At 29.5% G+C, this 115343-nt stretch carries 101 protein-coding genes and 1 tRNA gene (2 of these 102 cut by a window edge); 50 read left to right on the forward strand and 52 right to left on the reverse strand.

Going from position 1 to position 115343, the window contains the following annotated elements:
* From Q0776_RS02375 to Q0776_RS02410, 8 genes are all read left to right on the forward strand, one after another.
* A protein-coding gene (locus Q0776_RS02375) for an OmpA family protein (protein WP_298364511.1) crosses the window boundary here: on the forward strand, positions 1-1540 show its 3' portion. 209 nt of this gene lie to the left of the window's left edge; 1540 of the gene's 1749 nt are visible here — the last part of the coding sequence; its start codon lies off the left edge, out of view; its stop codon occupies positions 1538-1540.
* A 25-nt stretch (positions 1541-1565) separates the two neighbouring features.
* Positions 1566-2477 (forward strand): hypothetical protein, encoded by a 912-nt coding sequence (locus Q0776_RS02380; protein WP_298364514.1) that lies wholly within the window; start codon positions 1566-1568, stop codon positions 2475-2477.
* A gap of 17 nt (positions 2478-2494) precedes the next feature.
* Positions 2495-3607 (forward strand): hypothetical protein, encoded by a 1113-nt coding sequence (locus Q0776_RS02385; RefSeq protein ID WP_298364517.1) that lies wholly within the window; start codon positions 2495-2497, stop codon positions 3605-3607.
* 6 nt (positions 3608-3613) lie between these two features.
* Positions 3614-4558: a lipocalin family protein gene (locus tag Q0776_RS02390; protein ID WP_298364519.1), complete on the forward strand. Its 945-nt coding sequence runs from the start codon at positions 3614-3616 to the stop codon at positions 4556-4558.
* 9 nt (positions 4559-4567) lie between these two features.
* Positions 4568-6010: a hypothetical protein gene (locus Q0776_RS02395; protein WP_298364526.1), complete on the forward strand. Its 1443-nt coding sequence runs from the start codon at positions 4568-4570 to the stop codon at positions 6008-6010.
* A gap of 6 nt (positions 6011-6016) precedes the next feature.
* Entirely contained in the window at positions 6017-6652 is a 636-nt protein-coding gene (locus tag Q0776_RS02400; protein WP_298364527.1) for a hypothetical protein, read from the forward strand.
* Between the two features lie 405 nt (positions 6653-7057).
* Complete coding sequence (locus Q0776_RS02405) at positions 7058-8029, forward strand: ribonucleotide-diphosphate reductase subunit beta (protein ID WP_298364528.1); 972 nt, start codon at positions 7058-7060, stop codon at positions 8027-8029.
* Between the two features lie 125 nt (positions 8030-8154).
* Positions 8155-10536 (forward strand): ribonucleoside-diphosphate reductase subunit alpha, encoded by a 2382-nt coding sequence (locus Q0776_RS02410; RefSeq protein WP_298364529.1) that lies wholly within the window; start codon positions 8155-8157, stop codon positions 10534-10536.
* Positions 10537-10805: 269 nt separating this feature from the next.
* Here Q0776_RS02410 and Q0776_RS02415 read toward each other — a convergent pair whose 3' ends face one another.
* Entirely contained in the window at positions 10806-13064 is a 2259-nt protein-coding gene (locus Q0776_RS02415) for an inorganic phosphate transporter (protein ID WP_298364531.1), read from the reverse strand.
* A gap of 404 nt (positions 13065-13468) precedes the next feature.
* Between Q0776_RS02415 and Q0776_RS02420 the strand changes: the two genes are divergently transcribed.
* A complete protein-coding gene (locus Q0776_RS02420; protein ID WP_298364533.1) occupies positions 13469-15250 on the forward strand; it encodes a Na/Pi symporter in 1782 nt (593 codons plus the stop codon).
* A gap of 83 nt (positions 15251-15333) precedes the next feature.
* On the opposite strand, the gene Q0776_RS02425 is transcribed toward Q0776_RS02420, so the two are convergent.
* The gene (locus Q0776_RS02425) at positions 15334-16524 is read right to left on the reverse strand and encodes a porin (protein WP_298364535.1); all 1191 of its coding nucleotides are present in this window, start codon (positions 16522-16524) and stop codon (positions 15334-15336) included.
* A gap of 682 nt (positions 16525-17206) precedes the next feature.
* Here Q0776_RS02425 and Q0776_RS02430 point away from each other — a divergent pair.
* Entirely contained in the window at positions 17207-17554 is a 348-nt protein-coding gene (locus Q0776_RS02430) for a membrane-binding protein (protein WP_298364538.1), read from the forward strand.
* 87 nt (positions 17555-17641) lie between these two features.
* On the opposite strand, the gene Q0776_RS02435 is transcribed toward Q0776_RS02430, so the two are convergent.
* The 3 genes from Q0776_RS02435 to Q0776_RS02445 form a co-directional block, all read right to left on the reverse strand.
* Positions 17642-19597, reverse strand: a complete 1956-nt coding sequence (locus tag Q0776_RS02435) for a hypothetical protein (protein WP_298364541.1) — start codon at positions 19595-19597, stop codon at positions 17642-17644.
* A gap of 203 nt (positions 19598-19800) precedes the next feature.
* The gene (locus Q0776_RS02440; RefSeq protein WP_298364543.1) at positions 19801-22578 is read right to left on the reverse strand and encodes a TonB-dependent receptor; all 2778 of its coding nucleotides are present in this window, start codon (positions 22576-22578) and stop codon (positions 19801-19803) included.
* Between the two features lie 98 nt (positions 22579-22676).
* Entirely contained in the window at positions 22677-23072 is a 396-nt protein-coding gene (locus Q0776_RS02445) for a carboxypeptidase-like regulatory domain-containing protein (protein ID WP_298364546.1), read from the reverse strand.
* A 167-nt stretch (positions 23073-23239) separates the two neighbouring features.
* Here Q0776_RS02445 and Q0776_RS02450 point away from each other — a divergent pair, with 167 nt between their 5' ends.
* Complete coding sequence (locus Q0776_RS02450) at positions 23240-24571, forward strand: deoxyguanosinetriphosphate triphosphohydrolase (protein ID WP_298364548.1); 1332 nt, start codon at positions 23240-23242, stop codon at positions 24569-24571.
* Between the two features lie 37 nt (positions 24572-24608).
* The gene (locus Q0776_RS02455; RefSeq protein WP_298364551.1) at positions 24609-28763 is read left to right on the forward strand and encodes a proprotein convertase P-domain-containing protein; all 4155 of its coding nucleotides are present in this window, start codon (positions 24609-24611) and stop codon (positions 28761-28763) included.
* Positions 28764-28766: 3 nt separating this feature from the next.
* Here Q0776_RS02455 and Q0776_RS02460 read toward each other — a convergent pair whose 3' ends face one another.
* The 15 genes from Q0776_RS02460 to Q0776_RS02530 form a co-directional block, all read right to left on the reverse strand.
* A complete protein-coding gene (locus Q0776_RS02460; protein WP_298364558.1) occupies positions 28767-29906 on the reverse strand; it encodes an ATP-binding protein in 1140 nt (379 codons plus the stop codon).
* Between the two features lie 6 nt (positions 29907-29912).
* Entirely contained in the window at positions 29913-30671 is a 759-nt protein-coding gene (locus tag Q0776_RS02465) for an SDR family NAD(P)-dependent oxidoreductase (protein ID WP_298364565.1), read from the reverse strand.
* Positions 30672-30782: 111 nt separating this feature from the next.
* Positions 30783-31706, reverse strand: a complete 924-nt coding sequence (locus Q0776_RS02470) for a hypothetical protein (RefSeq protein WP_298364567.1) — start codon at positions 31704-31706, stop codon at positions 30783-30785.
* Between the two features lie 205 nt (positions 31707-31911).
* The gene (gene atpG / locus Q0776_RS02475; RefSeq protein WP_298364579.1) at positions 31912-32772 is read right to left on the reverse strand and encodes an ATP synthase F1 subunit gamma; all 861 of its coding nucleotides are present in this window, start codon (positions 32770-32772) and stop codon (positions 31912-31914) included.
* Between the two features lie 73 nt (positions 32773-32845).
* A complete protein-coding gene (atpA, locus tag Q0776_RS02480) occupies positions 32846-34423 on the reverse strand; it encodes a F0F1 ATP synthase subunit alpha (RefSeq protein WP_298364591.1) in 1578 nt (525 codons plus the stop codon).
* 47 nt (positions 34424-34470) lie between these two features.
* On the reverse strand, positions 34471-35013 hold the full coding sequence (atpH, locus tag Q0776_RS02485) for an ATP synthase F1 subunit delta (RefSeq protein WP_298364596.1): 543 nt from the start codon (positions 35011-35013) through the stop codon (positions 34471-34473).
* A gap of 7 nt (positions 35014-35020) precedes the next feature.
* On the reverse strand, positions 35021-35521 hold the full coding sequence (locus Q0776_RS02490; protein WP_298364599.1) for a F0F1 ATP synthase subunit B: 501 nt from the start codon (positions 35519-35521) through the stop codon (positions 35021-35023).
* Between the two features lie 83 nt (positions 35522-35604).
* Positions 35605-35796 (reverse strand): ATP synthase F0 subunit C, encoded by a 192-nt coding sequence (atpE, locus tag Q0776_RS02495; protein ID WP_138656847.1) that lies wholly within the window; start codon positions 35794-35796, stop codon positions 35605-35607.
* Between the two features lie 43 nt (positions 35797-35839).
* Positions 35840-36958: a F0F1 ATP synthase subunit A gene (gene atpB, locus Q0776_RS02500; protein WP_298364619.1), complete on the reverse strand. Its 1119-nt coding sequence runs from the start codon at positions 36956-36958 to the stop codon at positions 35840-35842.
* A gap of 111 nt (positions 36959-37069) precedes the next feature.
* Complete coding sequence (locus Q0776_RS02505) at positions 37070-37450, reverse strand: DUF6168 family protein (protein WP_298364624.1); 381 nt, start codon at positions 37448-37450, stop codon at positions 37070-37072.
* A gap of 11 nt (positions 37451-37461) precedes the next feature.
* Positions 37462-37683, reverse strand: a complete 222-nt coding sequence (locus tag Q0776_RS02510) for an AtpZ/AtpI family protein (RefSeq protein WP_298364626.1) — start codon at positions 37681-37683, stop codon at positions 37462-37464.
* Positions 37652-38050, reverse strand: coding sequence for a polymer-forming cytoskeletal protein (locus Q0776_RS02515; protein ID WP_298364629.1), 399 nt, complete (start codon positions 38048-38050; stop codon positions 37652-37654). The genes Q0776_RS02510 and Q0776_RS02515 overlap by 32 nt, the downstream gene beginning before the upstream one ends.
* Positions 38051-38072: 22 nt before the next feature.
* The gene (locus tag Q0776_RS02520; RefSeq protein ID WP_298364632.1) at positions 38073-40328 is read right to left on the reverse strand and encodes a hypothetical protein; all 2256 of its coding nucleotides are present in this window, start codon (positions 40326-40328) and stop codon (positions 38073-38075) included.
* Positions 40329-40421: 93 nt separating this feature from the next.
* Positions 40422-41117 carry an ABC transporter ATP-binding protein gene (locus Q0776_RS02525; protein ID WP_298364636.1) on the reverse strand — a complete coding sequence of 232 codons (696 nt, stop codon included), beginning with the start codon at positions 41115-41117 and terminating at the stop codon, positions 40422-40424.
* A 24-nt stretch (positions 41118-41141) separates the two neighbouring features.
* Complete coding sequence (locus Q0776_RS02530; protein WP_298364640.1) at positions 41142-42620, reverse strand: DUF5687 family protein; 1479 nt, start codon at positions 42618-42620, stop codon at positions 41142-41144.
* Between the two features lie 180 nt (positions 42621-42800).
* Between Q0776_RS02530 and Q0776_RS02535 the strand changes: the two genes are divergently transcribed.
* From Q0776_RS02535 to Q0776_RS02550, 4 genes are all read left to right on the forward strand, one after another.
* Positions 42801-43856, forward strand: coding sequence for a 2Fe-2S iron-sulfur cluster-binding protein (locus Q0776_RS02535; RefSeq protein ID WP_298364643.1), 1056 nt, complete (start codon positions 42801-42803; stop codon positions 43854-43856).
* Positions 43857-43900: 44 nt separating this feature from the next.
* Positions 43901-44584 (forward strand): LysE family translocator, encoded by a 684-nt coding sequence (locus Q0776_RS02540; RefSeq protein WP_298364646.1) that lies wholly within the window; start codon positions 43901-43903, stop codon positions 44582-44584.
* An 80-nt stretch (positions 44585-44664) separates the two neighbouring features.
* Positions 44665-45048 (forward strand): hypothetical protein, encoded by a 384-nt coding sequence (locus Q0776_RS02545; RefSeq protein WP_298364649.1) that lies wholly within the window; start codon positions 44665-44667, stop codon positions 45046-45048.
* A gap of 14 nt (positions 45049-45062) precedes the next feature.
* Positions 45063-45272, forward strand: coding sequence for a YwbE family protein (locus Q0776_RS02550; RefSeq protein WP_298364652.1), 210 nt, complete (start codon positions 45063-45065; stop codon positions 45270-45272).
* On the opposite strand, the gene Q0776_RS02555 is transcribed toward Q0776_RS02550, so the two are convergent.
* From Q0776_RS02555 to folB, 5 genes are all read right to left on the reverse strand, one after another.
* Entirely contained in the window at positions 45269-47098 is a 1830-nt protein-coding gene (locus tag Q0776_RS02555) for a M1 family metallopeptidase (RefSeq protein WP_298364655.1), read from the reverse strand. The genes Q0776_RS02550 and Q0776_RS02555 overlap by 4 nt on opposite strands.
* A gap of 97 nt (positions 47099-47195) precedes the next feature.
* Positions 47196-48839 carry a S8 family peptidase gene (locus tag Q0776_RS02560; RefSeq protein ID WP_298364659.1) on the reverse strand — a complete coding sequence of 548 codons (1644 nt, stop codon included), beginning with the start codon at positions 48837-48839 and terminating at the stop codon, positions 47196-47198.
* Positions 48840-48853: 14 nt separating this feature from the next.
* Entirely contained in the window at positions 48854-49714 is an 861-nt protein-coding gene (locus Q0776_RS02565) for an MBL fold metallo-hydrolase (RefSeq protein WP_298364662.1), read from the reverse strand.
* A gap of 158 nt (positions 49715-49872) precedes the next feature.
* A tRNA-Cys gene (locus tag Q0776_RS02570) sits at positions 49873-49943 on the reverse strand.
* A 67-nt stretch (positions 49944-50010) separates the two neighbouring features.
* A complete protein-coding gene (gene folB, locus Q0776_RS02575) occupies positions 50011-50376 on the reverse strand; it encodes a dihydroneopterin aldolase (protein ID WP_298364664.1) in 366 nt (121 codons plus the stop codon).
* 196 nt (positions 50377-50572) lie between these two features.
* On the opposite strand from folB, the gene Q0776_RS02580 reads away from it, so the two are divergent.
* The 9 genes from Q0776_RS02580 (at position 50573) to Q0776_RS02620 (ending at position 63526) form a co-directional block, all read left to right on the forward strand.
* Positions 50573-52261, forward strand: a complete 1689-nt coding sequence (locus Q0776_RS02580) for a glutamine--tRNA ligase/YqeY domain fusion protein (RefSeq protein WP_298364667.1) — start codon at positions 50573-50575, stop codon at positions 52259-52261.
* A 159-nt stretch (positions 52262-52420) separates the two neighbouring features.
* Positions 52421-54607 carry an outer membrane beta-barrel protein gene (locus Q0776_RS02585; protein ID WP_298364670.1) on the forward strand — a complete coding sequence of 729 codons (2187 nt, stop codon included), beginning with the start codon at positions 52421-52423 and terminating at the stop codon, positions 54605-54607.
* A gap of 50 nt (positions 54608-54657) precedes the next feature.
* Positions 54658-57756, forward strand: a complete 3099-nt coding sequence (locus tag Q0776_RS02590; RefSeq protein WP_298364673.1) for a hypothetical protein — start codon at positions 54658-54660, stop codon at positions 57754-57756.
* A 58-nt stretch (positions 57757-57814) separates the two neighbouring features.
* Complete coding sequence (locus tag Q0776_RS02595) at positions 57815-59524, forward strand: OmpA family protein (RefSeq protein ID WP_298364676.1); 1710 nt, start codon at positions 57815-57817, stop codon at positions 59522-59524.
* A gap of 71 nt (positions 59525-59595) precedes the next feature.
* Positions 59596-60213, forward strand: coding sequence for a hypothetical protein (locus Q0776_RS02600; RefSeq protein ID WP_298364679.1), 618 nt, complete (start codon positions 59596-59598; stop codon positions 60211-60213).
* 25 nt (positions 60214-60238) lie between these two features.
* Positions 60239-60829, forward strand: a complete 591-nt coding sequence (locus Q0776_RS02605; RefSeq protein ID WP_298364681.1) for a hypothetical protein — start codon at positions 60239-60241, stop codon at positions 60827-60829.
* A 53-nt stretch (positions 60830-60882) separates the two neighbouring features.
* Positions 60883-61386, forward strand: coding sequence for a hypothetical protein (locus Q0776_RS02610; protein ID WP_298364684.1), 504 nt, complete (start codon positions 60883-60885; stop codon positions 61384-61386).
* A 597-nt stretch (positions 61387-61983) separates the two neighbouring features.
* Complete coding sequence (locus Q0776_RS02615) at positions 61984-62781, forward strand: histidine kinase (RefSeq protein WP_298364688.1); 798 nt, start codon at positions 61984-61986, stop codon at positions 62779-62781.
* Position 62782: 1 nt separating this feature from the next.
* Positions 62783-63526: a LytTR family DNA-binding domain-containing protein gene (locus Q0776_RS02620; protein WP_298364690.1), complete on the forward strand. Its 744-nt coding sequence runs from the start codon at positions 62783-62785 to the stop codon at positions 63524-63526.
* Between the two features lie 14 nt (positions 63527-63540).
* Here Q0776_RS02620 and Q0776_RS02625 read toward each other — a convergent pair whose 3' ends face one another.
* From Q0776_RS02625 to Q0776_RS02670, 10 genes are all read right to left on the reverse strand, one after another.
* On the reverse strand, positions 63541-64518 hold the full coding sequence (locus Q0776_RS02625; protein WP_298364697.1) for a DUF4837 family protein: 978 nt from the start codon (positions 64516-64518) through the stop codon (positions 63541-63543).
* Between the two features lies 1 nt (position 64519).
* Positions 64520-66064 (reverse strand): lytic transglycosylase domain-containing protein, encoded by a 1545-nt coding sequence (locus Q0776_RS02630; protein ID WP_298364700.1) that lies wholly within the window; start codon positions 66062-66064, stop codon positions 64520-64522.
* 6 nt (positions 66065-66070) lie between these two features.
* Complete coding sequence (locus tag Q0776_RS02635) at positions 66071-67021, reverse strand: OmpA family protein (protein ID WP_298364703.1); 951 nt, start codon at positions 67019-67021, stop codon at positions 66071-66073.
* Between the two features lie 23 nt (positions 67022-67044).
* Positions 67045-67803 (reverse strand): exodeoxyribonuclease III, encoded by a 759-nt coding sequence (locus Q0776_RS02640; protein ID WP_298364724.1) that lies wholly within the window; start codon positions 67801-67803, stop codon positions 67045-67047.
* Positions 67800-69620, reverse strand: a complete 1821-nt coding sequence (locus Q0776_RS02645) for an AMP-binding protein (protein WP_298364731.1) — start codon at positions 69618-69620, stop codon at positions 67800-67802. Before Q0776_RS02645 ends, Q0776_RS02640 begins: the two co-directional genes overlap by 4 nt.
* 2 nt (positions 69621-69622) lie before the next feature.
* Positions 69623-71908, reverse strand: coding sequence for a transglycosylase domain-containing protein (locus Q0776_RS02650; protein WP_298364735.1), 2286 nt, complete (start codon positions 71906-71908; stop codon positions 69623-69625).
* Positions 71908-72444 (reverse strand): gliding motility lipoprotein GldH, encoded by a 537-nt coding sequence (locus tag Q0776_RS02655; RefSeq protein ID WP_298364738.1) that lies wholly within the window; start codon positions 72442-72444, stop codon positions 71908-71910. The genes Q0776_RS02650 and Q0776_RS02655 overlap by 1 nt, the downstream gene beginning before the upstream one ends.
* Entirely contained in the window at positions 72377-73852 is a 1476-nt protein-coding gene (gene ricT, locus Q0776_RS02660; RefSeq protein ID WP_298364741.1) for a regulatory iron-sulfur-containing complex subunit RicT, read from the reverse strand. The genes Q0776_RS02655 and ricT overlap by 68 nt, the downstream gene beginning before the upstream one ends.
* Positions 73853-73964: 112 nt before the next feature.
* Positions 73965-74195, reverse strand: a complete 231-nt coding sequence (locus Q0776_RS02665) for a ferredoxin (protein WP_090223513.1) — start codon at positions 74193-74195, stop codon at positions 73965-73967.
* Positions 74196-75449 carry a peptidase U32 family protein gene (locus tag Q0776_RS02670; RefSeq protein WP_298364757.1) on the reverse strand — a complete coding sequence of 418 codons (1254 nt, stop codon included), beginning with the start codon at positions 75447-75449 and terminating at the stop codon, positions 74196-74198.
* A gap of 274 nt (positions 75450-75723) precedes the next feature.
* Here Q0776_RS02670 and Q0776_RS02675 point away from each other — a divergent pair, with 274 nt between their 5' ends.
* Positions 75724-76713 carry an aspartate-semialdehyde dehydrogenase gene (locus Q0776_RS02675; protein WP_298364767.1) on the forward strand — a complete coding sequence of 330 codons (990 nt, stop codon included), beginning with the start codon at positions 75724-75726 and terminating at the stop codon, positions 76711-76713.
* A gap of 73 nt (positions 76714-76786) precedes the next feature.
* Here the strand turns inward: Q0776_RS02675 and trxA are convergent, their stop codons facing one another.
* On the reverse strand, positions 76787-77146 hold the full coding sequence (gene trxA / locus Q0776_RS02680) for a thioredoxin (RefSeq protein ID WP_298364774.1): 360 nt from the start codon (positions 77144-77146) through the stop codon (positions 76787-76789).
* A 160-nt stretch (positions 77147-77306) separates the two neighbouring features.
* Here trxA and Q0776_RS02685 point away from each other — a divergent pair, with 160 nt between their 5' ends.
* The 4 genes from Q0776_RS02685 (at position 77307) to Q0776_RS02700 (ending at position 80630) form a co-directional block, all read left to right on the forward strand.
* Positions 77307-77672 carry a DoxX protein gene (locus Q0776_RS02685; RefSeq protein ID WP_298364778.1) on the forward strand — a complete coding sequence of 122 codons (366 nt, stop codon included), beginning with the start codon at positions 77307-77309 and terminating at the stop codon, positions 77670-77672.
* 92 nt (positions 77673-77764) lie between these two features.
* Complete coding sequence (locus tag Q0776_RS02690; protein WP_298364781.1) at positions 77765-79912, forward strand: prolyl oligopeptidase family serine peptidase; 2148 nt, start codon at positions 77765-77767, stop codon at positions 79910-79912.
* A gap of 112 nt (positions 79913-80024) precedes the next feature.
* On the forward strand, positions 80025-80396 hold the full coding sequence (locus Q0776_RS02695) for a heme-binding beta-barrel domain-containing protein (protein ID WP_298364783.1): 372 nt from the start codon (positions 80025-80027) through the stop codon (positions 80394-80396).
* 90 nt (positions 80397-80486) lie between these two features.
* Positions 80487-80630: a hypothetical protein gene (locus Q0776_RS02700; RefSeq protein ID WP_298364785.1), complete on the forward strand. Its 144-nt coding sequence runs from the start codon at positions 80487-80489 to the stop codon at positions 80628-80630.
* A gap of 116 nt (positions 80631-80746) precedes the next feature.
* Here Q0776_RS02700 and Q0776_RS02705 read toward each other — a convergent pair whose 3' ends face one another.
* Positions 80747-81202 carry a 3-oxoacyl-ACP synthase gene (locus tag Q0776_RS02705; protein ID WP_298364788.1) on the reverse strand — a complete coding sequence of 152 codons (456 nt, stop codon included), beginning with the start codon at positions 81200-81202 and terminating at the stop codon, positions 80747-80749.
* Positions 81203-81290: 88 nt separating this feature from the next.
* On the opposite strand from Q0776_RS02705, the gene Q0776_RS02710 reads away from it, so the two are divergent.
* Positions 81291-82466 (forward strand): ATP-grasp domain-containing protein, encoded by a 1176-nt coding sequence (locus Q0776_RS02710; RefSeq protein WP_298364793.1) that lies wholly within the window; start codon positions 81291-81293, stop codon positions 82464-82466.
* Between the two features lies 1 nt (position 82467).
* On the opposite strand, the gene Q0776_RS02715 is transcribed toward Q0776_RS02710, so the two are convergent.
* Entirely contained in the window at positions 82468-83802 is a 1335-nt protein-coding gene (locus tag Q0776_RS02715; protein WP_298364796.1) for a YfcC family protein, read from the reverse strand.
* 93 nt (positions 83803-83895) lie between these two features.
* On the opposite strand from Q0776_RS02715, the gene Q0776_RS02720 reads away from it, so the two are divergent.
* Entirely contained in the window at positions 83896-84828 is a 933-nt protein-coding gene (locus tag Q0776_RS02720; RefSeq protein WP_298364799.1) for a TIGR01212 family radical SAM protein, read from the forward strand.
* A 16-nt stretch (positions 84829-84844) separates the two neighbouring features.
* Here Q0776_RS02720 and Q0776_RS02725 read toward each other — a convergent pair whose 3' ends face one another.
* The 3 genes from Q0776_RS02725 to Q0776_RS02735 form a co-directional block, all read right to left on the reverse strand.
* The gene (locus Q0776_RS02725; protein ID WP_298364803.1) at positions 84845-85462 is read right to left on the reverse strand and encodes a hypothetical protein; all 618 of its coding nucleotides are present in this window, start codon (positions 85460-85462) and stop codon (positions 84845-84847) included.
* 203 nt (positions 85463-85665) lie between these two features.
* On the reverse strand, positions 85666-86250 hold the full coding sequence (locus tag Q0776_RS02730; protein WP_298364804.1) for a porin family protein: 585 nt from the start codon (positions 86248-86250) through the stop codon (positions 85666-85668).
* 81 nt (positions 86251-86331) lie between these two features.
* Positions 86332-87276: a DUF4382 domain-containing protein gene (locus tag Q0776_RS02735; RefSeq protein ID WP_298364806.1), complete on the reverse strand. Its 945-nt coding sequence runs from the start codon at positions 87274-87276 to the stop codon at positions 86332-86334.
* Between the two features lie 169 nt (positions 87277-87445).
* On the opposite strand from Q0776_RS02735, the gene Q0776_RS02740 reads away from it, so the two are divergent.
* From Q0776_RS02740 to Q0776_RS02750, 3 genes are read left to right on the forward strand one after another with little or no spacing between them, the layout of a single operon-like run.
* Positions 87446-87958 carry a sigma-70 family RNA polymerase sigma factor gene (locus Q0776_RS02740; RefSeq protein ID WP_298364808.1) on the forward strand — a complete coding sequence of 171 codons (513 nt, stop codon included), beginning with the start codon at positions 87446-87448 and terminating at the stop codon, positions 87956-87958.
* A 42-nt stretch (positions 87959-88000) separates the two neighbouring features.
* Positions 88001-88909 carry a FecR family protein gene (locus Q0776_RS02745; protein ID WP_298364810.1) on the forward strand — a complete coding sequence of 303 codons (909 nt, stop codon included), beginning with the start codon at positions 88001-88003 and terminating at the stop codon, positions 88907-88909.
* Complete coding sequence (locus Q0776_RS02750; protein ID WP_298364813.1) at positions 88887-91397, forward strand: carboxypeptidase-like regulatory domain-containing protein; 2511 nt, start codon at positions 88887-88889, stop codon at positions 91395-91397. Before Q0776_RS02745 ends, Q0776_RS02750 begins: the two co-directional genes overlap by 23 nt.
* 14 nt (positions 91398-91411) lie before the next feature.
* On the opposite strand, the gene Q0776_RS02755 is transcribed toward Q0776_RS02750, so the two are convergent.
* Positions 91412-92170, reverse strand: a complete 759-nt coding sequence (locus Q0776_RS02755; RefSeq protein WP_298364816.1) for a membrane metalloprotease — start codon at positions 92168-92170, stop codon at positions 91412-91414.
* Positions 92171-92295: 125 nt separating this feature from the next.
* Between Q0776_RS02755 and Q0776_RS02760 the strand changes: the two genes are divergently transcribed.
* From Q0776_RS02760 to Q0776_RS02785, 6 genes are all read left to right on the forward strand, one after another.
* Complete coding sequence (locus tag Q0776_RS02760) at positions 92296-93429, forward strand: saccharopine dehydrogenase C-terminal domain-containing protein (protein ID WP_298364819.1); 1134 nt, start codon at positions 92296-92298, stop codon at positions 93427-93429.
* Between the two features lie 40 nt (positions 93430-93469).
* Positions 93470-93877 carry a hypothetical protein gene (locus tag Q0776_RS02765; RefSeq protein WP_298364822.1) on the forward strand — a complete coding sequence of 136 codons (408 nt, stop codon included), beginning with the start codon at positions 93470-93472 and terminating at the stop codon, positions 93875-93877.
* An 11-nt stretch (positions 93878-93888) separates the two neighbouring features.
* Positions 93889-94311: a hypothetical protein gene (locus tag Q0776_RS02770; protein ID WP_298364823.1), complete on the forward strand. Its 423-nt coding sequence runs from the start codon at positions 93889-93891 to the stop codon at positions 94309-94311.
* 66 nt (positions 94312-94377) lie between these two features.
* Positions 94378-94941, forward strand: a complete 564-nt coding sequence (locus tag Q0776_RS02775; protein WP_298364826.1) for a TetR/AcrR family transcriptional regulator — start codon at positions 94378-94380, stop codon at positions 94939-94941.
* Positions 94942-95021: 80 nt separating this feature from the next.
* The gene (locus tag Q0776_RS02780) at positions 95022-96149 is read left to right on the forward strand and encodes an MBL fold metallo-hydrolase (protein ID WP_298364828.1); all 1128 of its coding nucleotides are present in this window, start codon (positions 95022-95024) and stop codon (positions 96147-96149) included.
* A gap of 10 nt (positions 96150-96159) precedes the next feature.
* On the forward strand, positions 96160-96366 hold the full coding sequence (locus Q0776_RS02785; protein ID WP_298364830.1) for a hypothetical protein: 207 nt from the start codon (positions 96160-96162) through the stop codon (positions 96364-96366).
* Between the two features lie 106 nt (positions 96367-96472).
* Here the strand turns inward: Q0776_RS02785 and Q0776_RS02790 are convergent, their stop codons facing one another.
* From Q0776_RS02790 to dinB, 5 genes are all read right to left on the reverse strand, one after another.
* Positions 96473-97345, reverse strand: a complete 873-nt coding sequence (locus Q0776_RS02790) for a radical SAM protein (protein ID WP_298364832.1) — start codon at positions 97343-97345, stop codon at positions 96473-96475.
* A gap of 298 nt (positions 97346-97643) precedes the next feature.
* Entirely contained in the window at positions 97644-98441 is a 798-nt protein-coding gene (locus tag Q0776_RS02795; protein WP_298364834.1) for an SDR family NAD(P)-dependent oxidoreductase, read from the reverse strand.
* Between the two features lie 53 nt (positions 98442-98494).
* A complete protein-coding gene (locus tag Q0776_RS02800; RefSeq protein WP_298364837.1) occupies positions 98495-99358 on the reverse strand; it encodes a DUF4437 domain-containing protein in 864 nt (287 codons plus the stop codon).
* A 362-nt stretch (positions 99359-99720) separates the two neighbouring features.
* Positions 99721-100581, reverse strand: coding sequence for a helix-turn-helix domain-containing protein (locus Q0776_RS02805; RefSeq protein ID WP_298364839.1), 861 nt, complete (start codon positions 100579-100581; stop codon positions 99721-99723).
* A gap of 53 nt (positions 100582-100634) precedes the next feature.
* Positions 100635-101729, reverse strand: a complete 1095-nt coding sequence (dinB, locus tag Q0776_RS02810; RefSeq protein ID WP_298364841.1) for a DNA polymerase IV — start codon at positions 101727-101729, stop codon at positions 100635-100637.
* A gap of 80 nt (positions 101730-101809) precedes the next feature.
* On the opposite strand from dinB, the gene Q0776_RS02815 reads away from it, so the two are divergent.
* The 6 genes from Q0776_RS02815 (at position 101810) to Q0776_RS02840 (ending at position 105430) form a co-directional block, all read left to right on the forward strand.
* The gene (locus tag Q0776_RS02815) at positions 101810-103111 is read left to right on the forward strand and encodes a M18 family aminopeptidase (RefSeq protein ID WP_298364844.1); all 1302 of its coding nucleotides are present in this window, start codon (positions 101810-101812) and stop codon (positions 103109-103111) included.
* Between the two features lie 227 nt (positions 103112-103338).
* The gene (locus Q0776_RS02820; protein WP_298364845.1) at positions 103339-103515 is read left to right on the forward strand and encodes a hypothetical protein; all 177 of its coding nucleotides are present in this window, start codon (positions 103339-103341) and stop codon (positions 103513-103515) included.
* Between the two features lie 5 nt (positions 103516-103520).
* On the forward strand, positions 103521-103868 hold the full coding sequence (locus Q0776_RS02825) for a hypothetical protein (protein ID WP_298364847.1): 348 nt from the start codon (positions 103521-103523) through the stop codon (positions 103866-103868).
* A 141-nt stretch (positions 103869-104009) separates the two neighbouring features.
* The gene (locus Q0776_RS02830; RefSeq protein WP_298364849.1) at positions 104010-104237 is read left to right on the forward strand and encodes a hypothetical protein; all 228 of its coding nucleotides are present in this window, start codon (positions 104010-104012) and stop codon (positions 104235-104237) included.
* The gene (locus tag Q0776_RS02835; protein WP_298364850.1) at positions 104237-104686 is read left to right on the forward strand and encodes a hypothetical protein; all 450 of its coding nucleotides are present in this window, start codon (positions 104237-104239) and stop codon (positions 104684-104686) included. The genes Q0776_RS02830 and Q0776_RS02835 overlap by 1 nt, the downstream gene beginning before the upstream one ends.
* A gap of 117 nt (positions 104687-104803) precedes the next feature.
* Positions 104804-105430, forward strand: a complete 627-nt coding sequence (locus Q0776_RS02840; protein ID WP_298364851.1) for a glutaredoxin domain-containing protein — start codon at positions 104804-104806, stop codon at positions 105428-105430.
* A 221-nt stretch (positions 105431-105651) separates the two neighbouring features.
* Here the strand turns inward: Q0776_RS02840 and gdhA (Q0776_RS02845) are convergent, their stop codons facing one another.
* The 3 genes from gdhA (Q0776_RS02845) to gdhA (Q0776_RS02855) form a co-directional block, all read right to left on the reverse strand.
* Positions 105652-106989, reverse strand: coding sequence for an NADP-specific glutamate dehydrogenase (gene gdhA / locus Q0776_RS02845; protein ID WP_298364853.1), 1338 nt, complete (start codon positions 106987-106989; stop codon positions 105652-105654).
* Between the two features lie 53 nt (positions 106990-107042).
* Complete coding sequence (locus Q0776_RS02850) at positions 107043-110075, reverse strand: PEP/pyruvate-binding domain-containing protein (protein WP_298364854.1); 3033 nt, start codon at positions 110073-110075, stop codon at positions 107043-107045.
* Positions 110076-110187: 112 nt separating this feature from the next.
* Positions 110188-111531 (reverse strand): NADP-specific glutamate dehydrogenase, encoded by a 1344-nt coding sequence (gene gdhA / locus Q0776_RS02855; protein WP_298364855.1) that lies wholly within the window; start codon positions 111529-111531, stop codon positions 110188-110190.
* 261 nt (positions 111532-111792) lie between these two features.
* Between gdhA (Q0776_RS02855) and pheS the strand changes: the two genes are divergently transcribed.
* From pheS to Q0776_RS02870, 3 genes are read left to right on the forward strand one after another with little or no spacing between them, the layout of a single operon-like run.
* Complete coding sequence (gene pheS / locus Q0776_RS02860; protein WP_298364857.1) at positions 111793-112812, forward strand: phenylalanine--tRNA ligase subunit alpha; 1020 nt, start codon at positions 111793-111795, stop codon at positions 112810-112812.
* Positions 112813-112858: 46 nt separating this feature from the next.
* Positions 112859-113260, forward strand: a complete 402-nt coding sequence (locus tag Q0776_RS02865; RefSeq protein WP_298364859.1) for a hypothetical protein — start codon at positions 112859-112861, stop codon at positions 113258-113260.
* An 18-nt stretch (positions 113261-113278) separates the two neighbouring features.
* Positions 113279-114331, forward strand: coding sequence for a lactonase family protein (locus Q0776_RS02870; protein ID WP_298364860.1), 1053 nt, complete (start codon positions 113279-113281; stop codon positions 114329-114331).
* On the opposite strand, the gene Q0776_RS02875 is transcribed toward Q0776_RS02870, so the two are convergent.
* Together Q0776_RS02875 and Q0776_RS02880 are read right to left on the reverse strand one after the other, a co-directional pair.
* The gene (locus Q0776_RS02875; RefSeq protein ID WP_298364861.1) at positions 114320-115207 is read right to left on the reverse strand and encodes a hypothetical protein; all 888 of its coding nucleotides are present in this window, start codon (positions 115205-115207) and stop codon (positions 114320-114322) included. The two genes, Q0776_RS02870 and Q0776_RS02875, sit on opposite strands and share 12 nt — an antisense overlap.
* A 72-nt stretch (positions 115208-115279) precedes the next feature.
* A protein-coding gene (locus tag Q0776_RS02880) for a response regulator (RefSeq protein ID WP_298364862.1) crosses the window boundary here: on the reverse strand, positions 115280-115343 show its 3' portion. It continues 353 nt past the right edge of the window; 64 of the gene's 417 nt are visible here — the last part of the coding sequence; its start codon lies off the right edge, out of view; its stop codon occupies positions 115280-115282.

A 115343-nucleotide genomic window follows, 5' to 3' on the forward strand; every position in this document is an offset into this window, starting at 1 on the left:
AGATGTATTAGATGGTAAAAAGAATACAGACAAAAATTCAGAAAAAGATAATTCTATAACCAACCAAAATACTCAAGGAAATAATTCTAATACTTCAAATGCTTCACAAACAAATGGAAATGCTGTAAATAAACCAAACGTTGTTTGGAGTAAGTTCGATTTTGTACCTGGCGATGAAGTTATTTTTGAAGATATTCCAAGTACTAGTGAAGAGAATGGAGAATTTCCAAGCCGCTGGGATTTAGTAAAAGGACAGGTAGAAATTGCAAATGCAGATGGTGAGACGGTGCTAATGTTTTTAGATGGAGGAGAAATAGTTCCATATTTAAAAAACTCGTCAACCGATTATTTGCCAGAAATTTTTACTATTGAATTTGATTTTTACAAACCTGCAGGCGGAAATCGCTTATCATTTTATTTAACCGATCAAAAAAACCAAAGAAATAATCAAGTGTACGATAATGCTCAAGAATTTGATGTTACACCATTAAGAATTGATACACCAGAAGGATCTGCTGTTGAGCATTCTGGAAGAGATTATAACTATTGTAAAAATGGCTGTTGGACACACGTTTCTATTGCTTACACCAAAGGAAAACTAAAAGTGTATTTAGATGATACTAGATTGGTTAACATTCCTCACTATTCCTATAATCCAACTGGATTTACAATGTATCCATATTTTGCTAGTGCAAAAGACAACAAAGCATTTTATGTAAAAAATGTACGTATTGCCAAAGGCGGTGTAAAATACTACGATCGAGTACTTTCTGAAGGAAAAATTATTGTAAACGGAATAAAATTCGATGTAAACAAGGCTACTCTAAAACCTGAAAGTATGGGACCAATTAATGAAATATTTGATTTGATGAATAAAAATCCTGAACTTAATTTTAGTGTTGAAGGGCATACAGATAGTGATGGTAGCGATGTTACAAACATGACACTTTCAAAAGAAAGAGGAAAAACTGTTATGAATGAATTAATTGAAATGGGAATTGCTTCAAACAGACTTAAATCTGATGGTTTTGGTGAAAGTAAACCAATAGACACTAATAACACTCCTGAAGGAAAAGCCAACAACAGACGTGTAGAATTTGTGAAATTTTCTGGAAATTCAAACTTAAATAACACCAGTAAAAACAGTGCTAATTCAACATTTGATCAGCTAGATAAAAAAACAATTGGAGCAAAGTTAGAATCGCTTCCCGATAGTTTTAATATTCCAATGTTAAATAATACCGGTATTGTAAATGGGCCAGGAACTGTTATTATTTATGCAACTTCAGATGGCAATATGGGTAAAATGCAGATTTTAGATATTGATAAAAACAATAATAATAAGCTTACCATTAAATATGTTACATACAACTACAATGGATCCGTTCACAGTGAATCTAATAATTTGGAAATTCGAGGAACTTTTACTTGTGATTTAGACACCGGAAATGAAGGTGTAGAACGCGACAAAGCAGATTTTAGAAATGGTGGCGAAACACTTTACCCGTATGAAACTACAATTTTAAAAGTTTTAAAATAACACTACTTAATACAAATAATTAAATATGAAAAAATTAAGCATCATACTCGTCATACTTATTGTAACAATAAGCTGTAAAGGAAACGATAGTAAACCAGCAGATAGTTTAACTATTAAAACCGAACAAAACAAACTAAAACGCTATCAAATAGAATCTGGAATTATTCATTTTACTTCTACTATTACAGGTAAAGTATTAGGAAGCACAATGACAGGTAAAGGAACAGAAACAATATACTTTAAAGATTGGGGAGCAATAGAATTAAAAGACGAAAAATCATCTGAAACAACCCATATTAAAATATTTGGAAAAACAAAAGAAGAAACAACAAACAAACACTCTATTAACAAATTAGATAATGGAGAGTGGTATACAGTAGATTTTGACAGAAAAGAAATTACAGCCAGACGCTCTATGCCTATTGATATGATAACCGCATTTCATCCCAATTCTGATGCTGGAGACGCAGGAAAAGAAATGATAAAAGACCTTGGAGGTAAAAAAATTGGAGAAGAAACTTTTATGGATTATCACTGTGAAATTTGGGAAGCTATGGGTGTAAAACAATGGGTACATAAACATATTACACTTAAAATTGAAACTACTGTAATGGGTATTACAACTTCAAAAAAAGCAACAAAAATTGAATTTAACATACCTGTACCAGATAAGTATTTTAAACTTCCTGATTTTCCAATAAAAAAGGAAGAAAGTTTCTTTAATAATGAAGATATGAATTTTAATATGGACGATATGGAAGGAATGGAAGACATAGATGCAAATATGGAAATGCTCAGTAAACTCTCTTTTGAACAATGGAAAAAAATGGCATTAGCAGATGAATCAGATGAAGAAATGCAAAATATGAGCGAAGAAGAATTACGTCAAACGTATGATATGATTCAAAAAATGGTGAAAATGAGAAAAGGGAATTAATTACTAATAAAATTGCTATGAAAAAGATATTTCTATTTCTAATTTTAAGTTTTGTCATTTCAGTAAATGCCCAAGATTTTAAACCTTATAAAGTTGAATCTGGAAAAATATCCTATGAAAATTTAAAGTATTCAACACATTCGGGATATTCTAATAAAAATGGTGTTGAAAAAAGTTATAGCAAACAAGTTCCTTATGTAGCTGAACAAATAATTTATTATTGGGATGAATTTGGAGATATTGCCTTTGAAGAAATCTATCAAGTTTCAAAATTTGGAGGAAAATTGCTTCCTGAAAAAGTGAAAATTGCTGAACGTTTATGGGTTGATGAACATCGTTATTATTTCAATTTTAAAGAAAATAAAGTAAGTGATGATCCATACTATTTAAGAATAAAATGCAGAGAACATTTTCAATACTATCAAATAAAAAATTCTTGGATTGAGACTTTGTATATGGGTGTCGAAAAATCTGGAACCATAGAAATACTTGGAAAACAAGCTGATTATTACAACATAAGTAACTATCAAGATATCTATGCTTGGAAAGGGTTGGTGTTAAAAGATGAAAGTTTTTCAACAAGTGGTTCTAATGGGCCTAGAAATACTATTGAAAGAGCTAAAATTGCTGTGGAAATTGATACTTCTTTGGTAATAAATAAAGATTTGTTTAATCCAACTTGGTTAAAAAGAGAGAAATTATACAATAGTTTAGACGAAAACAAAATTGTAGAATTATTAGATGGTAGACAAGAAGTTTTAGAGCAAGCAGATAATATTGAAGGAATTCCACTTCAAAAAAATGATATAGTTCTGTTTGTAACGTCAAAATTAACTATTGGAAAAATGCAAGTTTTGGAGATTGACGAAAATAAGCAGCTTACTATAAAATATAGTTTATACCACAATAACAATATTATTGACTGGGGAGATTCATTTAAAATTAAAAATAATACCGTTGTAAATATCGATAAACCACATTATAAAAATGTAGCAACTGAAGAGTTAGATTTTCAGTGGAGCGCAACTAACAACCCAACACTATTTCCTCAAAACAACATCAGTGTTTTTTTATTAAAATCAAGCAGATCAAAATCACTAAAAATTAATCAATACAATAGAAAAAATTAAAATATTATGAAAAAAATACTAATAACATTTATTATCATCCTTTGTAGTTTTTATTCAAAAGCGCAAGAAGCTACTATTATAGGAAACTGGCAATTAACAACAGTTTCAGGAGTTGGCGAAACCGAAACAGGTTTAGAAGTAGTCTTTATTTTTGAAGATAACGGCGTACTTAAAGCTGGAAAAAATAGAAAATCAAGAACTATAAATGCTGGTACTTGGGCATACAATAAAAAGAAAAAATTAATTGTATTATCAAGCGATTTAGATCAAGATTTTAACGGCGCAGCAACTATTATAAAATTGAATGATAAAGAATTAGTCTATAAAAAAGGTATTTCAACCTTTAGCTTTATAAAATTTGATCCTCCAGCTAAAGTTGTAATTACAATGGAAAAACCAATACTTTCTTTTGAAAGTGACGATATGTACGATGAAGAAGGGAATTTTAATTATGAAGAAGCTGAAGCAAAATTACCTTGGACAATTGAAACCATTGTAAACTATTTAAAAAATTATACCGAAATGGTGTACAATATTACAAGTTTCCCTGATGAACAAGAACCTTTTGCTTGGGTGGAGAGCGAAAAAATAAATTATAAAGAAGCCGAACAAACTATTGATGTTAGAGAATACTCATATTATCAAAACGATTATATAGATATGATGGAAGATCCTATTTTAATAGATAACCTAAAAGAATATGAAGAGGATTTTATGTTTTTCCCAAAAGACAATTTAGACATTTATCAAGTAGTTGGAACAGAGGAAATTGAAACGCCAGCTGGTGTTTTTGAATGTACTATTGTTGAAGGCCTTGGTAGATTTAATGCCAAAGTAAAATATTGGATGGTAAATGAAAAACCAGGCGTATTTGCCAAAGTAATTAACGTAAAAGATGCTCCAGTACCTTATGGAAATACAAAAGTGTATGTATTGAAAGAAATTAAATAACACAACAAAATGAAAACTTTACTAGTATCTCTTTTAACATTTATAAGTGTTGCTGTTTTTAGTCAAAACAATGCGGAACAAACAAAAATTAAAAACTATTTAAAAAGCACTATATTAAACAAAAATACTTTACTAATTAATAGTGCTTCGCAAAACGTAACCGCTTCAGATATCTATCAAGGTGAACTACTTTTTAGCACAAGTCATCACGATGGGCATAACATACTACAAATACAGTATTTTATAAAAACAGGTTCTAAACTTACTTCTTTTAAAAATTTAAGCGAATTATTAGCTTCAAGTGAGTTTATCGAAAGCATAAAATCAAAAAAGTTTAAACTAACTGATGAAGACGAAGGTGTTGCTTTTCAATCCTTCTTAAAATTATTGGATTATAAAAATGGACTAGGTTTTTTTATAGAAGATAACACTTGGTATTTTATTAGAAACAAATTTTTTGATGATATAGAGGCCTATGTTGTCACTACAGATAAAAAAGGTGAAATAACTAACATAATTTACCAAAATAAATTAAAAAAGGCATTACCTAAAACACTTTTACAAGCTGGTGAAACCAATGATTATACAGATTCTGAAGCTGTTATTTCAAAAGAAGATAGTGACTTTATACGTAATTATTTATTTAATACTACAAATTATGAGTTTGAAATTTCACCACTTAATTTTTATTCAATACATAAAATATCAAACATTTCAATTAACAAATGTAACTTAAAAGTAACTGAAGGTGAAAAAGGTAACAGCTTTACAAACAATACTCCTTTTGTATTAGTTTCAAGTAATAACGAATACATAAAAACTTCTATAAATGAACTTTTAGAAAGACCATTATTCATAAAAAGTCTGCAAGAAAAATACACATTAAAAACTGAAGATGATGCTAGGCTTTTTCAATATGTATTAGATGATCTTTCACCTGTTAGTAAGTTTGATATAGAGCTAAAAACCTTTTACAAAAAAGACAATATGTGGTTTTTTGTTCGAGAAAAATCTTTTGACAACTTAAAAGGATACATTCTATTAGTAGATAAAAATAATAAGGTTTCCTCTATAGAATATACTACTATTTCCGAAGAAAATATACTTCGCATAAAAATGAAAAATCCAAATTTTAAAATTGACTACAAATTTAAATTGGTACAACCAACTTCTAATAAAGTAACACTAAATAAAGATGAAGGCTTAAATGTTGAAATTAGTTTTGATGAAAATATGGTAAACGCAACAGGTTGTTGGATTTTAACACAGCTTGATGGTCGAAAAGATGGAATATATGCTGGCACAAGAATAAAATCACCTTATACAAATGGAAGAACGGGAATGTCTTTGCAAAACCAACCACACACTATTGAATACTTTTTACTTAAAAATGGAGAAGAAAATACAGAAAATGCCTTAAGTAAAATAAAAATTGAAACTGAAGTAAAATAAATAAAATTGAAACTTATTAAACGAGCATTCTATTTTTTCATAATTGCAGTCTTTTTAGGCTCATGTTCAACAAGTAAAACAACAACAGTAAGCAAATCTGCACCAGTACCACCTGCAGGTATCACATTTACTGAAATTACTAATTTTAAAGGTTTTGTATCACTTCAAAAGCCGTATAAAGGTGAAGGATTTAGCAAGCAAGAATCTAGTGCTTTTAATGATGCTGGAGAGCAAGTACCAACTAGTAAATATCATGGACAACATGTATATCAATTTAGTAATTTATCTAGTATGACTACCGTAAACGGAGATAAAACGGACACAAATATTGCACTTGAAAGCATTAAAAAATCCAGTATTTTAAGACCAATGCTTAAAAAAGAAAATGTTGTTGAACACTACAGTGATGTTCTAATTGCAGGTAAAACGTGCAAAAGATTTCTTGTTTCCTCTAATTTTAGTCGAAACGATTATTCTTGTGTGTATTATAGATTAGGTTATATAATTCCGCATCATAATACTACGGCACTGTTTTATATAGATCAAGCAAAAAGTAGCCCAATAACTGCTTTTGACGGAGATATTAAAAAACTCGAGAGTGTATTTAAATATATGATTGAAACTGTTGAATTTAGGGAATAAAAAAATATTTTAAAAAAACAACATATAATTTATAGCATAATTAACTATTTATAGTAATCCAGCATTATTTTTTAAATAAAACTACCTTAGTTAACAATAAATATTAAAGACTATTAAAAATTTAACTTAGAAAAAGAGTACAATTTGTTGTACTCTTTTTGCAATAACGGCATTTTTAAGAAACTCTAATAAAATCAACTAGCGACCAATAATTAACACTTATATTTAACTGATAATCAATATTTAATACTAATTAATCGTTTATTAAAAAACTTGTAAAATGTTAAAAACTTATTAATAAATGTGAATAAGTGTCCTTTTTTTGTGTCCTTTTTTTTCCAATATTTGTTTTTATCTTATTGAAAGAAACTAACTAACATTTTACCAAACTAAAAAAATCAACAAATGCCTGCTATTGAACCAATCTTGCAAGAAAACAAAGATCGTTTTGTTATTTTCCCTATTCAACACCAAGATATTTGGGAATGGTACAAAAAGCAAGAAGCTAGCATTTGGACTGCCGAAGAAATTGATTTACACCAAGATGTAATTGATTGGGAAAAAAAATTGAATGACGACGAACGTTATTTCATTAAACATATTTTGGCATTTTTTGCTGCATCGGACGGAATTGTAAATGAAAATTTAGCTGAAAATTTTGTTAGTGAAGTTCAATATTCTGAAGCCAAATTCTTTTACGGATTTCAAATAATGATGGAAAATATACATTCTGAAGTATATTCGTTATTAATTGATACATATGTAAAAAATGAAGTTGAAAAAAATGAACTATTTAAAGCTATTGAAGTTTTTCCTGCTATAAAATTAAAGGCCGATTGGGCCTTAAAATGGATTGAAAGCCCAAGTTTTGCTGAAAGATTAATTGCATTTGCAGCTGTTGAAGGAATCTTCTTTTCTGGAAGTTTTTGTTCAATTTTTTGGTTGAAAAAAAGAGGTTTACTTCCTGGATTAACTTTTTCTAACGAATTAATTTCTCGTGATGAAGGATTACATTGTGATTTTGCAGTGCACCTTCACAACAATCATATTGTTAATAAAGTTCCTAAAGAACGTATTTCAGAGATTATTGTTGATGCACTAAACATTGAACGAAAATTTATTACCGAATCATTACCTGTTAGTTTAATAGGAATGAATGCTAAATTAATGACTCAATATTTAGAGTTTGTAACCGATAGACTTTTAACTGAATTTGGTTGCGATAAAGTTTACAACGTTTCAAACCCTTTCGATTTTATGGAAATGATATCATTAGAAGGAAAAACCAACTTTTTCGAAAAACGTGTTTCTGAATATCAAAAAGCAGGTGTAAAATCTGGAGGAACAGGAAACATAAGTTTCGACGCAGATTTTTAAACTAAATATTTTAGCTAAAATCTTTTTTCAAATTGAAATAAATCCAAATTGAAATTTGAGTTTTCAAAAATCAATAGAATAACTGTATACAATAAATATTAACTATTAAATCCTTTTATTAACCAATGTTTGTACTAAAAAGAGACGGAAGAAAAGAACCGGTAATGTTCGATAAAATTACTGCTAGAGTAAGAAAAATGTGTTATGGCTTAAATAAACTTGTAGATCCTGTAAAAGTTGCAATGAGAGTTATTGAAGGCCTTTATGATGGTGTTACTACTTCCGAACTCGATAATTTAGCCGCAGAAACAGCAGCTACCATGACAGTACAACATCCAGATTATGCAAAACTTGCTGCAAGAATTGCCGTATCAAACCTTCATAAAAACACCAAAAAATCTTTTTCTGATGTAATGACGGATTTATACAACTATGTAAATCCACGAACAGGGAATAAAGCTCCATTACTATCTGATGAAGTTTACAAAGTTATTATGGAAAACTCTGCAAAATTAGACTCTACCATAATATACAATAGAGACTTTAATTACGATTATTTTGGTTTTAAAACATTGGAACGTTCGTATTTATTAAAACTGAATGGTGAAATTGCAGAGCGACCTCAACATATGTTAATGCGTGTTGCAGTTGGAATTCATTTAAATGATATTGATGAAGCCATTGAGACTTATGAATTAATGTCTAAAAAAATATTTACACACGCCACACCAACATTATTTAACTCGGGAACTCCAAAACCACAAATGTCATCTTGTTTCTTATTACAAATACAAGACGATAGTATTGATGGAATTTATGATACCTTAAAACAAACAGCAAAAATATCACAATCAGCTGGTGGAATTGGTTTATCTATACATAATGTCCGCGCAACAGGTTCATACATTCGTGGCACAAATGGAACTTCGAACGGAATTATTCCAATGCTAAAAGTCTATAACGATACTGCACGGTATGTAGATCAAGGAGGAGGAAAACGTAAAGGTTCTTTCGCAATTTACATGGAACCTTGGCACGCTGATGTATTTGAATTTTTAGATTTACGTAAAAATACAGGTGCAGAAGAAATGCGAGCACGTGATTTATTTTACGCTATGTGGATTCCAGATTTATTTATGAAACGAGTTGAGGAAGATGGAGAATGGACATTAATGTGTCCAAATGAATGCCCACATTTATTTGACACTTATGGCGACGAATTTGAAAAACTATATACAAGCTACGAACAAATTGGAAAAGGTAGAAAAACAATTAAAGCTCGTGATCTTTGGGAAAAAATATTAGAAGCTCAAATTGAAACTGGGAATCCTTATATGTTATATAAAGATTCTGCAAACAGAAAATCGAACCAAAAAAATTTAGGAACCATTCGTTCTTCAAATTTATGTACCGAAATTATGGAATACACAGCAAAAGATGAAGTTGCAGTTTGTAACTTGGCCTCTATTGCTATACCTATGTTTATTGAACAAGATAAAGATGGAAATAAATTCTTTAATCATAAAAAACTATTTAAAGTAACTAAAAAAATTACACGAAATTTAGATACAGTAATTGATCGAAATTACTATCCTGTAAAAGAAGCTGAAAATTCAAATTTCCGTCACCGCCCAATTGGACTTGGTATACAAGGATTGGCCGATGCCTTTATTATGTTACGTATGCCTTTTACAAGTGATGAAGCAAAAAAATTAAATGAAGAAATTTTTGAAACAATATATTTTGCAGCAGTAACCTCATCAATGGAGATTGCAACTGCTAAAGGAGCATACTCCACTTTTAAAGGTTCTCCAATGTCTAAGGGAGAATTCCAATTTAATATGTGGGGCGTTTCAGAAGATGATTTAAGTGGGCGTTGGGATTGGAAATCTTTACGTAAGAAGGTAATAAAAAATGGGGTAAGAAATTCATTATTAGTAGCTCCAATGCCAACAGCTTCCACATCACAAATATTAGGAAATAATGAAGCATTTGAGCCTTATACTTCAAATATTTATACACGAAGAGTTTTAAGCGGTGAATATATTGTTGTAAACAAACATTTACTTGAAGATCTTGTTGAACTAGGTTTATGGAATACAGAAATGAAAGAAAGTATTATGCGTGCTAATGGTTCTGTTCAGCATATTGATGTAATTCCACAAGAATTGAAAGATTTATATAAAACAGTTTGGGAAATGAGTATGAAAGATATTATTGATATGTCTCGTCAAAGAGGTTATTTTATAGATCAGTCTCAGTCGCTAAACTTATTTATGCAAGATGCTAATTATTCAAAATTAACATCTATGCATTTTTATGCGTGGAAAAGTGGTTTAAAAACAGGAATGTATTATCTACGTACAAAAAGTGCTGTAAATGCAATTCAATTTACAGTTTCTAAGGAAAAGAAAGTGGAAGATACACCATTAACACCTGAAGAGTTAAAAGCAATGTTAATTGCATCACAAAATAATCCAGATGATTGCGAAATGTGCGGTTCTTAATTATATCAATGTTAATATCTTGTGAATAAAAATATTAATTATAAAAAATATCACCTCTAAATTTATAGATATTTGCTGTAATTAATATTTTGTTCTTTAAGAACTATTTAAGTAAAGTTATAAGCTGAATAAATAGTCAACCCAATAGATGGAGTCTCATTTTTAAATGAGACTCTTTTTTATTAAAAAACATTCAATAAAAGAAACTAAAAAATCCCTATCAAAATTATTTGATAGGGATTTTTAGTAATTTACTGTTTTATTTTTACTTACTTCTTGTTAGAATATAGTTCTAATAAATCCATTATAGCTTTTATTAGATCTTCTGTTTCTAACAAAATACTAAAGTATAATGTAGTGTTTTTAGGACTAGATTCTGTAGTTCTAGTACGTTCAACTTGCTTTTGAGCATATGCAGAAACATCGTTTAACAAACCTTGTTTCTCTTCTATAATAGAAGATATTTGATCAAAAGAACGCGAATCAAAAATTGTTCTAATCTTTCCAAACAAATGTTTCAGTTTTTCGTCAATTTCTTTTAATTCTTTTGCCTGATTAACTTTTAATCCTTTGTGATTATTATTAATATGCTTATGACTTACTTTTGAAATAAATGATACAGATTGAGCAATATCTTGTAAATCTCCAATAACATCTATATAGAACTTACTAGCACTTAAAGACGATTCATCTAAGTTTTTAATAAAATAGAAAATATTATTTTGTAAATCTTCAATTTCATGCTCTAATTTTACAACTGTATTTTTTGCCTTTTTAAGCGTTGGTAAATCTTGTTTTATTAACCCGTTAATGGTATTTTCATTAATTTTACTAACTCTTTTTAAAACTTTAGAAATATTATCAGCACTTTCTTCAATAACACCTTTTACAGATTTACTTTCTGTTCTGTTTAAACTATCTTCAGCTTTAATCTCCTTAGACTTTTTAAGATGATTTAAGGAGTTTCTAACTAATAAAACTACCGCCAATAATAATAAAATAGCAATCATTGTAGGCCCGCCTAAATAAATTAAATAGGCTGCAACTCCCGAGGCTATAAAAGCACTTATAGCAGTAAAAAACCAACCACCAATTACATTTAAAACACCTGCAACTCTATAAACTGCACTTTCACTACCCCAAGCTCTATCAGCTAAAGAAGTACCCATTGCAACCATAAAAGTTACGTATGTTGTAGATAGTGGTAATTTATAAGATGTCGCAATTGAAATTAAAACTCCGGCAACCATAAGGTTTACCGCAGCACGCACTAAATCAAAGGCTGGTAATTCATGAGTTTTACCGTGCACTAATTCAATTACTGGTTTTTCAAATTGCTTGTCAATTTTTTCTTCAATTTTGTTAGGAATAAGCGCAGAAAAATATTTTGAAGTTAATATTGATCCTCTAACTAATACTCTAGATAAAAAAGTTGGTTGAAAACGCTCCTTGCCATCTCCTTCTCTAGATAAATTAATTTCGGTTTCTGCAACATATCTAGCTTTTCTTGAAAACCAAATAGTTAAAACCATTACTAACCCTGATCCAAAAAGTAAAAATGTAGGAGTGGCAACTTTTTGACCTAAAACATCCATTGCAAATTCTGATGCTGGTATCCCAGAGCCAGTCCAAGCTTCATAAGATTGCCATGCAGCAATAGGAACTCCAATAAAGTTTACTAAATCGTTCCCTGCAAAAGCCAATGCTAATGCAAATGTACCAACGATAATGATAATTTTAAAAATATTAATTTTAAAGAATTTTATTAAAATATAAGACAAAGCTGACCAGATTACAAAACTAACTGCAACAATTGACAAAACATTGTTTTCTAAAAAATCTTTAATTGTAGCACCTCCAAATAAGTCAAAACTTTGTTTTGCGATATCTGCTCCTTTAATTCCTTTCATAAGAATAAAATAAACCATTGCTGTTAACGCAACTCCGCCAAACAAGGCACCTACCCACTTAGCTTTTTTCTCAAAGTTAAACGATAATAACAAACGAGAAACATATTGAACAAATGCACCTACCGAGAATGCAACTACCACCGAAAGCAGTATTCCAAATATAATTTGCGTTGCTTTTGATGTATTTATATAGTTTGTTAACGTCGAAAAATCACCCCCATCAGCTCCAATTTTAATCAAAGCAACAGCAACAGCAGCTCCTAATAATTCAAATACAATTGAAACCGTTGTAGAGGTAGGCATTCCTAGAGTATTGAAAAAATCGAGCAGTAGAATATCTGTAATCATTACCGCCATAAAAATAATCATGATATCACTAAACATGAACATTCCTGGGTTAAAGATCCCTTTTCTGGCAACTTCCATCATTCCACTAGAGAATACTGCTCCACAAGCAATACCAATACTTGCAACAATCATAATAGTTCGAAATGAAACCGCTTTTGATCCAATTGCTGAATTTAAAAAGTTCACAGCATCATTACTTACACCAACAACCAAATCAGCAATAGCTAAAATTGCAAGTGCAACAATCATTAATAAATAAATATTATCCATTTTTTAGATTTTAAAAAGTAAATTTAATAAGTTAATTGATATTATACTAGATAAAAAACTTATATCTTCAGAATTTCTGTAGAAGTTGTTAAAAAAAGAAATTGCTAAAACCAATTTTGTGTTTTTCAATATTAGTATTCGTTTTGTCACTGCAAATAACTAAAAGATTTACGAGTCTAATGTTATCCAAATGTTAACATTTATCGTAAATACCACCAAAGTTAAAATACGATGATAAATATCACTTTAAACCTTAATCTTTTGAGGTGCAAATTTTATTAAACAGTTAGTTATAAATGTATTTTAAATATTATTTTATTGTTAATAAACTGGTTAACTTCCAATCTTCGAAACTTTTTTTATTTTAATTAAAATCTGTATGTTTAGTACTTATTACACATTCTATGATTAGAAAAATTTTTTTCGGAGTATTTTTATCGCTTTTAGCGGTTATATTATATTTTAATCCAAATTTTAAAACAATTTCAGCAGGAGTTGCTATTTTACTTTTTGGAATGATAATGCTTGAAGAAGGTTTTAGAGTTTTTACAAAAGGACCTCTTCAAAATATTTTAAAAAAGGCTACCGATAAATTATATAAAAGTATTACAGCAGGTGCATTGGTAACTGCTTTAATTCAATCTAGTTCTTTAGTTTCTGTAATTACAATTTCTTTTATTAGTGCAGGTTTAATAAGTTTATCAGGAGGGTTAGGTCTTATTTTTGGAGCAAATATTGGAACCACAACCACGGCCTGGTTAGTTGCCGGCTTCGGATTAAAAATAAAAATTTCTACATTGGCTATGCCAATGTTAATATTTGGATTAATTTTTTCTTTTCAAAAAAAAGTAGCATTAAAAGGTATAGGCAATGTGTTAGCTGGGCTAGGATTCTTTTTTCTTGGAATTCATTACATGAAAGAAGGATTTGATGTATTTAAAGAATATATAGATTTAACTCAATTTGCTGTTTCGGGTTTTTTAGGGGTTTTAATTTATGCCGGATTGGGAGTTATAATTACAACTATTTTACAATCGAGTAGTGCAACATTGGCCTTAATATTAACCGCATTAGCAGCCGGACAAATTGAATATGAAAATGCACTTGCTTTAGCAATTGGAGCAAATATTGGAACAACTATTACAGCTGTTCTTGGTTCTATAGGCTCAAACATTGCAGGTAAACGATTGGCTGGTGCCCATTTTATATTTAATGTCTCTACTGGATTAATTGCTCTAGTATTAATTTTTCCGTTAGCTAGGTTAGTAAACTACTTAGCCAACTTACTTAATATTGCTTCTAATGATTTTACTCTAAAACTCGCATTATTTCATACTATTTTCAATATTTTAGGTGTGCTTATAATGATTCCGTTTATTAATTCTTTGGGAAAACTATTATTAAAGATTTTTAAAGAAAAAAGGGATAAAGATATTGACGAACCAAAATACTTAAACGAAGCAGTTTTAGAGTTTCCAGGGACAGCCATAACTGCATTGATTAATGAATCTAAATTTTTATTTAAAAATGCCATTTTTGAAATTGTTGCTCACGGATTAAACATTCACAAAACAGATATACAATCAGATTTAAAAATTAAAAAAATTATTGCAAAATCTACTTCTGATATGGAAACAGATGTAGAGAATTTATATTACAAAAAAGTAAAAACTATTTATGGTGAAATTTTAAGATATGCAACTACTGCTCAAAGTAATTTAAAACTTACTAAAAAACAAAATAGCGCAGTTACAGACATAAAAATTGCAAATAGAAAAATGGTTGAAATTATTAAGGATGTTAGAGAATTAAACAAAAACATAACACTTTCATTATCTTCTGTAAATCCTCATTTATTAAAAGAATACGACAGCTTTAGAAAAAAAGCCACAAAAGTATTACGAATAATATATTTATTTAGAACTGAAGAAAACCCCGAAAAATATGCTGAGAAACTTCAAGAATTAAAAGTTGATGCTAAAGAAAGTATTCGCCAAAGTAATAAATCTATAGACAAATTGATACGTAAAGATTTAATTTCTGCTGAAATGGCTGCTTCTTTATTTAATGATAATACTAATGTTAATGATATGATTAAAAAGCTAATTGAGGTTGCTGAACTATTGTATGGTAAAAAAGATTCTCTTTTTGAAAATGGGAAAGAAAAAAAGAAAAAAAAGAAATAATTAGTCAAATTTATAAAGACTATAATATTGCATAAAAAAAGACCGCTAAAAAGCGGTCTTTTTTTAATAATAAATATGACAATTTAAAAATGTAATTCCACTTGAAATCTATACATTAACTCATTATTTCCTCCAGACACTTCTAAATGACTAATATCTGTTTGGAATTTTAAACTGTGTCCTACAATATATTTTGAAAGTCCTAAAGTATATTGACTTTCTGGATTTTTACCTGTAATAGCTTTATCTAACTCAATATTTGTGTAACGTCCTGAAATCTCCCAGTCTTTATTTAATAAAAATCCGGTTTGTAAGTTAAAACCTCGTCCTACCTGAACCTCATCTCCAGTTAATGAACCATCTGAATTTTTTGCAAAAGGATCATCAGCTGTTCTATCTGAATATTCAGCCATAAAAGAAAATCCGTTGTATTTAAACATTGCATCAACAAATAGTGTATTTATGTTTGTTTCAAAAAAACCATAATCTGTTGCCATATATGATCCTTGATTACTTCTAGTTTTAACTGCATTATTATTGTGGTCGTAACTTACAGCCAATGACAATTTTGGTTTTTCCTCTCTTTGTAAATCGGCTCCTTTATAATCTCCTTTTCCAGAAAAACTTCCAAATGGAAACATTTCAATACGTCCAGTGTATTGATGCCCACCAAGATTACCTGTAGTTATATTTCTACCTTCACCTTGAGCCATTGAAAATATTTCTTTTACAATAAATTTCTCGGTTAAATTAAAATGGTGTCTTAATTGGAAACCAAAATCACGATCTATAGTAAAACGACTATTTAACAAAGATCTATCAACTTGTTGCAAATTTGCTGATGAAATAACACGCTCTCTATTACCAGGTAATTTTCCTTGACCAAACCAAAGTTCGAAGTTTTGATAAAAATTCCATTTTAACTGCGCATCCAAGATATATCTAGGCGCATTACTGGTAAACGGAGAAGCCCCAGACAAGTCTCTATTAGATAAACCTAATTCAATTTTATACTTTAATTTTGGACTGTAAGCAAAACCATCAAATTTTAATCTGGCCCTTCTTGCTAAAAAATTCGCTTCACTTTTTCCTCCCTCTTCCCAAGTTGACATTCCCAATAGTTGAACCCTTAATCCAACTTTCATATCCCAACTGTTATCTTTTCCTACAAGATTAAAAAGTCCTTTACCAAATTTTGAAGAGTTAGCTTCTTGTGAATGAGATAATGATATGGTGCACAACCATATCATTATAAGTGCTACTTTGATTTTCATTTTAAATATCGTTTTTGTCGCTGCAAATAACTTAATCTAATGTAAAGTTAATGTAACTTTATTGTTATTTTACAATTATTTCCTTTATTTCTCTATTTTTTATTTATAATTAGTTAATATTTCTATAACATTACTTTAGTTAACTTAAAATAAGTAATTGAGTAGCTTTAATTTTGAAGTAATGTTTTTTGTTAACTAACTTTTTAAGAAACGAAATACCAATAAATATTAACTTTCCATTTAATACAATTAATATTGTATATGAGCTAATGCATACTTCTTTAATAAAAATTTAGGAATGGGACTAAAAATAAAGACCACCAAAGATTTGGTGGTCTTCTCATTTCAAATTACTGTTGACAAAAACGAATATTATATGAAATGTGTACTGTATTTAAAATACGACACAAATATTACATGAAATTTATATTTCTATATGAACAAATTATCATGAAATTATTAAGTTTTATAGGTGCTTTTTCACAAACTATATCATTAATTTTCAATTAACCAAATTTTAGACCCTTTTCATTGAAGTGTGTATATAACTGTTTTACAGGTATTTAAATGATTTGATTAAAAACTTAATGTAAACTTAATGTTAAGTTTAGGTTTATTATATGTAAAGTTAATATATTTGAATTATTAAATAACTAAAATTAATTTTAAAAAATATATAGATATGAAAACACTTTTAAACATAGTATTATTATTATTTTGTGTAACAACTTTTGCTCAAGAACAAAAAGTAGATTATAAAAAAACGGATAACAATCTTGTAAAAGCTACTTATTATTTTACAACTAATACATCTGTTATTGAAAAAGAAGGTTTTTTTAATAAAGATGGTAAATTACATGGTATTTGGACAAGTTATGATTTAGCAGGAAACAAAACAACAGTTGCTGAATACAAGAATGGTGTAAAGGAAGGTGTTTGGACTTATTTTAAAGAAGACAAAATAAATATGGTAACTTACAATAATAATAAAATAATTAAAGTAGAGGAAAAAGCTTTGGTGGTTAATTAACTGCTAATAAATTAATGTTCTAAATAAAAAAAGGTGCAACGATTAATCGTTACACCTTTTTTTATTGATTCAGGTTTTTAAATTATGTTATAAACTAACATTAATCCATCCCCAACTTGAAATATCAACTTTAGTTCCTAAGTTATAGTTAGCATTTACAACAACATCTACACCATCAATTTTAACGTTAGAAAGTGCTCCTCCATCTTTCATATCAATGTTTTTAGCATATCCTTCTAAATATAAATTTGTAATTGTTGCTCCAGATTCTTTTTTAAACTGAAGTGCAGTACCATTTACTGTAGAAATTGCTGTTACATTAACAAACTTTGGATTGTTATTATCTTTATCTCCTTCAAATGCAGTAGAAAAACCAGCAATGGTGTGTGAAATATATGTATTGGTAACAGTACCATTCCAACCTTCGGTCCAGTCAATTGAATCATCTTCATTATTTTCTAAGTAAATATTTGTTACAGAAGCAGATCCTCCAAAAAACTCTATTCCATCATCGGCTCCATCAATTACAGCAACATTTTCAATTACAGTTCCTGAACCTACTGCATATAACGAAATACCGTTGTATTGTGATTCAGAGTTAATTTGAGCTCCAGTTCCTTTAATTACAAGGTATTTTATTGATCCTGAATTATCATCATCTATTGTGCCTCCGTAAATAAAACCACCTACTTCGGCCTCAGCGTCAATACCAGCAGTAGTTGTTGCTTTACCACAAATTGTTAATCCTCCCCAATCTGCTGGAGCAGGGTTAACTGAAGACATAATTACTGGGTTTGTTTCAGTACCTTGGATATCAATTTTACCACCTTTTAAAACAGCGATATAAACATCGACACCTCCTTTATCAGCGGTAATTTTTGTACCAGCTTCTATTGTTAAAGTAACTCCTTCTTGTACAATGTAAGAACCTGTTAATGCATAATTGGTATCTGCTGTTAGTGTTTTGTTAGCGGTAACATTACCATTTAAAACTTCTAATGCAACAAATTGACCATTAATAAAATTCCAACCGGAATAATCAACTTTAGTTCCTGCACTATATGCGTCGGTAGTAGTTGCTGCATTACCATCAATTAAAACGTTGGTTAACGCACCACCATCTTTCATATCAATATTTTTATCATAACCACTTAAAAATAGGTTTGTAATAGTAGCTCCTGACTCTTTTTTAAACTGTAATGCCGTTCCTCCAACAGTTGAAATTGCAGTTAAGTTATTAATTTTAGGGTTATTATTGTCCTTATCCCCTTCAACTACTGTAGAAAAACCTGAAATTGTATGAGCAACATAAGCATTATCAATTGTTCCGCTCCAACCCTCTGTCCAGTCAATAGCGTCATCTTCATTATTCTCAAGGTATAAATTACTAACAGAAACTGTACCTCCAAAAAATTCTACACCATCATCAGAACCATTAATTACTGCTATATTTTCAACAATTGTACCCGATCCAACTGCATAAAAAGAAACCCCGTTATATTGAGATTCAGAATTAATTTGAGCTCCTGTACCCTTAATAACTAAATTTTTAATAGAACCTGAACTGTCTGCATTATCTGTTCCTCCATAAATAAAACCTCCTACTTCTGCTTCAGCATCAATACCTGCAGTAGTTGTTGCATTTCCACAAAGGGTTAACCCACCCCAATCACCAGGATTACCATCAATTGAAGTCATAATAACCGGACTATTATTTGTTCCATTAATATTTATTTTACCTCCTTTTAAAACAGCAATATAAACATCTGTCCCTCCATTGTCTGCTAATATTTGAGTTCCTGCCGGAATTGTAAATGTTACTCCTTCTGAAACAATGAATGACCCTGTTAATTCATAACTAGTTGAAGCATTTAATATAAAATCTTCTTCTAATTTTCCGTCCAATACTCCAATTTTTAAGTTCTCAATAACTGAGCTCGACTGAGCAACTATTGGATCTGGATCACTATCATCACAACTAAATAATGTCAATACAGCAACTAACGCTGTTATTCCAATAAATTTAAAGTTCGATTTTTTCATTTTTAGTTTTATTTATTTTTAAATTATTTATATGCAAATAACCTTTTTTAGTGCTACTAAGCTCTTAAGTAAATATTAAGTCTGTATTATGAAATTCTACAAAAAATGGTGAATGTTAAAAAATTGTTACTTAATACTCCATAAAAAAACAGCTGATTGTAGTTAACTACAATCAGCTGTTTTATAGTAATTAAATGTTTTTTTTAAAAAGTATACTTTACACCAATTATTAAGTTCATTCCTTTTTTATAAGAACTTATTATTTCATCTGTTTCAACTGAAGTAGATAAGTTTCTTACTTTTTGCGATTGCTCAATATATGGATCTAAAAGGTTTTTTCCTGTTAATTTTATTGAAAGGTTTTTATTCAATGTTTTACTTAAAACCAAATCTAATGTTACAAACCCCTTTTCTAAAATTTCATCATTATATAAATTAGCACTATTTGCAAAATCTTCTGGAGCTCCTAAGGCAAATATTTTATCAGATGAGTAATTTGCTGCTAATGTTGCTACGAACTCCTTTTCTCTATTATCTGTAAAACTAAGAGCTGTGTTTAAAATAAAATCTGATGCTCCTTGTAAATCTGACTCCGTTTTTCCTTTATACTGAAACTCTTCCAATAAATCTTGATTAAACCACATTTTTGTGGCGTTAAAATTTAAATTTAAGTTGCTATTTTCTTTTTCCAAAAGTGCTACTCTAGTTTCAAACTCTAAACCATAAACATTGGCTGTTTCACCTGTATTATCATATGAAAAGTTTCCTGAAGATCCTCTTGTTTGAGATAAGTTTATAGGGTTTTCTATTCTTTTATAGAAACTTGTTACTGAAACCAACTCTTTTGAAGTTGGGAAAAGTTCCCATTTTATGTCTATATTATAATTTGTAGACTCTTTTAAATCTGGATTACCTTTTGTAACACGGCCAACTGGTGAAACATATTCAAAAGGAGCAAGTTCTTTAAATTCAGGTAAGGTAATTGTTTTACTTCCTGCAAAACGAATAAAACTATTCTCGTTTAATTCGTACTTTAAATTTAAACTTGGTAAAAAATTATTATAGTTATTTGTTAAACTTCCAACTCTACCTACATAATTTGCTACATCCCATTCAATTTCTAAATCATCTGTTTCGTATCTAACGCCAACATTACCCGTAAATTTTTTATGTCCAAAACTAACATTTACAAAACCAGCATATGCATCTAAATTTGCGTTATAAACATCTGGATTTCGTTCTCTTAAAATTACAGAACCATTGTTAAAATATAATTGTTGAAAGGCTTCAGATAAATTATCTACGGATGCAACTTGAAAACCTTTTGCACGAACACCCAAAAATAATGAACTAAAATTTCTTTCTTTTTGTCGGAAATTAGCACCAAATGTCAATTTTATTGGATGATCAGCATCTTCATTAAATGTAATTTTATCTTTTATATATCCGTTAAGTTCAGTGTCTTTAATTTTTTGACTTGATTTTCTTTGTTGATAATCACCAACGTGTGCAAATTGTACAGTATTGTTGTTAACAAAGTCTATTGGCGCAACATCACTAGGTAAAAAATCAGTTTCAATATTTACTTCATTTCTAATACGATTTGGTTCTTTAGCAATAACATAATTATAACCTGTTGCCCATTCCAATTCATTATTTTCAGTTAAATCATGTGTTCCAGAAATCTGGTTTACCATCATTCTAGTTTGTTTTAAATTTTGATCTCTTACAAATGCACCAAATTCTGATGGATCTTGATCAAAAACATATCCTTCTCCATTTCTTCCTTGCTCATATAAATTATCATTGGTTTTATTAACAAACAAACTGTTGTAACCTATTTTATTATTTTCATTCAATCTATACTTTAAATTTAACAACCCTGTAGTATTTATGTTAGATCTAAAACTTTCAGCATCAGTAAATGAGTTATCTAATACATTTGATCGGTATTTTTTAAAAATACCTTTTTCATGATTGTATGAATTATTATGAGATACAGTTGCAAAAATTGATAATTCCTTTCCAAATACATCTAACTTTTTTCCTCCTGATAGTGAAAAACCTAAATTTAAAGGAGTACTTCTAGTTTCAGTATTCCAACTTTGATAAGTAATTGCATCAACCAAAGCATAAGGTTGTGTATAAAAACCTAAACTAACATCATTTATATTTTGTGTTGCTCTAAAATTTCCAAAAACACCATCTTTTAAAATATTAGTATTTGATCCGGCGCTAACATCAATTGTAAATTTTCCTCCATTATAACCTTTCGTTGTAATATCAACATTACCCGATGTTTGATCTGCGTAGTTTTCGGTTGAATACGTTTTACTTATTCCAACATTTTGAATAATTCCTGTTGAAAATAAATTTAAATCAATGTTTTTCTTTTCAACATCATCAGACGGAATAGGTAAACCATTCATAGTTGAAGATAAATAACGATCACCCAAACCACGAATATAGATATCTCCCGAGCCTTCGTTTTTTGTTACTCCCGAAATTTTAGAGGTAGCTGCGGCGGCATTTGAAACACCTGTTTTAGCCAATCTATCTGCACCTATACTCTCTTTAATTACTGTAGCTTTCTTTTGTTCTGTTAAAAGTGCAGCTTCCGATTCTTTTTTAGTGGTTCCGGTAATTTGAATTTCATTTAATGAAACTCCTTGGCTTGCACTTAATGTTTTATTTAGTGTAATTGTTTCTCCTTCTAAAACAACAACATTTGGCACTTCTACCGACTGATATCCTATAAAACTGAATACAACTGTATAAGTTCCAGGATCTACTTGTAATATATAATTACCTTCAAATTCAGTAGTTGTTCCTATTGAGGTTCCTTTTATAAAAACATTTGCGAAAGGTAAAGGAGAATTATCAACTTCCTTATCTAAAACAATACCTGTAATTGTTCCCTTAGTTTGACCAATTATTAATGTATTTACAAATACAAATAGTACTATAAAAAATTTCTTCATTTTTTGTCTTAATTATTGCGCAAAGGAATAATTAATACGTAAACGAAACGTTAATAGCTCGTTATTATATGATGATAAAAGGGTTAACTTAACGTTAACTAATTTGATTTTAAAAATGCCAAAGCCTCTAAGTTTGGAGACTCAATTTTCTCAGCCTGTAGAATTTGAACCGGTAATTGCGATTTATTTAAGGACATTTCTATATTAGCAATTTCTACTGTTTTATAACCAATAAATTTATAAATTAAAGTGTATGAGCCAGGTTTTAGATTGAATTTAAAAGAACCATCAATCTCAGTCTTAACGGTTTTATTTAACTCCTTAACAGTTACTTCTGCAAAAAATAAAGGTTCTTCATTATTTTCAGCATCCAAAACAACTCCTTTAACCTCTACTTTCTGATTGTAACCAGAAATTAAAGAACCTATTTTTAAAGATTGACCTGATATATTGTTTGAAATTACAACTAAAAAAAGCACTAATAAATATCGCATTCTGTTATTAAATTTTTACAAAACAAATAACACTGTTTAATGTTAAGTAATGGTTAATTATTAATTATTTAATCATTTCGTAATTGTTAAGATTCCATTTGTATGGAACTTTAAAAATGTAATATATTAGTTATATTGCGTCACAAATAAATACAACAACGACAATAATGAATTGGAATCAGCTACTCTCATTAAAAAGATATGGAGATAATCATACTCGATTAAGAATTGAACAAGATGAAACTCGACTGGGTTTCGAAGTAGATTATGACCGAATAATTTTTTCCGATTCTTTTAGAAGCCTGCAAGATAAAACTCAAGTAATTCCATTATCAAAAACCGATTTTGTACACACACGTTTAACTCATAGTTTAGAGGTTAGCGTAGTTGCTCGATCTTTAGGTAGAATAGTTGGCGAAAAAATATTAAAAAAACATCCTAAATTAAATGATTTAGGTTATAAAATGAATGATTTTGGAGCCATTGTTGCAACAGCAGCCTTGGCTCATGATATAGGAAATCCACCATTTGGTCATAGTGGAGAAAAGGCAATTGGAGAATATTTTATAAATGGAAATGGCGCAAAATATAAAAGTGATCTTTCTCCTAAACAATGGCAAGATTTGGTAGATTTTGAAGGAAATGCCAACGGGTTTAGAATTTTAACCGAAACAAAAGAAGGTATTGAAGGTGGTTTACGTTTGTCTTATGCAACTTTAGGAACTTTTATAAAGTATCCTAAAGAATCACTTCCAAAAAAACCAACCTCTCATATAGCCGACAAAAAATACGGTGTTTTTCAATCTGAACTCAATTTTTTTAATGAATTAGCTCAAGATTTAGGTCTTATTTCAACTGGGAAAAATGGCGATATAGCTTTTAAACGTCATCCATTAGCATATTTAGTTGAAGCCGCTGACGATATTTGTTATACAATTATTGATTTTGAAGATGGAATTAACTTAGGACTTATTGAAGAAGAATTTGCATTAGAATATTTAATAAAATTAGTTAAAGACACTATAAATTCAGAAAAATACTACCAATTAAAACATAAAAAAGATCGTTTAAGTTATTTACGAGCCTTAGCAATTGGAACTCTTATTGGTGAAGCCACTAGAGTATTTTTAGAAAACGAAGACGCTATACTAAATGGAGACTTCCCCCATTCTTTATTAGATAAATGTAAATATGAAGCACAAATTAACGATATCATTAAAATTAGTGTAGAAAAAATTTATAAGAGTCGTGAAGTTATTGAGAAAGAACTAGTTGGTTATTCAATAATAAGTAAATTATTAGATGTTTTCTTAACAGCAATAAATAATAAGTTTGAAAATAAAATGAGTAATTACGATAAATTAATATTAAATTTGTTGCCAGAAAATTTGCAAAAACCACCAAAAACCCTGTATCTTAGAACTTTAACTATTTGTGGCTTTGTTGCTAGCTTAACCGATGGCTTTGCTTTTCAACTTTATAAAAAAATAAATAGTTAAATTATTAAATAGAATAGCTTTTTTACAAACCCCTATAATGAAAAAAAGATTACCCCCTTTTTTATTGCTAATCTCATTGGCAGTATTAACATTTTTTCTATTCAAATCTTCATTTAAAAATAATTTGGAGCAAGTGGATTCTGTATCCTTAATTAGGAGCAAACACGCTGACTTTTTAAAAAATAGCCCATTTAAAAAAACGTTAAAACTTTCAAAATCTCAAAGAAAAGCAATCCAGTTACCACCAAATAAATACTACGAACGAGAGTGGGAGTTAACAATGAATCCATTTACTGGAAAACCAGAACCGGAAAAAATTTATCAAATTCAGAAAAATAGAAATAAAAAAAACAAATCATATTCTGGAAAATACCCAGGAGACGAAGCAAGTAATAGTTGGGTTGAAAGAGGACCTAACAATGTTGGTGGACGAACAAGAGTAGTTTTATTTGACCCCAATGACGCAACGAATAAACGCGTTTTCGCAGGTGGAGTAAGCGGAGGTTTGTGGGTTAATAATGATATTACCAATTCCAATTCATCTTGGACACTGGTTAGTGGTGTACCCAGTAATATGAATATTTCTTGTATTACAGTTGACCCGAATAACCCACTTATTTGGTATATTGGTACCGGAGAACAATACACTTTTGGTGCAGCAGTTGGTAATGGTGTATATAAAACAACCAACGGTGGAACAAATTGGTCACATGTACCAATAAATGTTGTAGGAGGAGGAAGTTCTACAGATTTAGAAGGGGCCTATTATATTAACGATATTTTAGCATACTACAATGGAACTTCTACTGATGTTTTTATTGGAGTTGGATCACATGTGTATGGAGATGCTGCAAGCCCAACAAACTGGTTAGGTTTCTATAACTCAGGGCTGTACAAATCTTCAAACGGAGGAACTTCATGGAATAGAATTGAGCCTCCAAATATGCCAAAAGGTACTTATAATTATATCCCAAATGATTTAGAATTAGATTCTAATAATAATATATGGATGGGTACAATAAGAAAACCCGGTACTTCAGAAGGAGGAGGTAAAATATTTAAATCTATTAATGGAATAAGTTGGACTGAAATAACAACATTACCAAATTCTAACAGAGTGGAATTAGCTGTAACTTCCAGTTTAAATAAAATATATGCTCTAACTCAAGGAACAGATGGTGAGCCTCACATATTTTTAACAACAAATGGGTTTAACAACTATACAGAATTAACAAAACCAGACGACGCAGATACCGGAATTCCTGCCAATGATTTTACAAGAAATCAAGATTTTTACAATTTGGTTATTGAAGTAGACCCAAACAATGATGCAATTGTTTATGTTGGAGGAATTGATTTATTTAGATCAACCAATTCAGGAAGTAGTTGGTCACAAATATCTAAATGGTCTAATAATAATAATTTAGCTAGTTTAAATTGTTCATTAGTTCATGCAGATCAGCATGCATTTACCTTTAGACCAGGAAACAGTAATGAAGCTGTTATAGGTTGTGATGGAGGTGTATATTATGCAAATAGTTTGTCTACAGCAAGTAGCTCAGATGTATTTACTGTAATGAATACCAATTATAATGTTACTCAGTTTTATTATGGTGGTTATGGTCCAAGTTCTTCAACTGAATTAATTATTGCAGGTGCACAAGATAATGGAAGTCAATTTATGGAAAATGCGACTGCTGGAATTAATTCAAGTATTGAAGTTTATGGTGGAGATGGTGCCTTTAGCGAAATTGATAAAGATGGGGATTATATGATTGTTTCTTATGTTTACAATGATCACTATTATTTCGATTTAACTGGATCTGGAACTAATTACTCTATTGATAATGGTGATTCAGATGGTGATTTTATAAATCAAGCTGCATTAGATCCTAGTTTAGATATCATGTACTCAAATGGAACAAATGGATCCAATTCCATAAATAGATATTCTTTGGGAAGTAATTCTGCTATAAAAACTAAACTTACTAATTCATTATTAAGTTCTTCTCCAACAGCCTTTAAAGTTTCTCCTTACACAACAGATAAAACTGTTCTATTGGTTGGCCTGCAAAATGGTAGTTTACTAAAGGTTAGTAATGCAAATTCGGTTAATACTAGCCAAATCTGTTGGGAAGATATTACAGGAAGTTCTTTTGTTGGAAGTATTTCTGATATAGAATTTGGCGCAACCGAAAATGATATTTTTGTTACTTTTCATAATTATGGCGTTTCAAATATTTGGTATTCATCAAATGGCGGAAAAAGTTGGATTGATAAAGAAGGAAATCTTTTTGATATGCCCGTAAAAAGTATTTTACAAAACCCTTTAGCTAAAAACGAAGTTATTATAGGTACCGAATTAGGGGTTTGGGCTTCCAAAAATTTTAATGAAGCAAATCCAACTTGGACAAGTTCTTTCAACGGAATGCGCGATGTAAAAGTGGTAGATTTAGATTTAAGAACAAGTGATAATTCAATATTAGCAACAACCTTTGGTAGAGGCTGTTTTACCGGACAATTTAACAGCTCAACCGAAGCTACCTATACAATTTCAACACAAAATAGTGTTATAAACTCTTGTACATCTGCTACAAGTGAAGTTTTTAATTTTGAATATACACCATTAGGTGGCTATTCTACTAACACTTCAATATCTGTAAATGGAATTCCTGCAGGAGCAAGTTATACCTTAAGTTCTAGCACTTTTAGTAATTCATCGGCATCAATTAATTTAACCATAAATGATATTAGTTCTGTTGCCAAGGGAGAATATGTAATTACGATAACAGGAGTAGGAGGATCTACAGTTTCAACCGATATTTTACTAATTGTTAGAGATGATGTTTCTGATATTACAACAATTTCACCAATAGACGGATCAAATCAAATTGATATTAATAACGCCTCTTTAGTTTGGAACGGCAATTCCGAAGCAACTTTATACGATGTTGAAATCGCTACAGATGCTGCTTTTAATTCAATAATTGAATCTGAAGCAACTTGCAACACACAATATGATATTTCAACAGTATTAAATTTAAATACTGTTTATTATTGGAGAGTTAGACCAAAAAACGATTGTAACATAGGAAACTTTACTGAAACCCAAAATTTTATTACAAGTCCAGCTCCATTATGCAATACTTTTAATAGTGTAGGAGTAAATAATAACATTACTATTTCCAGTAATTCAAGTATAACCTCAAAAATTAACATTCCTAATTCAAGTAGTGTTTTTATTTCTGATATAAATGTTACCATAAACCTAAATCATACTTGGGTGCAAGATTTGACCATAACACTTACTTCTCCAGATGGAATTTCTATTTTATTATTTGAAAATAACTGTGGTGATGAAGATAACCTTGCTATTACATATGACGATGAAGCAAGCAATTATATAATTTGTGGTAGTTCACCAGTTTCTGGAACATTTAAACCAGTTAATTCTTTGACTGGTTTTTATAATAATAATGAAGAATCAAAAGGTAATTGGCAATTGGAGATTCATGATGGTTATAGTGGCGATGATGGGGAGTTGCTAAACTGGTCTTTGGAAATTTGTGAATCAACCACATCAACTAATTCAACTTTTACCAACAATCCTTTTACCGTTGAGGTTTTCTCTTCATATGTATTAAATCAAACAGAAACCGAGGCATCAAGTTCAGGTTCATTACCTAACGAGCAGGTTTTTACAATTAACAAGCAACCAAGTTTAGGAAACATTACCTTAAATGATATAATTGTAGAATTGGGCGATGTTTTTACTCAAGAAGACATAAATACTGGAATAGTAAAATATGTTAATTCTAGCGCTTTGGATAATACAGATAGCTTTATTGTTGATATTACAAACGCAACAAATGGATTTTTGCCAAATCAAGAAGTAAATATTACCTTAGATGCCACCTCTTTAAGTGTTGATGATCAATTTTTTGAAAAAACTGGAACCACTGTATATCCAACAATTTCAACAGGAGATTTCTCAATTGCTTCGAACACAACTTTAGGAAATACAACAATAGAAATATATTCCTTAAATGGTCAAAAAGTATTTAGTCAGCAATTAATTATTTACAAAGGGAATATTAGTAAAATTTCAACTTATGGATTAGCAACCGGGATTTATGTATTAAAGTTAAATACAGAAAAAACTCAAGGGTCTAAAAAAATAATTATTAAATAATTTTTAGGAGTAGTTTACTTTTCTTAAAACTCTAACAGCTTCTTTATACTTAATATAAGCTGATTTGTTTTCTAGGCTTCTTAAATACTTTTTAGATTCTTTTAATTTTAAATAAGCATTAGGTATATCATTTAAAACACAAATTAAATAATTTGTGGGTAATTCTTGCAAATCAATAAGCTCAGTCTCATTTAAATCTAAACCTTTTTTTAATTTTTTTAATATTGCATTACAACTATTAAATAAATGATGTAAATCAAACTTATTAAATTGAGGTGGATCAAATAATAGTTCAGTTACAATATCATGTTTTCCATTTTCTTTAAAATTGATTACCGTTTTTTCTAAGGGGTAATAATCAAATTCATCATTAATTCTTAAAAATACGTATTCTGTTATTCTAAATGAATGTGAATTTAGTTCAATTTTAACTTCATCCAATGCAGAGTAAAATAGTTTTACCTGCTCATTAATCAATTCAATATCAACTCTTGAATAAAACTCTTTAGAACCTACTTTCTTCTTTTTTCCAGCCCAACATAAAACAAACTGTTCGTTAAAAACTTTGTAGGTTGGGTGATATTCTGGCTTATGTCTTTCAAAAAAATCAAATACTCCATCCAATGTTAACTGAATATTATTACTTGCATTTTTCTCAATACTTTCTACAATATCCTTATTAGTACTCTTCAGTTCAAAATTACCATGGGTTGACATGGAATTACTTCCCCTCCTATAAAAAACCAAGCCTTTACTATATTTCCAAATAGCTCTTTTTAAGCAAGTTACTTTATTTATTGGATTTATTGTTACCAATCCTACTACCTTATGTCTTGGTAAACTTGGAAACGGAATATTTTCATATTGAATTTTTGGAGGATTTTCTAAATAAGAATTTATTAAATTTTGAATTTTACTATCATCAAAAAAATCTACACCTTCAATTTTATTTAACTGATCTTCTATTCCAATAACCAAGTATGAATTATTTTCTGGATTTGAATTTGATAATGCACAAATATGTTTTAAAAATTTAGCTTTTCCTTCTTTAGAATCTAACGAAATTTTTTGCTTCTTATCATAAAAGCTATTTTCATCATTATGAGCGAGTAAATTTTTAATTAATAAGCGCTTATTTATCATTTTCTATTATAATTCTCGGTTTATTATTGTAGCGCTGGCTTGCGCTGTAGGATATACAATTAGGTCTTCGATATTAACATGAGCGGGTCTTGATATAACAAAATAAATTATTTCAGCTATATCATTTGCTTGCAAGGCATCAAATCCTTTATACACGTTTTTTGCTTTTTCTTTATCACCTTTAAATCTAACTTCCGAAAACTCTGTTTCCACTGCTCCAGGATGAATTGCCGATACACGAATGTTATACGTATTCAAATCTATCCTCATAGCTTTATTTAAAGCATTTACTGCGTGTTTTGACGCACAATACACATTTCCATTTGGATACACCTCTTTACCCGCTATAGAGCCTATATTAACAATAAATCCACTATTGTTTTCAACCATTTTTGGAATAATAGCCTTTGAAACATAAAGCAAGCCTTTAACGTTAATATTAATCATTGCATCCCAATCATCAATACTCCCATCTTGAATGGTACTTAATCCATGGGCGTTACCAGCATTGTTAATTAAAATATCTATTTTTCGAAATTCTTTTGGTAATGAACCTATAGCTTTAAAAACATCATTTCTATTACTAACATCAAATTGAAGTGTTGTAACCATTGTTAATTTACCCAACTTAAGTTTTAAGTGAGTTAATTTTTCTTTTCTTCTTCCGCAAAGTATAACTCTAAAATTATTTTTAGCAAATATTTCAGCAGTAGCTTTACCAATTCCTGAGGTAGCCCCAGTTATTAACGCAGTTTTTTGATTCATTCCTATTATTTTTTAAGCAGTATAAATATACAAAAAAACCGCTCCTAGGGGGGAGCGGTTTCTGTTAATTGGTTATAACAAGTAACCAATCAAAAATCAACTAACCAAACTTTATTTTAAATATCTTCTAATTTTTGTTTCTCTTTGTACCTTAGTTCGTTTTCTTCCCTCATTCCTTACATCAACTTTTGACGAACTATTTTTTAGGTACTGTATAAATCCTCTTCCTGTAAATTCGTAAGTTGTTCCTGAGTCAACGTGATACAAACTTATTTCTCCATCATTAATAACGCTCAATTCAAACTCTTCAGTACCGTAAGAATCATAATGTAATGTTAAAATTTTCAGATTATCATATCCTTGAACATTATATACCTCATATCCTCCTACATAATCCCAATATATATTAGCAATATTTGTGCCAACATTATCTTGTGAAGAATAAAATGTTGTTAAATTTTCAGGGGTGAAGGCTAAAAAGTTTTCATTATCAAATTCATTAAAATCTCCTCCATTACTTACATATGATTTTTCCCAAACATCATACTCTTGTAAAAAGTATTCAATATTCTCGTAAAATATTTGATCATAATCAAAACTGTACTTTTGGTAACCTTCCAAATAATAGGTTACATTATTGTAATTATCTTTAAGTTTTAATCTATCGCTAGAAATTTCAATAACATCAAAATCGAAATAACCATCCAAATCATGAGTTACTTCCAAATAACCTTCTATTGTGTTATAATAACCAATTGGAATTCCATAACCATTTCCAGTTAATCCAATATCAACTAAGTTATTGTTAGCATATAAAGTTCCATTTCTAAATGAAATTGTAAATGCTTTAGACATAAATGCTACATCTCCATTTCCAGTGGTTTTATTATAATCTATATACCATAAATCGTAAGATGTAACTACATCCTCAAGTGAAACATAATATGGGTCCCGAATATCATCAATAACAACACTACATGAAGAAATTGATACTACTAATATTAAAGTTGCAAAAAGTAATTTTAAAGTCTTCATAATAAATTGTTTTTGGGTTACAATGTAGAAATTTCAATTTCCGTGCCAAAAACAAAAAACCACAACCACTTAAAATCTATTTACTTGATTTTGTGATTTTTAAGCAACAAAAATAAATACTAAAAACTAAGAAAATAACCCCAAAAAAAAAAGGCTTACCAAAAATATTTGGTAAGCCTTTTTTAAATTTATAAACTAAATTACTCTAATTATTTAATGCCTCTGCACCACCAACAATTTCTAAAATTTCATTAGTAATTGCAGCCTGACGTGCTTTGTTATAAGTAAGTAATAAATCGTTTCGTAAGTCTGTTGCGTTATCAGTCGCTTTATGCATTGCTGTCATACGAGCTCCATGTTCCGAGGCAAAAGAATCTCTTATTGCTTTGTATAATTGTGTTTTTAAAGATTTTGGAATCAATTCTAACACAATTTCAGGTTTAGAAGGTTCAAATATATAATCAACATTTACATTTGCAGCCCCATCAATTGGTGCAATAGGTAAAAACTGTTCAATAGTTTCAATCTGAGTTGCAGCATTTTTAAAGCGGTTGTAAACTAATTCTACTTTATCATAAGTACCTTCAGCAAACAAACTCATTATTTCTTCTGCAATTAATGCAGTATTATCAAACGTTAAATCATCATAAATTTCATTATGATTCTTTATTACATTGTAATTTTTAGATAACAAATCGTTTCCTTTTTTACCAATAGTTAAAAGGTCAACTTGTTTAGAGCTATAATTATTTTTAATTTGTTTAACTGAGGCTTTAATAATTGATGAGTTAAACCCTCCACATAAACCTCTGTTTGAAGTAATTACAACAAGTAATATTTTTGAAACAGGTCTTTGTTCAGAATAAACACCTCCAACGTCACCATCTAAAGTAGCACTTAAACTTTGTAAAAGTTCAGTTAATTTATTGGCATACGGACGCATTTGTGTAATTGCATCTTGCGCTTTTTTCAATTTTGCAGCCGATACCATTTTCATGGCACTGGTAATTTGCATTGTTGAACCAATGGATGTAATTCTATTACGTATTTCTTTTAAGTTTGCCATTTATTTATGGTATTGAGTATTGAGTATTAAGTATTGAGAAATTTTCGTCTCAATACTCAATACTAAAATCTTTTTATGCGTATTTAGCTGAAACTTCTTTAGCCGCACTTGTTAAAGTGTCAATAACCTCATCCGTTAATTTTCCTGCTTTTAATATATCTAATACATCTCTATGTTTAGCATTCATATATTGAATATAATCCGCCTCAAATTCTTTTACTTTTTCAACTGGAACATCTTTTAATAAGTTTTTAGAACCTGCATAAATAATAGCAATTTGGTCTTCAACTTTAAATGGATCTGATTGGGCTTGCTTTAAGATTTCCACATTACGCTTACCTTTTTCAATTACATTTAAGGTAGCTGAATCCAAATCCGAACCAAATTTAGCAAAGGCCTCTAACTCACGATATTGAGCTTGATCTAATTTTAATGTCCCTGCAACTTTTTTCATTGATTTAATTTGTGCATTACCTCCTACACGCGATACAGAAATACCTACGTTAATAGCTGGACGTACACCCGAATTAAATAAATCTCCATCTAAGAAAATTTGTCCATCAGTAATGGAAATTACGTTTGTTGGAATATATGCAGAAACGTCACCTGCTTGTGTTTCAATAATTGGTAAAGCCGTTAAAGAACCTCCACCTTTTATTTTACCTTGCAAAGCATTAGGTACATCATTCATTTGAGCAGCAATAGTATCATCATTAATAACCTTTGCAGCACGTTCTAATAATCTTGAGTGTAAGTAAAATACATCTCCAGGATATGCCTCACGTCCTGGTGGACGACGTAATAATAAAGAAATTTCACGGTATGCAACTGCTTGTTTAGATAAATCATCATAAACAATTAATGCAGGTCTACCTGTATCTCTAAAATATTCTCCAATTGCTGCACCTCCCATTGGAGCATAAACTTGCATTGCAGCTGGATCAGATGCGTTAGCTGCAACAATAGTTGTGTATGCTAAGGCTCCTTTTTCTTCTAATAAGTTTGCAATATTAGCAACCGTAGATGCTTTTTGACCAATTGCAACATATATACAATATACTGGCTCACCAGCATCGTAAAATTCTTTTTGATTGATAATTGTATCAATAGCAACCGTTGATTTTCCAGTTTGACGGTCACCAATAATAAGTTCACGTTGACCTCTACCAACTGGAATCATAGCGTCAACTGCTTTTACCCCTGTTTGTAATGGTTCAGTTACCGGCTCACGAAAAACTACTCCAGGAGCTTTACGTTCTAATGGCATTTCAAAAGTTTCACCTTGAATTGGTCCTTTACCATCAATTGGAAGACCTAGTGTATTAACAACACGTCCAACAATTCCTTCTCCTACTTGTAAAGATGCAATTCTTTCGGTACGTTTTACTGTCGATCCTTCTTTAATTACTTTTGAATGACCTAATAAAACAACACCTACATTGTCTTCTTCTAAGTTCAATACAATTCCTTCTAATCCATCTTCAAATTCAACTAATTCTCCGTATTGAACGTTTGATAAACCGTATACACGAGCAATACCATCACCCACTTGCAAAACTGTTCCAACTTCATCCAATGAAGCAGACCCGTCGAATCCTGCTAATTGTTGTTTTAAAATTGCTGATACTTCAGCTGGTTTTATTGATGCCATTTTGTTTGTTTTTTAAAACTAAAATCTTTTATTATTAAACTTGAAATTTAGCTTTCGCTTTCAAATTGTCTTTTTAATCCTTGTAATTTATTTGCTACACTTGCATCGTATTGAACATCTCCAATACGTAATATAAATCCACCTATAATATCCGGATTTACAATATTTTCAATTGTTGCTTCTTTTCCTGTAATTTCTTTAACTTTTGCTAAAACTTGCGAATTCAAAGCTTCAGTTAATGGAATAGCCGAAGTTACTTTAGCAACTTCAATTCCTTTAAGCTTGTCAAAAAGTTCTGTGTATTTTTTTGCTACGTCACTTAAAATTGATAATCTTTTATTATCAACTAATAAATCAATTAATCCAGAAGATATGTTTCCAATTTTTTTTGAAAAAACTTCTTTTAAAGCTGATTTTTTAAGTTCTGATTTTAAAACAGGGCTACTTAAAACTAATTGTAAATCTGTACTTTCTTGAATTGTATTTGCAATAAACACCATATCATCATTCACTTGAACTTCTTTATTCTGTTCAAGAGAAAAACTTAATGCTGCTTTTGCATATCTTACTGCTGCTCTAGATCCGCTCATTTGTTAATTAGCTAATTGTTACTTCTTTTAACATTTCCTCAACAAGCTTTACCTGCTTTTTCTTATCAGATAATTCGTCTCTCACAACTTTTTCAGCTATACCAACTGATAACTCTGCAATTTGATTTTTAATATCAATTATAGCAGCTTGTTTTTCAGCTTGTATTGTAGCTTGTGCTTGTTCAACAACTTTGTTAGCCTGAGCTTGCGCTTCACCTTTTGCTTCTGCAATAATACTTTCTTTCATTTCACGTGCTTCTTTTAAAAGTGAATCACGTTGTGCACGTGCTTCTTTTAAAATACGTTCATTATCTGCATTTAAGTTTTGCATTTCTTTACGAGCATTTTCGGCTTCGTCTAAGGCGTTTTTAATTCCTTCTTCTCTTTCGTTAACAGCGTTTAAAATTGGTCTCCATGCATATTTTCTTAATAAGAATAATAAAGCAAGAAACAATACTGTTTGCCAAAAAAACAATCCAATCGAAAATTCTCCTAATAACTTTTCCATTATTATAATAAGTGTTATGTTCTATTAATTTTTAGTTAAACAAAGTTGCAACCAACCGTTACAACTTTGTTTTTAATGTAGAATTATACTGCAAATAATGCAGCAAATCCAATACCTTCAATTAACGCAGCTGCGATAAGCATAGCAGTTTGAATTTTTCCATAAGCTTCTGGTTGACGAGCGATTGCTTCCATAGCTGAACCACCAATTTTACCAATACCTATTCCTACTCCAATTACTACTAAACCTGCACCTACCATTACTGGGATTTCCATAAATATATATTTAAAAATTAAACATTCAATTTTGTTGCACTTATTAATGTGCGTGCTCTTCATGATGTTCGTGCTCTTCAGCAGCAAAACCAAAATAAAGGGCTGATAACATTGTAAAGATATATGCTTGTAACAATGCTACTAATAATTCAATTAATGAAATTGCGAAAGCCAATCCAAATGATAACGGACTACCTAACCAACTTTTGAATATAAACATTAACCCAATTAAACTCATTAATACAATATGTCCTGCTTTTATGTTAGCGTACAAACGAATTAATAATGAAAAAGGTTTAATAAAAATTCCTAAAACTTCAATTGGTATTAAAATAATATACAATGGAATTTTTGCAATCCAAGGCATAGAACTTCCTAATGGATCAAAAATATGTAACCAATAGTCTTTAGTACCTGTAAAGTTTGTAATTAAAAATGTAATTAATGCTAATGCAACTGTTACTGAAATACTATTAGTAACATTTACACCAATTGGTGTTAAACCTAACATATTAATTATCCATATAAAAAAGAATACGGTTAATAAATAAGGCATGTATTTTTTATATTTCTTTTCTCCAATGTTTGGAATTGCAATATCATCTCTAATATAAAGTATTATTGGCTCGAAAAAACGTCCTGCTCCTGTAGCTATCCCGTTATTTTTAGCATATGAATTAGCCAACCCTCTAAACAAGAAAAACATTAAAAGCCCAACCAAAAATATAACAACTACGTTTTTGGTAATAGAAAAATCTAGTGGTTTGGCATTGGTTGCGTGATGGTGGTCGTCGTAATTAATGGTGCCAGCCGCATCAGTTTTATATATTTTTCCATGATATACTTTGTAATTATTTTCTCCAACCTGTGCTACAGTTTCACCATGATGAAATTTTGATGAAGAAAATACTTGTAATCCGTTATCCCATAAGATAACCGGAAGAGGTGCACCAATATACACGTGTTCACCATTTTCTTTAGTATACGATGTTAAACTAAAATCGTAAGAATCTTGAAGGTGATGTTGGATATATTCCTTAATTGTAGACTTAAGATCTTTTTCACCATGTGCTTCAACTTTAGATTCATGTTGTGCATTTACAGAAAAAGTAATAACCAATAAGAATAAAGTGAGCGTTTTAACTAGATTTTTTCGTTGCATAGAACCTAAATAATAGTAGTGACTTTAAATTAGCTGCAAAGGTATATTTTTATATTAAAAATCAAAAATAAATTATATTTGTTTTTAATGAATCTAAATTAAAATATTAATTTAGTCATTAAGAATTCTCTTCACCCCTAAAGTTTCTGCAATAAGACAAACAATATAAGGCACAAAAAAAGCGGCAAATTCAAGTCTATTTGTACTGCCATCCTCCTTATAAATTGGAAGAAAAAACAAGAAAAACACAAAAAACTTCAAAAAACTTCCTCCCATAAACAAAAATCCTAATTGATTTTTAAACTTATTTCTTAACAAATAAAGTGTTGAGAAAATCACTATTGCTAATAAAGTGTTTATGATATAGGATGCTATTATTTTATTTTCAAAAAGTGATAAGGAAGCAAAATGCAACAATGCAATATGAATTGCAAATGCAATAAATACGCCTAACATTAGTTCGATTATAAATCGTTTAAAAACTGAGTTCATTAAAAAAATTTCTAATTATTGATTTTTTTTAGTTGTCGTAGTACATTCCAAATAGATGCTGCCAATCCCAATAAGATTAAAATTAGTGTGCAAATTTTTTTCTCATTCTGAAAATATTCATCTAGCTTTCTACCCAAATAAGCTGCCACATAAATGGTTGCTCCCATTTGAAAAGCAATTCCAGTTAATTGAATATATTTGTTAAGCTGTTTTTTCTTTGGTACTTTTTCCATTTTGTAATTCCTTAACAGCTCCTTTCATCGCGCAAGTTGCATTAAATTCTGCCCCTGGTTCAACTGATAACTTTCCAATTATTACATCTCCTGAAATATTAGCTGAGGATTTTAAAGTAAGTAAACTGCTAACTGATAATTCTCCAGAAAACTTTCCTTCAATATCTGCGAAATTACACTCTACCTTCCCGCTTACACTTCCTGAACTTCCAATAACAACTCTTCCTGTTGTTTTAATTGTTCCTTCAACTTTTCCATCAATTCGAAAATCTCCTTCCGAAATTATATCTCCAACTATTGAAGTATTTTTACCAATTATATTTCGTTCTAAAACTTGAGGCTGTTTGTCTTTTTTTTCTGAAAACATAAGTACTTTCTTAAAGGGTTATTTAAATTTTTGATTTAATAGTTTCAATCATTTCAAGCGCTTTTTTTCCTTCTTCAGTATTTGGATAATTTGTAGCCACAAAGTCCAATGCAACTTTAAAGGCTTCTAAACCTTCTTTTTTTCCTATTGAATATGCTTTTAATAATTCAAATTTAGGAACAATACTATGTCCTTCAAATTTGGTTATTGCGAGTTCTGTTTTTTCTAAAACAGCATCGAACTTATTCCCTTTATATTCATAAAAAACTTGTGCATATTCTTTTTCTGGAGCATTTTTAATTTCATTATCTAATAATGATTTTGGATTTAAAATAATCTTGGCATAAGGTGTTGAGCCAAAATTAGTAATAATATCATTTTTTAAAATTGCTGCCCTTTCATTATTTAGTTCTTTATAAATTTTATATAACTGATACTTTGCAGGAGCTTCGATACTTACATCTGGCTTAAATTCTAATAAGTCTTCTAATCTATTTGTTGCTAAATCCAACTCATTAAATTGTTCTTTATATATTAAACCTAATTTATAATATGCATTATTTCGTTCTAGTTTAAGACTGTCAATTTTTGATTGTTCTTTTGGAATGAGGTTTAAATAATAAGATAAATCAAATTTATTAGATTCATCTATTTTCTGTAGGTCATCGGATACAACAGTATTATTATCTTGAAAATTTAACTTGGTTTTGTTACTAAGTCTCCAATTTTCTTCCAAAGGTCTATTTCCCCAAATTCTTTTAAATTCTTGTTCTCCAAATCCAATTGTTTGCGTATTGTAAAAATACCATTTACCTGAATTATTTCCACTTTTTTTTGATCCAATGCTAGATAAAAAACCGCTTCCTGTATTTTTATTTGTCTTTTTCTCGGTTTCTTCTAAAGCTTTTAATTTTTCAATATACGAATTAAAAAAATTGGTTTGTTCTGCTTCACTCAAACTTACAATTTTTAAAATACTGTCATTATTTTTAGCTATGCTTTCATGTAAAATAACATCATTTAAATTGGCACGTTTTCGGGATAATCTTCTTATTCTTTTTGAATTTTCGCTTTCTGTTATTCCTAAAATACTATCGTAATAAGCACCTGCAGTTGCAAATTCTGCTTTTTCAAAATAATAATTTCCGGCTGCTTCAAATGAGAGTTCTTTTTGAAGTTTATTTGTTTCGTTTGCTAATAAGGATTCTTTAAAGTATTCTATTGCTTTATCCGAATTACTTGTTGTTTCAATTAATCCAAGTTGATAATAAATTTCATCTAAATATTTTCTATTATCTCTGTTTTTTACCATTTTTTGAAGAATTTCCTTTCCAAAAACTGGTGCATTTTTAACTATATAATTTTTTGCAGTTTCAATTTGAGCGCGAACTTTATATTTTCTTGGAGCCTTTTTAAATTTTATAATATTGTTAAATGCTATATTAGAAGAATCAATTTTATTTTTTTGTTTATACAGTTGCCCTATAATGTATAAATTTCGAGCTGTTTGCTCTTCATTTTTAGTTGACAATTGTGGCTTTTCTACATTCTGTTTTTTTTTGGTAATCATTGCCTTCGCAATAACTTTCTTTTTTATGGTTAATAAAACCGATTTGTTTAAATGGTAAAGTGCCAAATCTGTACTATCTAAACTTGTATATGCCATTGCTAGAGCTGATTGGGCGTCTTCGAAAATCTTTTGTTTTATGCTTTCATCTTTTAAGAGTTCCTTTAAATTTTCAATTGCTTTTTCTTCATTTCGCAATCTAATTTGAGTTTTAGCATGCCAAATTTTTGTTTCGTGAATTAAATTTGCTCTTGGATAATTTTTTATCACATAATTAAAAGCTTCTAAAGCAGGAACAAATCTTTTTGAATAATACCTCGATTTTCCTAATAACAAATATGCATTATCAATTTGATTATTTCGCTCTTGACGTGCTATAAGCATTGAATGCTTTTGAACTGCTTTTACTGCCTTTTCTTCTGCCCTTTCAAATTCTTTTGGAGAAGTATCGGGATCAGCTTCCATTCCAGGTAAAGCAAACTCATCTACCTTAAGTGGTTCAACAGGTAATATTTCCCAAAAATTGTCTTCGTAATTAGCATTTAATTGTTCTAAACCTATTCTTAAAGCTTCATGTCCATTATATAAAATATTATATTTTGTATTTATAGAATGAAAATTTCTATTTAAAAATGCATCTTTTTTTGTTGAACAACCAACAATTATTAATGCAATTAAAAAGCTGAAAAAATATTTATATCTAGTATTCAATTGTAATTAGTTTTACAGTCCTTTTAACTACATACTTAATATAAATATTGTAAAAGGTGTGTAAAAATACAAAATAATGTGTATTTAATTTAGTTACACCGAAAAATACGTTTCCAATTCCTTTAAAGTTTCTTCTGAAGTTTTTATATCCTTAACTATTTCTCCCTTATCTAAAACTACTATTCGTTCACAAACTTCAGTTACATGACCCAAATCATGACTCGAAATTAAAACCGTTGCATTACTATCTTTGGTTAAATTTCGTAATAATTTTTTTAGTCTTATTTGTGTTGTTGGATCCAGGTTTGCAAAAGGTTCATCTAAAATTATCACTTCTGGGTTACCTATCAAAGCGGCAACAATTCCTACCTTTTTTTGATTTCCTTTAGATAAATCTCTTAAGTATTTTTTCTTTCCTAAAATTTCATCATTAAAAATTTCTTGAAATTGAGTTAAAAAAGTATCCACATCAACTTTATTCATTCCTCGTAATTCACCAACAAAATAAAAGTATTCTTCGGGTGTTAAGTAACCAATTAAAAAACTTTCATCAATAAAAGCTGCAGTAAATGGTTTCCAATCTTCACTTTTGCTAACTTCAATTTCATTGTTAATTACACTTCCAGTTGATGGTTTTATTAAATCTAAAAGTAAATTAAAATAAGTAGTTTTACCGGCACCGTTATTTCCTACCAAACCAAACGATTGTCCTTTTGGAATTTCTAAAGATGCTATATTTAAAACAATATTTTCTCCGTATTTTTTTGATAATTCAGTTGCTGTAATCATTGCTGTTTAGTTAAAGTTTTGATGTTAATTATTTTGCTCAAAAGCGCTAATCATTTTATATTTTGAACTCACATATTTTTTTGAAATAAAAGCCATTGTTTTTTGATGAAATACAATACCAATAATTCCTAAAATTATTAAAGTTGCTACTGCCGCTTCAAAACCAATGGTAAAATATGGTAATAGAAAAATTCCAACAGGAACTAACAATAAAGGAAACCCAACTAGCCATTGTACTGCACCTGTTCCTTGATAATTGAATGCTGCTCGCTGAGTTAAATCAATTTTTTTTCTATTAAATGAGCCTGCATAAAGTAGTACATAAACATTTACACCAAGGTTATAAATTAAAGTTGCAAAATGCACAACTAAAATTTTCCATCCAAAATACACATACGGAATACTCAACACAAACATTAGTATACTAACTATAATCATTAATGAGTATTTTGAATTTAAATATTCTTTGTATTTAATATTCTGACTCATTAGTAATTTATAATAGCCACTATCCCAAGCTGGAATAAACTGACCAAAATTTATCATAAATATTCCTGTAACAAATGTTCCTATAAAAACGTAAAGCCATTCCATTTCTATATACATTTTTTGTGGATAGAAAAACAATCCATACAACAAACCAATTGCTAAAATAAATATGGACGATCTCGGTCTCTTATTTCGCCATAAAAGTTTTAAATCTAACTGTAAAAATGGAGCTATTGAGCCAAACTTTCTTGTCCATTCTAAATCTGTTGTATTGGCAATTTGCGTTTTTGCTTTTAATGAGCCATCGATATATAATTTCTTCTTTAAAATTGAAAAATTTGCAAAATAAAAACCAACTAAAATAAAAATAGGAATTAAAACTAATATTGGATTTTCAATAATTGAATTCATTGCTGCACCCACAAAATTTGAAAATGAAATTATTTCGAAATAATTTAAGGCAAATAAACCTGAAGCCAATGCAATTATTGGAAGAAAACTTAGTTCTGTTTCGGCAGATTTACTTTCAATAATAAAATTTAAATAATTAATAATTAATGAAAATAAAATCATAGCTAGCATCCATACCAAAGCTGTTGCAACACTATAATCTTCAAAAATTAGAATAGTTCCAAACGGAATAACCGCAAATAGAGGTAAAAAGTTAAAAAATGATAAAGCCGATTTTCTTAAAACATAATTTACAATTTTACTTTTTTTAAGTGGTAACACTAAAAAAGGTTTTACATTCATTACTGGCAACTTTTGTAAAAAGAAACGCATAACTAAATCGGCTAAAAACCAATAAAATAAAAATCCATTTACAATAAGTAAAGGATCCGAATCTGGAAATTGTTTTTTTAAAATTGGATAAATTGAAACTCCTAAAACTAAAAAAGACAAAATCATATACAAAGCAAAAAATCCCAGAAGAATATTTAGCGCAACACTTTTTTGCCAATACGACGAACGAAAAAATTGTTTCCATTCAAAATTTAAAAAATATTTAATCATTTGGTTAAAATTAAAGCTAGTTGTTTTATATGTTGGTAAAGATGCTCATTTGTTACAAAAAAAATGAATAACCTAGTTATAAATATATAGGTATTTTTTTTAGAATACTTTTCTTGGGCATTCATTTTAACAATTTTTTGAAATTAGATTCCCTACTTTTGTAATCTAAAACATATTACAATGCCTAAGTTTAAAAAACTTATTATTTCAGATATAAGAAAGGAAACGGCAAAAGCGGTTTCAATTGCTTTTAATATTCCAAGCGAGTTAAAAGACGAGTTTAAATATATTCCTGGTCAATATATAACCATTAAAATAACAATAGATGGTAAAGAGATTAGAAGATCTTATTCAATTTGTTCGTGCCCCGAAGAAAATGAATTTAGAGTTGCTGTTAAAGAAGTTGAAAACGGACTTTTTTCAAATTATGCCACCAAAAAATTAAAGGTTGGCGATGCTTTAGAAGTTTGTCCTCCCGAAGGAAAATTTATACTTCAAACTACTACATCTAATCAAAAAAATTATGCGGCTTTTGCTGCTGGAAGCGGAATTACTCCAGTAATTTCAATGATTAAATCGGTTTTAATTAAAGAAATACATAGTTCATTTGTACTAGTTTATGGAAATAAGTCTGATGAAGATACTATTTTTAAAACGGAAATTGAAACCTTAAAAGAACGCTACCCTGAGCGATTTTATGTTCAATATGTATTTAGTAAAAAAATATTGGGCGATGCAATTTTAGGAAGAATTGACAAGTCGATTGTAAATTTAATTGTTAAAAATAAATTTAAAAACACAAATTTTGATGGGTTTTATTTATGCGGTCCAGAAGAAATGATTAATACCGTTTCCGAAACTTTAAAAAGCAACAGTATTCCTTTAAGTAAAGTTCATTTCGAATTATTTACATCAACCTATACATCCGGAGCAATAACTTCAAAAAATTTAGAAGGAGGAACCACTATTACTGTTATTTTAGATGATGAAGAAACTACATTCGAAATGTCTAAAAAGAAGTTTATTTTAACTGCAGCTTTAGATGAAGGTTTAGATGCTCCTTACTCTTGCCAGGGTGGAATTTGCAGTAGCTGTATTGGAAAAGTAACCGAAGGAAAAGCTGTAATGGATAAAAATTCTATTTTAACCGATAGTGAATTGGAAGAAGGTCTTATTTTAACCTGTCAAGCTCATCCAACAACAGATAAAATAACAGTTGATTTTGACGATGTTTAGTAGTTTTATTTAATTTTAATATTTAAAAAACAATTTTTTATTTAATGAGTTTTAACGAAATAAAAGAAGCAATTATAATTGGGTTTTTATTAGCCTTTATGATTGGTCCTGTTTTTTTTATGCTCATTCAAACAAGTATAATAAAAGGAGCTCGTGCTGCAATTGCTTTTGATTTAGGAGTTATTTTAGGTGATATTGTATTTATTGTAATTGCATACTTTGGAAGTAAAAGTTTATTAGAACGCATAAAAGATGACCCAAGGCTTTTTTATATAGGCGGACTTATTTTATTAGTTTATGGAATTATAACTTATTTAGATAAAAGTCAAAAAAGAGTGGTTCAAGACGAAACACTTGTGTTACCCGAAAAAACAAATTATACAAAACTTTTTATAAAAGGTTTTTTATTAAACTTTATAAATATTGGTGTTTTAGGTTTTTGGTTAGGTATGATTGTAGTTGTTGGTTCAAATTTGCAAATGAATCCAGGAAAAATTTTCAATTACTTTTCGGTAATATTATTAAGCTATTTAATTACCGATATAGGAAAAATAACCTTAGCAAAGCAATTAAAAAAATACCTAACTCCAAAGGTTACTTATAAAATTAAAAGGGCAATGGGTGTTTTATTAATGATTTTTGGTGTGGTATTAATTTTAAAAGGATTTATTCCGAAAGAAAAGTTAAACATTAATAATGTAATTGATAAAGTGGAGAAAGCGCACTAATTTTATACAATTTCGAGTTAATGATTTTAATCATAAAAATAGCTCCCTAAAATTAGTAAATTTAAGTCTATATACTTTATATGGAAACTTCAATACTAATTGCTCGAATAATAGGTGTTATATACTTATCATTCGGAATAGGTTTATTAATAAATTCTGCATATTACAAGAAAAAACTTATTGCACTAATTGATAGTGCTGTTTTTTCAATTCTTGGCGGAATGATGGCAATAATAATTGGTTTTTTAATAATTCACAATCATAATTATTGGGAACCCAATTGGACAATCGTTATTACAATAATTGGATGGATTGCGTTAACTAAAGGAGTTCTTTTGCTTTTAATACCCAAATTTACAAAAGCTTTTAAACCTATTTTTCAATTTGAATTATTTTATGTTGTGCTAATCCCATTAATAATTGGTTTCGGACTTGTTTTTTGCTATTTTGGCTTTTTATCCTAAATACAAATTGTTAAATGACACAAGATAAATTAAGTGGAAATTTTAGAAAAAATATTCACATAGGTTCTGAAGTTGAAATTGTTCAAAAACATCATCAACGAACGGGAGAATTAACCGAAGGTTTTGTTAAAAGATTTCTTACTAAGTCACCAAATCATCCACACGGAATAAAAGTTCAATTGGAAACAGGTGAAGTTGGCCGGGTAAAATGGGTGCTTAATTAATGTTTCCTTTCAAAATAATTATTATTTCTTTGGATATCAGCCATAATTAACGAAGGATCAATTTGAACCGATTTTATCTTCTTTTGTACATTAAAAGTATATGTTTGTTCTGCCCAAGTCCAATCTTTTAATACTGTAGCATCGGTAGGTTTTTGTCCATGCATCATTCTTAAAGGAATATAAAAATTTTCAGAAGTACCATCTAAATAGGTAACAAAAACATCCATTGGCATTGGAATTTCACCAACTCTAACAAGTGTAATTTCTTTATTATAAACCATAGCAATAGCATAATCAATTGTATTAGAAGTTTCAATCCATTCATTTAAATACCAATCTAATTGAATACCTGAAACTTTCTCTGCAACTCTTTTAAAATCATTTGGAGTTGGATGTTTAAATTTAAAATCTTGAAAATACTTTTTAATTGTTTTTTTTACATTTTCTTCACCAATAATATAGTTTAACTGATTTAAAAACATACTTCCTTTAGTATAGCTTCCTATGTAATAAGAAGTATTTATTTTATACCTATCAGAATGGGTTGTAAGTGGCTCGTTCATGTTATTTTTTACACCATAAAAATAGCCTTCATAATTTTTATCTGAGGGTTTTCCTTCTTTCTTTTTTAACAAAACATCTGAAGCTAATTCCGAAATATAAGTTGCAAAACCTTCATCCATCCAAGGATGTTTACTCTCATTTGTTGCAAGAACTTGTTGAAACCAAGAATGTGCCAATTCATGAAAAACAGTTCCAACAATACTTCCTAAAGTTTTACCTCCTGCAACCAAGGTACACATAGCATACTCCATACCACCATCACCTCCTTGAATTACAGAATATTGCTTATAAGGATACTCTCCTATGTTTTCATTAAAATAGTTTAAAGCCTGCTCTGTTAATGGTTGTAAATCTTTCCAAGCTTTTTTATAATAAGCTTTGTTTTTATAGAAAAAATGCAGCTTAGTACCATTTATTGTAGTTCTAATATCATGAACATACTCTGGATCGGCTGCCCAAGCAAAATCATGAACATTTGGAGCTTTAAATTGCCAAGTTAGTTTTTCATCCTTACCATGTTTCACTTTTTTATTAGTATAACCATGTCCAACTTCTTCCGGATTTTGTAAGTATCCTGTTGCGGCAATAGTGTAACTTTTATCTATATGAATTGTTACATCAAAATTTCCCCAAACACCATGAAACTCACGAGCAATATAAGGATGCGTATGCCAGCCTTCAAAATCGTACTCAGCCATTTTAGGAAACCACTGGCTCATTGAAAGGGCTATGCCATCTTCACTATTCCTTCCTGCTCTTCTAATTAATTTAGGTACTTGACCTTCAAAAAGCATTTCTAAGGTAACCTTTTCACCCGATTTTAATTCACTATTTAAATTAACCTCTAGTATAGTTCCTTCAACAGAATATATTACATTTTCACCGTTTTGTTTTAATGAGATTATATTAATATAACCTATTTCACTAGGTCTTAATTTTGCAATTCGGCTTTCATATTTAGGATTTTCATTTGTTCCAATATTATTTACCATCCTATTATCTGGATCTACTACTGATTGCAACCGAGCATCCATTTCGCTTCCTGGTTGAAATGCATTATAATACAAATGGTAATAAACCTTATTTAAGGTATCGGGGGAATTATTGGTATATATTAATTTTTGAGCTCCTTTAAATTGAAAATTTTCAACATCTACATCAACCTCCATTGTATAATCTACATGTTGTTGCCAATATGAAGTATTATTTTGAGCCGCTAAAAAATTTGAAGTAATTAATAATAACAAAAGTATTCTCTGCATGTTCCAATTTTTGATGGTTCGCAATATAAAAAAATGCTTGTAAAACAAAAAAGCGCACTCTATATAGAATGCGCTTTTAACAATATATTATAGTTTATTATTTACTGTTTACCATTTTATCAGCTAAAATTAACGCATTGTAAGCATTTACAATTCTACCTGTAACTGATAATTTAGAGAAATGAATTTTTTCTCCTTTTTTACCTGGATGATTAACTTCCATATCCAACTTAGTTCCAGAATTCATAATAATATGTTTAACCTGACTAGCTGATAACTGAGGATAATAACTTCTTATTAAAGTAGCAACTCCGGCTGCTTCTGGAGAAGCCATTGATGTACCACTTATTGCCTGATATTCATCTTTAGGAAAAGTTGAATAAATTTTAACTCCTGGCGCAAAGATATCTACATTTTTTTGACCATAATTTGAAAATGTTGCTGGTAAATTTTCATCATAATTAACGCTCATTGCTCCAATTGTTAAAACATTATCCGATACTTCATCAATTTTATTGTAAGAATCATTAGGCCAATTATCTTTAACATCAATATCTTCACTTGAGTTTCCTGCTGCATGAACCAATAACACGTCATTTTTTTCTGCATATTTTATAGCGTCAATAACCCAATGACGGTGAGGAGAATAACTTTTACCAAAACTCATATTTATTACTTTTGCTCCGTTATCAACTGCATATCTAATAGCTAAAGCAACATCTTTATCGCGTTCATCACCATCTGGTACTGCTCTTACCGACATTAATTTTGCATTAGTTGCAACACCATTCATTCCAATACTATTATTTCTTTCTGCTAAAATTATTCCCGCAACGTGAGTTCCATGAATCTCATCATCTTTTGATCCTATTACATATGGATTTCCATAATTTAGATCTAAGATATTTTCTGGTTGGTCTCCAACAATTGCTCTTCCATCAAAATCTAAATCGTAATTTTTATTTTTCTTTTGTGAAACATAATACTCTTTAAATCCTTTTTCGTCAAAACCATTACCGTACATTTGTAACAAACCTCCCACTTGAGCTTTAATTTTTTCATCATCTGTATTAACAGCTTTTAAATCTTCAATGGTTAAGTCTTCTTTTTTACCTATAAAACTTTTTACAGATTCAAAAACGCCTTCAATTTCAACTAATCTATTTAAAGTTCTAAAATGTCTATCTGAAGCTTTTTCGTATGCTTTTAAATATTCTTGATATTTTTCAAAATCTTCTTTCTCTTCTTCAGAAATATTTTCAGCTGTTTTACCTTCAAATCTGGCATTTAATTTTGCAACTATTCTTGTAATTTCTAATTGTTCTGGAGCTGCAACATCTTTACCTCCTAAAAAATTCCAACCATAAACATCATCTACATATCCATTTTTATCATCATCCACATTATTTCCAGGAATTTCATCAGAATTTGTCCATAACACATTTTTTAAATCTTCGTGTTCTACATCAATACCTGAGTCAATAACCGCAACAATAACCGTTTCTCCTGTTTTTCCTTCTAAAAATTTATATGCTTTATCAACGCTCATACCAGGAATGGTATCTGTTTCCAAATCTGCATGTGCCCAATGGTTGAATTGTTCTTCTGAAACTTCACCTTTCTTGGTCATAATTTTAGCTGTTGTATCCATTGTTGGAACTGCTAAATTCTTAATAGAACTACAACTTGATAGCGTAACAACTGCAATTGCTGCAACATACATTGGTTTTAATATTCTCATATCTTTTTTATTGTTTAATTAAATACTTCATTAAATTTATAGGATTCGTTTAATCGAACTCCTTTTTCGGTGTTTTTTAGTGTACATAGCTCATTTGAAGCGTCGTGTTCTAAAAATAATAAATACTCTTTTTCTACTGCTTTGTTTAAAAATTTTGCTTTTTCGTCCATAGTTAATAAAGGACGTGTATCGTACCCCATAACATAAGGTAAAGGAATATGACCAATAGTTGGTAGCAAATCTGCCATAAAAACAATGGTTTTTCCTTTATATTGAATATGTGGAATCATTTGTTTCTCGGTATGTCCGTTAGCAAATAGAATATCAAACCCTAACTCTGAATTTTTGAGAAAATCAGTTTCTGGAATATTTACAAAGTTTAACTGACCACTTGCCTCAATAGGATTAATATTTTCCTTTAAAAAAGATGCTTTTTCTCGTACATTTGGTTCAATAGCCCATTGCCAATGGTTTTTATTACTCCAAAATTTAGCATTTTTGAAAGCTGGTTCATAACCCGTTTGGTTTTTATTCCATTGAATAGCTCCTCCGCAATGATCAAAATGTAAGTGAGTTAAAAAAACATCGGTTATATCGTCTCTATGAAATCCGTATTTTGCTAATGAACTATCTAAAGAAAAATCTCCAAAAAAGTAATAGTATCCAAAAAATTTATCAGATTGCTTATTTCCTGTTCCAGTATCTATTAAAATAAGTCTGTTGCCATCTTCAATTAGCATACAGCGTAAACTCATATCAATAAGATTATTATTATCTGCTGGGTTAGTTCTTTGCCAAATTACTTTTGGTACTACGCCAAACATTGCGCCGCCATCCAACTTAAAGTTTCCAGTTTCAATAGGATAAATTGTCATTCCTTATACTTGATTTTTATCTTATTAATAAACAAATAGCTCAGTACTACATCGTTTTCAGCTCCCAAAATAAGATTTTGTAAAGATACATTAATTTATACTTAACAAAATGTTAAATAAATCAAAAAACCTAAGCTAATAGCTTAGGTTTTAGGTAGAGGCGACGAGCGGATTCGAACCGCTGTAGGAGCTTTTGCAGAGCCCAGCCTAGCCACTCGGCCACGACGCCTTAATTGGATTGCAAATTTACACAAATTTAATAAGTTCGCAATATTTTTTTGTTTAATGTTTAAATCTTATAAATCCTTTCTGTTTTTACTCATTTCAATAGTTACCATTGCAACGTTTCCTCCAATAGGTGGATTTAACTTTGAAACAGCAACATTAACTTTTTTTACTAAAGGAATTTCATCTAAAACTCTTATAATAATTCTATTTGCAACTTCTTCAAGTAATTTTGAACGAACTGCCATTTCCTTCTTAACAATTTTGTTTAAATGTACATAATCAACAGTATCATTAAGATCGTCCGATTTTGCAGATTTTGATAAATCAGCTTTTACTTCAAGGTCAACTCTATAATCGGAACCTATTTTTCCTTCTTCAACCAAACAGCCGTGATAGGCATAAACACGAATATTTTTAATTTTAATAACTCCCATATTTAATTTGTATAAACCTGATTGATAGAGTATTATAAATTATTTACAGAATAATAAACCTTGTTAACATTGTGCAAAATAAAAGTATCCACCAAAAATTTTTCAGTTTAAAAATCAAATATACTAATTCAACGGTTTGTTTATAGTTGAATTGCTAAAAAATCGATATTTTTGCAACTTATTAGTTTTTGATATTATGAGTGAAGAAAAAAAATCGCTGAATTTTTTAGAGCAAATTATAGAAGAAGATTTAGCTAATGGATTACCTAAAGAGAAACTTCGTTTTAGGTTTCCTCCAGAACCAAATGGTTATTTACACATTGGTCATGCTGCCTCAATCTGCCTTAATTTTGGATTGGGACTAAAGTATAACGCACCTGTTAATTTGCGTTTTGATGACACTAACCCTGCTAAAGAAGAGCAAGAATATGTAGACTCTATACAGCACGATGTACATTGGCTAGGTTTTCAATGGGATCAGGTATTATATTCTTCTGATTATTTTCAACAACTATATGATTGGACAATAGCACTTATTAAAGAAGGAAAAGCGTATGTAGACGATCAATCTTCTGAGGCAATGGCCATACAGAAAGGAACGCCTACTGAACCAGGAACAAATAGTCCAAATAGGGATAGAAGTATTGAGGAAAACTTAGAGCTTTTTCTAAAAATGAAAAATGGTGAGTTTGACGAAGGGTCTCATGTTTTGCGTGCTAAAATTGATATGAAACATACCAATATGCACATGCGCGATCCAATTATGTATAGAATTTTAAAGAAACATCACCACAGAACAGGTAACGATTGGTGTATTTACCCAATGTATGATTGGACTCATGGTGAAAGTGATTATATCGAACAAATTTCGCATTCTATTTGTACTTTAGAATTTAAAAGCCATAGAGATTTATACGATTGGTATGTTGATCAAGTTTTTGACGAAACTAAATTAGAATTACGACCTAAACAACGTGAGTTTGCTCGAAGAAATTTAAGTTATACAGTAATGAGTAAACGTAAATTATTACAATTGGTTGAAGAAGGTGTTGTAAATGGTTGGGACGATCCACGAATGCCTACAATTTCTGGTTTACGTAGAAGAGGTTATACTGCAAATTCTATTAGAACTTTTAGTGATACCGCTGGAATTTCAAAACGTGACAATGTTACAGATGTTGCTTTACTAGAGCACTGTATTAAAGATGATTTAAATAAAACAGCACCTCGTGTAATGGCTGTTTTAAATCCAGTGAAAGTTGTTATCACCAATTACCCTAAAGACAAAGAAGAGTTTTTAAATGCTAATTATAACGATTATGAAGAAGGATTTGGTAGTAGACCAGTACCTTTTAGCAAAGAACTTTATATTGAAAAAGAAGACTTTAGAGAAGAAGCAAACAAGAAATTCTTTAGACTTAAGTTAGGAAAAGAAGTTCGTTTAAAAAACGCTTACATAATAAAAGCCGAAAGCTGTATTAAAGATGAAAATGGTGAGGTAACTGAAATACATTGCACATATGATGAAAATTCTTTAAGCGGTAGTGGATCTGAGGCCAGCAAACGTAAAGTTAAAGGTACTTTACATTGGGTTTCTATAAAACATGCTGAAAAGGCTGAAGTACGTGTATATGATCGTTTATTTACGGATGAAGCTCCTGATGGACACAAAGACAAAGACTTTAAAGAGTTTCTTAATCCAGATTCGTTAAATACTATTGAAGCTTTTGTTGAGCCTAGTTTAAAAACAGCGAAAGAATTAGACAGGTTTCAGTTTCAACGTTTAGGTTATTTTTGTGTAGATAAAGATACTACATCAGAAAAATTAGTTTTCAACCGCACAGTTCCACTGCGAGATAGTTGGGCTAAAATGGATAGTAAATAACTAATTATTAAAATATTTATTCATTATAGAGTGTCTTTTAGACACTCTTTTTTTGTGCTCTATTACCACTCATCAAGTCAAATCTACACTTAATAGATTCATTGTTTTAATACTCATACAATTCATTCAATTTAGCAATCTAACTTAAAATAGTGAATTATGAAATTGGAAAAAATCATTCTCTTTGCGTTGTTAATTTGTTTTAACTTTAGTGTGTATTCGCAAAAAGAAACCGGTAAAAAACTTCGATTTATTCCTTATATTGGATTAAACTCCTCCCAAGGAGATTTTAAAAATGTAAGTGAAAATGGCCTTGTGGTAGGGTTTTCATTAGATAAATATTTAAGCTCCAAATTAGCTTTAGGGATTGATTTAAATCATCAAACTAATCCATTTAAAAATGGAATAGATTATTCAATAATACCAAACCCTTCTGTTGTTAAAGCCATCGAAAATAAGTCTTGGACTAATACTACTTTAACATTTGGACCAACATACAGTATTGGAAATCATAAATTTAACACCGAAATTTATGCAAAAACTGGTATTTCCTTTGTGAAATCACCAAACTCTTTAGTTACTGTTTCAAATCCTACATTTCCAGATTTTAATATTTTTGATTTAAGAAAACAACAAATAACTTCATTTGGACTTACTTCTGGAATAAGATTTAACTATACAATAAATGAAAAAATTGCATTTTTTATAAATCCGCAGTATGTTATTAGTGGAGCTGAAGTAGGGTATTACTACAAAGATCCTACCGTAGCCTTCTTTCCTGGAATTGATGGAGCCGATCCCATTTTTAACCCTGGTTTACTTGTTGAAAATCCAGGCATAGAAACTGTTGTTAAACCAGCACATTTTAATTTAAATGCTGGAATTAAGTTTAATTTGGGAGGAAAGAAAATTGATACCCAAGAAAACGTAGAGAATTCTAATTTAAATCCTTCATTTTGCCGTCTACAATTTGTTAGAACAGAATGTAATAATTCCTCAACAACACTCATTTTATCCTCGAATTGGTCTGGTTTTAGCACAAATTTTACTCAAGCAGTTGAGGTATATAATGGAAACACATTATTAAATCCTTCAACAGCTAACAACCCACAAACTTTAAGCCAAAATTATGGAAATCTACTATTTACAATACCTACTTCTGTTTCAATTGGAACAAATCTAAGGGCCAAATTAAAAATATTTGATACTAATGGAAACATAGTTTGTGAATCTTTAATAAATTTTTCTGTTCCTCCTTGCTCAGTTCAAAGTACTTGCGATTTTCAAGTTGATGTTGCTAATGTTATTTGTAATTTTGGTTCTGTAACCTATAACACAACAAGTAGTTGGTCTAATGTAACAACAGGAAGCACTATAAATATTTTTGCTTATGCAAACGGTACTCAAATACCAATAATAAATGTTCCAAATAATTTACCAATAACTGTAAATAATACAAATAATTCAAGTACAGCTGCTCATTCGGTAACAATTAGTAGTTCCTACATTGGTCAGTCGATAGTACTGATAATGAAAATAACAGATCCAACAACTGGTGCCGTAAAAAGTTGTGGAGGTGCTGATTTATTTTTACCTGAATGTAATAACGAAGATTGTGAAATTACTGCAGAAGCACAACCTTGTAATACAAATGGAAAAACCGTTGTTAATTTTACTTCTAATTGGATAAACTATCTAAATCCTATTGGATACAATTTAAACATAACACTGTTTGACTCCAATAATACACCAATAAATACTTTTATTCCAAATAATGGTAATCCAATTGGCTCCGTTGCAGGTACAAGAACTTTTCAAGTAGATTTAACACCATACGCAGGTACAACCATTTATGCAATTCTTAAAATTTGTAAAAATGGTAATCCTAAAGATTGTTGTGAAAAACATATAAAAATAGATATACCTAAATGCTGTATAGATTGTTTTGATATTGAACTTGAAAATACAACATATAATACAAATATTACTGGAAATACATTTCCTATTGCGGGATACTTTAATTCTAAAGAAGTTAAAAAAGTTGCTTTTCAGCTAGAAGAAATTACTTGCAATAATTTAGCTGGTGCACCTATTACTAACGTTTCAAATATTGAGTTTTCTAAACAATCTTTAATAAACGGAGGATCTGGAACATTAATAGGTAGTTTAAGCACAAATAGCGATAGAAGTAATATGATTATTAAAGATTTACCCCCAAATACTACTGCGGTAAACTTTAGTTTATTGTTAGATAATTTTACTAATAAAAAACTTGTAAAGTATAGAATTAAGGTAACAGCATTTTTTGCTGACGGCACTTATTGTGAAAGCTATTTAAACAACTAGATTTCCAACACTTCTTTTTAATAAAAAATAACTAGTTAAAAATCCATATTATGAAAAATATATTCACATATATAATGCTTTTGTTTACTTTTTATCAAGTAGCAAATGCACAAACAATAACAAAAACAGCATCAAATAATAATCCTTTTATTGGTGAAGAATTTTATTATACCATTACTTTAAATAATATTCAAAATTTAAATGATTTAAATAATATTGAAGATGTTTTAGGTAGCGATATAACCTATATTGGTATTGAATTAAATGCTACAATGCAATACCTTCAAAATACGTTCTGTGGTGGTATTGTAGATACTTATAATATCCCTACAAATACTTTTAAACTAACTTTTAATAATTGTAACGGACAAGCAATAGGGTTAAATACATTCAGTTTTAAACTAAAAGTTAAGCTTAATGAAAATGCCTGTGGTAAAAAAGACTATAAAAACACTGCTGATTTACACTTAAAAAATGGAAAATATGTTTCTTCGGATGTTTCAACAGTTTCCATTAATAATGGTAATCCATATACACTTCAAAAAACATTTAGAAATTATTTAAATGGTGAACTAGTTTACGATATTAGATTATCCTCTAAAACTGGTAATTTTAATATGCTAGATTTTAACTCACCACAAACATTTTCTGATACTTTTACAATACCCACCTGCTTAGATTTAAGTACAATGCCAACAAATAATATTAATGTTGTATATATTTCTGATGAAAGCACAAACCCTTTAACTGAACAACCTGTTACAAATAACACTAGTATAAATGGAAATAATTTATTAGTTAAATGGAACCTATTTAATTCTGCTAGCACTAATACTAGCATCTTATTTCAAGTTAAAATTAAAATAGAAGATTGCTCTTGTGTAAATCATCTTTTTGAATTAGAAAACCAAGCCAATTTTGATGGTACAGATAAATGTGGAAACAAAATTAAAAAACAAGCAACATCTACAATTAAAAATGTTGCTTGTATAAATCAAAACCCTGATATACCACTACCATTAAAAGATAGTATTTGCTTTAGTAAAGTACTTAAATTAGATAGAAACAATTTAAACCTTACAATGAAAGGTTGTACAGGAAAATATATTATTAACATTGAAAATTGTACGAACAGTTTATTTTACAAAAATGTTACTTTAAATGATGTAATTCCTTCAGATCTTGATATTCACAACTCCGTAATAATTAACGGTGGTGCAACTTCTAATTTAGTAGGTAATAACTTAACTGTTCAGTCAAATACACTTATTTCACCTGGACAAAGTATAACTATTGAAATCCCTTTTGAGGTAAACACAAACACGCCTAATTTGGTTATTAATAATTGTGCAGACTTAAATGTTTATGGATACGACAATACTAGAAATACAGCTTTTAATTTATCTAGAAATGAATGTGCTCCGCCTTTAGTAACTGTACCAAATGAAGTTGCTGTACATACCTCAAAATTTATATGTAATAAGCCTAATAATAGTTGTGGTCCTTTTTCAATAAATAGCAATGTACCTGGAGATATTGTTGAATATGCCTTGCATTTTTACAATTATGGAACCGCAGAAGGGATTGATGTATCTGTTGAGGATGTTCTACCTTCCTATTTTAAAATACAGAATATTAATAATGATGTAAGAGTTTATGCGAAAAAAACTGGTGATCATCAAGATAATTGTGACGTCTCAACCTATAAAGATATAACAAGAGGAATTACAAAAGGATATTCAAATAATACCAATAAACTAGTAGTAAAATTAAAAAATCATACTTTAAATGAATTCACGTGTGATGGTGTAACACATTATGTAATAAAAGTAAAAGCAAGAATTGAAAATAATACTCCTAATGGAACTTATAGCAATCAATTTATTGTTAATTATAAAGATACTTCAACTGGTAATCCTGGAACTGCCGTTTCTAACCCCGTAAATACTGTTGTTAATGTAGATAATTTAATTATTGGTTCTAAAACCTTAGAACAAACAGATGAAGATTGCGATAAAAAAACAAAAACTGCAACCTATAGAATTGTACTAGCTAATTTAGGAAGTATTCCCGTTTTTGCAGATATAAATGATGTTTTAAATGTTCCTCATTCTGTAAATGTTGTTAGTATTGGAAGCTTTAGAAAATGTACTTCTAATAACATGCAATGTTCACCTACAAATACTTTTACTCCACATTCAATATCGGGTGGTAATTTTACAATAAATAGGCTGTACTTGAAACCTTGTGATATTACAGTTATAGAATATGAAGTTGTGTTTAACACTAATTTATTATCTAAAAATGAAGAAGTTAAAGTTTGTAATTCTGCCGAAATTACTGTTTATACTAAAGGAAGAAAAGCAATAAGCCCAATATTAACTTCTAATCAATCTTTAATTCAAAATTACCTTGTTGCTAAAACCGACAGTGAAAAATTAAATGCTTTAGAACTTATAAAAGCTACAAAACAAAACCCTGAAATTCTAAATAATAAATCAATTAACAGATCTTTTAAATCTACAAACAAATCTAGTTACAATTTCGGAAAAGAAATACTTACAGATGAATGTGCTCTTACATTAAAAGATTGTTTAAACGGAGCTGAAAGTGGGTGTTTAACCGATGTTTCTACACCTTTTAACTTTTCTATTACTGGAATGAATAATCAAGGTGAAATTACTACTTCTTTAACAACTTCAGGTCAAAAAGTTACAAAAATAGAATATTTATTAACTGATATAAGGCAATTTAAAACCTGTGAAGACCGTGTATTTTATTGGAGAGGAAGACGTTATTCATTTAGTTGCAATAGCTGTTCTCCAAATGTAATGGGTTCATTTTATACAACAAATACAAGCCCTATTGGCGGAGCTCTTTCTATGTTAAGTCAAAGTGGAAGTTCTGGTACCTATAACGCCATAAATAAAGTAGAATTTATAGGTCCTCCTACAACTGTTACACAAGATAATAGAACTTTTAAGTTTCCTGTAGGAGTCAATTGCAATGGTACATTTGAATTCTCTATAACTGCCATAGTTCATTTTGAAGATTGCAGTGTGTGTTATGTAACAGATGTCTTTGATTACAATGCTAGTTTTAGATTTAGATTAAACAGACGACCTTCAATTCCAATAATTAAATACTAAAATAGGGTAACAAAACAACACCCAAATTTATCTACTACTATAAACAAAAAATAAAATTATGAAAACACTATTTAAAACCTTTTTGTTGGTAATAACATTTTTAACATTAACAAATAGTAATGCACAAAGCGAACACGATAAACACAATTATTTTCAAATTAGTCCACGTATAGGCTACGATTTTCCAACTTATAACAATAACACGCCTTATATAGATTATAAAGGTGGATTAGAAGCTGGAATATCATTAGATTATTACTGGAAATGGTTTGGAATTGGAGCTGACTTTGACTACATAAAAAACAAACCTGAAAATACATACCCTACAACAAATGTAATAGGTAGATTAGGACCAATAACAACATTTAATTTAAATGAAGATAAAATTACGCGTATATTTTACGGAATTGGTCCTAGTTTTAAACACGAAAACCAACAAGGAAATTTTGTTGGCGAACTTAATCTTAGAGCAGGGTTAGCATCTATAAAAGGAGGAAGAACCATATTAACCGATGCGGCAACAAACGATTTACTTAATTTTCATACTGGTTACAACGCAAAAAATGTTTTTTCTTCAAAAGCCCAAGTACGTTTTACTTACTTTTTTAAAGAAACTATCGGTGTACAGGCCGGAGCCTACTATTTAAGACATTTTAATGTTACTGAACAATTAGATAAAAGTATGGGAATTACATCTGGTTACCAACCATTCACATCTATAGACGGGCAGAATGTGTTAGATCAAAGCGGTCTAATTGTAATAGACGAGGTTGAAAAAAACACAATTTCATCTGTTGGAGTGTTTGCTGGCTTAACATTTAAATTCCCTTCAAAAAAAGATAATTGCAAAGCTTGTGATACGTACTCATTAGCAGTAACAGCTAAAGATAAATTTACAAGTGAAGTATTGCCAAATACCGATGTTGTTGTTAAAGATACTAAAGGAAATGTAGTACAAACCGGAACTACAAATAGTTATGGTGTAGTAGTTTTTAATAATATTAATGCGGATAATTATGTAATTAATGGTCAATTGTATACTGTTGCCTTACAAGGTAATTCAGCAAGCGAAAATGAATTCAAACCAAATGAAACATTACAAAAAGAAATTTTATATACAGATTCTAATTTTATTTTAAAAGGAAACGCTGTAGAATGTAACACTATTACTCCACTTCAAAATGTTTCTGTAATACTAAAAGATGTTGCTAATGCTTTACAAAAAAACACATTGACTGATACAAAAGGAGCATTTATTTTTCATTTAAAACAAAAGTCTGAATTTACAATTTATGGAAAAAAAGCTAATTTCTTTTCTCAAACAGAAACTATTTCAACCAATAGTTTTGATCGAAATACAACTTTATTTGTACAATTAGAAGTATGTATGGAAGAAGCAGATTGTGGAAAAGCAATCGCTTTAAAAAACATTCATTACGATGTTGATAAATATACCATTAGAAATGATGCCAAACCAGAATTAAATAGACTTGTACAATTTATGTTAGATAATCCTCAAGTTAATGTTGAAGTTTCATCTCATACAGATTCTAGAGCAACTAATAGTTATAACCAAACATTATCTCAAAATAGAGCAAATGCTGCTGTTGATTATTTAGTGTCTCAAGGTATTTCTAGATCTAGACTTACAGGAAAAGGATATGGAGAAACTATGTTATTAAATAAATGTGCAGATAATGTTGAATGTTCTGAGGCAGATCATCAAATAAACAGACGTACGGAAATGAAAGTAGTTTGTCCTAAATAGTCTTAATTAATAACTTAAAATAAGCAAAGACAACTGTTAATTGTCTTTGCTTATTTCCAAAATCTAATACTATGAAAAAATTTACTAAAATACTTGCAATATTACTTCTTGGAATCATAATCTTTGGTTGTGGAAATGATAAAGATGATATAAACACTTTAAACGAAGAAAATAAATTTGAAATTAATTCTACAGATTATAGCACATCGAATGGGTATTTACTACTTGACAATGGACCAACATACACAAACGGTTTTGCTTTTGCGTTTTTAGATGAGCCAATGGTTGAACACAATGGAAACACAGTTCCAGTTTCCACAAAACATGCTGTTGCAATTTTTGTTAGTTTAGGTCAAACTCCTGTAAGTACAGAACAAGACATAACAAACACCATAATTTCCAATTCAACTTTTACATTAGATGATGACTCTTTGGCAATAACTAACATTAGTAATTTTACAAATACTTACACTCTTGGAAATGTGCAATATGGGGAAATTGACGACACAAATGCAACTGTGTTTGATATAAATATGTTAGCAAATAATAGCTTAAACATCAATTCTTTTTCAGTTGATTTAGCAGCTAGAACGGGCACAGTTGATTGTAATTATTCATTTATTGATTTAAACGGAGTAACAATTTCTGGAAGTTATAATGGCAACTTTGAAATTAGAGACGATCATTAATAATAAATTACCCAAAACTAAAATTATGAAAATATTTATAAAAACACTAACAATAGTTATACTAACAATTACATCTGTTTCTTGCTCAAAGGATACAAAGAACTTATCTAAAGATATTGTTCTTAAACTCTTAAAACAACAAGAAATAGATCAACCTATTGTCTTTAAAAATAGAATGTCAACATATTTTATAAAATCTAAAGAAGATTTAAACAAATCTGAAGGGTATTATAGTCGACTATATAATGAAGGTTATATAGAGGCCTTATTGCGAAAAGATATACCAAATCCTGAAACTTCAAATCGACCTTTTAAAGTGGTACTCACAAAAAAAGCTAAACCCTATATTTTAGAAACAATTAAAGATGGAGCTGTAAATATTAGTACCCTTCAATTTAATGCAATTGCTATTAAAGAGATTAGAATGTTAAGCGAATTTAAAGCCGAAGTAGACGTAGAATATAAAAAAACGAAATCTCCATTCCATAAACCTAGTCAAAAAGATATTTCAGGTAGTGGAAAAGAATATCCTAATGATACATACATTAAAACATTAGAATTTAGAAAAAATAAGAATACCAATGAGTGGAAAAATCCTATAAAAATAGTGTTTTAAACAACTAAAATGAGTAAATAAAATTTAACTATATTTAAAAAAATTAAATAAGTATGAAAACAAACTACAATACAATACTAACTATTTTAGTGCTATTAATTACTTTAAGTTCTTGTGATTTTTCGAAACAAAAATACGAAAAACCAAAAAATTTAATTAGTAAAACCGAAGCCTATGAAATGAAAGCTTTATATATAAATAATCAATATAAGTTTATTAATAAAGGTTTAAACGATAACTATAACACCTCTAAAATGGATTTTACTGAGTTTTCCGTTTCAATTGAAGAACTAAAAAATTATATAAATTATGCTGAGGGAATTGCTAAAAAAGAAAATTATAAAAACTTAGGTATACGATTTCATTTAGGAGGTAAGATGGGCGAGGATAAAGTACCATATACATCAATTTATTATAATACTATTGGAATACATGATTCATTGCCTTCACCATTTCCAATTTTATATGAAAAATTAAGTATAATTGGGTCTATCCTTGACGCAGATAAGGTTGGAACAAGCGGTAATCCTCCTAAACTTGAATTAAATAATAAATAAATTGTATTTACAAATCGTATCTTATACTTTAATAGGAATAACAACTTTAGTTGCAACATTTAACAGAAAACAACTATTAAAGTCTTCAGAAAAATATTTTTTATACTATTTGGTTTTCATAGTAATACATGAATTAGTTGCATTTATTCAAAACTATTATTTCAAAATTTCAACATTTGTAAATTATAATATTTTTGATATTGTTAGTTATTCCTTTTTAATTTATTGGTTTTATAAAATATTGGATAACAAAAAAACAATTACTTTTTTAGGAATTATTTATATTATTAATATAATTATTAGCTTAATAATAGAAGATTTTTTTAATTCCTATTTAAAAATAAATATTTTTGGAAGCACCATAGTAATTTTAATACTCACTATGAGTTTTTACACTCATTTACTAAAAAAAAGAGAAGTAGTTAGTTTTACCAATAATCCACAATTTTGGATAACAACTGGGTTATTAATATTTAATATTGGCTATTTACCAGTTTTAATTTTACTAAATCTCAGTAATTTTAATTCACTTTATGTAGATTTTGGAATTACCATATTAAACATCCTAATGTATGGTTGTTTTATAAAAGCTTTTTTATGTTACAAATAGAAAATAATATAAACATAATGCTCTTTGCAATGATTTTTATAGCGATTATTGTAATAATTTCTGTTGTAGTATTATTTGGTTTATTTATGTCTAAAAAAAATAATCTTATAAAGGAAAACTTAGAAGCCGCGTTAGAAAATCAAAAACATTTGCATGAATTAGAATTGAAAGCTTTAAGAGGGCAAATGAATCCTCATTTTATTCATAATTCGCTAAATGCTATACAATATTATGTGCAACGAAACGATGTTGAAACTTCTGAATATTATTTAACTAAGTTTTCTAAACTAATGCGTTTATTTTTTGATTACTCAAACAAACAACACCTCACAATTAAAGAAGAAATTTTACTTCTTGAAAACTATTTGCAAATTGAAAAATTACGATTTGAAGAAAAATTAGATTATTCAATTGAAGTGGAAAAATCACTAGATATCGAAGAAAATGAAATTCCAAGTATGATATTACAACCTTTAGTTGAAAATGCCATTAATCACGGATTATTTCATAAAAAAGGAAAAGGGAAAGTTTGTATTTTATTTAAAAATATTGGCAATACCGGTTTTAAGGTTCAAGTAATTGATAACGGAATAGGTATTAACAAATCTTTAGCAAAAAACAAATCTTTAGCAAAAAACAAACATTCTTCAACAGTTATTGAAGAACGTTTGTTTTTATTAAATGAAAGCAATAATTGGAATGTTAATTATGAAATAATTGATAGATTATTAATTGAAAATACAAACGGCACTAAGGTTACCTTAACATTCAATAAAGTAAATTAAAATGAAAATAAAAACTATTATTATTGATGATGAGCCAAAAGCAATTGCAATTCTTAAAAATAAAATAGAAAGATTTTGTCCTAATCTAGAAATAATTGCTGAAACTCAGGATCCGAATATTGGTATTACTCTTATTAAAGATTTAAAACCTCAATTAATATTTCTAGACATTGCAATGCCCGAAATGAATGGTTTTGATTTACTTGAAAAAATTGAAAAACCAAATTTTGAAATTATTTTTGCAACAGCTTTCGACAACTTCGCCATTAAAGCAATAAACCATTGCGCTATTGGTTATTTAGTAAAACCTATTGATAATGAAGATTTAACTACCGCAGTTAAAAACGCCATTAAAAATATTGAAGATAAAACTGCTTTAGAAAAAAACAAGCTATTAATTGAAAATTTAGGAGTAAGAACTTTTCAAAAAAAGAAAATTGTAATTCCTTGTCAGGAAGGCCTTGAGTTTGTAGAAATATCAGATATTATTTGTTGCGAAGGAACGAGTGGTTATACTACCATCCATTTTAATAATAGAAAATCAATATTAAGTTCTCATAGTATTGGACATTTTATTCAACTTCTTGTTGGTAAAGAGTTTTATCAAATACACAAATCTCACCTAATAAATATGAGTCATATAGAAAAATACTTAAATGAGGGTTATGTAATTTTAACCAACAACTACAAGCTACCTGTATCTAGAAATAGAAGGCAAGATTTTTTAAATATTATAAAAATTTAAATCTTATTATAATATTAATCTATTTTAAGTGTCTTTAAAATTGCTTCCAATTCAAACATATAATCTCTTTTATTAATTGATGGAGCATAGGTCAATCCTTCAACAATTACAAGTCTATTATTAGCTTTATCAACAACGGTATAACTTAAAAATGGACCAGCCATAAAAACATTTTTAACTTCCCACTTACCACGCGTTTCAAAAGCTTTTTTACCATCTAATTCCACTTCAAATACATGAGGTGAATATGCTTCTTCTGTCATTAAATAAGAGCCTTCTAATTCACCCGGAATATACTTTTTACCCATTGCATCTCTTATTGCTACAATATTATTTCCGTTTTCATCATCTTCAGAAGTAATTGGCACAGTATACGAAATTAATTCCATGCTATTATCGCCATTTAAATGATAGCGATACCAAACAAATTCTCCGTTATCTTCAACAATTCTATAAGTTTTTGGAATTTTGAGCGAGTATCCAAGTTTATTAAATGTTTCAATTTTAGTTGGATCCCAATATTTTTTCAATGTTTTGTTTTGAACAGTTTTAATATCTGCTTCTTTAAAAGTTGAAACTATCTTTTTACTATTCTCTTGAATTTGAGCAATAAGTTCTTCTTTAGTTTTTCCAATAATTGTAATAATCTTTTGAGGTGCTGCGTATACATTTGTAGCAACATTGTAAGAGTTTTCTTTACCAATTCCAACATTTAAAATACTTCTTGTAGCTCTAAACATGCTACCAAAATTATCTGGTGGAACTTGTGTTACTTCAAATTGAGCTTCAGGTTGAGGTAATCCTAATACTGGTTCTGCAATAATTTTTCGCAAAACATCACCAAGTTCTCCTTGCCATTCGCTATTTTTCATAACCACAAGTAAGGTATTTATTCTTCCATTAGCTTCTTTATATACTTTTTTATTATTACTTGAGTCTCCACAAGAAATAAAAAGTGCAATTGCTACGAGTAATACAGCTATTTTTTTCATATTAAATTTTAAATATTTTCAATTTAGTTCCTGGTTTTAGACTCTTAACACTCCAAATATTATTCCAATCTTTAATATTTTGAACAGAAACATTGGGATATTTTTGAGCTATTAACCATAGTGAATCTCCAGACTTTACTGTATAAGTGTCATAATCGCCTGTTGGTAATGGTTTATTACTAGGTTTGCTAGTTGGTTTAGTTGTTACTACATTACCCATATTTTTAGGGTAAATAGTTAATCGTTGACCAATTTTTAATCGAGTGCTTCTTAAATTATTCCAACGCTTTATATTGCTAACCGAAACTCTAAATTTATTTGCTATTTTACCTAAAAAATCTCCACTAACAACTCTATAAACTGTTCTTGCATTTTCATCGATATATTTTGGTAATGGTTTTTCACGTTTTGCTTCTTCAGCTTCAGCAAAAGCGTAAATCTCTTTTTCATTACTTAAAAATTTACCAATATCTTTTACAGGCAAAGTAAGTGTATAATTTCTTCCTTTAATATAAGGAATAATATCTAATTTATATTGAGGATTTAAAAATTGAAGCACCTCAATATCTACATTAATTGTTTCGTAAATTTGCTCAAATGTTAGCTGTTTTTTTATTTGAATGGTATCTGTTTCAAAATAAGCTAACGCATTTTCTCTTGCTTTAATTTTATGTTCGTTGGCATATTCAAAAATATAGAGTGTAGCATAAAAAGCTGGCACATAACCCGCTGTTTCTCGCGGCAAATTATGTCTAATATTCCAATAATTTCTACTTCCTCCAGATCTTCTAATTGCTTTACTTACATTACCGGGCCCAGAATTATATGCTGCCAATGCCAAATCCCAGTCTCCAAATATTTTATACAAACTAGCTAAATATTTACAAGCCGCTTCTGTAGCCTTATATGGGTCCGAACGCTCATCCACATAAGAACTTACTTTTAAATCGAACTGCTTTCCTGTTTGATACATAAACTGCCATAAACCTGTTGCTCCAACTCTAGAACGTGCTCTAGGTTTTAAAGCCGACTCCACAATTGCCAAATATTTAACCTCTAATGGAACATCATACTTATCTAAGTTTTCTTCAAACAAAGGAAAATAAAATCGGGCTTTTTCCATTAAATTAGAAAATGACGACTTTCTTCTTTTTAAATATGTTTTTATTATTTGTTCAAGTTGCGGATTGTATTCAATATGAAATGGAGTTCTACTATCTAATTCTTTTAAACGTTTTTTTAATAATTCTGTTGGTAATTCTTCTAATTCTGTTATTAGTATTTCATCATCTCTTAAAACATATTGAATGGTATCATACAATGGTGATTTTATCAACTCATTTAACCATAAACTATCAATTAAGGTAGCTTCAAAATGTTCTTTAAAAGCTGAAACAGAATCGGTATTTTTCACCAAAAGCGAGTCATTTCCCGATAGTAATTGCTTTGTATCATCAACTTTTTCGAAGTTAATGGTATCGGTTTCTATTTGAGAATATCCAATTCTAAAAGATAAAACAACTATAATTATTAAAAACTTCCTCATCCAGTATTATTCTTTTAAAAGTTTAGATATTTCATCTAAATTAGGGGCTAAAATAATTTCAATTCTTCTATTTTTTGCTTTTCCTTCTGTTGTTTTGTTAGAATCTACAGGTATATATTCACTTCGTCCAGCTGCCGTTATTTGTGTTGGGTTTACACCTTTATCTTTTAAAATTCTGACAATTGCTGTTGCTCTTTTTACTGATAAATCCCAGTTGTCAATTAAAGTTGTCCCCTTATAAGGAACATTATCGGTATGCCCTTCAATTAATACATTAATATCTGTGTTTTCTGATAAAACTCCTGCCAATTGTTCAACAGCTTTTTTACCTTCACTTCCTACAGCCCAGCTTCCTGAGTTAAATAATAATTTATTTTCCATAGAAACATAAATTTTTCCGTTTTTATGAACTACTGTTAAACCATTTCCTTCAAAATTATGTAATGCACTAGAGATTGCATTTTTTAATTTTTGCATTTGAGCTTCTTTGGCTTTTATTAAATTTTGTAATTCATCAACTTCTTCGGATCGTAAACTTAACTCTCTATTTAATTCTTCAAGTCGTATACTTTCTTCTAACAATTTTCTTTCTTTCTCTTCAAGTTGAACCAATAATTCTTGATTCTTACGTGATTGTTCTGCCAATTCTTTAGAGCTTTGTGTTGATAATACTCCGTACGAATCTTCCAAATTTTTGTATTTATTTTGAAGAGCTACATATTCATTATCTAAAATTTCTTTTTTTGCTTTAAGCTCGGTCAACTCCGATTTTAAAGTCTTTATGTCTGCTTCTAATTCGTTTTTTATAGTTAATAAATTATCTTTTTCTTTTATTAATTCTAAATTAGAACTTCTTAATTTATTAAACTTAGATTCTAATTCTTGGTATACTTTTTTTGAAACGCAAGAATTTAAAGTGAATGCTATTATTATTAAAACTGCTATTTTTTTTAACATACTATAATTTTTTAAATTTTAGTTTATTCTATTTCAACTACTATTGGACAATGATCTGAATGTTTTGCCTCTGGCAAAATGTAAGCTCTTTTAATTCTATCTTTCATAGGTTCGCTTACCATATTATAATCAATTCTCCAACCTTTATTATTGTTTCTAGCATTTGCACGGTAACTCCACCAACTGTAATGGTTTGGTTCTTTATTTAAATAACGAAACGAATCAATAAAACCACTATCAATAAAACTTCCAATCCATTCTCTTTCCACCGGTAAAAATCCTGAAACACCTTTCATTTTTGGATTATGAATATCAATTTCTTCGTGACAAATATTATAATCTCCACAAATTATTAAATTTGGAATATCCTTCTTTAAATCATTTACATACTCCTGAAATTCGTCCATATAATTTAGCTTAAAATCTAAACGAGCATCATTCGTGCCAGATGGTAGATACAAACTCATTACAGAAAAATCATCAAAATCTAAACGAAGGTTTCTTCCTTCAAAATCCATAGATTCTATACCGGTTCCATACTCAACATGTTTTGGCTCGTGTTTAGATAAAATCGCCACACTACTATATCCTTTTTTTTGTGCTGAAAACCAGTAATGATAGTTATATCCAGCTTGTTCAAACAATTCAACATCTAATTGTTCTTTATGTGCTTTTGTTTCCTGAATACAAATCACATCTGGATTTGAAGCTTCCAACCAATCTATAAAACCTTTTTTTAACGCAGCGCGTATTCCGTTAACGTTATATGATACTATTTTCATTTTCTCTCGTATAAATCTCTTAATTTTCTTCGCATCACTTTATTTGATGCCGTTCTTGGTAATATATCAATTTTTATTAAATCTGTTAATTTAAATAACGGATTCAATTGCTTTTTAATACAATTTTTAGCCTCAACAAATTTTTCTTTTGAAGTTTTTTCTGAAGCAATCTCTACATAATAAACAACTAATTCACTTGGACCACCATTTTTTGGAGAAACTGCAATTGCCGCAGATTCTTTTACAAAATCTAGTTTATTTATCACCGATTCAATTTGAATAGAGCTTACTTTAATTCCTCCCAAATTCATAGCATCATCAACTCTCCCTTGAGCTTTATAAAAACCATTTTCCAATAGTTGCATTTGATCTCCGTGTCTGCGTAACAATTTACCTTTGTAGAAAGGAGTACCTTCATAATACACCTTAAAATGATCTCTATTTATTAATTTATTCGATAAACCTAAAATGGGAGGAATCATAAAAACTTCTCCTTTGGTACTTACCTCGTTCTCTTCATTTAATAACACAAATTCTCCACCTAATGCTTGACTAGAAAATGTACTAGCTATATTTTCTTGTACAATTGTACTTGTAATATAACCTCCTCCTATTTCTGTACCTCCACAATATTCAATTACAGGTTTGTTATTTGCCAATTGCATTAAATATTCCATTTCGTTTGGATTAGAAACTTCGCCTGTTGAGCTAAAACATTTAATTGAATTCCAATTGTATTGCTCCATACATTTTGAAGTTTTCCAGTATTTAACAATACTTGGAATTACACCTAACATAGTAACCTTAGCATCCTGAACAAATTTTCCAAATCCTTCGGTTATTGGCATACCATAAAATAATCCAATGGCTGCTTTATTTATTAATGAAGCAAAAACTAACCAAGGTCCCATCATCCATCCTAAATTTGTTGGCCAACAAACCACATCATTTTTTTGTATATTTTGATGATAATAACCATCACTAGCACTTTTAATTGGTGTTAAATGGGTCCAAGGAATTGCCTTTGGCTCACCAGTTGTTCCGGATGAAAATAAAATGGTTACTACATCTTCCGGTTTTTGTATAATTGATTTAAAGGATGCATTTTCAGAAAGAAAATCGTTCCAAAAAACATCATTTTTTCGTAATTCAATAGGTTCTTCTTTAGTTTTAATTACAATTGCCTTTGGTGCATTTGCCTCAACAACTTTATTGTATAACTCAAGGTTCTTTTTACCTCGTTTTATAACATCTTGAGTGAAAATTACTTTTGGTTTAGCAATGTTTAACCTAACTTCAATTTCATTTGGAGTAAAACTATCTGCAACAGTAACTATTGGCATTCCTGCTTTAATTCCTGCTAAATAAATAGCAACAGCTTCCAATGTCATTGGCATATCAATAGCAATTGCATCACCAACTTTTAAACCATTTTCTACAAGTGAGTTTGCAATTTTATTTACTAAATTTTGCAGCTCTATTTGAGTTACTTTTTGAAGTTTTTTTCCTTCTTCTTGAAAAACTACAGCAATAGCATCGTCTTTATTTTGAAAACACGCATCTATAATGTTAAATTCAGCACCTTTTAACCATTCCGCATTTTCAATACCATTTGAGGTATCTAAAAATTGCACATATTTTTTATAGAAAGGAATTCCTAAATTTTTAACTGTCTGTAACCAAAATTCTTCTTTATTATCAACTGACCATTTCCAAAAATCGGGATAATTTTCAAAACCAAATTGTTGCATCATTTTGTAAATGTTGCTCTCTTCAATTATTTCTTTTGAGGGTTTCCAATTAGGTTTTTGATTCATTATTAAAATTCTGGTTCTTCTTCTAAAGTTTCATTTAAAATATCTTCTTCTTTTACCTTATTACAATCAATTTCTATGGATAAATTTTCAGGCTTTTCAAATTCATCTTTGCTAATGTTCAATTTTGGGTCGGCGTATAATTTCTTATAATACAATGCCCAAATTGGTAAAGCCATTGTAGCTCCTTGTCCTTTTGTAATACCTGCAAAATGCGTTGCTCTATCTTCACCACCAACCCAAACTCCAGTTGCTAAATTTGGTACAATTCCCATAAACCAACCATCTGATTGGTTTTGCGTAGTTCCTGTTTTTCCTGCAATTGGATTTGTAAATTTATATGGATAACCGGTTACAACGTTATCGGGATAATTTCCCCAAGAAGTTCGTAAACGAATTCCAGAACCTCCTTCGGTTACACCTTCTAATAAATTAACAATTACATAAGCTGATTCTTCACTTAAAACCTCTTTAGAATTTGGAGTAAATTGCTCTAAAACGGTTCCATTTTTATCCTCAATTTTTAAAATCATCATTGGTTCAACTTGCAAACCTTTGTTTGCAAATGTAGAATACGCTCCAACCATTTCATATAATGATAAATCAACAGATCCTAAAGCAATTGCCGGCACTTCTGGTATTTCAGTTTCAATCCCTGCTCGTTTTGCTAAACTAGCTACATTTTTAGGGTGCACCATATCAATTAAATTAGCTGTAATTACGTTTACAGAACCTGCTAAAGCTGCTTTTAGAGTTAATTCTCCACCATACTTTTCATCCGAATTTTTTGGTGTCCAATCTTCAGGCATTCCATACTTTTCTTTTGGAATTGTATACAACGTATTTGGATATTTATCACACGGAGATAAATTAAGTTGGTTTATGGCAGTTGCATATACAAATGGCTTAAAGGTAGAGCCAACCTGACGTTTTTGTTGCTTTACAGCATCGTATTGAAAGTGATTGTAGTTTATGCCTCCAACCCAAGCTTTTACATGTCCTGATTGTGGTTCAATAGACAATAATCCTGACCGAAGAAAATGTTTATAATATTTAATAGAGTCAAATGGAGTCATTATTGTATCAATATCGCCTTTCCAAGAAAACACTCTCATATCTGTTTCTTTCTTAAAAGAGGCCCTAATTTCTTTTTCAGAAACACCTTGCTTTTTTAAACGTTTCCATCTATTTGAGCGTTTCATAGCCTGGTCCATTGTAACTTTAACTTGACTAGGTTCTAAGTCGTAAAATGGAGCGGTTCTATTGTTTTTTTGTTCCTTAAAAAATACACGCTGTAAATTTGCCATATGTTCTTGCATTGACTCTTCGGCATATTTTTGCATACGCGAGTCTAAAGTCACATATATTTTTAAGCCGTCTCTATGTAAATTGTATAATTCTCCGTCAGGTTTTGGATTATTCTTAATCCAAGTTTTCATAAAATCACGCAAATATTCTCTAAAATACGTGGCATAACCATCGCTATGACCCTCTCTGTTTATGTTTAATTCTAATCCCTTTTGTTGTAGTGAATCTTTTAATTTTTCCGAAATAAAGTCATTTCTGTACATTTGGCTTAAGACAACATTTCGTCTATTTTTAACCAATTCGGCCCTTCTTAAAGGGTTAAAATAGGATGCATTTTTAAGCATTCCTACTAACATAGCAGATTCTGAAACAGTTAAATCAATTGGTTCTTTTCCAAAATAAATACGAGAAGCTGATCTAATTCCTACAGCTAAATTTAAAAAATCGTATTTATTTAAATACATCGTTAAAATTTCTTGCTTGGTATATTGACGTTCTAATTGAATTGCAATTACATATTCCTTTACTTTCTGGAGTACCCTTTCAACAATATTTTTTGAGCCTTCACCATGAAATAATAATTTGGCTAATTGTTGAGTTATTGTACTTCCACCCCCGCCTTTACCCATTTTTACAATGGCACGAGCAGTTGCTTTAAAATCTATTCCAGAGTGTTCGTAAAAACGTTCGTCTTCAGTTGCTACTAATGCCTTTATTAAATTTTTTGGAAGGTCTTTGTATTTTACAGGTGTTCTGTTTTCTTTAAAATATTTACCCAAAGTTTTTCCGTCATATGAAATTACTTCAGTTGCCAAATTATTTTCTGGATTTTCTAATTCTTCAAAACTTGGAAGCGGTCCTAAAAAGCCCCAAGAAGCTAGTAAAAACAGAAGTATTATTGCTGAAGTTCCTCCTAAGATGGTAATCCAAAACCATTTAATATACTTGGAAAAATTAGTGTTAACTGTTTCTTTTTTTGTCATTATTTTACTTTTTCAATACTTAAACCAACGTCTGTAATTCCTTTTAATGGATTTTTTCCTTCAATATCGCTAATTGCTCTTGTAGCATGTTGAATATTAAATTTGTAATCTCCTTTTTCTGAAAACACCACATTTTCTTTATAAAAAAGCTTGTTTTCTTTTAATTCTGTAAAACCAGTTCCTAACCACTTTCCATGAACATCTGTCATTTCATATTCAAGCGTATCAACTACTGAAAAACCATGTGGAAATTCAATTTTTGCAATTAAAAATAAAGAACTAAACTCATAGTCTTTATTGCTTCTAATATGTATAAACACATTTTTTTGGGAAATAGTATCATTGTTGCTCACAATAAACTCAATTTTATTTTCAGAATTCCATTGGTGATTTTCAATTGATTTATAACTATCAAATTCTGCCAAGTTACATGACATTAGAAATAACGAAAATACAACGGTTATAAAACTATTCCTCTTTTTTATTGTTGTTTGCACTTTTTCTTGGTGGTCTTCTTTTTTTATTTCTGTTTGCATTGTTTCCTCCTTGCGGATTGGTTGCTTTAGGGTTTTTTCCTACCTGAGTTTTAGCTCCTTTAGGATTATTATTTGCTTGATTGGCATTGGCTTTCTTTGGCCTATTTGGTTTAGCTCCTTGTTTTGCAGTTGCTGAACCAGATTTATTGTTTGGGTTAGGCTTATTTGGATTTACTCCTAGTGGTTTTGCATTTGGATTTCTCCTTTTTTGCCCCGCACCTTGAGGTTTTCTACTTTGATTTTTATTTTGGGTTTGTTGACCGCCAGCTTTCTTATTTCTGTTTTTGTTTTTGTTTCTTCGTTTATTTGTTCTTTTAGGAACATCAAAACGAGTTAAACTATCTTGTCCAACCACATTTTCAAAATCAGCTTTTGTTTCTTCAATTAAATCGGCTTCCCATTCTTCTAATGATGCAATTTTTTCCTGATTTTTATTTAATGTTATAATTTCTTGAACTTGTTCAAGAGTTAACTTATACCACTTACTTCTATTTTCTCTATAAGTATACCACAACAATCCTTTAAAAATGTCCATTTTTACAAATGTAGCATCTCCCTTTTCCGTTTTTAATACAACATCTTGTTTTGGAAACTCTTTAATTGCATCTAAATAAGTATCTAGCTCATAATTTAAACAACATTTTAATTTTCCACATTGTCCTGCCAGTTTTTGCGGGTTTAAAGAAAGTTGTTGGTACCTAGCGGCGGTAGTATTTACTTTACGTAAATCTGTTAACCAAGTAGAACAACACAACTCTCTACCACATGACCCAACGCCTCCAAGCCTTGCGGCTTCCTGTCGCAGGCCTACCTGCTTCATTTCTATTCTAATACTAAATGCACTAGCTAAATCTCTAATTAATTGTCTAAAATCAACACGATCGTCTGCGGTATAATAAAAAGTAGCTTTATTTCCATCTCCCTGATATTCAACGTCTGAAAGCTTCATTTTCAGCCCTAATCGACCTAAAATTTCACGTCCTTTGTATTGGGTATCATACTCTTTTGCTCTAGCTGCATGCCAAATATCTATATCTCTTTGAGTAGCTTTTCGATATATTTTTTTAATATCTTCACTATCCATTGCAACTCTTTTCTTTTTCATTTGAACTTTTACAAGTTCCCCTGCTAAGGATACGGTTCCAATATCATGTCCTGGATTTCCTTCAACGGCAATTATATCGCCTATTGATATTTGTAAATTATCTTGATTTCTATAGAAATGCTTTCTTCCATTTTTAAAACGAACCTCAAAAATATTAATTGGTTTATGACCAGAAGGAAGCGACATATTTGAAAGCCAATCAAACACAGTTAGTTTATCACAACTACCTGTATTACAACTTCCGTTACTTTTACAACCTTTTGGAACGCTATTTATATCTGAAGAGCAACTATTACAGCTCATATATTTTGTATATTTATAAGTTTAGTTAAAATTGCAATACAATTTTAAAGTCTTCACTAATTTGTAAAGATATAATTTAAATTACTAACAGTAAAACGTTAAAAAATGAATTTTAAGTCTGTTTTACATCAATAATTTTTACCGGGCAAGCTTCTTTTGCTTTAATACTGTCGTTAAAAATGGTTTCATCGGGTGATTTTATAGTAAAAAAACCTTTTTTTTCTTTTGAATGCAATAATACCGATTTACCGTCTTTTTTAGACATTTGAAACTGAGCAGGAGCTAATTCAACACAGTAATTGCAGCCAATACATTTGGCTCTTTGCAATGTAATAATTACCATTTAAACTTCTACTTTGTTTTCAACAATTTTATATAATTTATCGGAAGGTCTAATTCTAAATTCTAATGGAATAGTAACTGAATCTCCTTTACTACCTCTTTGCCCTTTTTCGTCATTCACAAACATCTCTTTCACTTCCATTTCTTTAGCTCCAGTTGTTGGACCCGTAATAAGTATATTGTCACCAACAGCAATATCGTATGCTTCAATTTTAAACTCTCCAATATTTGCTTTTGGAAAGTAGTGCATTCCTTTTCCTAAATACACTTTCTTTTGTGTTGCATGACTTCCAGATCCGTTACTCCATTCGCCTAATTTTTGACCTAAGTAATAACCGCTCCAAAAACCTCTGTTATAAACAGTTTCAAGTTCTTTCATCCAAGTTATTACCTTTTCTTTGCTATACGTTCCTTCATCAATACTATCTATAGCATCGCGGTAGCATTTTATTACTTTAGCAACATACTCTGGCGCTCTTCCTCTTCCTTCAATCTTTAACACCTTTACACCTGCATCAACAATTTCATTTAAAAAATCTATTGTACATAAATCTTTTGGTGACATAATATACTCGTTATCCAATTCCATTTCAACACCAGTTTCCTGATCGATAACTGTATATTTTTTTCTGCAATTTTGCTTACAAGCACCTCTATTAGCTGAAGAATTATGATTGTGTAAACTCATATAACATTTACCAGAAACCGCCATACACAAAGCACCATGTCCAAATATTTCAATTTCAACTAAATTTCCTGAAGGCCCGCGAACATCATCTTTTACAATTTGCTCAGTAATTTTCTTTACCTGACGTAAACTCAACTCTCTACTTAACACCATAGTATCTGCAAACATGGCGTAAAACTTAGCTGTTTCGAAATTGGTAATATTAATTTGAGTTGAAATATGAATTTCCATTCCAATTTCTTTAGCTGTAGCAATTACAGCTTGATCCATAGCAATTACAGCCGTAATATCTGCATCTTTTGCTCTTTGAATTAACGTTTTAACTATGGTTAAATCGTGATCGTATACGATTGTATTAAGGGTAAGATATGTTCTTACGTTTTTAGCTTTGCAACGGTCGGAAATTTCTTGTAAATCATCTAGCGTAAAATTGATAGATGCTCTTGCTCTCATATTTAATTGCTCAACACCAAAATATATTGAATCTGCTCCATTATCTAATGCAGCTTGCAACGATTCAAAATTTCCGGCAGGAGCCATTAACTCTATTTTTCCTGTAGTAGTCATTATTTTTGATTTTTTGCAAAATTACGTTTTTTTTATAACTATTTACTTTTCAACTAAGGAATCCATTCAATTAGATAAAATACACTCAAATATTACCTATTGTATTATTAATAATCATATAAAAACCTATCTAATTAATTTTAACCAACTTAAAAGACCATATTGACTTTTTAACAAAAAAATATTTATTTGTTATTTTCCCTAACTTCTATTGGTTAGTTCAGTTTTTTTACAAAAATTTGCAGGGTTATTAAAAATTTAAACAAAAACAAAGATGAAAGTAGCTGTTGTAGGCGCTACCGGTATGGTAGGTAACGTTATGTTACAAGTTTTAGCGGAAAGAAATTTTCCAATTACTGAATTATTATTGGTTGCCTCAGAAAGATCTAAGGGTAAACAAATGGAATATAAAGGTGAAACTTATACCGTTATAGGTTTACAAGATGCTGTGGATGCAAAACCAGACATCGCTTTATTTTCTGCTGGAGGAAGTACTTCAGAAGAATGGGCTCCAAAATTTGCCGAAGTTGGGTGTACAGTTGTAGACAACTCATCGGCTTGGAGAATGGATCCTTCAAAAAAATTGGTAGTACCTGAAATAAACGGTAACGTTTTAACTAAAGAAGATAAAATTATTGCAAACCCAAACTGCTCAACAATTCAAATGGTATTGGCTTTGGCTCCTTTGCACGATAAATATAAAATGAAACGCTTAGTGGTTTCTACTTACCAATCTGTTTCCGGAACTGGTGTACAAGCTGTAGCTCAATTAGACAATGAAGAAAAAGGGATTGAAGGTGAAATGGCTTACAATTATCCAATTTACAGAAATGCAATTCCACATTGTGATGTTTTCTTAGAGAATGGATACACGAAAGAAGAAATGAAATTGGTTAAAGAACCTAAAAAAATATTAGGTGACGATTCTTTTTCTGTAACTGCAACTGCAGTTCGTATTCCAACTGCTGGTGGACATTCAGAAGCAGTAAACGTGCAATTTGAAAATGATTTTGATTTAGCTGAAGTTCGTCAGCTATTAACTGATATGCCAGGTGTAATAGTATCTGATGATTTAGATAACAATGTATACCCTATGCCAATTCACGCTCATAACAAAGATGAAGTTTTTGTTGGACGCTTAAGACGTGACGAATCACAACCAAACACTTTAAATATGTGGATTGTGGCTGACAACTTGCGTAAAGGGGCTGCAACAAACACTATTCAAATTGGTGAATATTTAATAGAAAATGGATTGGTTTAATTTTTAACCAATAGTTATATATATAAAAAGCCACACAATGTGTGGCTTTTTTAATTTGTGTATTTATTCTAGTTTATTTGGATACTAGTAAAACCTCGTTCATTATTTTCTCTAACTGATGTTTTGGCAAAGCTCCCTGAGCCATTTGTGGTTCTCCATCTTTAGGAACAAATAACATTGAAGGAATACTTCTAATACCAAATGCTGCTGACAATTCCTGTTCAACTTCAGTATCAACTTTAAAAATATTTACTTTTCCTTCATATTCATTACTTAGTTCTTCCAAAACAGGAGCAATTGCTTTGCAAGGTCCACACCAATCTGCGTAAAAGTCTATAATACAAGGCAACTCACCTTCAAATTTCCACTCTTTATTCTTTTCGAAATTAAAAACCTTTTCAAAAAAAGTTTCTTTTGATAATAATTCTGTCATTTTATAAATTTTAATATTAACAGTATAACAACTTTTATACCGTTTTAATAGACGACAAAGTGACATAAAAACTTACAACATTTTTGTAACCTGTGTTACACCCGTAATATATTCGCTATCTTAACGACTCATCCATTAACTAATAACTAAATCTAATATTATGAAATCTATAATTACAATTGGAGCACAAATTGTTTTGGCATTAATACTTTTAATTTTTGGAAGTAATAAATTTTTAGGATTTATTCCTATGGAAGAACCGCCTATTGGAAGTTTTATGGATGCACTTATTCAAACAGGATATATGATGCCATTAATTGGCTTGTCAGAAGTAATTATTGGGTTTCTTTTATTAATTAACAAATGGAAAGGCTTAGCATTAGTATGGCTAGCACCAATTTCAATTAACATTATTTTGTTTCATTTAGCTTTAGATATTTCAACAATTGGCCCAGGAGCTTTAGTTTTAATTTTAAACATATTTTTGATATATATTAACTGGAAAAAGTTTAAAACCTTATTTTAAATCATAAAAAAATATTAAATGTAAAGGCTTATTCCATTAGAATAGGTCTTTTTTTTTTAAATTTGAGCTATTCAAAATCAATCTAATTTAAAATGAAAAATCTATTAATTTTAACGCTAGTTGGAGCTTGTTTGCTTTCTTGCAAACAATCCGATACACAAAATACAAATGCATTGAAATATCCCACAACAAAAAAAGTAGACACGGTTACCAATTATTTTGGTACAAATGTTAAAGATCCATACAGATGGTTAGAAGATGACATGTCTAATGAAACAGCTTCTTGGGTAAGCGCACAAAATGAAGTAACTTTTAATTATTTAGCAAATATTCCTTATAGAGATCAATTAAAAAACCGTTTAGAAGAATTATGGAATTATGAAAAAATTGGTTCTCCAAAAAAAGAAGGTGATTACACCTATTTTTCAAAAAACAATGGTTTACAAAATCAAAATGTAATTTATCGTTATAAAAATGAAGGAGACGAACCAGAAGTTTTTTTAGATCCTAATACTTTTTCAGAAGATGGAACAACATCATTAGGAAGTGGATTATCTTTCTCAAAAGATGGTAAAACCGTTGCTTATGCCATATCTGAAGGAGGTAGTGATTGGAGAAAAGTTATAATTATGGATGCTATTTCCAAAGAAATTAAAGAAGATACTTTAGTTGACGTTAAATTTACAGGACTATCTTGGAAAGGAAACGAAGGAATTTATTATTCAAGTTACGAAAAACCTAAAGGAAGTGAACTTTCGGCAAAAACAGATCAGCACCGTTTATTTTATCATAAATTAGGAACTGAACAAGCTAACGACCCTATTATTTTTGGTGATAAAGATAAAAGACGTTACGTTAGAGGTGGTGTAACAGAAGATGGCAAATACCTAATTATTTCGGCTTCCGTTTCAACTTCAGGAAACGAATTGTATTATAAAGATTTATCGAATCCAAATAATGATATTAAACCTATAATTTTAGGTTTTGATAACTCTACAAATGTAATAGACCATAGAAATGGATATTTTTATTTAAGCACAAATTTAAATGCTTCAAACAAAAGAATTGTAAAAGTATCTGTTAACAATCCAAGTAAAGAAAATTGGATAGATGTTATTCCAGAAACCGAAAATGTATTAAATATTTCAACCGCTAGTGGTTATATTTTTGCAAAATATATGGTTGATGCGGTTTCAAAAGTTATGCAATACGATTTTGACGGTAAATTAATTAGAGAAATTAAATTACCTGGAGTTGGAACAGCAAATGGATTTGGTGGAAAAAAGGATGCTGAAACTATTTACTACTCATTTACAAACTATACCACTCCAAGTTCTATTTATTCATTTAAACCAAAAACTGGAGAAAGTGAGTTGTATAAAAAACCTGCAATAGACTTTAATTCAAATGATTTTGAATCTAAACAAGTTTTCTATACTTCAAAAGATGGTACTAAGGTTCCAATGATAATTTCATATAAGAAAGGAACTGTTTTAGATGGTAAAAACCCAACTATTTTATATGGTTATGGAGGTTTTAACATTAGTTTAACCCCTTCTTTTAGCATCGCAAATTCGGTTTGGATGGAACAAGGAGGAGTTTACGCTGTACCTAATTTACGTGGTGGTGGAGAATATGGCAAGAAATGGCACGATGCAGGAACAAAAATGCAAAAACAAAATGTTTTTGATGACTTTATTGCTGCTGCGGAATATTTGATTTCTGAAAATTATACCTCTTCTGAATATTTAGCAATTAGAGGAGGAAGTAATGGTGGTTTATTGGTTGGAGCAACTATGACTCAGCGCCCTAATTTAATGAAAGTAGCCTTACCCGCAGTTGGTGTAATGGATATGTTACGTTATCACACCTTTACCGCAGGGGCCGGATGGGCCTACGATTATGGAACTTCTGAAGACTCTAAAGAAATGTTCGAATATTTAAAAGGTTATTCTCCAGTTCATAATGTAAAAGAAGGAGTTCAATATCCGGCAACATTGGTTACAACCGGAGATCACGATGATAGAGTTGTACCTGCGCATTCATTTAAATATGCTGCAGAATTACAAGCAAACCAAGCTGGAAACAATCCTACTTTAATTAGAATTGAAACAAATGCTGGTCATGGTGCAGGAACACCAGTTTCAAAAACTATTGAACAATATGCCGATATTTTTGGATTTACTTTATACAACATGGGATATAAAGAATTACCAAGTAAATCTAAGATTAAAGGATAATCCTTTTAAAATAATATTAAAAACCGCTCAAATGAGCGGTTTTTTTATTTTTTAAATGATAAAATTGAGTTAAAAAAATGTAGCTTGATAAAAGTCATTTTTATTAAAATAGATGTTTAGTACTTTCGAACAAAATTTAAAATCTATTATGGAGGCTACAGTTGTTGAAGTTAATTACGGACCGTTAAAAGAATTAATTGGTGTTTGGAAAGGTGATAAAGGAATGGATATTGCACCAGAATCTGATGGTGTAGAGGAAAATCCATATTATGAAACTATTACCATAACGGCAGATGGAGATTTAACCAATGCCGAATCTCAAGTTTTATCAGTATTGCATTACCGACGCATTGTTAGAAGAAAATCTAATGATGGTATCTTTCACGATCAAACTGGTTATTGGATGTGGGATGAAAAAAATAACGTTATTATGCATTCTTTAAATATTCCAAGAGCAGTAAGTTTGTTAGCCGGAACCACCTAATCTGAAGAAAATTTTAAAAATGAAAAATTATCTTTTGAAATTGAAGCTGGAATTGACAACAAAGATTGGGGCATTATACAATCTCCCTTTATGAAAGACAAAGCATTAACAAAAAGCTACCTTCAAAAAATAGAAATTGAAGATGGTAAGTTAAGGTATGAAGAAACTACAATGTTAGATATCTACGGAAAAGAATTTGAGCATACTGATGCTAACGAATTAACTCGACAGTAAAAACAACCTTAAAACTTGTCATTCTGAATGTAGTGCTAACGGAATGAAGAATCTTTAAAATCAACAATGCTTGAGATTCCTCACTATCGTTCAGAATGGCAAATTAATATTTATTATTAAAATATTCCCAAAATCTCTGCTTTATTAAAAGGAAGACTTTCACCAATTGTTTTTCCTAACAATTGTTTTCCTATTGGAGATTGTGTTGAAACCACAAAATAAGTTTCATTATCAATTTTAAGTTGCCCAACACTAACGGCTAAAAAATAGGTTCCTTTAGTAGTTTTAATTAAGCTTCCAAGTTTTACAATATTAGCAGTTTCTTCAATAGAAATTCTTTTTAAAATTTCTTTCATTTCATTTACAATACTTAATTGTTGCCCTGCTTTTTCCATTTCGAGCTGGATCATAGCTCTTCCTGTTTCGTGTTTATCTCCTGCTGAACTTTTTGTTTCAGAAAGTAAATCGTTTTTATTTGAAGCTATAGATTTAGAAATAGTAGCATTCTTGTTTTCAACAAAAAGAATACACTCTTTCAATAATTTAGATTTTATGGCTTGCTCACTTTTCATATGAAATTCAAAAATAGATACTTTGTACTAAATAGCACATATTTAATTTTTAATAATCTTAAATTTACCTTTTTTAAACTGTAATTTAATGTTTTTAATTGACCACCCATATATTTCAGAATTTTTAATTGAAACTATTAAAAATAATCGTTTTCCAATAGTTTCAACAAAGTCAGCTAGAGAATTAATTTCTAAAGAAAATTTAAATTGGGTTTCAGAAAAAGAAGCCATTCAACAGTTTAAAGAAAATCCGAATCAGCTAATTTATTCTAATTCTGAAAACGTAATTAGTTGGGTTGAAAACAACTTAAATTTTACAAAATTACCATCACAAATAAGTGTTTTTAAAGATAAAATAAAGTTTAGACAATTACTTAAAGATGTGTATCCTAACTACTTTTTTAAAGGAGTTAAATTTGAAGATTTAAACAATATTGACATAGAAAATTTACCGTTTCCTTTTATTATAAAACCTTCTGTTGGCTTTTTTAGTTTGGGTGTTCATAAAGTAGATAATAAAAGCGAATGGCCTGAAACTTTAGAAAAAATTAAGAGTGAAATACATCATATTAAAGGTTTTTACCCTGCTGAAGTTTTAAATACAAACAGTTTTATAATTGAAGAATGTATTGAAGGTGAAGAATTTGCAGTGGATTGTTATTATAATGAAAATAGTGAAGCCGTTATTTTAAACATTATGCACCATATTTTTTCATCGGGAAAAGATGTAAGCGATCGTATTTATTGCACGTCAAAAGAAATTATTGAAACAAACCTTCCTTTAATTCAACAATTAGTAGATACTATTGGAGCTAAATCTAATTTGACCAATTTTCCTATTCATATTGAAGTTAGAATTGATAAAAATGGCGTGATTATTCCTATTGAAGTAAATCCAATGCGATTTGGTGGTTGGTGTACAACAGGCGATATTTCTTATTATGCCTATGGCATTAATTCTTACGAATACTTTTTAAAACAAAAAAAACCTAATTGGTCCAAAATACTTGAAACAAAAGAAGATAAAACGTATAGTTTAGTTTTGTTAGATAATAATTCAGGCATTGTCGCTGAAAATATTCAATCATTTAATTACAATCAACTTTTAGCAGACTTTGAAAAACCGTTACTTTTAAGAAAAATTGATGTACACCAATTTCCAATATTTGGATTTCTATTTACAGAAACCTCAAAAGGAAATGAACAAGAATTAGCTGCTATTTTAAGTTCAAATCTTCGAAATTACATTGAGTTTAAAAAATAGTTTAAAACCCAATATAAACAGCAACAATAATTGCAAGTGCACCAACCCCTAAAATTACTAACGAAAGTTTTAAAATAAACTTAAACCATTTATTAAAAGGGATGCCTGCAATAGCAATAATTGCCATTAAAGCTCCTTGTGTTGGATATACCATATCCATTATTACCGCACCATATTGGTAGGCTAAAACACATACTTGTCTGGAAATTCCAATTAAATCGGACAATGGCCCTAAAACAGGCATAGTTAATATGGCCTGACCAGAATAACTAGAAACTGGAAAATGTAATAAGGAATGAGAAATCATCATGGAAATTGCCGCCAAACTTTTGGGCAAATATTGCATTGGTGTAAACAAGCCATAAATTATAGAATCTATAATCATTCCTTGTTTTAGAATTATTGAAATACTACTTGCAAAACCAACAATCATTGCTGCAAAAACTAACTCTTTAAAACCTTCAATATAGGTTTCAATTGTTCCATTTAAACCTAATTTCCCTATTAAACCCACTATAATAGCAAGTGCAAAAAATTCAGCAGACATTTCATTAAATCCCCAATTATATTTCAACATTCCAATAATAAGTAAAACAAAAGATAAACCAACTAAGGTTAGAATAAGTATACTTCGAAAACTTACTTTTTGCACAACCTCATTCGCATCAACCACTTTTTCTATTCTATTTTTGTTAGCATATCTAATTATCATAAACATCCACACAATAAAAGCTATTGCCATAACAATTAATCTAAACTGACTTCCTGACAAAAATTCTAAACCTGTTTCTTTTTGGGCAATTACCACCGCAAATGGATTTATTGGACTAAATGCTGCTCCTAAAATAGCTGAGCCAAAACTTATAGAAACAGCTACATATGCATTATAGCCCAAACGAGAAGTTAGATAGAGTAAAACCGGCATCATTGCAATTATCTCTTCTTGCAAACCACTGAGCGCACCGCCAACCAAAAAAATTAGAGAAACTAGCACTAAAATAACTTCCTCTCTACCGTTTAACTTAACAGTTAAAAATGTGATTCCTTCTTTAAGTGCTCCTGTTTTTTCTATAATGTAAAAGCAACCTCCTATTAATAAAATTAATGCTATTAAATCTGCTCTACTTACTATTCCCTCAGGAATTGATAAAATAGTTTTTAAAATAGATACGGGTTCAGCTTCAATTAATTTATATGAGTTTGGTACTACAGTTACTTGATTAGTTTCAGGGTTTGTAACCCTTTCATACTGACCTTGAGGAATGACATATGTTAATATTGCAGAAAACAATATAAATCCAATCATTATGACCAGAGCATTCGGAAATTTTTTCATTAATTAGTTTAGTTAGTTGTTTTAAAGATAATTAAAATATATTTATAACTATTTTTAATATAGTTAAGTAACAATTCCTAATTTTGCAGTCTTATGAAATTCACAGGAAAACGCTATTTAGATTACTCCTCATTTATAAAACTTCATTTTGGTGAACGTGTTCAAAAAATATCTTTAGATATCGGTTTTACTTGCCCAAACCGTGATGGTTCAAAAGGTGTTGGAGGTTGTACTTATTGCAACAACAATACGTTTAATCCCGATTATTGCGAACCACAAAAAAGTATTCAGCAACAATTAGATCAGGGAATTGAGTTTTTTGCCCGAAAAGGAAAAAATCACAAATACCTTGCATATTTTCAGGCTTATACAAATACGTATTCAGATTTTGAATCACTAAAAAAAATGTATGAAGAAGCCTTAAGTGTACCACAAGTTGTTGGTTTGGTAATTGGTACACGCCCCGATTGTATTTCGGAAGAAATTATCAATTATTTAGATGAGCTTTCAAAAGATTACTTTATTTCATTAGAATTTGGTGTTGAAAGTACTAACGAAAAAACATTATTAGAGGTAAATCGTTGTCACACTTTTGAAGATACAAAAGCTACTTATGAGCTTTGTAAAGACAAAGGTTTTCATTTAGGAGCACATATAATTTTGGGATTACCAGGTGAAAGTAGAGAAGAATTGTTTAACCACGCAAAAGAGTTATCTAAACTTCCTATTCAAACTTTAAAACTGCACCATTTACAAATTGTAAAAAACTCAGTAATGAGCGTTCAACACAAACGAAATCCAGAAAAGTTCGATTTATTTACTTTGGAAAATTATATAAATTTTGTTTCAGAATTTATTACTCATATTCGTCCCAATATTATTATTGAACGATTTATAAGTGAAGCACCAAAAGATTTATTAATTGCACCAAAATGGGGCGGACTCAAAAACTTTGAAATTGTAGCTAAAATTGATAAAAATCTTGAAATAAGAAATATGTGGCAGGGAAAATTTTACAATAATTAATTCAAAATTATTTCTTCTAATTATTTATACAATTATCTATAATCGATTTTAAATCGGAATCATTATTAACAATACTAGTAGCACTACTAATTGATACATTAATTGGATATTGCACACTATAAACTTCGTTTTGAGGTAAATTATTCATGAAAATAAACAAATCTTGATCTGATTCTATTGAAATAAAAGTTGTTTGGTCATTGTCTAAATTAAACAACGAAATGCTTATAGGATACTGTATATCAACACAGGTAATAGCACTTAAGTTATTAATAATTGCCGAATCACAAATGGCAGATAGATTGCTTATTTCAGTATTATTTGCAACAATTGTTTCGCTATAATCTTGATTTATAATTGTTATAGGGAAATCAAAAACTATGGTATCTAAATCAATAGCCGATAAATTAAAAATATCTTTTACCAATTGATAATCTGAAATATTTGATATGGTTAAAGGAATATTATTAGCTAATAGTGAATATGGAAATTTAACCGAAGAACAAGAAATACTATCTATAAAATCGTCTAATGTTCCATCATACATTCCAATTCTTTTATATTTATTAGTAATCTCGGAATTACTGTTGTTTGTATTGGGATTTTCACCCTCAGTAACATCAACCTCTTTCATACAGCTAATTGTTATAAGTACTATCAGAAATATAAAAGCTATTATTTTACCAAAGAATTTCATTTGCAAAAATTGTATTATACCAACAAATTTAATTATTAATTAATTTATTAAAATTCTCTTCTACAAATTCTAAAATTTGATTTTTTCAATCTGAAAAGCGAAGAGAATTTTCAAAAAACGATTATGTAAAAATGCAACTATTAAAATATAAATCCTAAAGACAATTGCAATACATTATTAAATTCGTTCGTTTCTTCGTAAATTTTACCTAAACCATGGTGGAATCTGGCTCCTAAAACTATTCCTGTTTCTGATTTAAATCCAAGTCCAACGTTTGCACCCCAATCTAAAGAATTTGGATCAAAATTACTGTTGCTTCCTCCCAAAAATGTATCAATATTTTCCTTGTGAGAAATAGCATACCCAATTTGTGGTCCAGCCTCTAAATAAAATGTTTTTGTTGGGTATAATTTAAGCATTAAAGGAATATTTAAATAGTCTATTTTTTGGGTTAATTTAAAATTACTATTTTCTATTACATATCCTTGTTGCGAGTATGTTAACTCAATTTGTAAGCCTAAAAAATTATTAATAGAAGATTCGCCAAAAAAACCAACATGAAAACCTTCTCGCTGGTCGGTTTCGTTTCCTTCTGAATTTCTTACAGAAGCTAAATTATAACCTCCTTTTAATCCGAAAGACGAATTACTCTTATCAATTTTACTACTTTGAGCATTTATAGTTAACGTTGATACAAATGCTATAATTATTACTAATGTTCTCATAATTCTTGTTTTTTAATGGCTACATCAAAATGTTGATGCAGCCAAATAGTTATTATTTTTTTTATTTAATTACTGCTTTTGTTATTGTTTAGCTTTTAAATTAACTCCTACATTTATGTTTAATGATGAAATAATAGAAATATTACCTAAATCAATTCCAGCAATTGACTCTGCAGTTAATAGTCCATTAAACTCAAATCTACCATCATTATCAGTATCTTTATATGAAACAAAGTGTAATTCGTAATCTCCTTCTGCCAAGAAATTCAACTCATATTTACCTGTAAAAGCATTAACACTAGAACTATTTACTGCGTTTGCAAATAATACTCCGCTTCCTTGTGCACTTGTTTCTCTATTTTCATTAAAAGTTCCTTTAGTGTATGCATAAACAATTACTTTGTCGGATGTGTTTTGTGTATCGTTTGCCGTACCTTTAATTTCTCCTGCATTATCCTCGTTTACAACTCTAATACTAGATGAAAGTTCACTTGAAGAAACAAATTTAAAATCTTCATTTCCACTATCAACAATAGATTTTCTAATGTCAAAATCTAATACTACATTATTTGAACTAGTTTCAAAAATTTCAAAAGTGTCATTAATTTTAATAGTACTAGATGAACTTTGTAATGCTTTTATAGATCCATTTGTCATTAAAACATAAGAGCCAGGAGCATTTCCATTTGCATCGGTTTCATTATCTAATACTAAGGTTAAATTAGAATATGAACCTGCGTTTAACTCTAAATTACCTAGCAACTTTGTCATTCCATTTTGGTATTTCATTAAATCTAAAGTTGTTTTTGAAAATCCTTCTATAGAAACACCATTTACTTTTACATCTGCTACCGTTACAACAACGCCTTTTACATTTGCATTGTCTGTTGGAGCATCTGTCATATAGAAATTAGTATTGCTTTTTTCTCCTGAAGGATAATCAGAATCATCATTATTAGAACATGAGATTGTAAAAATTGAAAGTGCTAATGCACTTATTGCGATTGTTAAATTTAATTTTTTCATGATTTTAGATTTTAAATTTTTATTAATTTTTATAGTTTTCATTTAAACTCATTCGCGAGTTACACTAGTTAGACAACCCTCTTTTAGATTACCCTACCCTATTTTTTATTTTTTTTCATTTATATCACCTTAATATTTTTATTTTTACCTTTTACTTAAATAAATACGTATGGATTTCACCAATTTATGTGATGAAAAACAATTTGATATATTTTATAAACAACAGGTTAACAATGCTTTTCGTTTTATACTTATAAAAAGTAAAGACAATGATGAGGCGCTTGACATTGTTCAAGAAGCTTTTATAAAGATTTGGGAAAACTGTAATAAATTTAATTTAGCTAAAGCAAAGTCCTATTTATTTTCCATTGCAAATAATTTATTTTTGAATGTAAAGAAGCACGAAAAGGTTGTTAGAAATTATGAAAACAACTCTACCAATTTATATATAGAAACAGAAACGCCCGAAGATACCCTAAGAGGAAAAGAGTTTAAGCATAAGTTAGAAAAAGCACTTGATGAATTAACCAACGCACAAAGAGAAGTATTTTTACTTAACAGGGTTGAAGGAAAAAAATATAGAGAAATTGCCGAAATGTTAGGTATTTCGGTTAAAGCAGTTGAGAAAAGAATGAGTCAAGCTTTGGTTGTTTTACGAACTAAAATTGAAGAATTTAAATAATTAAGTTAGGGTAAAGTTTAATTTAGTTGTCATATTATTAGAATGAAAGACATTAAAAACATATCGAAATGGTTAAATAATGAAATGACTGAAGAGGAATTCTTGGCTTTTAAGGCCACTGATGACTATAAGTTATATAAAGATATTGCTGAAGAAGGTTCTAAAATAAAACTAGCTTCAGTAAATGAAGAAGCAGCCTTAAAAGATTTTAAGGCTCGAATTCAATCAAAAACAAAGAAAAAATCCAAAGTTATTTCATTAAAAAGAAGTGTATTTTTTAAAATTGCAGCAAGTTTCGCAGTATTAGTTGCAATTTCATATTTTATTTTTAATACCAATCAAATAACACTAAAAACCGATTTTGCCGAAAATAAATCGTTTACATTACCCGATGAATCAAAAGTAATTTTAAATGCTGTTTCAGCTATTACCTATAAAAAATCGTTTATAAAAGACCGAGCATTAAAATTAAATGGAGAAGCATATTTTAGTGTAAAAAAAGGAAGTTCATTTACTGTAAACACAAGTCAAGGTTCGGTACAAGTTTTAGGAACTAAATTTAATGTAAAAAACCGTGAAAAAGCATTTAATGTGTTTTGTTATGAAGGTCGTGTTGAAGTTAAATCTGGATCCGATAAAATTGTTTTAACCAAAGGTGAAGGTGTTAAGTTAATTGCAAATAATACCCTTATAAAAATAGATAATAACAATATAAATGAACCTTTATGGTTACAAAATGAAAGTTATTTTAATGAAGAAATTTATTCTGAAGTTTTAGCGGAGCTAGAAAGGCAATTTAATGTAAAAATTAATTCAAATGCAATAAATACCAATGTGTTATTTACAGGTGGTTTTAGAAAAAACGATTTGGATTCAGCAATTAAATCTATTACATTACCTTTAAATATTAACTATCAGATAAAAGATAATGAAATTATTTTATCAAAATAAATGTTGGGTACTTCTTTTTATTGTTCTATTTGTTAATATAAAAGTAAATGCGCAAACCAATTTTTCTTTTTTGGAAGAATTAAAACTGATAGAAAAAAAGTATGACCTTAAATTTTCTTATGCAATATCCTCTATTGAGAATATTCAAATTCAAAAAAAAATAACTGATTTATCAACTTTAGAAGAAATATTATCATACATAAATTCCAATACATTTTTTGTAGCAACTGTAATTGATGAAAGGTTTATTTCAATTGCTCCAAAACTACAAAACATAACAATTTGTGGCTATTTATATAATAAAAATTCCAAGCCAATTTCTAATGCATCCATACATATAGCTGGACAACTTTATGGAACAATTACCAACAAAAATGGCGCTTTTACATTAGAAAATGTAAAAATATCAGATATTGTAGAATTTAGTTATTTAGGTTATAAAACCATTTTAAAAAATGTAAATGAATTAATTTCACCACAATCGGACTGTGTAAAATTAACAATGATTGAGGAAGAATTTGAACTTCAAGAAGTTTTTATTAAAAATTATATTACCAATAGTTTATCAAAACTAAACGATGGAACCATTCAATTAAATACTAAAAACTTTAATATTTTATCCGGACAAGTAGAACCCGATTTGTTGCAAACTTCGCAAATATTGCCAGGTATTGAAAGCCCAAATGAATCTATTTCTAATATAAATATTAGAAATGGAGTAAGCGATCAAAATGTTATTTTTTGGGACAATATTAAAATGTACAATCCAACTCATTTTTTCGGACTTATATCTGCTATTAATCCGTATTTAACTAAAAATATTTCAATTATAAAAAACGGAACGAGCGCTAAATATAACGATGGCGTTTCTAGCACTATTTTATTGGAAACCGACAAAAACATTCAAAAAGAATTAAGTGGTGGAATGGGTGTTAATTTTATTTCTTTTGATGGATTTATAAAAGTGCCCGTTAATAATAAAATGGAATTTAGCACTTCATTTAGAAAATCTAATAACAACTGGTTTAGTACTCCTACTTATAAATCTTACTTCAATAAAACTTTTCAAAATAGTGCTATTGACACCAATACTTCTAATTCAGATTTTAACTTTTACGATGTAAATTTAAGTTTGTTATACAACTTAAATACAAACAATCATATTAAAGTAAATTACATTAAAATAAACAATAATCTTAATTATTATGAATTAGAAGGAAGTAATTTAGCTGACAAAATAAAACAAAACTCCGACGCCATAGGTCTCAGTTATAATTCTGTATTAAACAGTAAAACAAAGTTTATAGTTTCGGGATATCATTCTAAATACTCTATACTTTCTAACAATTACCAAAACAATCAACAACAATTGGTAGTTCAAGAAAATGAAGTTGTTGAAAATTCATTAAAAACAACTTTAAACTACTCCTTTAACAAATATCTAAATTTAGAAACCGGTTATCAATTAAATGAAACTGGTGTTTTAAGTAGAACTAATGTAAACAACCCTTTATACAATAGAGTACAACGCAGTGTAATGCGCAATCATAGTGCATTTGCCGAATCTAATTTTAAAAACGATTATTGGTATGTTAAAACGGGTGTTAGATTCAATTATTTCGATAAAATTAACCAAACAACCATTGAGCCAAGAGTTAACATAAATTATTCTTTTACAAAAAACCTTAATTTAAATGCTCAATTTGAAACAAAATCGCAATACACTTCTCAAGTAATAGATTATTTAGACGATTTTTTAGGTGTTGAAACCAGAAGATGGGTTATGGCCGACCATAATACACCTTTAATAACTAGCCAACAATTTTCTTTAGGTGGCACATTTAAAAAAAATGACTTTCTATTAGATGTTAGTGTTTTTCATAAAACAATAGATGGGATATTAATTTCGGGGCAGGGTTTTCAAAACCAAATTCAGAATAAAAGATTAGCTGGAAATCAAAAAGCAAATGGACTTGAAGTTTTACTTAATAAAAGAAGTAAAAAAACTGAGTTTTGGCTATCGTACACTTTAAGCAACAGCGAAATACTTTTTAAACAAGTTTCTGAAGCATATTTTCCAAGTAATAATGATATTCGGCATTCATCCACCATTGGATTCAATTTTCATTTTAACGAACGTTTAAACACATCTATTAGCGCAATTATAAAATCTGGAAAACCAAATACGCCAATTAACAAAACCCAAGAAACAAAACAAAATGGAAGTTTTGTTATTGTTAACTATGATGCGTTAAACTCAACAAGATTAAAACCATATAATAGAATTGATTTCTCTGTTAATTACCAAATCTTAAAAAGAAAAAAAATACAGTCTAATTTAAAATTTGGAATTTTAAACATGTTAGACACGAAGCAAATTTTAAATTCATATTATGTTGTTGATCAAAACGATTCCTCAAAAGCTACCAAAGTTGACTTAAAATCATTGGCATTTACACCAAATGTTTCATTTAGAGTTGCTTTCTAAAAACTACTACAGTATCACCTTCCTCCGTTCGAACGTAAATCTTGCAAGCAAAAAGCATCTAACTCTGGAATTTTTTCTTGGTCAAAAAAATTGACAACTGTATTCATTCTTTCCATTTTGTAATACATTAAACAATTTTCTGAAGTACAATGCGCTCCATTTGCACTATCGTGATGGTTTTCAATAATTGGTGTACCAACATTTACAAGACCTAACAAATGTGAAAATTCATGACGTACTATTGCAGATTCTAATATTGTATTTTTTTCTCCAAACAAATTGCTATCAGAAAAAGAGTCTGTTGTTTCTTTAAAAATAACAAATGAAGTGTTTCTATAAGCAGTTCCCAGGATAAGTGAATCTTCTTCATTATTGGAAGAAGCACCATTTAAATATAAAATAAAAATTGCAAGCTCATTTTCAGTAGAAAACTTGGTTCTATTTTCATCTTCAATACTTCTTATTTTATTTATTGAATAGGAAGATTCTAGAGGAATATCAATAAGTTTGGTTTCAATATTAATATTGCTTTTAAAAGTTCTTTCTGATATAAAATTTTTAAAACTAGCCAACACTTCATTGCTAGGCTTAAAATCTTTTACGTATAAAATTTCAACAAAAATATCTGTAAATTTTTCATTTGATAAAATATCTCGTGCCGAATAACCTACTTCTTTTAAATGATATGAATTGTTTTTAACCAAATCATCCTCAGATTGACAACTAATTATAAGAACATTTAATACTAAAATATATTTAAATAGTTTTTTCATTTATTGAGTTTAAAAATAATCCTTTTTCCTACTTTGAGTTCAACTTCAATTAGCAATACTACCAAAAATAATCTATATTTAATAGTTATTAAAACATAATTAAGAGGCGAACTTAAAATTATATTATGAAATCAATTATTGTATTAGGAGCAGGAATGGTTGGTAGCGCAATAGCTATTGATTTGGCAAAAAAACATTCGGTTTCAATTTCCGATTTTAATAAAAATGCACTAGAAATGGTTGTTTCTAAATGTAAAAAAATAACTTCTATTCCATTAGATGTCACCAATAAAACAGCACTTCAAAAAATAATAAAACCTTTTGATTTGGTTGTTTGTGCGGTTCCTGGTTTTTTGGGCTTTCAAACATTAAAATCAATTATTGAAGCTCGAAAAAATGTGATAGATATTTCATTTTTTCCAGAAAATGCTTTAGAATTAAATGAGCTAGCTAAAAAAAATAATGTAACTGCAATTGTAGATTGTGGTGTTGCCCCTGGAATGGGAAATATTATTCTAGGTTATTACAATGAAAAGCTAAAAATTACAGATTTTGAGTGTTTAGTTGGTGGATTTCCAAAAATTAAAAAATGGCCATTCTGCTATAAAGCTCCTTTTTCGCCAATTGATGTTATTGAAGAATATACACGTCCTGCTCGCTATGTGGAAAATGGTGTAATGGTAACTAAAGAAGCATTATCCGACTGTGAATTTATTGAATTTGACAAAGTAGGAACCTTAGAATCTTTTAACTCTGACGGCTTACGATCTATTATTTTTACAATGCCTCATATTAAAAACATGAAAGAAAAAACCTTACGATACCCAGGACATGTGGAATATATTAAGGTATTAAAGGAAAGTGGATTCTTTAGTGAAAACCCAATAATAATTAACAATTTGGAGGTTTCTCCGTTAGATTTTACTTCAAAAATATTATTTAATGAATGGAAACTAGATGAAAATGAAGAGGAATTAACAGTAATGAGAATTACCTTAAAAGGAACTGATTCAAAAGGAAATTCTAAAACAATAGTTTACAACCTTCATGATGAATATTGTTCTAAAACAAAAACCTCATCTATGGCAAGAACCACTGGATATACAGCAACTGCAGCTGCAAATATGTTTTTAGATGGATTATTTTCTAAAATAGGTATTTTTCCACCAGAGTTAGTCGGTAATAATGAGCATTGTTTTAACTATATTTTAAACTATTTAAAAGAACGAAAAGTGTACTACACCAAAACAGAAAATTAATTTTTATATATTTAAACAATTGTAATTTAATTGTTTAGAAATGATAGCTATTAAAACTGTTGAATATATTCTTATTGCCATAATAGGGTTTTTGGTTTTATTTAATATTTACCTGAACTTTAATAAAATTGAAAACGACACAATAAATGTAATTCTTAAAAATTGGGCATATAACAAGTATTTTTTTATCACCTTTATTTGGGGTGTTTTAGGTGGTCATTTCTTTTTAGGAACAAAATCTCCACTATTTGGTAGTAATTGGTGGATACCAGTGGTACTTGTTATTGTTATAGTATTCATTTTAATTTTAATTGGAAAAAAATTCAAAAGTGATTTTGTTCTTCAACAACGCTACCAATTGGTACTTTTAATTACTGGTTTATTATATGGCCATTATATTTGGTCACAACGTCACATTCCAGAAGTAGTTTTCCCTTGGGGTTCTTAAAACCATTGCTTATGAAAAACTTTAATACTCTTATTAATAATCAAGCTTTTATAAAAAAAGTGCAATTTATTTTAATTGCAGTATTTGTAATTATTATTGGATTAGATATAGTTTTAGCATTAGATAAAATTGAAGGAAATACTATAAGTAATGTAATTCAAACTCATACAGATAATGGACTTTTTGTTCTCACTTACTTTTGGGGAGCCATTGCTGCAAACATTTTTTTTGTATCTAAAAACAACCCTCTGGTAAATAGTTTAATAGGTACTTTTATTGTTCTAGTAGTTGCTATTTTTATTGTTTTATTTAATGTAGAACCTTTGGTTGATAGTTTTTTGAAAAATCATCACTATACAATTTCTATATATAGCATTTCAATGGCGCTAGGATTTGGTATTGGATTGGTGTTTTGGAAGCAAAAACAAAAATAATCTTTCCTTTTTATTAAACTATTAAAAAAAACATATTACATTTGTTGAGTGATTAGTCAATTTAAAATGGATAAAAGAAAATTATTATTAGAAGCAGCTACTAAACTTTTTGTTGAAAGAGGTTTACATGCTACGCCTACTTCAGCTATTTCAAAAGAAGCTGGTGTTAGTGCAGGAATTCTTTTTCATTATTTTAAAACCAAAGATGATTTAATTAACGAATTATATGTTTCATTAAAAAAAGATTTCACAGCAAACATTTTAGCTGATCTTGATAAAATTAATTCAAAACTTGGTAAAATTCGCTTAATCTGGTCAAACTCTTGGAACTGGGGATTAAATAACCCGTTGAAATTTAAGTTCTTACTTCAAATAGACCATACAAGTTGTTCGGTAAATTTAAAAGAACATCCAGAGCTAGTTGAAAATTTTAATCTATTTATAAATATGATTCAGGACCAAATTGATACTAAAATAATTAAAGAGATTGATATACAATTTTTAATGAATTCTATGTTTGGATTGATTACTTCAATGGTAAAGCATTTAACCGAATTTCCAGAATTAAGACAAGATCAAGTATTTATAGAACAAGCTTGGGAAATGTTTTACAACTATCTTAAGCCTTAAAAAAATTTGAATATTAAATTGAGTAAATAGTCAATAAAATATTACTAATTAAAAATACTGAAGAAAATTAGAAGTTAAAAATGATTAAAAAAACACTAAAAATATTAAAAAGAATTATGATTGGAATTTTATCAATTGTTGCAGCCGTCACTTTAGTGGGAGTTACATTTGTAAATGTGAGTCCGCAATTTGGTGCTGGATCTTCAGAAGCTAGTTTAGATCGCATTAGAAAATCTCCAAACTTTTTAAATGGATCGTTTAAAAATCAAGAAAAAACACTCCAAAATACAGGTTTTAAATGGAGTACAATACCCAAATTTTTTACCAACGGAGATAACAAAGTTCCTTCTTCAAAATTACCACAAGTAAAGTTGAGCAAAGCGTACTTTAACAACAAACCTCAGCAACCAAGAATTACTTGGTTTGGACACTCAACCTTGTTTGTTGAAATGGAAGGAATGAACATATTTATAGATCCTATGTTAGGAGAAGTTCCTGCACCGCATCCTCTTTTAGGAAACCCTAGGTTTAATAAAGAATTGCCTATTTCCATAGAAAATTTACCAGAAATTGATTTGGTTTTAATCTCTCACGATCACTATGATCATTTAGATTATGGATCAATTCAACAATTAAAAAACAAAGTAAAACAGTTTTATGTTCCTTTAGGAATTAAAGCGCATTTAACCAAATGGGGAATTGATGCAACAAAAATTAAAGAGTTTGATTGGTGGGATAGTAAAACCTTAAATAATATTGAATTTGTCTCAACCCCAGCACGCCATTTTTCTGGAAGAGGATTCACAAGAAACAATACATTATGGACTTCTTGGGTATTAAAATCTGAAAACAATTCAATCTTTTTTAGTGGAGATAGCGGTTACGGAAAACATTTTAAAGAAATTGGTAAAAAATATGGTCCGTTTGATTTTGCAATGATGGAATGTGGACAATACAACGAGCAATGGGCACACATACATATGACTCCTGAAGAAACTATACAAGCTTCAGTTGATATACAGGCAAAAACAATGATGCCAATTCATTGGGGAGCTTTTAAATTAGCTTTACACGAATGGACAGATCCTATAGAAAGATCATTAAAAAAAGCACAAGAACTAAACGTACAAATGGCAACACCAATTATTGGAGAAGCAATAGTTGTAGACTCTAACTATCCTTCAAGTAAATGGTGGATTAAAAATTAAAACTTGAATTATGATTATTGTATTAAAGACAAATATATTTTCGCAACTAGAAACTCAAGTTAGAGCAATTTTAGATTGTTTTAACCAAATTTCGACAGTTGATTTTGATTTTGAAGATGTTGATAATATTTTAAGAATTGAAGCTTCTCAAAATATTACTAAGGAAGTAGCTTCTTTGTTAAATTCCTATGGTTTTTTATGTGAAGAATTGGTATAAAAACTAACTTGTCTTTCTAAATGAAGTAAAACAAAATGAAGAATCTATCCATTTACCAAAATGTAAGATTCTTCATTATAGCTTAAAATAATAGTTGTTTTTAGTTTTACCAAGGGTTAGTTACTAAAATTTCCTTTTTTGTTACAGGATTTGTTTCTATTTCTTTATTAATTTCATTTATAAAAGCATTTTTAGCTTTAGGAAAAGGTCCACGCATTGGTGAAATATTATTTCCGTGATCTCCCCAATAATAGGTTTCAAAATTCATATTTTCCAATAAGTATTTTTCCTCTTCTAAAATTTGTAACGGAGTTGCTTGCACAAATTCTCCTGCTTTTACTTCGCACTCTAGTTCAGTTCCTGGTTGAATAGCCAATGCCATTGGTGCAATTTGCTCAGGTTTTATAATATTTAACAAACGTACAGTTTCTTCAATATGTTCTTTTGAACGGTATTTTCCTCCCAAACCAAATATAAATGAGGCTAATACTTCAATTCCGGCTTCTTTTGCTAATTGAGCTCCTTCAACAGCTTGTTCAAAGGTCATTTTTTTCTTTATATTATCCAAAACAACTGAATCTCCAGATTCTAACCCAACATAAGCCATATCAACACCAGCTTCTTTTAGTTGTTTTAGTTGATCAACGGTTTTTCTTCTAAAATCATTGTATTCGCTGTACAATGCAAGTCTTTCTAATTCAGGAAACGTTTCTTTAATTTTAGTTACTACTTGTAATAAAAACTCAGTTTTCAAAACCATTACATTTCCATCTATTAAAAATATCGATTTTACTGAAGGGTAAATTCTTCTTGCCTTTTCAATATCTTTAGAAATATCTTCAAAACTTCTTCTTCTAAATTTTTTATCTGTGAACATATCACAAAAAGTACAATTATTATTGCTACAACCTATAGATACTTGTATTAGTAAGCTGTTAGCTTCCATCCAAGGTCTGTATACTTTTCCTTCGTAAGTCATTTTCTTTTCTGTTTTTATTAATTGTCATTCTGAATGAAGGGAAACGTAATGAAGAATCTCTAAAGTTGAATTATAAGATTCTTCGCTATCGTTCAGAATGGCAGTTGTTTTTTAATTTTATGCTTTATTCTTTTTTACATTGATGAAAAAAGAAACAAAAAAATATAGTCTGACGAAACTTTCTATAAAATACAATTCCTCGAAAAGATATGCTGTGAACTCGCTACGCTCAAACAGCACAACCTATTTTCTTTTCTTGCGGATGTATTTTTTACTGAAACCTTCGTAGGACTGTTTGTTAACTTAAAACCTTTTCCGTTAATTCAATAAGTTGATGAATTTTGTTTACATCGTATGCGTCAGGATGTGCATTTCCATAAGAACCTTTGTCATTATCAAAATACTTTCCTGAGTTGTTTTTATGGTTTTCAGAAATAGCCAAATTATATAAAATAGTTGCTCCTTTATCTGCTGAAGACCAAGATTTACCAAAAGCTTCTTTTACCATATTTGTATTTAATAACGATCCTGGATTTACAGGAATTACTAAAATATTTGGTTCTTTAGTTGCTAAATAAAAACTCCACATTAACAAAGCTAATTTACTTTGAGCATATGTTGCGCCATCCATTTCATTGGTTTCACCTAATAAAGTAGCTGCTTTTATTGAAGATTGTGCAGCAGAACTTAAATTAATAACTCTTGGAGTTTCACTTTTTCTTAATAGAGGCAATAACATATTAGTTAATACATATGGAGCAAAGTAGTTAACTGCATAACGCATATCTAAACCATTTTTATTGGTAGCAGCACTACTTTTATAAACACCAGCATTATTAATTAAAACATCTAGTTTAGAAACCTTTTCTTGTACAGCTATTGCCAACTGTTTTACTTCATCTAAATTAGATAAATCAGCTACAAAACCATCAATATTTATATTGTTTGTTATTTCTTTTATTTCTGAAATAGTAGCACTCAATTTTTTAGCGTTTCTTCCGTGAACAAATACTGTATAACCTTCATTTGCCAACTTAATTGCCGTTAATTTTCCTATTCCGTCTGTACTTCCAGTTATTAAAATTGTTTTGTTCATTTTAAAAATTATTTTTTAATTTATTTACAAAGAATTATGGCACAAATAGTAAGTTAGTTACTAATTTTAACAGCTCCATTAGTTCTTATATATAAAATAGTTTCAATATTAGTGTTATTTGTAACAGAATGAATTGCTTTACTTGTAGAACCAAAATAACTTCCCGAATCTAATAATTTAACTTGTGCTGTTTTTGGCATTTTATAGTTTAGAACATTTGTAATTACAACTGAATGAAAAACACTTCCGTTACTTTCTATTTTTCCAATAAAACCTTTAGGCAGTTTTATAAAAAGTCCTTTTGATCCTCCGTTTTTATTACTTTCCCATAAAAAACTTAATTCAGCTTTACAAGCTTCATCTACCCAATTGGTTTTACTATTGTTTAACCAAACTACGTTAGATATATCTATATTTATTGGACGTTCTCCATTATCAAATGCTTGATCTATTGGTTTTACCAAATACGGACCATTATCAATTTCAACCAATGCAATATTTTCTTCTCCTTTTGCCGATGTAATATGTGATTCTCCTTCTGGTTGTGTCCAAAAACTCCCTGGTTTCATCCACATATTTTCTGCTTTAGGATCATCGTTATGCACTGTTCCTTTAATAACAACTGCTCTATAGGTAACATTATGAATATGAGGTGGTGATGAAAAACCATCAACAAATTTTGCTAAAAACCCCGTTGCTTCTGTTCCTTTTCTATCTCCCCATATTGTTCCTGCTTGTGGACTTTTGTCTCCTCGTGCTGGATTTAATTTTTCCCAAACTATTTCAGAACTTAGCACAACTTTATTAGTTGGGTTTTCAATATTTTCTATAGTTTTTTTAACTGCTTTCTTTTCTTTATTATTACAAGAAACAACAAATATTGTAACCAAAAATAATACTACTATTGTTTTATTCATTTTCTATTTTTTTTAAATCTTAGTTATAATTTCTTCATTTGGAAAACGACCATCTTTTTCTTCCTACTTTAATAAATGCTGCATAAAATATTCATTATCATCGGTTTTTGAACAAAACACAATAACATACGGTGCGTTTATAACTTTAGGTTCGTTAATCTGAAAAAAAACCTTGCGTTGCTTTTGAAACTCTTTTTTTAGTTGAAACGAATTCTTTTGTTATATAACTCCAGTTTAATACTTCTTTAAAATTCATTTTTTAGTCGTTTTAAACTATAGGCACAAAAATACCACCGAAGGCAAGATTGATTCTGGTAAAAAACAAAGTGTTATATGTAAAAAATAAGGATTTAGTAATTATACTAACCCAAATTAGCCTTAAAAGCGCCTAAAGTGGTTCCTTTATAAGCTAAAAATGTTTTATTTAAATGGCTAGCATCGGTAAAACTAAACTCAGAAGCAATTTCAGAAAAATGCAAATCGGTATATTTTAATCTTTGTTCTACAAGTTTTAGTATATAGTTAAGTTTGTATTTTTTAATGCTCATTTCCATATTTTTTTTAAAATATTGATTGAGATAATTTTCAGAAATATTAAATTTATCTGCAATTACTTTATTAGTGAGTAGTTCGGGAACATATACATTTGCGTGAATATGATTAATAATTTCTTGAATTTTAGAGGACTTTGGAGAATTGTTTTTTTCTGAAACAGCAAGTCTCATATTTCTAGCAATTATTTGTAAAATAATGGAAAGTGAATTTTCAATAATAAGTAAATCAAATGATTGATTGCTTAAATATTCTTGATATAAAATAGTAATTAGTGAAGCCAAATTTGTTTTATCTGCTTCCGTTTTAAAATTTAGCGCTCTTAATTGATGGTTTTCATTACATAAAATTCCTTCTATATTTCTAAACCAATTATTTACAGGTAAATTTGATTTTGCTTGAGAAGAATCATTAAAAAAGCTTTTCAAAAATTTAATTGTTGTTAAAGTAGTTGGTGAGCTAGCCTCAATTGTATAAATATCATTTGGTATAAATACAAAAAAACTATTGGCTTTATAAGCCGCTTTATTTCCATTAATTTTTATAAATCCTTCTCCTTCTTCAAAATGAAGCACTTCAAAAAAACGGATGCTTGTATATTGACAAAACTCAAAAGAAGACACTTCTTTACTATGAAGAATTACAATATTATCAATAATAGTTCTTGCCATTTGGCAAATTTAGTTCATTTTAATTGAATAATTTATCCGAATTAAAACTGATTTTAAAACTCAAATTTTAATTGAACCGCAATAGGTTTTTCTATTTCTTTTTTAGAATTAATATTTAAATTAGTTACAGAAATACCTAATAATCGTACGGAATTTAACACCTTTTCTTGGTATAGCAATTCCTTAACTATTTCTAACATTACCGCTTTTTCTTTAATAAAATAAGGCAACGTTTTACTGCGAGTTTGTGTAGTAAAATCGCTGTATTTAATTTTTAAAGTAACTGTTTTTCCAGACACTTTAGATTTAAGTAACCGCTTTTCTAATTCTTCTGAAATACGTTCTAGCTTCTCCATCATAAATATTTCGGAAGTTAAATTTGTAATAAACGTATGTTCTGCGGCAACCGATTTTCGAATTCTATTGGGTTTTACTTTACTATGATAGTTTCCTCTAACCAAATTATAATAATGCGCTCCCGAACTTTTAAAGTTTTCTGTTAAAAATGCTTCACTTTTAGCCTTTAAATCTTTTCCGGTAAAAATTCCAAGATTATACATTTTGGCTGCAGTTACTTTTCCAATACCAAAGAATTTTTTAATGGGTAGTTCTTCTAAAAATTGAAGAACCTCTTCTGGTGAAATTGTTTTTTGACCGTTTGGTTTATTAATATCTGAAGCTATTTTGGCTACAAATTTACTATTAGAAATTCCTGCTGAAGCATTCAAATTTAACTCATTTGCAATTCGCTGTCGAATTTCTTTTGCAATTAAACTAGCCGAAGGATTTCCTTTTTTATTTTCGGTAACATCTAAGTAAGCCTCGTCTAAAGAAAGTGGCTCTACCAAATTGGTATACTCATAAAAAATAGCTCTAATTTTTTGTGAAATTTCTTTATATCGATCAAATCGAGGTTTAACAAATATTAAATGTGGACATTTTTTACGAGCCAATACACCACTCATTGCCGAGCGAACTCCAAATTTTCGAGCCTCGTAACTTGCAGCAGCCACTACTCCTCTATCGGAACCTCCACCAACTGCAATTGGTTTTCCTCTTAGCTCAGGATTATCCAACTGCTCAACAGAAGCATAAAATGCATCCATATCTACGTGAATTATTTTGCGGTATTGTTCGGGTTTTTCCACCGTATAAAATTACAAAACTTTGTTGTTTAAATTTAAACTCAATTCTTAGTATATTCGTGAGATAATTAGATTCTTATTTTATGATTCATAAACAAAAACACGCTCAAGATTTAATCGATTTTATATACGATAGTCCAAGTCCATATCATGTAGTTAAAAACACTAAAGATATTCTTATTAAAAAAGGATTTTCTGAACTAAAACTAACCCATAAATGGAACCTTGAAAAGGGTAAAAAATATTTTGTTTGTCAAAATAACACGTCGCTTTTTGCATTTATTGTTGGTTTAGAAGCAATAGAAGATAATGGTTTTAAAATTATTGCTGCGCATACCGATTCTCCTTCATTTAAAATAAAACCATCACCAGAGATTTCTGTTGAAGAAAAATACGTGAAATTTAATACTGAAGTTTACGGAGGTCCAATTTTAAACACTTGGTTAGACAGACCTTTGTCCATTGCCGGAAGAGTTAGTGTAAAAAGCAACGATATTCTGCACCCAAAAAATTATTTGGTAAATATTAACCAGCCGATTATTACCATTCCTAATTTACCAATTCATTTTAATAGAACTGTAAATGAAGGAATTGAGTTAAATAAGCAAATAGATATGCTGCCTGTTACTGCGGTTATAAATGAAGAAATGAATGCCGATTCGGTATTATTAAATAGAATTTCCGAAGAAATTAAAGTTCCAAAAGAAGACATTTTAGAAGTAGATTTAAACCTTTACCATTTTACCAAAGGAAGTATTATTGGTATGAATAACGAGTTTATTTCATCAGGAAAATTAGACGATTTAGCAATGGTTCATGCAGGATTAACAGCTTTTGCTGAAGCTTCGCCAAGTAAAGCTACCAATGTTTTAGCATTGTTTGATAATGAAGAAGTTGGAAGTAGATCTAAGCAAGGTGCAGGTTCTCCAATTTTAAAAGATATTTTAACTCGCATTGTTTCGGTACAAGATAAAAACGAGGAAGACATACAACGTGCTATTTATAATTCATTTATGATTAGTGCAGATATGGCACACGCATTACATCCAAACAGACCAGAAAAACACGACCCGGTAACAAGACCAGTTATAAACGGCGGACCTGCAATTAAAATTGAAGGAAACCAAAAATATACAACCGATAGCGATTCTGGAGCTGTATTTGAAATGATTTGTAAAGAAGCTAATATACCATATCAAAAATTTGTAAATAGAAGTGATATGCGAGGTGGTGGAACACTTGGAAATGTTTCCGCAGGACAATTAGCCATTCGCTCAGTAGATGTTGGAAACCCAATGTGGGCTATGCACTCGGTTAGAGAAACTAGTGGCGTTGATGATCATACTTTTATAACCGATGCTTTTAGGTGTTTTTATGGAATTTAAAATTTAACTTCTCGTCAACCTGAACTTGTTTAAGGTTCACATCACAATTAGTCCTAAAATAATAAGATGCTGAAACAAGTTCGGCATGACCAAGATATCACAAAATAAGCCTGCTAAAAGCAGGCAAAACTATAAACATTTTACGGTTTTACCTTGCCAAAAGGTTAATAAAGTTGTCTAAATTTAATCTTTAAAAAATTTTAATATATAAAATTAATTTTAACACTATGAAAAGATTAAGAAACAACGAAGTTGGAAGAAATAATTATACTCAAGACCCTTCAAATCTTAAGGAAAGAATATTAGATGCTATAAACGATAGTTCTTTAGGCTATTTAAGAAATCAAATTATGTCTAATTTTCAGGCTACATATTCATCTCAATTAATTCCAACTAATCAGTAAATATTATGAAAAACAGGCTAATTTTTTTGTTTTTACTATTTGCAATAGTAACATTAAATTCTTGCTATCAAAAAAGTCAGACAGTTGTTATTACTGATTTTTCAAATTCCATAATTGACACACTAAAAGCAAAGAAAAGTGGACATTACGGAGCTGCCATAATGGAGATAGAAGGTCATTCTAACGATACTATTATAATTTCATTCTATAATTTTAAAAGAAAATTTAGTGGTAATTTTAAAAAAAGTATCAATATGGATTTTTATGGAGGTTTAAATAGCCATGTAATTTTTAAATTTAATCCTTATAAAGCTACCAGCGGAGAGATTAAGGTTAAATATGGAATTTATTAATAATCATTTAACACAAGCCACAACCACGCAAATAAAAAATAACAGAAAAGTGCAAGTTTTAATAATTTGTACTTTTCTGTTACTTTATAGTTAGAACAAAAATGCAATAATTAAAAAACAGAACAATATCAACATTTGTATATGGCTAAAAATTATGTAAAACCAATAGCTTTGGCAATTCAAGAATTAAATAAAAATGCTATATCTCCTCCCACAACAAATGCTCAAGGAACTATTGTTGCTAATATGGGAAATGGTAATTATATTACTTACAGACCTTTATCTGCTTCATCATCAGGGTTTGATGCCAGTATTAATTTTAATTTTAGGCAGATTTGGGCAAACGATAGAGTATTAAAATTTAAATAATGGATAAACTAAATATTTTTGACAACAAGTATATAAATCTTTTTCTTCCAAATGATGGTGTTGAATTTCTATTTAATATTATCAATGATGGTTTAGGTTATAATGTAAATAAGCCTTCATCATTACACGAAAGAGAAGAAACATTATTTATAATAGAAAAGCTTTTTAAATTGGACTTAATCTATGTTTTTCATTGGGGAGAGAATCACGAAAAAATGAAAAATGAAAAATTCACAATAGCGGAAACCTTAAATTACATTAATTCAATATGGTTTGAAAAAGCCTATTATCCTGATTATTATGGAATGGTCATGTTTGGTCATAATAAATGGTATACAAATAAGCTCGAAAGTTTAGGGATGACAGATAGAACAGATTGGAAATGGTTTGTAAAAAATAAAATAGGGAATTTAGAAAAATTTATAGAAGATAACAGACCACCAAAATAATACAAATCACAACCATGTATATAAAAAAACAGCTAAAGTACAAGTTATTACAATTTGTGCTTTTCTGTTACTTTATAGTTAAAATGAAAATTGCACTAATTAAAAAACAAAACAACTATGAAAAAAATAACATTGGTATTAATCTGTACCCTAATAGCATTTATTGGATATTCACAAAAAAAAGACATTGAAGTTGTAAGTGTAAAAAGCGAAGATGCATTTATATTAAGTGCCATTAATAACAGTAATGTACAGCAAGAAATTACATTAACAGTAGTTCAAAAAAATTTAAAAGGTTATTCAAATCCTATAACTAAACTTATTCCTTCAAAATCTAATGCGGAATTGATAAAACTTTTTTTTATAAAAAATAAAAGATCAGAATGTAGCTACAGCTATACTTTTAAACCTAGTTTAACAGATGAGGAAAAAAATATTCAAGACCAAAAATTAAAAGAAAAAACTGTAACAAAACTAAACAATTTAAAAGAAGGAATTGTAGTGTTTTCTAAAGATGGTTGTCCAAGATGCCATTACACAACTAGATATTTAATTGACAATAATATTGATTTTCGATTAGTAGATGTTACAAATAATAAGGAACAAAATAAAACTATGTGGGAATTTGTAAAACTCGAAAATCCAATTATAGAGACTTTAAAAATGCCCGTATTAATATATAATGGCGAGGTTTTATATAACATAGAAAATTTAAAAGAATTTATTCCAACTCTAAAAATGTAATAATACTTCATTAATTAAAAACAAAAAAGGGTTGCCAAACGGCAACCCTTTTTTGTTTTATTATCATCTTAAACTTCTCTAAAGGACTTGTGAAAATAGATTCTTCACCTTGTTCAGAATGACACTTATACTCTGTCATTCTGAATGAAGAGAAACGAAATGAAGAATCTCATTTTTGGGAAGCATAAGATTCTTCGCTATCGTTAAAAATGATATTTTTTTTAGATTACTCCTAAATCTAACATCGAATCTGCGACCTTAATAAAACCAGCAATATTTGCACCTTTTACATAGTTGATATAACCATCTTCTTCGGTTCCATATTTTTCACAAGCTGTATGAATTGAAGCCATAATTTGATGTAATTTAGCATCAACTTCTTCTTTTGTCCAGTTTAATTTCATGGCATTTTGCGACATTTCAAGTCCAGAAACCGCAACTCCACCTGCATTTGCTGCTTTTCCAGGAGCAAATGGTATTTTGTTGTTGTGAAATACATCAATAGCTTCTGGAGTACATCCCATATTGGAAACCTCAGCAATGTACTGAACTCCATTAGCAACTAATTGTGCCGCATCTTCACCGTTCAATTCGTTTTGAATTGCAGATGGCATTGCAATATCACAAGGTACTTCCCAAGGTTTTTTCCCTGGGAAAAATTCAGCTTCTGGAAATTCTTCAACATACGGAGAAACAATATCATTATTAGATGCTCTTAAAGCTAATAGATAATCTATTTTATTTTCATCTAAACCATCTTTGTCATATACATATCCATCAGGTCCAGAAATTGTTACTACTTTACCTCCAAGTTCGGTAACTTTTAAAGCCACACCCCAAGTTACGTTTCCAAAACCCGATAAACAAATTGTTTTTCCTTCAAAAGAATCGTTCTTCGTTTTTAACATATCTTGTGTAAAATACGTCGCTCCAAAACCTGTTGCTTCCGGACGAATTAATGAGCCTCCCCAATTTAAACCTTTACCAGTTAAAACACCTGCATTTTCTTGTTGTAACTTTTTGTACATTCCGTACATAAAGCCAATTTCTCTACCTCCCGTTCCAATATCTCCCGCAGGAACATCGGTACTTGGTCCAATTACACGCCAAAGTTCTAACATAAACGCCTGACAAAAACGCATAATCTCGTTATCCGATTTTCCTTTTGGGTTAAAATCAGATCCTCCTTTTCCACCACCCATTGGCAATGTTGTTAAGGCATTTTTAAAAATTTGTTCAAACCCTAAAAACTTAAGAATACTTAAATTTACACTTGGATGTAAACGAATTCCTCCTTTATATGGCCCAATTGCGTTATTAAATTGAACCCTGTGTCCTAAATTCACCTGAACATTCCCTTCATCATCTAGCCAAGCTACTCTAAAAGTTAATATTCTATCTGGTTCAACCAAACGTTCAATAATTTTTGCTGCCTCGTACTGTGGGTTTTCGTTGTATATTGTTTCAATAGACTCTAATACCTCATGCACTGCTTGTAAGTACTCCTTTTCACCAGGATGTTTGGTTTCAAGATTTGTTAATATTTCTTGTACATTCATAATTTACTGTTATTACCTATTAAAATTAATTTTTTTATTTATCATATTTAGTATTACATAAAACCATCTGGAGGTAAATCATCTATTAATTGTTCTAATGAAACCTCTTTTTCTTTTGGTTTTATTCCTTCTTTATAAATTGCTGCTTTGTTGCTTTTTCCTTCAATTATAACGTGCAACGGATGTTTAAATTGAATATGTCTTAAATATGTATCTTCATATACAGCTTCTTGGTTGTTTAAATAATCCAAATCGAAAAAACCATCTCCAATTGAAGGGTTAATGGTTAAATACCCTACTTTAAATGAGGTTAAATTCTGAAAAAAATGTGTTCCCTGACTTGGGTCTATTCTAAAATCATTCAATCCCGCCTCAACAATAATTTTTGCTGCTGAAATTTGCGGCCAAATAACTGGAATTCCCAACCACGGATCACTTGAACCCCATCTTCCCGGACCTACTAATATATATTGTTTTTCTTCTTCTCTAAATTTTTTATTAATTGTTTCTACAGCTACTGCTATTTCACGTGTATTCGCAGAATTAAAGGTTTCGGGTTTTACATAAACAAAGTCGTATATATGATCGTATTTTCCATTTCCTAAAGCCGATTCAGAATAAATAATGGATTCTTCATTTTTAAATTCATCAGGAATTTTAGTTTTATTATCATTACTTTCAACAATTGGTCTAATTTGTAAAAAGCTAAACTCTTTTGGCTCTCCTTTAGGAACATCAAGTTTTACGGCAAACTCAATTTCTATTGGACTTCGCATTTCTCGTTGTCCAATACGCAATAAATCTTTTAAAATTTCTGGCAACGGAAATGTATTGTATTTTAAAACATTATCAAAAGTAATTACTCGAATTCCGTCGTGCATAACTCCCGGTTTAATAACGTTATTTTGTAAATCGTAGGTAGAAGCTACATATTTTAAAGAACCGTGTTTCTCTGCTCTTCTTATGGTTATTTTCTTTTTATTAATAGCCTCACTTGTTGAAGTTTCGTAACTATCCGGATTCATATCTAAACCATAGAAATATTGCTGTGTATCTCGTTGAGTTGATCCAGGAGACGACAATTGCAACACCTTTTTAGAATGATATGGCGAAAAACGCAATGTTTTTCCTCCGCCAACAATAATTTCACCCAAACCTAAAGCAATATTTGCTATTCCTTCGTTTGGTTTTTCATTTCCTATTGGATAAAAATTAATTGAACGCGCAACACCTGAAATATTTGGGTAGTAAACATCTTCATATTGTTTTCCAATAACTTCTTGTAAAATTACTGCCATTTTACCTTCTTCAATTGTATGAGAAGTAGCATTTAGATATACCTTACTGTTTTCAAAAAATGAGGAAGCCATCACCGATTTTACTGCGTCGCAAACCATATCCAACATTTTATCAATTTTTGTGTTTGGCAACATATATGTTGAAAAAATACCTGCAAATGGCTGATAATGTGAATCTTCCAAAACACTTGATGATCTAATTGCTATTGGACAAGTAGTAACTTTTAAAAATGCCTTAATATCTTCAACAACCCATTTTGGTAGTTTTTTTTCAATAAATTTTTGTAAAATTTCTTCGTCGTTATTACATTTTCCAACCAGTCCTATTAGTTTATGAGTTTCAATAAATTCATCGAATACTTCGGTACTTAAAACCACAGTTCTTGGAATTGAAATTTTTACATCTTCAAAATGTTGTCTTAATTTATGACGTTTTAAAAATGAATCGATAAAGGCAAGTCCTCTTCCTTTTCCTCCTAATGATCCGTCTCCTATTCTAGAAAAACCTAAATATACATCGTATTTATTTTTGTTGAATTTAGAAATTATTCCTCTTGCTCTAAATCCACGATACGCTTTAATTGCACTTATTAAATACAATCTTGCTTCTTCAGAATCTTCAAAATCGTGATATTCTACTTTACTAAACAAATCGGCCAAAGGAAATAAAACCCTTGATTTTAACCATTTCGAATACTCACTTCTAATAGCGTGGTAAGCAATAGACTCTGGTGTTACCGTTGCTAAGGCTTTTTGAAAAGCTGTTAAATCTTTTACGGTAGCCAATACCTTTTTTTGTTTAGGATCCCAAAATTCGAAATCTCCAAAAGAAAAATATTGATTGATATAATTTTTTATTTCTTCCTCTAAAGTTTCAGTATGCTTGTATAAAAACTTCCCTTTTAATTCTAAAGCGTATTTTTCATTATCACTGTTAGAAGACTGTATTAAAAATGGGAAATATCTTTTAAAACTTCGAACATATTCTAAAAAATGAAAGCCCGCTTTTGCATCACGCACACCATTTCTAAAATATGACACATCGGAAATAACACCTAAAAGGCTGTTTTTATATTCTTTAAATAGATGTAAACCTTCTTCATAGTTGGTAGCTAATAATATTTTTGGTCTACCACGCATTAGCATCATAGTTCTATGCGCATTTAACCCTTCAGACATAAATGATCGGGTTTGTTTCAGCAATATTTTGTAAAAAATTGGTAAATATTTTGAATAGAATTTTAACGAATCTTCTACTAATAAAATAGCTTTTACGCCTATTTCATTAATGTCTTTTTCGGCGTTCATTCTATCTTCTGTTAGTTTTATAATTGCCAAAATAATATCTGCATTTCCATTCCAATGAAAAACGTAATCTATAACTCCAGAACTCTCTTTACTTAATTTTTCTCTTAATTGAGTAGAATAGTGACTAATTGCCGCAATAGGAACATTTGGAAATGCCGCTTTTATTTTTTTTGAAGTTTCAATAGTTTTAAAATTACCAATATCTAACCAGGTTATTACCAAATCTATTTTTTGAGTTTCCATTGCAATAATGGCTCTTTTAGCCGAATTTGCATGTTCAAAACTTGGTGGGTAACGTAAATTTAAAGCTGTATATTCATTAAAAATACGCTCATCAATTCTTCCATCTTCTTCCAACATATAATAATCGTAGTTAGAACAAACTATAAGAATTTTATAAATTCGATTTTGCATTAATTGATCAAATGCAACATCTTCAAATTCATAAGACTTTAAATCGGGAAGCGGATTTTTAACCATTTTATAAAATAGTGGTGATTTGTATATGCAATATAATACTTTAAACTAAACAATATTTAATTAAAAAAGGGCTACAAAGTGTAACCCCTTTTTACAATTAAAAATAAAAAGATTAAACAACACCTTGAGCCAACATTGCATCGGCAACTTTAACAAAACCTGCAATATTTGCACCTGTTACATAATCTACATAACCGTCATCTTGTTTTCCGTACTTTATACAGTTTTTATGAATATTAGCCATGATTCTTTGTAATCTTTCGTCTACTTCTTCACGTGTCCATACTATACGTAATGAATTTTGTGACATTTCTAAACCAGAAGTAGCAACTCCACCCGCATTAGATGCTTTACCTGGAGCATATAATATTTTAGCTGCTTGAAATGCATGTACAGCATCTGGTTCCGAAGGCATATTAGCACCTTCACTTATTACAAAACATCCATTAGCTAATAATTTTTTGGCATCACTTAAATTTACCTCGTTTTGAGTTGCGCAAGGCATAGCTACATCGCACTTAACTCCCCAAGGTCTTTCTCCTGCAATATATTTTGCATTAGGATACTTTTCTACATATTCACTAATTCTACCTCGTTTATTATTTTTAAGTTTCATTACAAAGGCTAATTTACTTTCATCAATACCATCTTTATCATAAATATATCCTCCCGAATCTGATAAAGTAACAACTTTAGCTCCTAATTGCATTGCTTTTTCGCAAGCATACTGCGCTACGTTTCCGGATCCAGAAACAGTTACAACTTTTCCTTTTAATGTATCATTTCTAGTTTCGAGCATACTTTGTGCAAAATATACGGTTCCATAGCCTGTTGCCTCTGGACGAATTAAAGAACCACCCCAAGACATTCCTTTACCAGTTAAAACACCCGTAAATTCATTTCTTAGTTTTTTATACATTCCAAACAAGTACCCTATTTCTCTTCCTCCAACACCAATATCACCTGCTGGAATATCTGTATTTGGACCAATATGACGGAATAATTCGCTCATAAAACTTTGACAAAAGCGCATAATTTCACCATCAGATTTTCCTTTTGGATCAAAATCTGCACCTCCTTTTCCACCACCCATTGGCAATGTTGTAAGTGCATTTTTAAACACTTGTTCAAAAGCTAAAAATTTAAGTATACTTAAATTTACTGTTGGATGAAATCGCAAACCTCCTTTATAAGGACCAATTGCCGAATTCATTTCAATTCTAAAACCTCTATTTACAACTATTTCACCTGAATCATCAATCCAAGGTACTCTAAACATTAATACCCTTTCTGGCTCAACCATTCTTAACAAAATATTTTTGCCATAATATATTTCATTATTCACAATATATGGAATAACTGTTTCTGCAACTTCCTCAACTGCTTGCAAAAATTCGGGTTCGAATTGGTTACGTTGCTTAACCAAATCCATAAATGCTTTTATTTTAGATTTCATAATTTATGGTGTATTAATTTGTATTATACGTAATATACTATACAAATATAGTTAATGTTTAGTGTTATATTTAATTTTTCCATATTTTTTTATGTAATAAATCTAACAAACTAAAACGTTTTCGTAACTGCTTTAAAACCTATATATTCTCAGCCATTGAAAATACTGACTTCTTTAAAAATAATTGACAAAAAGGAATCGTTTCAAAATTTAATTAAACAAAATAAAAATGTGTAAATTTGCACCCTAATTTTACATAAAATGTTAGACAAAGTAAAAGAACTGATTGGTGAAGTTTCTGCATTTAATGCTGGAACTAAAGAAGAAATTGAAGCTTTTAGAATTAAATATTTAGGAAGTAAAGGTTTACTTAAAGATTTATTTGCTGAATTTAAAAATGTTGATGCTGAATTACGTAAAGATTTTGGTAAAGCTTTAAATAATTTAAAAAAAGCCGCTGAAGATAAAGTATCTTCTTTGAATGAAGTTATTGACAATAAAGTTGAAGACAAAGGTTTTTATGGAGATTTAACACGTCCTGAAGAACCAATTGAATTAGGATCACATCATCCAATTTCAATTGTTCGAAATAAAATTATAGAAGTATTTTCTAAAGTTGGTTTTACAGTTTCAGAAGGACCTGAAATTGAAGATGACTGGCATAATTTTACAGCTTTAAACTTACCTGAATATCATCCAGCACGAGATATGCAGGATACATTTTTTATTGAAACGGATCCAGATATTTTATTAAGAACACATACTTCTTCGGTACAAGTTCGTTACATGGAAAATCATAAACCACCTATTAGAACTATTTCTCCTGGTAGAGTTTTTAGAAATGAAGATATTTCGGCTCGTGCACATTGTATTTTTCATCAAGTAGAAGGATTGTACATTGATACCGATGTTTCATTTGCCGATTTAAAACAAGCTTTGTTATATTTTACAAAAGAAATGTTTGGGAAATCTAAAATTCGTTTACGTCCATCTTATTTTCCTTTCACCGAGCCAAGTGCAGAAGTTGATATTTACTGGGGATTGGAAACTGAAACCGATTATAAAATTACAAAAGGAACTGGTTGGTTAGAAATTATGGGATGTGGAATGGTTGACCCTAACGTTTTAAAAAATGCCAATATAGATCCTGAAGTTTATAGTGGATATGCGTTTGGAATGGGAATTGAACGAATTGCAATGTTATTGTATCAAATACCAGACATTAGAATGTTTTACGAGAACGATGTTCGTTTCTTAGAGCAATTTAAATCTGTAATATAAATTATTAAATTCCGCTCAAGAGCGGAATTTTTCTTTTTAATTTAGTATGAAAAAAGATATTGAAATACCTAAAGTAAGTGATGTTTACATGGCTATTGTTAAAGAATATAATAAAGAATTTCAATGCGATGATTGGAACGCTTATATTATTAACAATAAAAATGTTGCCTTAGAAATGGTACTTATTGTTTCTAAAGGATATGATGAAGATAAATTAATTGAAACAGCTGTTTTAAGACACAAAATTGAAAAATTACCTGCAAATTCTTATGCAAAAGTGGAGTTAATACAAGAAGAATTATTTAAACTCACTAACTTTTTTAATGTTACTTTTTTTGAAGGTTCTTCTATGTATGATAAAAAATATGTTTTTGAAAAAAACACTTTAAAAGAAGGAAATTTAAGAATAATACCAATGTTAAATAAACGTGGTATATTGGTAAAATAATTATAACATTTCTTTACTATGAAATTTGTTACTTTAATCGTATTATTTTGCAGTACTCTTTTAACTGCCCAAAATATTCCTTTATATGTCGGTACTTTTACTAATGAAAATAGTGAAGGAATTTACAGCTATTCCTTTAACACTAAAACCGGAGAAATAAGCAACGAAAAACTTGTAGCCAAAATTGAAAACCCATCATTTATTTCTTTTTCTTCAGATAAAAAATTTATGTATGCGGTTAACAGAGATAGTAAAAATGAATTCGCAAATGCTTTTTCTGTATCAAATAATGGCGATTTAAATTTGATTAATAAAGTTGGTAGCAATGGAAAAGGCCCTTGTCATGTTCAGCTTAATAAATCCAATACTAAACTTGTGGTTTCAAATTATGGAGGCGGAACAATTTCTTTATATGATATAAATAAAAACGGAAGTTTAAATGAAGCTTTTCAGGTGTTAGATCATAATCTTCCAGAAGATAAATCTCGGGCACATTCTGCCAAATTTTTAAAAAACAGTTTATTTATTGCCGATCTTGGACGTGATTTTTTAGCTCACTACAACGAAAATAAAAATCTATTTAAATTAAAAGAAAATTATAAAATGAAAGATGGTGCAGGTCCACGACATTTTGAAATTTCTAAAAAAGGAAAATATATTTATGTAATAAACGAGTTAAATGCAACGGTTTCAGTTTTAAAGAAAACTAAAAAAACCTACACTAACATACAAGATATTAGTACTTTAAGAGCTGATTATTCGGGTAAAAATTCTTGTGCTGATATTCACCTATCTAAAAATGAACAATTTTTATATGGGTCAAACAGAGGTGAAAATAGCATTGTTGTTTTTAAAAGAAACAAAAAAGATGGAACATTAGAAAAAATTCAAAGTATAAGCGTTCACGGAGATTGGCCTAGAAATTTTTCGTTAAGTCCAGACGGGAATTTTATGCTTGTTGCCAACAGAAAAAGCAATAATATAAGTGTTTACAATGTTAATAAAATTTCAGGAAAACTTTCATTTTTACAAAGTTTTGAATCTAAAACACCAGTTTGTTTATTGTTTTAATTCGAAATAAAAAATGTTTTCAGAATCGTTATATCTCGAAGTTGTTAAGTAACCTTTTTTATCATCAATAAACAGCACTCCCAAATCGTCAAAATCGGAGTTTAGCGCATCCATTAACTTTGGAATTTTCCATATTCCGTTCTCTTTAATTAATTTATAAATATTAAAAACACCAGATTCTCTAATAACATTACTTAATAAAGTTTCACCTTTTTTATTGGTATATTGCACTCTATAGGTTTTTTCTTCATTTGATTTTGAAGAAAAATAAATAGTATTTTCATTAAATATAACAGGATTTATAATTTCATGTGTAGGTTGGCAAATAAACAACACATCGCTTTTTTCCCATTCATTGTTTTCATTTCTTTTTAATTCTAATAAATGTAAAGAATTTTGCTCGTTTGAAACAACAACCATTGTAGAACCATCTTTTGAAATAGTTGGATATGTATAAGAATACTCTTTGTTGCAAAATTTTAAAGCTTGAACCGATTTTAGTTTAAATTCATTCAAAACACCTTTATAAATTGCAAAATTAAAATCGCCATACGAATTTATTTTTTTGGAAATTCCTGTAAAGTAAACTTCATCATTAAATATTGCAAGTGCTCCAAGGCTGTATTTATTGCCCGTTTTTAGTTTAATAGATTTTGATTGGTGGCTTTTATAAAGTAACCTGTAGGTTTCTAAATTATGGTTAGAAGCATAAATTAAACCTTCTTTATACATTGCAGGAAAAATATTTCCTTCAGAATGTAATGATATGTGAGTTTCAAAAAGTTTTATATCATTATTTTCACTTATAAGTAACTTTTCTTGGCAGTTTAAATAGTTTATAAATAAAAATAAAATTATAAATATGCTATTTTTCATATTATGTACCATCTTAAATATTGAAAGTGAAAATCAACTAAACTAATGTATACGCCTTTAATTTACATCCTCTTATAAATAATCTTCAAAATGTTCTTTTAAAATCTCTTGCATTAACTCAATTGTTAATGGTTTG

This window comes from uncultured Lutibacter sp. (assembly GCF_947495725.1).
Taxonomy (GTDB): domain Bacteria; phylum Bacteroidota; class Bacteroidia; order Flavobacteriales; family Flavobacteriaceae; genus Lutibacter.

What these genes read in the sequence shown, in the direction of transcription:
- atpG (WP_298364579.1), bottom strand. Translation starts at nt 32,772, where the DNA reads ATGGCAAACTTAAAAGAAATACGTAATAGAATTACATCCATTGGTTCA.
- Q0776_RS02525 (WP_298364636.1), bottom strand. Translation starts at nt 41,117, where the DNA reads ATGATTACAGCAACTGAATTATCAAAAAAATACGGAGAAAATATTGTT.
- Q0776_RS02840 (WP_298364851.1), top strand. Translation starts at nt 104,804, where the DNA reads ATGAAAAAAATAACATTGGTATTAATCTGTACCCTAATAGCATTTATT.
- Q0776_RS02710 (WP_298364793.1), top strand. Translation starts at nt 81,291, where the DNA reads ATGTTTTTAATTGACCACCCATATATTTCAGAATTTTTAATTGAAACT.
- Q0776_RS02435 (WP_298364541.1), bottom strand. Translation starts at nt 19,597, where the DNA reads ATGAAAAAATCGAACTTTAAATTTATTGGAATAACAGCGTTAGTTGCT.
- Q0776_RS02705 (WP_298364788.1), bottom strand. Translation starts at nt 81,202, where the DNA reads ATGAAAAGTGAGCAAGCCATAAAATCTAAATTATTGAAAGAGTGTATT.
- Q0776_RS02870 (WP_298364860.1), top strand. Translation starts at nt 113,279, where the DNA reads ATGAAATTTGTTACTTTAATCGTATTATTTTGCAGTACTCTTTTAACT.
- Q0776_RS02745 (WP_298364810.1), top strand. Translation starts at nt 88,001, where the DNA reads ATGAAAGACATTAAAAACATATCGAAATGGTTAAATAATGAAATGACT.
- Q0776_RS02530 (WP_298364640.1), bottom strand. Translation starts at nt 42,620, where the DNA reads ATGATTAAATATTTTTTAAATTTTGAATGGAAACAATTTTTTCGTTCG.
- Q0776_RS02830 (WP_298364849.1), top strand. Translation starts at nt 104,010, where the DNA reads ATGGCTAAAAATTATGTAAAACCAATAGCTTTGGCAATTCAAGAATTA.
- Q0776_RS02420 (WP_298364533.1), top strand. Translation starts at nt 13,469, where the DNA reads ATGATTAGAAAAATTTTTTTCGGAGTATTTTTATCGCTTTTAGCGGTT.
- atpA (WP_298364591.1), bottom strand. Translation starts at nt 34,423, where the DNA reads ATGGCATCAATAAAACCAGCTGAAGTATCAGCAATTTTAAAACAACAA.
- Q0776_RS02455 (WP_298364551.1), top strand. Translation starts at nt 24,609, where the DNA reads ATGAAAAAAAGATTACCCCCTTTTTTATTGCTAATCTCATTGGCAGTA.
- Q0776_RS02415 (WP_298364531.1), bottom strand. Translation starts at nt 13,064, where the DNA reads ATGGATAATATTTATTTATTAATGATTGTTGCACTTGCAATTTTAGCT.
- Q0776_RS02395 (WP_298364526.1), top strand. Translation starts at nt 4,568, where the DNA reads ATGAAAACTTTACTAGTATCTCTTTTAACATTTATAAGTGTTGCTGTT.
- Q0776_RS02645 (WP_298364731.1), bottom strand. Translation starts at nt 69,620, where the DNA reads ATGAATCAAAAACCTAATTGGAAACCCTCAAAAGAAATAATTGAAGAG.
- ricT (WP_298364741.1), bottom strand. Translation starts at nt 73,852, where the DNA reads ATGAGCTGTAATAGTTGCTCTTCAGATATAAATAGCGTTCCAAAAGGT.
- Q0776_RS02620 (WP_298364690.1), top strand. Translation starts at nt 62,783, where the DNA reads ATGAAAATAAAAACTATTATTATTGATGATGAGCCAAAAGCAATTGCA.
- Q0776_RS02640 (WP_298364724.1), bottom strand. Translation starts at nt 67,803, where the DNA reads ATGAAAATAGTATCATATAACGTTAACGGAATACGCGCTGCGTTAAAA.
- Q0776_RS02875 (WP_298364861.1), bottom strand. Translation starts at nt 115,207, where the DNA reads ATGAAAAATAGCATATTTATAATTTTATTTTTATTTATAAACTATTTA.
- Q0776_RS02825 (WP_298364847.1), top strand. Translation starts at nt 103,521, where the DNA reads ATGAAAAACAGGCTAATTTTTTTGTTTTTACTATTTGCAATAGTAACA.
- Q0776_RS02505 (WP_298364624.1), bottom strand. Translation starts at nt 37,450, where the DNA reads ATGAACTCAGTTTTTAAACGATTTATAATCGAACTAATGTTAGGCGTA.
- Q0776_RS02600 (WP_298364679.1), top strand. Translation starts at nt 59,596, where the DNA reads ATGAAAAAATTTACTAAAATACTTGCAATATTACTTCTTGGAATCATA.
- Q0776_RS02765 (WP_298364822.1), top strand. Translation starts at nt 93,470, where the DNA reads ATGATAGCTATTAAAACTGTTGAATATATTCTTATTGCCATAATAGGG.
- Q0776_RS02760 (WP_298364819.1), top strand. Translation starts at nt 92,296, where the DNA reads ATGAAATCAATTATTGTATTAGGAGCAGGAATGGTTGGTAGCGCAATA.
- Q0776_RS02720 (WP_298364799.1), top strand. Translation starts at nt 83,896, where the DNA reads ATGAAATTCACAGGAAAACGCTATTTAGATTACTCCTCATTTATAAAA.
- Q0776_RS02700 (WP_298364785.1), top strand. Translation starts at nt 80,487, where the DNA reads ATGAAAGACAAAGCATTAACAAAAAGCTACCTTCAAAAAATAGAAATT.
- Q0776_RS02610 (WP_298364684.1), top strand. Translation starts at nt 60,883, where the DNA reads ATGAAAACAAACTACAATACAATACTAACTATTTTAGTGCTATTAATT.
- Q0776_RS02405 (WP_298364528.1), top strand. Translation starts at nt 7,058, where the DNA reads ATGCCTGCTATTGAACCAATCTTGCAAGAAAACAAAGATCGTTTTGTT.
- Q0776_RS02595 (WP_298364676.1), top strand. Translation starts at nt 57,815, where the DNA reads ATGAAAACACTATTTAAAACCTTTTTGTTGGTAATAACATTTTTAACA.
- Q0776_RS02850 (WP_298364854.1), bottom strand. Translation starts at nt 110,075, where the DNA reads ATGGTTAAAAATCCGCTTCCCGATTTAAAGTCTTATGAATTTGAAGAT.
- Q0776_RS02655 (WP_298364738.1), bottom strand. Translation starts at nt 72,444, where the DNA reads ATGCAAACAGAAATAAAAAAAGAAGACCACCAAGAAAAAGTGCAAACA.
- Q0776_RS02625 (WP_298364697.1), bottom strand. Translation starts at nt 64,518, where the DNA reads ATGAAAAAAATAGCTGTATTACTCGTAGCAATTGCACTTTTTATTTCT.
- Q0776_RS02450 (WP_298364548.1), top strand. Translation starts at nt 23,240, where the DNA reads ATGAATTGGAATCAGCTACTCTCATTAAAAAGATATGGAGATAATCAT.
- Q0776_RS02715 (WP_298364796.1), bottom strand. Translation starts at nt 83,802, where the DNA reads ATGAAAAAATTTCCGAATGCTCTGGTCATAATGATTGGATTTATATTG.
- gdhA (WP_298364853.1), bottom strand. Translation starts at nt 106,989, where the DNA reads ATGAATGTACAAGAAATATTAACAAATCTTGAAACCAAACATCCTGGT.
- atpB (WP_298364619.1), bottom strand. Translation starts at nt 36,958, where the DNA reads ATGCAACGAAAAAATCTAGTTAAAACGCTCACTTTATTCTTATTGGTT.
- Q0776_RS02385 (WP_298364517.1), top strand. Translation starts at nt 2,495, where the DNA reads ATGAAAAAGATATTTCTATTTCTAATTTTAAGTTTTGTCATTTCAGTA.
- Q0776_RS02510 (WP_298364626.1), bottom strand. Translation starts at nt 37,683, where the DNA reads ATGGAAAAAGTACCAAAGAAAAAACAGCTTAACAAATATATTCAATTA.
- Q0776_RS02735 (WP_298364806.1), bottom strand. Translation starts at nt 87,276, where the DNA reads ATGAAAAAATTAAATTTAACAATCGCAATAAGTGCATTAGCACTTTCA.
- Q0776_RS02755 (WP_298364816.1), bottom strand. Translation starts at nt 92,170, where the DNA reads ATGAAAAAACTATTTAAATATATTTTAGTATTAAATGTTCTTATAATT.
- Q0776_RS02565 (WP_298364662.1), bottom strand. Translation starts at nt 49,714, where the DNA reads ATGACAATTTATCCTATTGAAACTGGAAACTTTAAGTTGGATGGCGGC.
- Q0776_RS02555 (WP_298364655.1), bottom strand. Translation starts at nt 47,098, where the DNA reads ATGCAGAGAATACTTTTGTTATTATTAATTACTTCAAATTTTTTAGCG.
- Q0776_RS02550 (WP_298364652.1), top strand. Translation starts at nt 45,063, where the DNA reads ATGACACAAGATAAATTAAGTGGAAATTTTAGAAAAAATATTCACATA.
- Q0776_RS02580 (WP_298364667.1), top strand. Translation starts at nt 50,573, where the DNA reads ATGAGTGAAGAAAAAAAATCGCTGAATTTTTTAGAGCAAATTATAGAA.
- Q0776_RS02675 (WP_298364767.1), top strand. Translation starts at nt 75,724, where the DNA reads ATGAAAGTAGCTGTTGTAGGCGCTACCGGTATGGTAGGTAACGTTATG.
- trxA (WP_298364774.1), bottom strand. Translation starts at nt 77,146, where the DNA reads ATGACAGAATTATTATCAAAAGAAACTTTTTTTGAAAAGGTTTTTAAT.
- Q0776_RS02865 (WP_298364859.1), top strand. Translation starts at nt 112,859, where the DNA reads ATGAAAAAAGATATTGAAATACCTAAAGTAAGTGATGTTTACATGGCT.
- Q0776_RS02770 (WP_298364823.1), top strand. Translation starts at nt 93,889, where the DNA reads ATGAAAAACTTTAATACTCTTATTAATAATCAAGCTTTTATAAAAAAA.
- Q0776_RS02690 (WP_298364781.1), top strand. Translation starts at nt 77,765, where the DNA reads ATGAAAAATCTATTAATTTTAACGCTAGTTGGAGCTTGTTTGCTTTCT.
- Q0776_RS02410 (WP_298364529.1), top strand. Translation starts at nt 8,155, where the DNA reads ATGTTTGTACTAAAAAGAGACGGAAGAAAAGAACCGGTAATGTTCGAT.
- folB (WP_298364664.1), bottom strand. Translation starts at nt 50,376, where the DNA reads ATGGGAGTTATTAAAATTAAAAATATTCGTGTTTATGCCTATCACGGC.
- Q0776_RS02795 (WP_298364834.1), bottom strand. Translation starts at nt 98,441, where the DNA reads ATGAACAAAACAATTTTAATAACTGGAAGTACAGACGGAATAGGAAAA.
- Q0776_RS02605 (WP_298364681.1), top strand. Translation starts at nt 60,239, where the DNA reads ATGAAAATATTTATAAAAACACTAACAATAGTTATACTAACAATTACA.
- Q0776_RS02650 (WP_298364735.1), bottom strand. Translation starts at nt 71,908, where the DNA reads ATGACAAAAAAAGAAACAGTTAACACTAATTTTTCCAAGTATATTAAA.
- Q0776_RS02835 (WP_298364850.1), top strand. Translation starts at nt 104,237, where the DNA reads ATGGATAAACTAAATATTTTTGACAACAAGTATATAAATCTTTTTCTT.
- atpH (WP_298364596.1), bottom strand. Translation starts at nt 35,013, where the DNA reads ATGAGCGGATCTAGAGCAGCAGTAAGATATGCAAAAGCAGCATTAAGT.
- Q0776_RS02775 (WP_298364826.1), top strand. Translation starts at nt 94,378, where the DNA reads ATGGATAAAAGAAAATTATTATTAGAAGCAGCTACTAAACTTTTTGTT.
- Q0776_RS02805 (WP_298364839.1), bottom strand. Translation starts at nt 100,581, where the DNA reads ATGGCAAGAACTATTATTGATAATATTGTAATTCTTCATAGTAAAGAA.
- pheS (WP_298364857.1), top strand. Translation starts at nt 111,793, where the DNA reads ATGTTAGACAAAGTAAAAGAACTGATTGGTGAAGTTTCTGCATTTAAT.
- Q0776_RS02635 (WP_298364703.1), bottom strand. Translation starts at nt 67,021, where the DNA reads ATGTTAAAAAAAATAGCAGTTTTAATAATAATAGCATTCACTTTAAAT.
- Q0776_RS02785 (WP_298364830.1), top strand. Translation starts at nt 96,160, where the DNA reads ATGATTATTGTATTAAAGACAAATATATTTTCGCAACTAGAAACTCAA.
- Q0776_RS02725 (WP_298364803.1), bottom strand. Translation starts at nt 85,462, where the DNA reads ATGAAAGAGGTTGATGTTACTGAGGGTGAAAATCCCAATACAAACAAC.
- Q0776_RS02560 (WP_298364659.1), bottom strand. Translation starts at nt 48,839, where the DNA reads ATGAGAATATTAAAACCAATGTATGTTGCAGCAATTGCAGTTGTTACG.
- Q0776_RS02800 (WP_298364837.1), bottom strand. Translation starts at nt 99,358, where the DNA reads ATGAATAAAACAATAGTAGTATTATTTTTGGTTACAATATTTGTTGTT.
- Q0776_RS02665 (WP_090223513.1), bottom strand. Translation starts at nt 74,195, where the DNA reads ATGGTAATTATTACATTGCAAAGAGCCAAATGTATTGGCTGCAATTAC.
- atpE (WP_138656847.1), bottom strand. Translation starts at nt 35,796, where the DNA reads ATGGAAATCCCAGTAATGGTAGGTGCAGGTTTAGTAGTAATTGGAGTA.
- Q0776_RS02790 (WP_298364832.1), bottom strand. Translation starts at nt 97,345, where the DNA reads ATGACTTACGAAGGAAAAGTATACAGACCTTGGATGGAAGCTAACAGC.
- Q0776_RS02490 (WP_298364599.1), bottom strand. Translation starts at nt 35,521, where the DNA reads ATGGAAAAGTTATTAGGAGAATTTTCGATTGGATTGTTTTTTTGGCAA.
- Q0776_RS02615 (WP_298364688.1), top strand. Translation starts at nt 61,984, where the DNA reads ATGTTACAAATAGAAAATAATATAAACATAATGCTCTTTGCAATGATT.
- Q0776_RS02470 (WP_298364567.1), bottom strand. Translation starts at nt 31,706, where the DNA reads ATGAAGACTTTAAAATTACTTTTTGCAACTTTAATATTAGTAGTATCA.
- gdhA (WP_298364855.1), bottom strand. Translation starts at nt 111,531, where the DNA reads ATGAAATCTAAAATAAAAGCATTTATGGATTTGGTTAAGCAACGTAAC.
- Q0776_RS02465 (WP_298364565.1), bottom strand. Translation starts at nt 30,671, where the DNA reads ATGAATCAAAAAACTGCGTTAATAACTGGGGCTACCTCAGGAATTGGT.
- Q0776_RS02540 (WP_298364646.1), top strand. Translation starts at nt 43,901, where the DNA reads ATGAGTTTTAACGAAATAAAAGAAGCAATTATAATTGGGTTTTTATTA.
- Q0776_RS02630 (WP_298364700.1), bottom strand. Translation starts at nt 66,064, where the DNA reads ATGAGGAAGTTTTTAATAATTATAGTTGTTTTATCTTTTAGAATTGGA.
- Q0776_RS02590 (WP_298364673.1), top strand. Translation starts at nt 54,658, where the DNA reads ATGAAAAATATATTCACATATATAATGCTTTTGTTTACTTTTTATCAA.
- Q0776_RS02380 (WP_298364514.1), top strand. Translation starts at nt 1,566, where the DNA reads ATGAAAAAATTAAGCATCATACTCGTCATACTTATTGTAACAATAAGC.
- Q0776_RS02685 (WP_298364778.1), top strand. Translation starts at nt 77,307, where the DNA reads ATGAAATCTATAATTACAATTGGAGCACAAATTGTTTTGGCATTAATA.
- Q0776_RS02695 (WP_298364783.1), top strand. Translation starts at nt 80,025, where the DNA reads ATGTTTAGTACTTTCGAACAAAATTTAAAATCTATTATGGAGGCTACA.
- Q0776_RS02440 (WP_298364543.1), bottom strand. Translation starts at nt 22,578, where the DNA reads ATGAAGAAATTTTTTATAGTACTATTTGTATTTGTAAATACATTAATA.
- Q0776_RS02670 (WP_298364757.1), bottom strand. Translation starts at nt 75,449, where the DNA reads ATGACTACTACAGGAAAAATAGAGTTAATGGCTCCTGCCGGAAATTTT.
- Q0776_RS02740 (WP_298364808.1), top strand. Translation starts at nt 87,446, where the DNA reads ATGGATTTCACCAATTTATGTGATGAAAAACAATTTGATATATTTTAT.
- Q0776_RS02780 (WP_298364828.1), top strand. Translation starts at nt 95,022, where the DNA reads ATGATTAAAAAAACACTAAAAATATTAAAAAGAATTATGATTGGAATT.
- Q0776_RS02515 (WP_298364629.1), bottom strand. Translation starts at nt 38,050, where the DNA reads ATGTTTTCAGAAAAAAAAGACAAACAGCCTCAAGTTTTAGAACGAAAT.
- Q0776_RS02815 (WP_298364844.1), top strand. Translation starts at nt 101,810, where the DNA reads ATGATTCATAAACAAAAACACGCTCAAGATTTAATCGATTTTATATAC.
- Q0776_RS02430 (WP_298364538.1), top strand. Translation starts at nt 17,207, where the DNA reads ATGAAAACACTTTTAAACATAGTATTATTATTATTTTGTGTAACAACT.
- Q0776_RS02535 (WP_298364643.1), top strand. Translation starts at nt 42,801, where the DNA reads ATGCCTAAGTTTAAAAAACTTATTATTTCAGATATAAGAAAGGAAACG.
- Q0776_RS02445 (WP_298364546.1), bottom strand. Translation starts at nt 23,072, where the DNA reads ATGCGATATTTATTAGTGCTTTTTTTAGTTGTAATTTCAAACAATATA.
- Q0776_RS02545 (WP_298364649.1), top strand. Translation starts at nt 44,665, where the DNA reads ATGGAAACTTCAATACTAATTGCTCGAATAATAGGTGTTATATACTTA.
- Q0776_RS02460 (WP_298364558.1), bottom strand. Translation starts at nt 29,906, where the DNA reads ATGATAAATAAGCGCTTATTAATTAAAAATTTACTCGCTCATAATGAT.
- Q0776_RS02730 (WP_298364804.1), bottom strand. Translation starts at nt 86,250, where the DNA reads ATGAGAACATTAGTAATAATTATAGCATTTGTATCAACGTTAACTATA.
- Q0776_RS02390 (WP_298364519.1), top strand. Translation starts at nt 3,614, where the DNA reads ATGAAAAAAATACTAATAACATTTATTATCATCCTTTGTAGTTTTTAT.
- Q0776_RS02750 (WP_298364813.1), top strand. Translation starts at nt 88,887, where the DNA reads ATGAAATTATTTTATCAAAATAAATGTTGGGTACTTCTTTTTATTGTT.
- Q0776_RS02820 (WP_298364845.1), top strand. Translation starts at nt 103,339, where the DNA reads ATGAAAAGATTAAGAAACAACGAAGTTGGAAGAAATAATTATACTCAA.
- Q0776_RS02425 (WP_298364535.1), bottom strand. Translation starts at nt 16,524, where the DNA reads ATGAAAATCAAAGTAGCACTTATAATGATATGGTTGTGCACCATATCA.
- Q0776_RS02585 (WP_298364670.1), top strand. Translation starts at nt 52,421, where the DNA reads ATGAAATTGGAAAAAATCATTCTCTTTGCGTTGTTAATTTGTTTTAAC.